Source organism: Protaetiibacter mangrovi (assembly GCF_024752305.1).
Classification (GTDB): domain Bacteria; phylum Actinomycetota; class Actinomycetes; order Actinomycetales; family Microbacteriaceae; genus Homoserinibacter; species Homoserinibacter mangrovi.
Map to the genome: position 1 here is coordinate 113,035 of NZ_JANTHX010000004.1, position 111,651 is coordinate 224,685.

Annotated in this window: 113 protein-coding genes and 3 tRNA genes (2 of these 116 cut by a window edge); 77 read left to right on the forward strand and 39 right to left on the reverse strand. The window is 71.8% G+C overall.

Annotation, left to right across the window (positions count from 1 at the left end):
• The 3 genes from ypfJ to NUH29_RS02705 form a co-directional block, all read left to right on the forward strand.
• Positions 1 to 152, forward strand: the 3' end of a protein-coding gene (gene ypfJ, locus NUH29_RS02695; protein WP_258797392.1) for a KPN_02809 family neutral zinc metallopeptidase. Its footprint begins 709 nt before the window's first position; the window shows 152 of its 861 coding nt (coding positions 710–861); the start codon falls outside the window, past its left edge; the stop codon is at positions 150 to 152.
• 142 nt (positions 153 to 294) lie between these two features.
• Positions 295 to 2,406 carry an acyl-CoA dehydrogenase family protein gene (locus tag NUH29_RS02700; protein WP_258797393.1) on the forward strand — a complete coding sequence of 704 codons (2,112 nt, stop codon included), beginning with the start codon at positions 295 to 297 and terminating at the stop codon, positions 2,404 to 2,406.
• Positions 2,407 to 2,445: 39 nt separating this feature from the next.
• A complete protein-coding gene (locus NUH29_RS02705) occupies positions 2,446 to 5,037 on the forward strand; it encodes a helix-turn-helix domain-containing protein (protein WP_258797394.1) in 2,592 nt (863 codons plus the stop codon).
• Between the two features lie 3 nt (positions 5,038 to 5,040).
• Here the strand turns inward: NUH29_RS02705 and NUH29_RS02710 are convergent, their stop codons facing one another.
• The 4 genes from NUH29_RS02710 to NUH29_RS02725 form a co-directional block, all read right to left on the reverse strand.
• A complete protein-coding gene (locus NUH29_RS02710; RefSeq protein ID WP_258797395.1) occupies positions 5,041 to 5,706 on the reverse strand; it encodes a hypothetical protein in 666 nt (221 codons plus the stop codon).
• Between the two features lies 1 nt (position 5,707).
• Complete coding sequence (locus tag NUH29_RS02715) at positions 5,708 to 6,187, reverse strand: hypothetical protein (RefSeq protein WP_258797396.1); 480 nt, start codon at positions 6,185 to 6,187, stop codon at positions 5,708 to 5,710.
• Positions 6,184 to 6,657, reverse strand: coding sequence for a hypothetical protein (locus tag NUH29_RS02720; RefSeq protein WP_258797397.1), 474 nt, complete (start codon positions 6,655 to 6,657; stop codon positions 6,184 to 6,186). The genes NUH29_RS02715 and NUH29_RS02720 overlap by 4 nt, the downstream gene beginning before the upstream one ends.
• Before the next feature lie 76 nt (positions 6,658 to 6,733).
• Positions 6,734 to 7,285, reverse strand: coding sequence for a hypothetical protein (locus NUH29_RS02725; protein WP_258797398.1), 552 nt, complete (start codon positions 7,283 to 7,285; stop codon positions 6,734 to 6,736).
• A 142-nt stretch (positions 7,286 to 7,427) separates the two neighbouring features.
• Between NUH29_RS02725 and NUH29_RS02730 the strand changes: the two genes are divergently transcribed.
• Complete coding sequence (locus tag NUH29_RS02730; RefSeq protein WP_258797399.1) at positions 7,428 to 8,369, forward strand: intradiol ring-cleavage dioxygenase; 942 nt, start codon at positions 7,428 to 7,430, stop codon at positions 8,367 to 8,369.
• A 3-nt stretch (positions 8,370 to 8,372) separates the two neighbouring features.
• On the opposite strand, the gene NUH29_RS02735 is transcribed toward NUH29_RS02730, so the two are convergent.
• From NUH29_RS02735 to NUH29_RS02755, 5 genes are all read right to left on the reverse strand, one after another.
• Positions 8,373 to 8,891, reverse strand: coding sequence for a hypothetical protein (locus tag NUH29_RS02735; RefSeq protein ID WP_258797400.1), 519 nt, complete (start codon positions 8,889 to 8,891; stop codon positions 8,373 to 8,375).
• A 53-nt stretch (positions 8,892 to 8,944) separates the two neighbouring features.
• Positions 8,945 to 10,468 (reverse strand): SulP family inorganic anion transporter, encoded by a 1,524-nt coding sequence (locus NUH29_RS02740; RefSeq protein ID WP_258797401.1) that lies wholly within the window; start codon positions 10,466 to 10,468, stop codon positions 8,945 to 8,947.
• A gap of 41 nt (positions 10,469 to 10,509) precedes the next feature.
• Positions 10,510 to 10,585 (reverse strand) — tRNA-Phe (locus NUH29_RS02745).
• Positions 10,586 to 10,643: 58 nt separating this feature from the next.
• Positions 10,644 to 10,717 (reverse strand) — tRNA-Asp (locus NUH29_RS02750).
• Positions 10,718 to 10,752: 35 nt separating this feature from the next.
• Positions 10,753 to 10,828 (reverse strand) — tRNA-Glu (locus NUH29_RS02755).
• A gap of 309 nt (positions 10,829 to 11,137) precedes the next feature.
• Between NUH29_RS02755 and NUH29_RS02760 the strand changes: the two genes are divergently transcribed.
• Positions 11,138 to 12,367 carry a M23 family metallopeptidase gene (locus NUH29_RS02760; RefSeq protein WP_258797402.1) on the forward strand — a complete coding sequence of 410 codons (1,230 nt, stop codon included), beginning with the start codon at positions 11,138 to 11,140 and terminating at the stop codon, positions 12,365 to 12,367.
• Positions 12,360 to 13,661 (forward strand): C40 family peptidase, encoded by a 1,302-nt coding sequence (locus tag NUH29_RS02765; RefSeq protein ID WP_258797404.1) that lies wholly within the window; start codon positions 12,360 to 12,362, stop codon positions 13,659 to 13,661. Before NUH29_RS02760 ends, NUH29_RS02765 begins: the two co-directional genes overlap by 8 nt.
• Before the next feature lie 82 nt (positions 13,662 to 13,743).
• Here the strand turns inward: NUH29_RS02765 and ppa are convergent, their stop codons facing one another.
• A complete protein-coding gene (ppa, locus tag NUH29_RS02770; protein WP_258797405.1) occupies positions 13,744 to 14,232 on the reverse strand; it encodes an inorganic diphosphatase in 489 nt (162 codons plus the stop codon).
• A 46-nt stretch (positions 14,233 to 14,278) separates the two neighbouring features.
• Here ppa and tilS point away from each other — a divergent pair, with 46 nt between their 5' ends.
• The 16 genes from tilS (at position 14,279) to NUH29_RS02850 (ending at position 30,886) form a co-directional block, all read left to right on the forward strand.
• Complete coding sequence (gene tilS / locus NUH29_RS02775) at positions 14,279 to 15,367, forward strand: tRNA lysidine(34) synthetase TilS (protein ID WP_258797406.1); 1,089 nt, start codon at positions 14,279 to 14,281, stop codon at positions 15,365 to 15,367.
• A 9-nt stretch (positions 15,368 to 15,376) separates the two neighbouring features.
• A complete protein-coding gene (hpt, locus tag NUH29_RS02780; RefSeq protein ID WP_258797407.1) occupies positions 15,377 to 15,928 on the forward strand; it encodes a hypoxanthine phosphoribosyltransferase in 552 nt (183 codons plus the stop codon).
• Between the two features lie 98 nt (positions 15,929 to 16,026).
• On the forward strand, positions 16,027 to 18,045 hold the full coding sequence (gene ftsH / locus NUH29_RS02785; RefSeq protein WP_258797408.1) for an ATP-dependent zinc metalloprotease FtsH: 2,019 nt from the start codon (positions 16,027 to 16,029) through the stop codon (positions 18,043 to 18,045).
• A gap of 7 nt (positions 18,046 to 18,052) precedes the next feature.
• On the forward strand, positions 18,053 to 18,640 hold the full coding sequence (folE, locus tag NUH29_RS02790; RefSeq protein ID WP_258797410.1) for a GTP cyclohydrolase I FolE: 588 nt from the start codon (positions 18,053 to 18,055) through the stop codon (positions 18,638 to 18,640).
• On the forward strand, positions 18,637 to 19,434 hold the full coding sequence (gene folP / locus NUH29_RS02795) for a dihydropteroate synthase (protein WP_258797411.1): 798 nt from the start codon (positions 18,637 to 18,639) through the stop codon (positions 19,432 to 19,434). The genes folE and folP overlap by 4 nt, the downstream gene beginning before the upstream one ends.
• Positions 19,421 to 19,789 carry a dihydroneopterin aldolase gene (gene folB, locus NUH29_RS02800; protein WP_258797413.1) on the forward strand — a complete coding sequence of 123 codons (369 nt, stop codon included), beginning with the start codon at positions 19,421 to 19,423 and terminating at the stop codon, positions 19,787 to 19,789. The genes folP and folB overlap by 14 nt, the downstream gene beginning before the upstream one ends.
• Complete coding sequence (gene folK / locus NUH29_RS02805; RefSeq protein WP_258797415.1) at positions 19,786 to 20,274, forward strand: 2-amino-4-hydroxy-6-hydroxymethyldihydropteridine diphosphokinase; 489 nt, start codon at positions 19,786 to 19,788, stop codon at positions 20,272 to 20,274. Before folB ends, folK begins: the two co-directional genes overlap by 4 nt.
• A complete protein-coding gene (locus tag NUH29_RS02810; protein ID WP_258797416.1) occupies positions 20,271 to 20,738 on the forward strand; it encodes a DUF3180 family protein in 468 nt (155 codons plus the stop codon). The genes folK and NUH29_RS02810 overlap by 4 nt, the downstream gene beginning before the upstream one ends.
• A 241-nt stretch (positions 20,739 to 20,979) precedes the next feature.
• Positions 20,980 to 22,278 carry an ABC transporter substrate-binding protein gene (locus tag NUH29_RS02815; RefSeq protein WP_258797417.1) on the forward strand — a complete coding sequence of 433 codons (1,299 nt, stop codon included), beginning with the start codon at positions 20,980 to 20,982 and terminating at the stop codon, positions 22,276 to 22,278.
• 167 nt (positions 22,279 to 22,445) lie between these two features.
• Positions 22,446 to 23,315 (forward strand): carbohydrate ABC transporter permease, encoded by an 870-nt coding sequence (locus NUH29_RS02820; protein WP_258797418.1) that lies wholly within the window; start codon positions 22,446 to 22,448, stop codon positions 23,313 to 23,315.
• Positions 23,305 to 24,114 (forward strand): carbohydrate ABC transporter permease, encoded by an 810-nt coding sequence (locus NUH29_RS02825; RefSeq protein ID WP_258797419.1) that lies wholly within the window; start codon positions 23,305 to 23,307, stop codon positions 24,112 to 24,114. The genes NUH29_RS02820 and NUH29_RS02825 overlap by 11 nt, the downstream gene beginning before the upstream one ends.
• Positions 24,111 to 27,122 (forward strand): beta-galactosidase, LacZ type, encoded by a 3,012-nt coding sequence (lacZ, locus tag NUH29_RS02830; protein ID WP_258797420.1) that lies wholly within the window; start codon positions 24,111 to 24,113, stop codon positions 27,120 to 27,122. The genes NUH29_RS02825 and lacZ overlap by 4 nt, the downstream gene beginning before the upstream one ends.
• Before the next feature lie 22 nt (positions 27,123 to 27,144).
• Entirely contained in the window at positions 27,145 to 28,137 is a 993-nt protein-coding gene (locus NUH29_RS02835; RefSeq protein ID WP_258797421.1) for a LacI family DNA-binding transcriptional regulator, read from the forward strand.
• Between the two features lie 27 nt (positions 28,138 to 28,164).
• Positions 28,165 to 28,674 (forward strand): PH domain-containing protein, encoded by a 510-nt coding sequence (locus tag NUH29_RS02840; RefSeq protein WP_258797422.1) that lies wholly within the window; start codon positions 28,165 to 28,167, stop codon positions 28,672 to 28,674.
• Positions 28,671 to 30,212 (forward strand): PH domain-containing protein, encoded by a 1,542-nt coding sequence (locus tag NUH29_RS02845; protein WP_258797423.1) that lies wholly within the window; start codon positions 28,671 to 28,673, stop codon positions 30,210 to 30,212. Before NUH29_RS02840 ends, NUH29_RS02845 begins: the two co-directional genes overlap by 4 nt.
• Positions 30,209 to 30,886 (forward strand): DUF2520 domain-containing protein, encoded by a 678-nt coding sequence (locus NUH29_RS02850; protein WP_258797424.1) that lies wholly within the window; start codon positions 30,209 to 30,211, stop codon positions 30,884 to 30,886. Before NUH29_RS02845 ends, NUH29_RS02850 begins: the two co-directional genes overlap by 4 nt.
• Before the next feature lie 51 nt (positions 30,887 to 30,937).
• On the opposite strand, the gene NUH29_RS02855 is transcribed toward NUH29_RS02850, so the two are convergent.
• Positions 30,938 to 31,618: a hypothetical protein gene (locus tag NUH29_RS02855; protein ID WP_258797426.1), complete on the reverse strand. Its 681-nt coding sequence runs from the start codon at positions 31,616 to 31,618 to the stop codon at positions 30,938 to 30,940.
• A 129-nt stretch (positions 31,619 to 31,747) separates the two neighbouring features.
• Between NUH29_RS02855 and panC the strand changes: the two genes are divergently transcribed.
• The 7 genes from panC (at position 31,748) to NUH29_RS02890 (ending at position 37,465) form a co-directional block, all read left to right on the forward strand.
• Positions 31,748 to 32,587, forward strand: coding sequence for a pantoate--beta-alanine ligase (panC, locus tag NUH29_RS02860; protein WP_258797428.1), 840 nt, complete (start codon positions 31,748 to 31,750; stop codon positions 32,585 to 32,587).
• 6 nt (positions 32,588 to 32,593) lie between these two features.
• On the forward strand, positions 32,594 to 34,096 hold the full coding sequence (gene lysS / locus NUH29_RS02865) for a lysine--tRNA ligase (protein WP_258797429.1): 1,503 nt from the start codon (positions 32,594 to 32,596) through the stop codon (positions 34,094 to 34,096).
• Positions 34,097 to 34,238: 142 nt separating this feature from the next.
• Complete coding sequence (locus NUH29_RS02870) at positions 34,239 to 35,249, forward strand: methionine ABC transporter ATP-binding protein (protein WP_258797430.1); 1,011 nt, start codon at positions 34,239 to 34,241, stop codon at positions 35,247 to 35,249.
• On the forward strand, positions 35,246 to 35,980 hold the full coding sequence (locus tag NUH29_RS02875) for a methionine ABC transporter permease (RefSeq protein ID WP_258797431.1): 735 nt from the start codon (positions 35,246 to 35,248) through the stop codon (positions 35,978 to 35,980). The genes NUH29_RS02870 and NUH29_RS02875 overlap by 4 nt, the downstream gene beginning before the upstream one ends.
• Positions 35,981 to 36,024: 44 nt before the next feature.
• Positions 36,025 to 36,945 (forward strand): MetQ/NlpA family ABC transporter substrate-binding protein, encoded by a 921-nt coding sequence (locus NUH29_RS02880; protein WP_258797433.1) that lies wholly within the window; start codon positions 36,025 to 36,027, stop codon positions 36,943 to 36,945.
• Between the two features lie 57 nt (positions 36,946 to 37,002).
• Positions 37,003 to 37,137, forward strand: coding sequence for a hypothetical protein (locus NUH29_RS02885; RefSeq protein ID WP_258797434.1), 135 nt, complete (start codon positions 37,003 to 37,005; stop codon positions 37,135 to 37,137).
• 115 nt (positions 37,138 to 37,252) lie between these two features.
• Complete coding sequence (locus NUH29_RS02890) at positions 37,253 to 37,465, forward strand: hypothetical protein (protein ID WP_258797435.1); 213 nt, start codon at positions 37,253 to 37,255, stop codon at positions 37,463 to 37,465.
• 250 nt (positions 37,466 to 37,715) lie between these two features.
• Here NUH29_RS02890 and NUH29_RS02895 read toward each other — a convergent pair whose 3' ends face one another.
• A complete protein-coding gene (locus NUH29_RS02895) occupies positions 37,716 to 38,696 on the reverse strand; it encodes a pirin family protein (protein WP_258797436.1) in 981 nt (326 codons plus the stop codon).
• 148 nt (positions 38,697 to 38,844) lie between these two features.
• Between NUH29_RS02895 and NUH29_RS02900 the strand changes: the two genes are divergently transcribed.
• Positions 38,845 to 39,897, forward strand: coding sequence for a hypothetical protein (locus tag NUH29_RS02900; RefSeq protein WP_258797437.1), 1,053 nt, complete (start codon positions 38,845 to 38,847; stop codon positions 39,895 to 39,897).
• A gap of 54 nt (positions 39,898 to 39,951) precedes the next feature.
• Here the strand turns inward: NUH29_RS02900 and NUH29_RS02905 are convergent, their stop codons facing one another.
• The 3 genes from NUH29_RS02905 to NUH29_RS02915 are packed head-to-tail and all read right to left on the reverse strand — an operon-like array spanning position 39,952 to position 40,795.
• A complete protein-coding gene (locus NUH29_RS02905; protein WP_258797438.1) occupies positions 39,952 to 40,188 on the reverse strand; it encodes a helix-turn-helix domain-containing protein in 237 nt (78 codons plus the stop codon).
• On the reverse strand, positions 40,188 to 40,529 hold the full coding sequence (locus NUH29_RS02910; RefSeq protein ID WP_258797440.1) for a hypothetical protein: 342 nt from the start codon (positions 40,527 to 40,529) through the stop codon (positions 40,188 to 40,190). Before NUH29_RS02910 ends, NUH29_RS02905 begins: the two co-directional genes overlap by 1 nt.
• Complete coding sequence (locus NUH29_RS02915) at positions 40,493 to 40,795, reverse strand: hypothetical protein (RefSeq protein ID WP_258797441.1); 303 nt, start codon at positions 40,793 to 40,795, stop codon at positions 40,493 to 40,495. Before NUH29_RS02915 ends, NUH29_RS02910 begins: the two co-directional genes overlap by 37 nt.
• Positions 40,796 to 41,037: 242 nt before the next feature.
• Between NUH29_RS02915 and NUH29_RS02920 the strand changes: the two genes are divergently transcribed.
• From NUH29_RS02920 to NUH29_RS02930, 3 genes are all read left to right on the forward strand, one after another.
• Positions 41,038 to 43,554 (forward strand): ATP-dependent Clp protease ATP-binding subunit, encoded by a 2,517-nt coding sequence (locus tag NUH29_RS02920; protein WP_258797443.1) that lies wholly within the window; start codon positions 41,038 to 41,040, stop codon positions 43,552 to 43,554.
• A gap of 107 nt (positions 43,555 to 43,661) precedes the next feature.
• A complete protein-coding gene (locus NUH29_RS02925) occupies positions 43,662 to 45,383 on the forward strand; it encodes an aminotransferase class V-fold PLP-dependent enzyme (RefSeq protein ID WP_258797445.1) in 1,722 nt (573 codons plus the stop codon).
• 4 nt (positions 45,384 to 45,387) lie between these two features.
• Positions 45,388 to 45,894: an amino-acid N-acetyltransferase gene (locus NUH29_RS02930; protein ID WP_258797446.1), complete on the forward strand. Its 507-nt coding sequence runs from the start codon at positions 45,388 to 45,390 to the stop codon at positions 45,892 to 45,894.
• A gap of 83 nt (positions 45,895 to 45,977) precedes the next feature.
• Here the strand turns inward: NUH29_RS02930 and NUH29_RS02935 are convergent, their stop codons facing one another.
• On the reverse strand, positions 45,978 to 46,358 hold the full coding sequence (locus tag NUH29_RS02935) for a hypothetical protein (protein WP_258797449.1): 381 nt from the start codon (positions 46,356 to 46,358) through the stop codon (positions 45,978 to 45,980).
• Between the two features lie 122 nt (positions 46,359 to 46,480).
• On the opposite strand from NUH29_RS02935, the gene NUH29_RS02940 reads away from it, so the two are divergent.
• Positions 46,481 to 47,089: a hypothetical protein gene (locus NUH29_RS02940; RefSeq protein ID WP_258797450.1), complete on the forward strand. Its 609-nt coding sequence runs from the start codon at positions 46,481 to 46,483 to the stop codon at positions 47,087 to 47,089.
• A gap of 55 nt (positions 47,090 to 47,144) precedes the next feature.
• Positions 47,145 to 48,950, forward strand: a complete 1,806-nt coding sequence (locus tag NUH29_RS02945; RefSeq protein ID WP_258797451.1) for an outer membrane protein assembly factor BamB family protein — start codon at positions 47,145 to 47,147, stop codon at positions 48,948 to 48,950.
• 1,805 nt (positions 48,951 to 50,755) lie between these two features.
• Here NUH29_RS02945 and NUH29_RS02950 read toward each other — a convergent pair.
• On the reverse strand, positions 50,756 to 51,763 hold the full coding sequence (locus tag NUH29_RS02950; RefSeq protein ID WP_258797452.1) for a LacI family DNA-binding transcriptional regulator: 1,008 nt from the start codon (positions 51,761 to 51,763) through the stop codon (positions 50,756 to 50,758).
• Positions 51,764 to 51,862: 99 nt separating this feature from the next.
• Between NUH29_RS02950 and NUH29_RS02955 the strand changes: the two genes are divergently transcribed.
• From NUH29_RS02955 to NUH29_RS02985, 7 genes are all read left to right on the forward strand, one after another.
• On the forward strand, positions 51,863 to 53,215 hold the full coding sequence (locus NUH29_RS02955; RefSeq protein ID WP_258797453.1) for an ABC transporter substrate-binding protein: 1,353 nt from the start codon (positions 51,863 to 51,865) through the stop codon (positions 53,213 to 53,215).
• A gap of 43 nt (positions 53,216 to 53,258) precedes the next feature.
• Positions 53,259 to 54,173: a carbohydrate ABC transporter permease gene (locus NUH29_RS02960; RefSeq protein ID WP_258797454.1), complete on the forward strand. Its 915-nt coding sequence runs from the start codon at positions 53,259 to 53,261 to the stop codon at positions 54,171 to 54,173.
• Positions 54,174 to 54,175: 2 nt separating this feature from the next.
• Positions 54,176 to 55,045: a carbohydrate ABC transporter permease gene (locus NUH29_RS02965; protein ID WP_258797455.1), complete on the forward strand. Its 870-nt coding sequence runs from the start codon at positions 54,176 to 54,178 to the stop codon at positions 55,043 to 55,045.
• Positions 55,046 to 55,063: 18 nt separating this feature from the next.
• Complete coding sequence (locus tag NUH29_RS02970; RefSeq protein ID WP_258797456.1) at positions 55,064 to 57,028, forward strand: glycoside hydrolase family 2 protein; 1,965 nt, start codon at positions 55,064 to 55,066, stop codon at positions 57,026 to 57,028.
• Positions 57,029 to 57,119: 91 nt separating this feature from the next.
• A complete protein-coding gene (locus NUH29_RS02975) occupies positions 57,120 to 57,692 on the forward strand; it encodes a winged helix-turn-helix domain-containing protein (protein ID WP_258797457.1) in 573 nt (190 codons plus the stop codon).
• Positions 57,692 to 58,225 (forward strand): SRPBCC family protein, encoded by a 534-nt coding sequence (locus NUH29_RS02980; RefSeq protein WP_258797458.1) that lies wholly within the window; start codon positions 57,692 to 57,694, stop codon positions 58,223 to 58,225. Before NUH29_RS02975 ends, NUH29_RS02980 begins: the two co-directional genes overlap by 1 nt.
• On the forward strand, positions 58,222 to 58,845 hold the full coding sequence (locus NUH29_RS02985) for an MBL fold metallo-hydrolase (RefSeq protein ID WP_258797459.1): 624 nt from the start codon (positions 58,222 to 58,224) through the stop codon (positions 58,843 to 58,845). Before NUH29_RS02980 ends, NUH29_RS02985 begins: the two co-directional genes overlap by 4 nt.
• A gap of 9 nt (positions 58,846 to 58,854) precedes the next feature.
• Here the strand turns inward: NUH29_RS02985 and radA are convergent, their stop codons facing one another.
• A complete protein-coding gene (gene radA, locus NUH29_RS02990; protein WP_258797460.1) occupies positions 58,855 to 60,207 on the reverse strand; it encodes a DNA repair protein RadA in 1,353 nt (450 codons plus the stop codon).
• Positions 60,208 to 60,243: 36 nt separating this feature from the next.
• A complete protein-coding gene (locus NUH29_RS02995) occupies positions 60,244 to 60,588 on the reverse strand; it encodes a hypothetical protein (protein WP_258797885.1) in 345 nt (114 codons plus the stop codon).
• A gap of 213 nt (positions 60,589 to 60,801) precedes the next feature.
• On the opposite strand from NUH29_RS02995, the gene NUH29_RS03000 reads away from it, so the two are divergent.
• The 4 genes from NUH29_RS03000 to NUH29_RS03015 are packed head-to-tail and all read left to right on the forward strand — an operon-like array spanning position 60,802 to position 65,741.
• Positions 60,802 to 62,028, forward strand: a complete 1,227-nt coding sequence (locus tag NUH29_RS03000; RefSeq protein WP_258797464.1) for an efflux RND transporter periplasmic adaptor subunit — start codon at positions 60,802 to 60,804, stop codon at positions 62,026 to 62,028.
• Positions 62,025 to 62,732, forward strand: coding sequence for an ABC transporter ATP-binding protein (locus NUH29_RS03005; protein ID WP_258797465.1), 708 nt, complete (start codon positions 62,025 to 62,027; stop codon positions 62,730 to 62,732). Before NUH29_RS03000 ends, NUH29_RS03005 begins: the two co-directional genes overlap by 4 nt.
• A complete protein-coding gene (locus NUH29_RS03010) occupies positions 62,729 to 63,961 on the forward strand; it encodes an ABC transporter permease (RefSeq protein WP_258797466.1) in 1,233 nt (410 codons plus the stop codon). Before NUH29_RS03005 ends, NUH29_RS03010 begins: the two co-directional genes overlap by 4 nt.
• Positions 63,962 to 63,968: 7 nt before the next feature.
• On the forward strand, positions 63,969 to 65,741 hold the full coding sequence (locus NUH29_RS03015; RefSeq protein WP_258797468.1) for a permuted SH3 domain-containing protein: 1,773 nt from the start codon (positions 63,969 to 63,971) through the stop codon (positions 65,739 to 65,741).
• A gap of 18 nt (positions 65,742 to 65,759) precedes the next feature.
• Here the strand turns inward: NUH29_RS03015 and NUH29_RS03020 are convergent, their stop codons facing one another.
• Positions 65,760 to 66,482: a hypothetical protein gene (locus NUH29_RS03020; RefSeq protein WP_258797469.1), complete on the reverse strand. Its 723-nt coding sequence runs from the start codon at positions 66,480 to 66,482 to the stop codon at positions 65,760 to 65,762.
• A gap of 81 nt (positions 66,483 to 66,563) precedes the next feature.
• Here NUH29_RS03020 and NUH29_RS03025 point away from each other — a divergent pair, with 81 nt between their 5' ends.
• Positions 66,564 to 66,857 (forward strand): DUF4287 domain-containing protein, encoded by a 294-nt coding sequence (locus NUH29_RS03025; protein WP_258797471.1) that lies wholly within the window; start codon positions 66,564 to 66,566, stop codon positions 66,855 to 66,857.
• 6 nt (positions 66,858 to 66,863) lie between these two features.
• Here NUH29_RS03025 and rlmC read toward each other — a convergent pair whose 3' ends face one another.
• Both rlmC and NUH29_RS03035 read right to left on the reverse strand, forming a co-directional pair.
• Complete coding sequence (gene rlmC / locus NUH29_RS03030) at positions 66,864 to 67,985, reverse strand: 23S rRNA (uracil(747)-C(5))-methyltransferase RlmC (RefSeq protein WP_258797875.1); 1,122 nt, start codon at positions 67,983 to 67,985, stop codon at positions 66,864 to 66,866.
• 167 nt (positions 67,986 to 68,152) lie between these two features.
• Entirely contained in the window at positions 68,153 to 70,561 is a 2,409-nt protein-coding gene (locus NUH29_RS03035) for an MMPL family transporter (RefSeq protein ID WP_258797472.1), read from the reverse strand.
• A 61-nt stretch (positions 70,562 to 70,622) separates the two neighbouring features.
• Between NUH29_RS03035 and NUH29_RS03040 the strand changes: the two genes are divergently transcribed.
• Entirely contained in the window at positions 70,623 to 71,195 is a 573-nt protein-coding gene (locus tag NUH29_RS03040) for a TetR/AcrR family transcriptional regulator (protein WP_258797474.1), read from the forward strand.
• On the opposite strand, the gene NUH29_RS03045 is transcribed toward NUH29_RS03040, so the two are convergent.
• Entirely contained in the window at positions 71,192 to 71,587 is a 396-nt protein-coding gene (locus NUH29_RS03045) for a winged helix-turn-helix transcriptional regulator (RefSeq protein WP_308445740.1), read from the reverse strand. The two genes, NUH29_RS03040 and NUH29_RS03045, sit on opposite strands and share 4 nt — an antisense overlap.
• Before the next feature lie 109 nt (positions 71,588 to 71,696).
• Here NUH29_RS03045 and NUH29_RS03050 point away from each other — a divergent pair, with 109 nt between their 5' ends.
• Together NUH29_RS03050 and NUH29_RS03055 are read left to right on the forward strand one after the other, a co-directional pair.
• The gene (locus tag NUH29_RS03050) at positions 71,697 to 72,059 is read left to right on the forward strand and encodes a DoxX family protein (RefSeq protein WP_258797475.1); all 363 of its coding nucleotides are present in this window, start codon (positions 71,697 to 71,699) and stop codon (positions 72,057 to 72,059) included.
• Between the two features lie 11 nt (positions 72,060 to 72,070).
• Positions 72,071 to 72,979: a cytochrome b/b6 domain-containing protein gene (locus NUH29_RS03055; RefSeq protein WP_258797476.1), complete on the forward strand. Its 909-nt coding sequence runs from the start codon at positions 72,071 to 72,073 to the stop codon at positions 72,977 to 72,979.
• Positions 72,980 to 72,985: 6 nt separating this feature from the next.
• Here NUH29_RS03055 and NUH29_RS03060 read toward each other — a convergent pair whose 3' ends face one another.
• Complete coding sequence (locus NUH29_RS03060) at positions 72,986 to 73,414, reverse strand: EVE domain-containing protein (protein WP_258797477.1); 429 nt, start codon at positions 73,412 to 73,414, stop codon at positions 72,986 to 72,988.
• Positions 73,415 to 73,460: 46 nt separating this feature from the next.
• On the opposite strand from NUH29_RS03060, the gene NUH29_RS03065 reads away from it, so the two are divergent.
• Positions 73,461 to 73,811 (forward strand): DUF2200 domain-containing protein, encoded by a 351-nt coding sequence (locus NUH29_RS03065; RefSeq protein ID WP_258797877.1) that lies wholly within the window; start codon positions 73,461 to 73,463, stop codon positions 73,809 to 73,811.
• A 51-nt stretch (positions 73,812 to 73,862) separates the two neighbouring features.
• On the opposite strand, the gene NUH29_RS03070 is transcribed toward NUH29_RS03065, so the two are convergent.
• Positions 73,863 to 76,688 (reverse strand): pectate lyase-like domain-containing protein, encoded by a 2,826-nt coding sequence (locus NUH29_RS03070; RefSeq protein ID WP_258797478.1) that lies wholly within the window; start codon positions 76,686 to 76,688, stop codon positions 73,863 to 73,865.
• Positions 76,689 to 76,866: 178 nt separating this feature from the next.
• On the opposite strand from NUH29_RS03070, the gene NUH29_RS03075 reads away from it, so the two are divergent.
• A complete protein-coding gene (locus tag NUH29_RS03075; RefSeq protein WP_258797479.1) occupies positions 76,867 to 77,631 on the forward strand; it encodes an enoyl-CoA hydratase/isomerase family protein in 765 nt (254 codons plus the stop codon).
• Between the two features lie 9 nt (positions 77,632 to 77,640).
• Here the strand turns inward: NUH29_RS03075 and NUH29_RS03080 are convergent, their stop codons facing one another.
• The gene (locus tag NUH29_RS03080; protein ID WP_258797480.1) at positions 77,641 to 78,450 is read right to left on the reverse strand and encodes a DeoR/GlpR family DNA-binding transcription regulator; all 810 of its coding nucleotides are present in this window, start codon (positions 78,448 to 78,450) and stop codon (positions 77,641 to 77,643) included.
• A gap of 85 nt (positions 78,451 to 78,535) precedes the next feature.
• On the opposite strand from NUH29_RS03080, the gene melA reads away from it, so the two are divergent.
• Positions 78,536 to 79,855: an alpha-galactosidase gene (melA, locus tag NUH29_RS03085; RefSeq protein ID WP_258797482.1), complete on the forward strand. Its 1,320-nt coding sequence runs from the start codon at positions 78,536 to 78,538 to the stop codon at positions 79,853 to 79,855.
• Positions 79,852 to 80,703 (forward strand): class II fructose-bisphosphate aldolase, encoded by an 852-nt coding sequence (locus NUH29_RS03090; protein WP_258797483.1) that lies wholly within the window; start codon positions 79,852 to 79,854, stop codon positions 80,701 to 80,703. The genes melA and NUH29_RS03090 overlap by 4 nt, the downstream gene beginning before the upstream one ends.
• A gap of 201 nt (positions 80,704 to 80,904) precedes the next feature.
• Here the strand turns inward: NUH29_RS03090 and NUH29_RS03095 are convergent, their stop codons facing one another.
• Entirely contained in the window at positions 80,905 to 81,963 is a 1,059-nt protein-coding gene (locus NUH29_RS03095; protein WP_258797485.1) for an amidohydrolase family protein, read from the reverse strand.
• A gap of 130 nt (positions 81,964 to 82,093) precedes the next feature.
• Between NUH29_RS03095 and NUH29_RS03100 the strand changes: the two genes are divergently transcribed.
• The 7 genes from NUH29_RS03100 (at position 82,094) to NUH29_RS03130 (ending at position 89,787) form a co-directional block, all read left to right on the forward strand.
• A complete protein-coding gene (locus tag NUH29_RS03100; RefSeq protein ID WP_258797486.1) occupies positions 82,094 to 83,413 on the forward strand; it encodes an ABC transporter substrate-binding protein in 1,320 nt (439 codons plus the stop codon).
• Between the two features lie 63 nt (positions 83,414 to 83,476).
• Complete coding sequence (locus NUH29_RS03105; protein ID WP_258797488.1) at positions 83,477 to 84,358, forward strand: SIS domain-containing protein; 882 nt, start codon at positions 83,477 to 83,479, stop codon at positions 84,356 to 84,358.
• A gap of 25 nt (positions 84,359 to 84,383) precedes the next feature.
• Positions 84,384 to 85,346, forward strand: coding sequence for a carbohydrate ABC transporter permease (locus tag NUH29_RS03110; protein WP_258797490.1), 963 nt, complete (start codon positions 84,384 to 84,386; stop codon positions 85,344 to 85,346).
• Positions 85,346 to 86,215: a carbohydrate ABC transporter permease gene (locus NUH29_RS03115; protein WP_258797491.1), complete on the forward strand. Its 870-nt coding sequence runs from the start codon at positions 85,346 to 85,348 to the stop codon at positions 86,213 to 86,215. The genes NUH29_RS03110 and NUH29_RS03115 overlap by 1 nt, the downstream gene beginning before the upstream one ends.
• Positions 86,212 to 87,138, forward strand: a complete 927-nt coding sequence (locus NUH29_RS03120) for a carbohydrate kinase family protein (RefSeq protein ID WP_258797492.1) — start codon at positions 86,212 to 86,214, stop codon at positions 87,136 to 87,138. Before NUH29_RS03115 ends, NUH29_RS03120 begins: the two co-directional genes overlap by 4 nt.
• The gene (locus NUH29_RS03125) at positions 87,135 to 88,058 is read left to right on the forward strand and encodes a 1-phosphofructokinase family hexose kinase (RefSeq protein ID WP_258797493.1); all 924 of its coding nucleotides are present in this window, start codon (positions 87,135 to 87,137) and stop codon (positions 88,056 to 88,058) included. The genes NUH29_RS03120 and NUH29_RS03125 overlap by 4 nt, the downstream gene beginning before the upstream one ends.
• Entirely contained in the window at positions 88,051 to 89,787 is a 1,737-nt protein-coding gene (locus tag NUH29_RS03130) for a hypothetical protein (protein WP_258797495.1), read from the forward strand. The genes NUH29_RS03125 and NUH29_RS03130 overlap by 8 nt, the downstream gene beginning before the upstream one ends.
• 1 nt (position 89,788) lies before the next feature.
• Here the strand turns inward: NUH29_RS03130 and NUH29_RS03135 are convergent, their stop codons facing one another.
• Positions 89,789 to 90,994 carry an ROK family protein gene (locus NUH29_RS03135; protein WP_258797497.1) on the reverse strand — a complete coding sequence of 402 codons (1,206 nt, stop codon included), beginning with the start codon at positions 90,992 to 90,994 and terminating at the stop codon, positions 89,789 to 89,791.
• A 158-nt stretch (positions 90,995 to 91,152) separates the two neighbouring features.
• Between NUH29_RS03135 and NUH29_RS03140 the strand changes: the two genes are divergently transcribed.
• The 6 genes from NUH29_RS03140 (at position 91,153) to NUH29_RS03165 (ending at position 96,905) form a co-directional block, all read left to right on the forward strand.
• Complete coding sequence (locus tag NUH29_RS03140) at positions 91,153 to 92,082, forward strand: carbohydrate ABC transporter permease (protein WP_258797498.1); 930 nt, start codon at positions 91,153 to 91,155, stop codon at positions 92,080 to 92,082.
• A gap of 10 nt (positions 92,083 to 92,092) precedes the next feature.
• Positions 92,093 to 93,043 (forward strand): carbohydrate ABC transporter permease, encoded by a 951-nt coding sequence (locus NUH29_RS03145; RefSeq protein WP_258797499.1) that lies wholly within the window; start codon positions 92,093 to 92,095, stop codon positions 93,041 to 93,043.
• A 49-nt stretch (positions 93,044 to 93,092) separates the two neighbouring features.
• Positions 93,093 to 94,442: an ABC transporter substrate-binding protein gene (locus tag NUH29_RS03150; protein WP_258797500.1), complete on the forward strand. Its 1,350-nt coding sequence runs from the start codon at positions 93,093 to 93,095 to the stop codon at positions 94,440 to 94,442.
• A gap of 13 nt (positions 94,443 to 94,455) precedes the next feature.
• Positions 94,456 to 95,976, forward strand: a complete 1,521-nt coding sequence (locus tag NUH29_RS03155; protein ID WP_258797501.1) for a glycoside hydrolase family 36 protein — start codon at positions 94,456 to 94,458, stop codon at positions 95,974 to 95,976.
• 138 nt (positions 95,977 to 96,114) lie between these two features.
• Positions 96,115 to 96,594: an SRPBCC domain-containing protein gene (locus tag NUH29_RS03160; protein ID WP_258797502.1), complete on the forward strand. Its 480-nt coding sequence runs from the start codon at positions 96,115 to 96,117 to the stop codon at positions 96,592 to 96,594.
• Entirely contained in the window at positions 96,591 to 96,905 is a 315-nt protein-coding gene (locus tag NUH29_RS03165; protein ID WP_258797503.1) for an ArsR/SmtB family transcription factor, read from the forward strand. Before NUH29_RS03160 ends, NUH29_RS03165 begins: the two co-directional genes overlap by 4 nt.
• A gap of 9 nt (positions 96,906 to 96,914) precedes the next feature.
• On the opposite strand, the gene NUH29_RS03170 is transcribed toward NUH29_RS03165, so the two are convergent.
• The 4 genes from NUH29_RS03170 to NUH29_RS03185 all read right to left on the reverse strand — a co-directional run bounded on the left by NUH29_RS03170 (position 96,915) and on the right by NUH29_RS03185 (position 99,485).
• The gene (locus tag NUH29_RS03170; RefSeq protein WP_258797504.1) at positions 96,915 to 97,274 is read right to left on the reverse strand and encodes a hypothetical protein; all 360 of its coding nucleotides are present in this window, start codon (positions 97,272 to 97,274) and stop codon (positions 96,915 to 96,917) included.
• Positions 97,275 to 97,304: 30 nt separating this feature from the next.
• Entirely contained in the window at positions 97,305 to 97,499 is a 195-nt protein-coding gene (locus NUH29_RS03175; RefSeq protein ID WP_258797505.1) for a hypothetical protein, read from the reverse strand.
• Positions 97,500 to 97,632: 133 nt separating this feature from the next.
• Positions 97,633 to 98,790: a sensor histidine kinase gene (locus NUH29_RS03180; RefSeq protein WP_258797506.1), complete on the reverse strand. Its 1,158-nt coding sequence runs from the start codon at positions 98,788 to 98,790 to the stop codon at positions 97,633 to 97,635.
• Complete coding sequence (locus NUH29_RS03185) at positions 98,784 to 99,485, reverse strand: response regulator transcription factor (protein ID WP_308445741.1); 702 nt, start codon at positions 99,483 to 99,485, stop codon at positions 98,784 to 98,786. Before NUH29_RS03185 ends, NUH29_RS03180 begins: the two co-directional genes overlap by 7 nt.
• A gap of 167 nt (positions 99,486 to 99,652) precedes the next feature.
• Here NUH29_RS03185 and NUH29_RS03190 point away from each other — a divergent pair, with 167 nt between their 5' ends.
• A complete protein-coding gene (locus NUH29_RS03190) occupies positions 99,653 to 100,105 on the forward strand; it encodes a DM13 domain-containing protein (RefSeq protein WP_258797507.1) in 453 nt (150 codons plus the stop codon).
• Positions 100,102 to 100,605, forward strand: a complete 504-nt coding sequence (locus NUH29_RS03195) for a DoxX family membrane protein (protein ID WP_258797508.1) — start codon at positions 100,102 to 100,104, stop codon at positions 100,603 to 100,605. Before NUH29_RS03190 ends, NUH29_RS03195 begins: the two co-directional genes overlap by 4 nt.
• 72 nt (positions 100,606 to 100,677) lie before the next feature.
• Here the strand turns inward: NUH29_RS03195 and NUH29_RS03200 are convergent, their stop codons facing one another.
• A complete protein-coding gene (locus tag NUH29_RS03200; protein WP_258797509.1) occupies positions 100,678 to 101,610 on the reverse strand; it encodes an aldo/keto reductase in 933 nt (310 codons plus the stop codon).
• Between the two features lie 83 nt (positions 101,611 to 101,693).
• On the opposite strand from NUH29_RS03200, the gene NUH29_RS03205 reads away from it, so the two are divergent.
• On the forward strand, positions 101,694 to 102,287 hold the full coding sequence (locus NUH29_RS03205; protein ID WP_258797510.1) for a TetR/AcrR family transcriptional regulator: 594 nt from the start codon (positions 101,694 to 101,696) through the stop codon (positions 102,285 to 102,287).
• An 85-nt stretch (positions 102,288 to 102,372) separates the two neighbouring features.
• On the opposite strand, the gene NUH29_RS03210 is transcribed toward NUH29_RS03205, so the two are convergent.
• The 3 genes from NUH29_RS03210 to NUH29_RS03220 form a co-directional block, all read right to left on the reverse strand.
• Positions 102,373 to 102,648 (reverse strand): hypothetical protein, encoded by a 276-nt coding sequence (locus tag NUH29_RS03210; protein ID WP_258797511.1) that lies wholly within the window; start codon positions 102,646 to 102,648, stop codon positions 102,373 to 102,375.
• Positions 102,649 to 102,714: 66 nt separating this feature from the next.
• Positions 102,715 to 103,626, reverse strand: coding sequence for a cation diffusion facilitator family transporter (locus NUH29_RS03215; protein WP_258797512.1), 912 nt, complete (start codon positions 103,624 to 103,626; stop codon positions 102,715 to 102,717).
• A gap of 25 nt (positions 103,627 to 103,651) precedes the next feature.
• Entirely contained in the window at positions 103,652 to 104,434 is a 783-nt protein-coding gene (locus tag NUH29_RS03220) for a helix-turn-helix transcriptional regulator (RefSeq protein WP_258797514.1), read from the reverse strand.
• A 49-nt stretch (positions 104,435 to 104,483) separates the two neighbouring features.
• On the opposite strand from NUH29_RS03220, the gene NUH29_RS03225 reads away from it, so the two are divergent.
• Entirely contained in the window at positions 104,484 to 104,927 is a 444-nt protein-coding gene (locus tag NUH29_RS03225) for a DUF2000 family protein (RefSeq protein WP_258797515.1), read from the forward strand.
• 99 nt (positions 104,928 to 105,026) lie between these two features.
• Positions 105,027 to 105,233, forward strand: a complete 207-nt coding sequence (locus NUH29_RS03230; protein WP_258797516.1) for a hypothetical protein — start codon at positions 105,027 to 105,029, stop codon at positions 105,231 to 105,233.
• Positions 105,234 to 105,236: 3 nt separating this feature from the next.
• On the opposite strand, the gene NUH29_RS03235 is transcribed toward NUH29_RS03230, so the two are convergent.
• A complete protein-coding gene (locus tag NUH29_RS03235) occupies positions 105,237 to 105,899 on the reverse strand; it encodes an MIP/aquaporin family protein (RefSeq protein WP_258797518.1) in 663 nt (220 codons plus the stop codon).
• Positions 105,899 to 106,249, reverse strand: coding sequence for an ArsR/SmtB family transcription factor (locus NUH29_RS03240; protein WP_258797519.1), 351 nt, complete (start codon positions 106,247 to 106,249; stop codon positions 105,899 to 105,901). Before NUH29_RS03240 ends, NUH29_RS03235 begins: the two co-directional genes overlap by 1 nt.
• 73 nt (positions 106,250 to 106,322) lie before the next feature.
• On the opposite strand from NUH29_RS03240, the gene NUH29_RS03245 reads away from it, so the two are divergent.
• From NUH29_RS03245 to NUH29_RS03265, 5 genes are all read left to right on the forward strand, one after another.
• Complete coding sequence (locus NUH29_RS03245; RefSeq protein WP_258797520.1) at positions 106,323 to 106,736, forward strand: arsenate reductase ArsC; 414 nt, start codon at positions 106,323 to 106,325, stop codon at positions 106,734 to 106,736.
• Positions 106,733 to 108,067, forward strand: coding sequence for an NAD(P)-binding domain-containing protein (locus NUH29_RS03250; protein WP_258797521.1), 1,335 nt, complete (start codon positions 106,733 to 106,735; stop codon positions 108,065 to 108,067). The genes NUH29_RS03245 and NUH29_RS03250 overlap by 4 nt, the downstream gene beginning before the upstream one ends.
• Positions 108,064 to 108,555: a GNAT family N-acetyltransferase gene (locus NUH29_RS03255; protein WP_258797523.1), complete on the forward strand. Its 492-nt coding sequence runs from the start codon at positions 108,064 to 108,066 to the stop codon at positions 108,553 to 108,555. The genes NUH29_RS03250 and NUH29_RS03255 overlap by 4 nt, the downstream gene beginning before the upstream one ends.
• 40 nt (positions 108,556 to 108,595) lie before the next feature.
• On the forward strand, positions 108,596 to 109,936 hold the full coding sequence (locus NUH29_RS03260; RefSeq protein WP_258797524.1) for a D-alanyl-D-alanine carboxypeptidase family protein: 1,341 nt from the start codon (positions 108,596 to 108,598) through the stop codon (positions 109,934 to 109,936).
• 89 nt (positions 109,937 to 110,025) lie between these two features.
• Positions 110,026 to 111,189 carry a sensor histidine kinase gene (locus NUH29_RS03265; protein ID WP_258797526.1) on the forward strand — a complete coding sequence of 388 codons (1,164 nt, stop codon included), beginning with the start codon at positions 110,026 to 110,028 and terminating at the stop codon, positions 111,187 to 111,189.
• A gap of 1 nt (position 111,190) precedes the next feature.
• On the opposite strand, the gene NUH29_RS03270 is transcribed toward NUH29_RS03265, so the two are convergent.
• Positions 111,191 to 111,651, reverse strand: the 3' portion of a protein-coding gene (locus NUH29_RS03270; protein ID WP_258797528.1) for a YbhB/YbcL family Raf kinase inhibitor-like protein. The gene runs 109 nt beyond the window's last position; the window shows 461 of its 570 coding nt (coding positions 110–570); its start codon lies beyond the right edge, outside the window — the gene reads right to left on this strand; it ends in the stop codon at positions 111,191 to 111,193.

Here is a 111,651-nt window from a genome sequence, read left to right on the forward strand (position 1 = left end):
ACGACCGCATCCAGGAGCAGACCCAGGGGCAGGTCACCCCCGAGACCTGGACCCACGGCTCGAGCGAGCAGCGTCAGCGCTGGTTCCAGATCGGCCGCGCGGGCGGTCCGCAGGCCTGCGACACCTTCTCGGTGTCGGGTTCCGCCCTCTAGAAGCGGATGCGATTGGTCGGTTCCCACAACCGACCCCGGCGACGGATGCGCCGGATTCGTGCCCCCCGAACGACCCGATCGACACCCGTGTGATGCGGATCTACCGTGAGGTCATCCCCTTCTCCCCCTCTTGGAGGACGCCATGACGCGCACCGAAGCCGGCCCGGAAGTCCACGAGACGCAGAGCCACGAGACCGATCTGCCCGACGACGTGAGCACCCCGCGCGACGCGGCCACCGCATCCGCAGCTCTGCAGGTCGACGTCGCCTGGCTCGGCGAGCACCTGCTGGGCCGTTGGGCCGAGGACCGCAAGGTGTCGCGGGCCCTCGTCTCCCGTCCCGAGTTCTGGTTCCAGGGCGACCTGTCGCTCGCCGAGCACCGCGAGCGCGTGCTCGGCCAGCTGCACACCCTCGTCTCCGAGGACGCCGTGCACCGCGCGTTCCCGACGCGTTTCGGCGGCCGTGACGACCACGGCGGCAACATCGCCGCCTTCGAGGAGCTCGTGCTCGCCGACCCCTCGCTGCAGATCAAGTCGGGCGTGCAGTGGGGGCTGTTCGCGGCCGCGATCCTGCACCTCGGCACCGAGTCGCACCACGAGCGTTTCCTGCCCGGCGCGATGAGCCTCGAGATCCCGGGTGCGTTCGCGATGACCGAGACCGGGCACGGCTCGGATGTCGCCTCGGTCGGCACCACCGCCACCTTCGACGAGCAGGCGGACGAGTGGGTCATCCACACCCCGTTCCGCGCCGCCTGGAAGGACTATCTCGGCAACGCTGCCCTGCACGGGCGCGCGGCGGTCGTGTTCGCGCAGCTCATCACGAAGGGCGTGAACTACGGCGTGCACGCCTTCTACGTGCCGATCCGCGACGCGGCGGGCGAGTTCCTGCCGGGCGTCGGCGGCGAGGACGACGGACTCAAGGGCGGTCTCAACGGCATCGACAACGGCCGCCTGCACTTCGACCAGGTGCGGGTTCCGCGGGTCAACCTGCTGAACCGCTACGGCGACGTCGACGAGGCGGGCGACTACAGCTCGCCCATCTCGAGCCCCGGCCGCCGCTTCTTCACGATGCTCGGCACCCTGGTGCAGGGGCGCGTGTCGCTCGACGGGGCGGCGACGATCGCCTCCAAGCTCGCGCTGCACATCGCGATCACCTACGGCACCCAGCGTCGCCAGTTCACCGGGGGCACGAGCGACGAGGAGGTGCTGCTCGACTACCAGCGCCACCAGCGCCGCCTGTTGCCGCGCCTCGCCCAGACCTACGCGATGTCGTTCGCACACGAGGAGTTCCTCGACATCTTCGACCGCGTGTTCTCGGGGCTGGAGGACACCCCCTCCACCCGCGAGGACCTCGAGACGATCGCCGCGGCCCTGAAGCCCCTGTCGACGTGGGGAGCGCTCGACATCCTGCAGGAGGCGCGGGAGGCGTGCGGCGGGTCCGGCTTCCTCGCGGTCAACCGGCTCACGCAGCTGCGCGCCGACCTCGACATCTACGCGACCTTCGAGGGCGACAACAACGTGCTGCTGCAGCTCGTCGCGAAGCGCCTGCTCACCGACTACGCGCGCAAGTTCAAGGGCGCGGATGCCGGGGCCATGGCCCAGTACGTCGCCGGCCAGGTGGGCGACGCCGCCGTCAACCGCACGGGGCTCCGCCGTCTCGGCCAGTCGATCGCCGACTTCGGCTCGACGGCGCGCTCCGTCGGCTTCGTGCGCGACGAGGACTCGCAGCGCCAGCTGCTGACGGACCGGGTTCACACGGCGGTCGCCGAGCTCGCCGCGAAGCTGCGTCCCGCATCCAAGCTGTCGCCCGTCGACGCGGCGGCGCTCTTCAACCGCCACCAGAACGACCTGATCCTCGCGGCCCGCGCGCACGGCGAGCTGCTGCAGTGGGAGGCGTTCACGCGGGCGCTCGCCAAGGTGCCGGAGGGCGACACCAAGCAGGTTCTCACCTGGCTGCGCGACCTGTTCGGGCTCGGCCTCATCGAGAAGGACGCGGCCTGGTACCTCGTGCACGGCCGCCTCTCGGCCCAGCGCGCCGCCGCGATCACCGCGTACATCGACGACCGCCTGCTGCCGCGCATCCGCGAGCACGCGCTCGACCTGGTGGGTGCGTTCGGGCTCACGCCGGAGCTCGTGCGGGCGCCGATCGCGTCGGGTGCCGAGCAGGAGCGCCAGGACGAGGCGCGCGCCTACTACGCCGCGCTCCGCGCGTCCGGCGAGGCGCCCGTCGACGAGAAGAGCCTGCGCACGCGCTGATCCCCCACCCGCGCGCCGTGCTATACACGGGGGACCACCATGGGATCCCGAACAGCGCAGCGCGACTGGCCGCTGCTGAGCCGCGCCCGCGAGCGCGACGAGCTCGCCGCCGCCGTCGATCGGGCCCCGGTCCGGGCGCGGATCGTCACGGGTGCGCCGGGCGTCGGCAAGACGGTGCTCGCCGGCGCAGCGGCGGCGCGCACGGGACGCGACGTCGTCCGCGTGATCGCACAGCCCGAGCTGGCGGCCATCCCGCTCGCCGCGTTCGCGCCCGCGCTCGCCCAGCTGGGGGTGTCGCACGACCCGGCGCGTGCGGTGCCCGAGCTGCTCGCGCGCGTGGGCCGGAACGCCGGGCGCCACCTGATGCTCGTCGACGACGCTCCCTGGCTCGACGAGGTGTCGGCGGCCGCGGTGCATCAGCTGGTCCGCGGTTTCGGCGTGCCCGCGATCGTCACGGCCCGCCTCGGGGAGCCGCTGCCCGCCCCGCTCGCCCGGCTCGTCGACGACGGGGTCGCCGAGGTGCGACTGCTCGGCGGGCTCGGCGAGGACGAGGTGGCGAGGGTGCTCGAGGAGCGCTTCGGCGTGCCCGTCCGTCACGAGCATGTGGCGCGCCTCGCGGCGCGGACCGACGGGAACCCGCTCTTCCTCCGGATGCTGGTCGAGGCGGCTGTCCGTCGCGGCGACGTGGAGGTCCAGGCGGGGCTCGTCGAGATCGCCGACGGCGGCACACCGGCCGGCCTGCTCGACACCATCGCCGCCCGCATCGACGGGCTGGACGCCGCCCAACGCCGGCAGCTGCACCTCATCGCGCTCACCCAGCCGGCCGAGCGCGACCTCGTCGACCGGGACGACCGCGACGCTCGGGTCACCGAGCGGTTGATCGCCGGCGGTGCCGTCGTCGAGGAGGACACCACCGGACGCCTGCGGATCGCCCATCCCCTCATCGGCGAGGCGCTCGCCGATGACGCCGACCGGGCCGACGTGGCGATCGAGGCCGCGACTCGGCTGCGGGAGCACGGACGCCCGCACGAGCGGTTCGCCGCGACGCTGCTCGAGCTCCGGGCCGGGGCCGAGCCCCCGCCCTCCGATGTCGTGTGGGCGGCGGGGTACGCGTACGGCATCGGCGACCTCGGTACGGCCATCGCGCTCGCGGCGGAGGCGCTGGGTCGTGGCGACGCGCTGGACCCCGCCGACCGCTTCGCCGCGGCTCTGACATCGGCATCCGCGCGATCCGTGCGCGGCGAACTCGACGCGGCGGAGGCGGACTTCGCGGTCGCCGCCGCCCAGGCGCGGACGGTGGGCGAACGCGCTGCGCTCGCCGCCCGGCACGGCGAGCACCTGGCGTATCGACGCTTCGACGTCGCGGCGGCGATCGCGCAGGCGGAGGCCGTGCAGCGGCGCGCCTCGGGTGACGGCGCGGCGGGGCTCGACGCCGATCTGCGGCTCTGGCGGGCGATCCTCGGGCAGGTGCACGAGACGACCGCCGGTCCCGCCGATGCCGAACTGCCGCCGGAGGTCGCGGTGCGCGGTGCGATGGCCGCGATCATGACCGAGTCGATGGGCGGTCGCGCGGATGCCGCCCACGAGGCCGCGGCGGCGCTCACGCGGGTGCAGGAGCGGATGGGCGTGCTCGACCCGGCGGCGGCGGCGATGCTCGGCTTCAACGAGTACATCCATCTGCTCTCGCTCGGCGAGCACGAGCGCGCCCTCGAGTACGCCGAAGCCCGACGACCCGACGCCGGGGACGGCGTGGGGCTGTGGACCTGTGTGGTGGCGGAGCACCTCAACTACAACGGCCGACTCGACGAGGCGCTGCGGGCCACGGCGCTCGCGGTCGATCAGTGCCGCTGGCGCGACGGCATGGGCGTGCTCGCGCTCACCCTCGCGCTGCAGGCCGACACCCTGGCCAAGGCGGGCGACGTCGCGGGAGCGCGCGGCATCCTCGACTCCCTGGAGCCCGCCCAGCGCAGCGAACCGAAGGCGGTCATGATGATCGCCGAGTGCGAGGCGTGGCTCGCGCACGCCGACGGCGACGACGCCCGGGCCGCCGCCATCGTGGAGAGTGCCGCCGAGGCCGCGGCAGGGGTCGGGTACCTGCTGGTGGCCGCGATCTCGCTGGGGGTCTGCATCCGGCTCGGACGGGTCGAGCGCGCCGCCGCGATGCTCGACGACATCTGCGCCCGCGTGCCCGCCGAATTCGGCCTGTACACGGCGCTTCGGGATGTGGCGGTCGCCCTGCGCGATCGCCAGCCCGCCCACATCGCACCGGCGGCGATCCGGCTCGGCCGGGCGGGCATGGCGCCCACCGCGCTGGACGCGATCTCGCTCGCCCTCCGGATGCGTCCCGGAGCCGAGGCGCGCCATCGACTGGAGACCGCGGCGGTGACGCTGTCGATCGGCGTCGACGCCCCGCTCATCCAGCGCCGGGAGGCGCCGCTGTTGAGCGCGCGCCAACTCGAGATGGCCCTCGCGGCGGCCGGTCGGGAGCGCAGCAGGGAGATCGCGGAACGGCTCGGGGTGTCGGTGCGCACGGTCGACAACCTGCTGCAGACCGTGTACCGCAAGCTGGGCGTCTCGTCGCGCGACGAACTGCGCTCGGCTCTCGTCGAGGCGGGCCTCCTGGCGGACTGACGCTCAGCCCCGCCGGGTGAAGTCCACGGTCGCCGTGGTGCCCTCGGCCGAGACCGTGTTGCGCATGAGGTCGCCCACGCAGCGCACCTGCACCTCGCCTGCCCACGGGTCCGCCGTCATCTCGTCCGGATCCAGGTGCTGGCTTCCGCCGCCGGCACTGATGGTCACCGTCGACGCCCAGCCCGAGTCGTCGACGGTGGTGAGGGTGTACGTGCCGTCCGTCAGCCCGTCGCCACCCGACCACCGACCGGTCTCGGCACCGTCGTGGGTGATGACGAGCGTGTACGGCTGTCCGTCCGAGGTGCCGACGACGGTGTACACGACCCGGTCGGCGGTCATGAGGTAGTCGCCGCCCGCGTTCCAGTCCAGGGTCTGCGTGCCCTCGACGGTCACCGTCGCATCCGGGAAGCCGTCGGCCACGAGCGCGGCGAGGGCCTGGCTCCACGAGGCGTTGTCGAGCTGCCACCTTCCCATCGGGCAGGCGGCGTCGGCGGCGTTCTGGTCGGTGGACGCGTCGCCCGCGGCATCCGGGTCGTCTGCGGCCGCCGGCGTGCCGGATGCGGAGGCGCCCCCTCCGGCGCCGCCCGCGAACCAGAACTGCTCGCACGAGGTCAGCGCCAGCAGGGTAGCCGCGGCCACGGCGACGGTGGTGACGAGGCGCGGGCGCACGCTAGATCCGCTCCAGGTTGTAGCTGAGCTGGGGCTCGTCGGTGTCGGCCTTCGTGAGCACGACGTTCGCGCGGATCGTCGGGCCCTCCGTGAACCAGGTCTCGCCGGTGCCGCCGGGGTGCTCGGTGTACTGGGTCTGCACGTAGCCGAGGCTGAGCAGCTCGTCGACGAGCGCCTCTGCGGCACCGGCGTCGCGCAGACCGAACTGCAGCTGCACGCCCAGGTCGTACGGCGCCGCCCAGAGGTAGTCGCCTTCCGGCATCGGCAGGTCGGCGGGCGCCCAGTCGGGCACCTGGCTCGCATCGACAGGGGTGAACGGTCCCCCCGCGGCAGGCTCACCCTGTGCCGGCTCCCCTGCCGCCGGGGCTTCGTCGACCGTGGTGGTGTCGTCGACGATCGGCTCCGCGGGTGCGGATGCCGCGCATCCCGTGAGCGCGAGGCCCGCGGCGAGAACGGTGGCCGCCAGCGTGCGGCGGCTCATCGAGCGGCCACCGCGTAGAACATGCCCGCACCGGACTCTCCGGAGCCCCACAGTCCGGTCACGACCCACTGGTCGCTCTGATATGTGAACTGGCAGGCGTCGGCGGTCTGCGTCAACGCGAGCTGCTCGAAACCGTTGGCGTCGAGATAGGCCAGGATCTCCTCGGCCGACCCCGCGGAGACGCCGTCGTAGCTCAGGCTCCACTGGCCCTCGGCGGTGACCGTGCTCAGCAGGGTGCCGTCGGGGAGCGGGAGCTCGCCCGGGAAGTCCGCGGGGAGTTCCGTCGATCCCCCGACCTGCACGGCGCCGTCGTCGGTCTCGATCGTGAAGCCGCCGTCGCCGTCGGTGTCGATCTGGGTGCCGGTACCGGATTCGATGAGCTGCTCGATCGGGTTCGCGCAGCCGGTGAGGGCCAGGGCGAGGGGGAGCAGGAGCGTCGCCGCGAGGGCGCCGCGCGTGGTGGTGCGCATGGATTCTCCAGGGGTGGACGGGTGTGTCCGGCCAGTATCGGCGCAGGAGTCGACGGCCGCCCTGAGTAGGGATTGCTCAGGCGTCAGGGCGCTCGTCCGCGAGCGCCGCCAGGTCGTCGAGCAGATCGGCGAGCGCGATCCGCCTGGCGCTGCCGGTGACGGTACGCGGATGCCGGCGCTGCGGCACCTCGGCCGCCGCCGCCGCGATGTCGTCGAGCGCGTCGAGGCGCGCCTGCTCGACGAGCGCCACCACGGCATCCGGATCCTGCGCCAGCGCACGGAGCCGCTCGGCGAGGGCGTGCTGCACCTTCCGCCGCCGCTTGAGCTTGGGCACGTCGCGGTTCATGTAGTCCGCGGCGGTCACCGCGCGCAGGTTGCGCCCCTTCGCGTAGTCGATCTCGCGGGTGAGTCGGGCGGCATGCGCGTCGCTCTCGACGGCGAGCATCTCCAGCTCGCCCCGGACCGCATCCGCGTACCAGTCGGCGTCGTACGCCGCCCCGTCGCGCAGGGTGCGCATGATCACCACGTTCTTGACGCTCTGCCGCACCCCGGCGCGCGCGACGAGCAGCGCGTCGTCGACGAGCTCGGTGAAGCGCGGGCGCCAGGGGCGGCGGATGCGGATGGCCACCGGGGAACGGTAGCGCGCCCGCCCGGGGATCCGCCCGGCGAGGGCGGGACTACCTCGCGTACAGCGGATACCGAGGTCCGACCGAGACGGAGTCCAGGCCGTCTCCCCAGGCTGGGCGTCGACCACCGAGGGGAGACGCACCATGAGACACCATCCGGAACCGGAAGCGACACCCGACGGCCCGGCCTACCAGGGTCGCCTGCTCGATCGGGTCGACGAGCCCGTCGTCGATCAGGGCGCCCCGTTCGACGTGCGCACCCTGATCACCCGGCGCGGGATGCTGGCCGTGCTCGGGATCGGGGTGGGTGCGGCGGCGCTCGCCGCGTGCACACCGGAGGGCGCGAGCACGGCCACCACGGGTTCCGCCTCGACGAGCGACGGCGAGATCCCGGAGGAGACCGCAGGGCCGTACCCGGGCGACGGGTCGAACGGGCCCGACGTGCTCGAGGAGTCGGGGATCGTGCGCAGCGACATCCGCTCGAGCATCGACGGCGGGGCGACCGCGGTGGGCGTGCCCCTCGTGTTCACGCTCGCGCTCGCCGACATGCTGAACGACGATGCGCCGTTCGAGGGTCTCGCGGTGTACGTGTGGCACTGCGACGCCCAGGGCGGCTACTCGATGTACTCCGAGGGACTCGAGGACGAGACGTACCTGCGCGGGGTGCAGGTGACGGGCGCCGACGGCACGGTCACGTTCACCTCGATCTACCCGGGGTGCTACACGGGTCGCTGGCCGCACATCCACTTCGAGGTGTACCCCGACACCTCGTCGATCGCGGATTCCAGCACGGCGATCGCGACCTCGCAACTCGCCTTCCCGCAGGACGCGTGCGAGCTCGTCTACGCCGACGACCGCTACAGCGGGTCGGCGCAGAATCTCGCCGGGGTCTCGCTCGCGACCGACAACGTGTTCGGCGACGACGGCGGGGCGCTGCAGCTGGCGACGCTCACGGGCGACCCGGCGGCCGGGTACACCGCGACGCTTCCCGTGCGCATCGACACCTCGACGGCGGCAGGCGCAGGGATGATGTCGGGTGGCGGCGGGATGCCGGGCGGCGGCCCGAGCGGGCAGCCGCCGCGGTGATCCTCAGTCGGCGTAGTCGCTGAGCTCCTCGCGGAGGGCCTGAAGCGCCTTCGAGCGCGCAACCCCCTTAGCCGGTTTCGTGCGTCCGAGACCGGGGACGGCCGCCGTGGTGGCCGTGATCTCGTCGAGCGCCTGGATCCGCGCCTCGTCGATGAGCGTCGCGATCGTCTCGTCGTCGGTGGAGAGCCGCCGCAGCTCCTCGGCGAGGTCGGTCAGCACCCGAGCGCGCTTCTTGAGTCGCCGGGTGTCGGCCGCGCGGTAGTCGTCGGCGCTGAGCGCGTGCCCGTGCCGGCGCCCCGCCTTCGCCCGGATGCGCAGCACACGCGCCGCGTTCGCATCCGCCTCCACCGCGAGCACCTCGAACTCGCGGCGCACGGCGGCCATGTACCAGTCGTGGTCGAAGTCGGCGGCGTCGCGGAGCGCCCGCACGAGCATGAGGTTCTTCGCCGCCTGGCGCGCTGCCGCGACCGAGACGAGGGTCGCGTCGGCGACCATCTCGGAACGGCGCGGGTGTCGGGGCATCGGCCTCACGCTAGTCGTCGCCGGGGCGGGCGACGAGAGGCGATGGTCCCGCGTCAGTGCCCGGCGCCGAGCTCGCCCGAGAGTCGCCCGTGGAAGGCGACCGTGGCGTCGTTCATGCCCTCGAAGACCACGCGCGATCCGTGGTGCTCGTACTTGGTCACGATCGCGTCGAGCGCGGCGACGGTCGAGGCGTCCCACACGTGCGAGCGCGACATGTCGATGATCACCCGCTCGGGGTCGTCGGCGTAGGCGAACTGGGTGGTGAGGTCGTTGCTCGAGGCGAAGAACAGCTCGCCGTCGACCTCGTAGCGCGCCGTCGGCACCTGCTCGTCGGCGGCGACGGTGCGCGTGACGGTGACGAAGTGCGCCACCCGGCGCGCGAAGAGCACCATCGCCACGAGCACCCCCGCGACGACCCCGATCGCGAGGTTGTGGGTGAGCACGACGATGACGACGGTGGCGACCATCACGAGCGTCTCGCTCTTCGGCATCCGCCGCAGGGTCGAGAGGCGGATGCTGTGCCAGTCGAACGTCGCGACCGACACCATGATCATCACGGCGACCAGCGCCGCCATCGGGATCACGGCCACCAGATCGCCGAGCAGGAGCACGAGCACGAGCAGGAACGCGCCGGCGAGGAAGGTGGAGATGCGGGTGCGGGCGCCCGACGCCTTCACGTTGATCATCGTCTGGCCGATCATCGCGCATCCGCCCATGCCGCCGAACAGCCCGGAGAGCACGTTCGAGACCCCCTGCGCCCAGGACTCGCGCGTCTTGCGGGAGTGGGTGTCGGTGATGTCGTCGACGAGCTTCGCGGTCATGAGCGACTCGAGCAGGCCGACGAGCGCCATCGCGAGCGAGAAGGGGGCAATGATGGCGAAGGTCTCCCCGGTGAGCGGCACGTCGGGGATGAACAGGCTCGGCAGGCTGCGCGGCAGCTCGCCCTGGTCGCCGACCGTCGGCACCTGGATCGCGAACACCAGCACGGCGGCGGTGACGAGCACGATCGACACGAGCGGGGCGGGGATCGCCCTCGTGATCCGGGGCATCACGATCATGATGACGAGACCGGCGGCGACCAGCGGATAGACGAGCCACGGCACGTCGATCAGCTGCGGCAGCTGCGCCGCGAAGATGAGGATCGCGAGCGCGTTCACGAACCCGACCATCACGCTGCGCGGGATGAAGCGCATGAGCTTCGCGACGCCGAGCGCCGCGAGCACCACCTGGAAGATCCCGGCCAGGATGACCGTCGCGATGAAGTAGTCCATGCCGTAGTCGCGGGCGACGGGAGCGATGACGAGCGCGACGGCACCGGTGGCGGCCGTGATCATGGCGGGGCGCCCGCCGAGGATCGCGATCGAGATCGCCATGACGAACGACGAGAACAGCCCGACCCGCGGATCCACGCCGGCGATGATCGAGAACGAGATCGCCTCCGGGATGAGCGCGAGCGCCACGACCAGCCCCGCGAGCACCTCGCGCAGCAGCAGGCGGGGCGAGCGCAGCGCGTCGAGCACGGAGGGGCGGGCGCGGTAGCGCGCGCGGTCGTCGGCGGGCATGCGGACGCTGGTCATCGAGACTCCCGTCGTCGGGTGGCGGCGAGCCGGGGTGAAAGTGGTGGCTCCGACGGGCGTCGATCCCGTGACCTCACGATTTTCAGTCGTGCGCTCTACCAACTGAGCTACAGAGCCTCAACGGCGAACCGCTGATTGTGCGAGAGCCTCCCCTTTCGGAAAGGCTCTCGACCAGCGACCCTGACGGGACTTGAACCCGCGACCTCCGCCGTGACAGGGCGGCACGCTAACCAACTGCGCTACAGGGCCTTGCTTGTGAAGTTATGTGGTGCTGCTCGATCGGATGGTGACCCCAACGGGATTCGAACCCGTGCTGCCGCCGTGAAAGGGCGGTGTCCTAGGCCACTAAACGATGGGGCCATGTCGGCGAACCGCATAGCAACCGAGGGTCAAGCATACGTGCCGTTCGGCGTTAACGCGAATCGGCCCCGACGCCCGCGCGACACTCCGTGAGAGTACGCACTTCTGCGTGCTCTCGCGGCTGAAGGTACGCGGATGTGCGTACTTTCGCGGACACGGGCGCGGCCTCCCGGCGAACTTCAACTGATGGTTGAGGCTTGACGCGCCGCGATGCGATCCTGGTCTGGAGTGCGTCGTGTTGTTAGTGTGATTGATGTTGTTCATGTGACATAAGACCATCCGAGGGGTCGTCACAGGGGACGGGGAGAGATGCAGCACCGCCGGGGGACCACCGAACTGCGCGCCGGATCGAGCGTGACCGCGCTCGTCGCGGGAGCGGCATCCGTGCTGCTCGCGATCACGCTGGGCGTGCAGCCGGCCGTCGCGGCCGTCGCCACCGACTTCCCGAGCTGGGCCGATGTGCAGGCCGCCAAGCGAGACGAGGCATCCGCGAAGGCGCAGCTGAACGCGCTCAACGCGAGCATCCAGGCGGCGCAGGCCGAGGTGGACCGCACGCAGGCCGAGGCTCAGAAGCGCGGCACCGAGTACGCCGAGGCCGAGCAGGCCTACGACGAGCAGTCGATCGTCACCCAGAACGTGAAGGCGCAGGCGGACACCGCCCAGGCCGAAGCCGACAAGGCCCGCCTCGAGTCGACGCAGCTGATCGCGAACCTCGCCAAGCAGGGTGCCGGGCGCGACGCGACCGTCGGACTGCTCGGCGACACGGGCGGAGCCGACGGCTACCTCTACCGCATCGGAGCCATGCAGAAGGTCTCCGAGCGCAGCGACGCCGTGTACGAGAAGGCCGTGCAGCTGCAGAAGACCGCGAAGTCGCTCGCCGACCAGGAGCAGATCGAGGAGCAGAAGCTCGCCGAGCTGAAGGCCGATGCGGAAGCCAAGTTCCAGATCGCCCAGGCGGCCGCGATCGACGCGCAGACCAAGTACGACGCCCTGCAGGAGGCGAAGGCGAAGGCCGAGGCGCTCGTCGCCTTCCTCACCCACCAGCGCGAGGTCACCGAGGCCGACTACCAGGAGGGCCTCAAGGCCAAGTGGGGTTCGGGCGCCGCGGGCGAGGTGAGCGCGAGCGGATGGGCGCGCCCCGCCGCCGGCTACATCTCCTCCAACTTCGGCATGCGCATCAACCCCGTCTCGGGCGTGCGCCAGCTGCACACCGGCGTCGACCTCGCCGGACCCGGATGCGGCATCCCGATCTACGCGGCCCACGCCGGCACCGTCGTCTACGCGGGCTGGTACGGCAGCTGGGGCAACTACATCCGCATCGCGAACGGCGACGGCACGAGCACGGCCTACGCGCACATCCAGCCCGGCGGCATCGGGGTGAGCATCGGGCAGGAGGTCGGCCCCGGCCAGATGATCGCGAAGGTCGGCACCACCGGCCAGTCCACCGGATGCCACCTGCACTTCATCGTGCGGGTCAACGGCGAGACCCTCGTCGACCCCGTGCCGTTCATGCGCAACCAGGGGATCACCCTTGGCTGACCAGCCGGAGCGGTCGGGCGGATCCGCCTTCCGTCGGCCGGCCGGCCAGGCGGCGACCGCCGCGGTGTCGATCGCGGCCGCGTTCGCGCTGACCGCCACCGGCGGCATCCCGGCCGCCGCGGCGCCGCGCGTGGACTACCCGAGCTGGGCCGAGGTTCAGGCGGCGAAGCAGAACGAGGCCGCGAAGAAGGCCGAGATCACGAAGCTCCAGACGCTCGTCGCCGAGCTGCAGAAGCAGGCCGACGCGCTCGAGAAGGTCGCGATGCAGAAGGCCGAGGACGCGCTGCTCGCCCAGAACCAGCTGCAGGCGGCCGAGGCCACCACGACCCGCCTCTCCGACCAGCTCGCCGACGCGAAGAAGCGCGCCGACGCATCCGCGAAGCTCGCCGCGAGCCTCGTCGCGCGCCTCGCCCGCACCGGCAACGGCGACCCGACGAGCGCCCTCGCGTTCTCGTCGGCGGCGGATGCCGACAAGCTGCTCTCGCGCCTCGGCACCATGTCGAAGCTGAGCGAGTCGTCGGCAGCCCTCGTCGAGCAGGCCGTGTTCGACCAGAAGACGGTCGCCTCGCTGAGCGACCAGGCGCAGGTGGCCGAGACCGAGCGCCGCACCCGCGCCGCCGCCGCGGCCGAGGCCCAGACGGCAGCCGAGCAGGCGGCGGCCGACGTCGAGGCGCAGGTGACGGCGCAGCGCGCCAACCAGACGGTGCTCTACGCGCAGCTCGCGAGCCTCAAGGGCACGACCGCCGAGCTCGAGCAGTCGTACGCGGAGGGCGTCGCCGCGCAGGCGGCCGCCGACGCGGCCGCGGCCCAGGCGGCCGCGGATGCCGCCGCCGCGGCGGGCGGCGGATCCTCGGGTGGCTCCTCCGGCGGCTCGAGCGGCGGGTCGGCCCCGACCCCGGTCTCCTCCGCGGTCGACGGCGCGATCGCCTACGCGAAGGCGCAGCTCGGCGAGCGATACGTGCTCGGCGGCATGGGCCCCGACGTGTGGGACTGCTCGGGCCTCACGAAGGCGTCCTACGCGTCCGTCGGCGTCTACATCGGCACCCACAGCTCGACCGACCAGTACAACTACATGGCGGCGCAGGGGCGCCTCGTGCCCTACAGCCAGGCGCAGGCGGGCGATCTGATCTTCTACTCGGACGGCGGATCGGCATCCGTCGCCCGCAAGTACCACGTCGCCATCTACCTCGGCGGCGGCATGATGATCGAGGCCCCGAACCCGAGCGCGCCGGTGCGCATCGTCGCGGTGCGCAGCTCGGACCGCGTGCCGTACGTCGGCCGCCCGACGGGCTGACGCCTACCCCGCCACGGGTCGGGCGACGCTGGTCTCGAGACGCGTCCGCTGCGCGGGCGCTCCTCGACCACCTCGAGTGCTGCTAGTGCGAGGGCACGTAGGCGGCGACGCCCGCCTCGACGATCGCCTCCGCCTCCGCGGCGTCGCCCCAGCCCTCGGTCTTGACCCACTTGCCGGGCTCGAGGTCCTTGTAGTGCTCGAAGAAGTGCTCGATCTCCTTGCGGGTGTACTCCGGGATGTCGTCGACGTCCTGGATGTGCGCCCAGCGCGGGTCCTTCGCGGGCACCGCGATGACCTTGGCGTCGGAGCCGCCGTCGTCGGTCATCTTGAACACGCCGACGGGGCGGACCTTCACGCCGACGCCGGGGAACAGCGGGTACTCGAGCAGCACGAGCACGTCGACCGGGTCGCCGTCGAGGCCGAGGGTGTTCTCGATGTAGCCGTAGTCGGTGGGGTAGACGAAGCCCGTGAAGAGCACGCGGTCGAGGAAGACCCGACCGGTCTCGTGGTCGACCTCGTACTTGTTGCGGCTCCCCTTGGGGATCTCGATGACGGCGGCGTAGTCGGCCATGGATGTCTCCTGGTGTCGTGTGGTGCGGCGCCCATAACGTTAGTCGATGGCTGCCGACCGACCTCGCCCCCGCCTGACCCCCGCCCGGGCCGACATCCGCCGCGCGGTGCGCGACGCGCTCGCCGACCTCGCCCCCGACATCCGTGTCGAAAATGCAGGAGATTCTGCGGAGGATGCCGCGAACTCCGGGGCGGTCGAGGCGACCCGTGCAGAATCTCCTGCATTTCTGGACCGACCGCTGGTGCTCGTCGCGCTGTCGGGCGGCGCGGACTCGCTCGCGCTCGCCGCGGCGACCGCGTTCGAGGCGCCGCGGGCCGGCATCCGGGCGGGTGCGGTGGTCGTCGACCACGGCCTGCAGCCCGGATCGGATGCGGTGGCCATCCGGGCGGCGGAGCAGGCGCGCGAGCTGGGGCTGGAGCCGGTGGTCGCGGTGACCGTCGAGGTGGACGGCCCGGGCGGACCGGAGGCGGCGGCCCGCGATGCGCGGTACGCGGCGCTCGCCGAGGTGGCGCGCGAGAACGACGCGGCGGCCGTACTGCTCGCCCACACCCTCGACGACCAGGCCGAGACGGTGCTGCTGGGCCTCGCCCGCGGCAGCGGCACGGCGAGCCTGCAGGGTATGGACGCGGTGTCGGGGATCCTGCGGCGGCCGCTGCTCGGGATCCGTCGGGAGACGACGCGGCGGGCCTGCCTCGACGAGGGGCTCGAACCCTGGGACGACCCGCACAACGCCGACCCCGCGTACGCCCGGGTGCGGGTGCGCGAGCGGGTGCTGCCGGTGCTCGAGGCGGAGCTCGGACCCGGCGTCGCCGAGGCGCTCGCGCGCACGGCGGAGCTCGTGCGCGAGGACGCGGAAGCCTTCCAGCGGCAGATCGACGAGCTCATCGAGGACATCTGCGAGCCGGCGGAGGCGGGGATCGCCGTGTCGGCGACCGCGCTCGCGGCGAACCCGACGGCGCTGCGCAACCGCGTCATCCGCTTCGTGGTGCTCGCCGAGTTCGGGGTCTCGCTCACCCGGGCGCACACCCTCGAGGTCGCGAGGCTCGTCACCGACTGGCACGGGCAGGGGTCGATCGACCTGCCCGGCCTGACCGCACGCCGCGAGGGCCGCCTCATCGTCTTCACGGCGTCATAGGCTGGGCGCATGGAGCCGGCCGACATCCAGGGTGACCTGTCCGAGGTGCTGCTCAGCGAGGCCGAGATCCATGCCCGGATCGCCGAGCTGTGCCGCGAGATCGAGCGCGACTACGAGGGCCGCGACCTGCTGCTCGTCGGCGTGCTGCGCGGGGCCGTCATGGTGATGGCCGACGTCTCGCGCGAGCTGCGCCGACACATCGAGATGGACTGGATGGCGGTGAGCTCCTACGGGGCCGGCACCCAGTCGTCGGGCGTCGTGCGCATCCTGAAGGACCTCGACTCGGATCTCACCGGGCGCGACGTGCTGATCATCGAGGACATCATCGACTCGGGTCTGACCCTGTCGTGGCTGCGCGAGAACCTCTCGAGCCGCGGTGCGGCCACGGTGGAGATCTGCGCGCTGCTGCGCAAGCCGGCGGCGGCCAAGGTCGAGGTCGACGTGCGCTACGTGGGCTTCGACATCCCGAACGACTTCGTCGTGGGCTACGGGCTCGACTACGCCGAGAAGTACCGCAACCTCCGCGCGGTGGGCGTGCTCGCCCCGCACGTGTACAGCTGACTCAGCCTCGGGCGAACACGCAGGAAGGGCCGAGCGGACGGGCGGTACCCTGAGGGTCACGTCTCAGAGGAAGGACGTGGGCTGACGCCCGCTCTCACATGGACTTCAAGCGCATCTTCCGCGGCCCGCTGATCTACATCATCCTGGGTGTGGTCATCCTGATCGTCGGGTTCAACCTGATCACGGCGGCGGCCGGCTTCAAGCAGGTCACCACCCAGCAGGGGCTCGAGCTGCTCGGCGGGTCGACCGTCGAGTCGGTCAAGATCGTCGACGGCGAGCAGCGCGTCGACCTCACGCTCTCGAAGGCGTACTCGAGCGACGACGCCGACTACGGCACGCAGGTGCAGTTCTACTACGTGCAGCCGCGCGGCGACGAGGTGATCCAGGCGATCACCGACTCGAAGGCGAAGTTCGACGACGAGGTGCCCCAGACCAACTGGTTCACGAGCCTGCTCGGCATCCTGATCCCCTTCCTCCTCATCGGCGTGATCTTCTGGTTCCTGTTCAGCTCGATGCAGGGCGGTGGCAACCGCGTCATGCAGTTCGGCAAGTCGCGGGCCAAGCTCGTGTCGAAGGAGAGCCCGAAGGTCACCTTCTCGGATGTCGCGGGCGCCGACGAGGCGGTCGAGGAGCTGCAGGAGATCAAGGACTTCCTCAAGGACCCGGCCAAGTTCCAGGCGGTCGGGGCCCGCATCCCGAAGGGCGTGCTGCTGTACGGCCCTCCCGGCACCGGCAAGACCCTGCTCGCCCGCGCGGTCGCGGGTGAGGCGGGCGTGCCCTTCTACTCGATCTCCGGATCGGACTTCGTCGAGATGTTCGTGGGCGTCGGCGCGAGCCGTGTGCGCGACCTGTTCGAGCAGGCGAAGCAGAACGCGCCGGCGATCATCTTCGTCGACGAGATCGACGCCGTCGGCCGGCACCGCGGAGCCGGGCTCGGCGGCGGCCACGACGAGCGCGAGCAGACGCTCAACCAGCTGCTGGTGGAGATGGACGGCTTCGACCCGAAGACCAACGTCATCCTGATCGCCGCCACCAACCGACCCGACATCCTCGACCCGGCGCTGCTGCGCCCGGGCCGCTTCGACCGTCAGGTGGGCGTCGACGCGCCCGACCTCGAGGGCCGCAAGAAGATCCTCTCGGTGCACGCCAAGGGCAAGCCGATGTCGAAGAACGTCGACCTCGAGGTGCTCGCGCGCAAGACGCCCGGCTTCACGGGTGCCGACCTCGCCAACGTGCTCAACGAGGCCGCCCTGCTGACCGCGCGCAGCAACGCGCAGCTCATCGACAACCGCGCCCTCGACGAGGCCGTCGACCGGGTCATGGCCGGTCCGCAGCGCCGCACCCGCGTGATGAAGGACAAGGAGAAGCTCATCACGGCCTACCACGAGGGCGGTCACGCGCTCGCGGCGGCGGCGATGAACCACACCGACCCCGTCACGAAGGTCACCATCCTGCCGCGCGGCCGCGCCCTCGGCTACACGATGGTGCTGCCGCTGGAGGACAAGTACTCGGTCACCCGCAACGAGCTGCTCGACCAGCTCACCTACGCGATGGGCGGACGCGTCGCGGAGGAGATCGTGTTCCACGACCCGACCACCGGTGCGTCGAACGACATCGAGAAGGCGACCGCGACCGCGCGCAAGATGGTCACCGAGTACGGCATGAGCGCCACGATCGGCGCCGTGAAGCTCGGGCAGTCGCAGGGCGAGGTGTTCCTCGGACGCGACATGGGTCACCAGCGCGACTACTCCGAGGAGATCGCCGAGAAGGTCGACGTCGAGGTGCGCGCGCTCATCGAGCAGGCGCACGACGAGGCCTATCGGGTGCTCTCGGACAACCGCGACATCCTCGACGCGCTCGCCCGCGAGCTCATCGAGAAGGAGACCCTCGACCACAACCAGCTCGCCGAGATCTTCGCCGACGTGCGCAAGCTCCCGGAGCGCCCGCAGTGGCTCTCGAGCGAGCACCGTCCCATCAGCGACCTGCCCCCGATCCAGATCGCCGCGTCGGCGCCCGTCGACCCGGGCGCGGTCGACGCCGGGGTCGACTCGGAGCCCACGGCGAAGCCCAAGCGCACCCCGCGCCCGCGGCAGACGCCCGGCATCGCCCCGGCGTAGGAGCACCGTGCCCATCGACTCGGAGCGCATCGAGGCGGCCGTCGTCGAACTGCTGCGCGCCATCGGCGAGGATCCGGATCGCCCGGGCCTCGTCCAGACGCCCCAGCGGATCGCGGCGTCGTACGCCGAGCTGTTCGCGGGTCTCGACGAGGATCCGCTCGAGCACCTCGCCGAGGCGTCGGAGTTCGCCGACGAGGAGGCCGCCGGCGAGCTCGTGCTCGTGCGCGACGTCGCGTTCCGGTCGACGTGCGAGCACCACCTGCTGCCGTTCACGGGCGTCGCGCATCTCGCGTACGCGCCCGCCGACCGCATCGTGGGCCTCGGCAAGCTCGCCCGCGTGGTCGAGACGCTGAGCTCTCGCCCCCAGCTGCAGGAGCGGCTGGGCGAGCAGATCGCCGACGCCCTCGATCAGGGCCTCGCGCCCCGGGGGGTGCTCGTCGTGCTCGACGCCCGGCACGGATGCGTGACCGCGCGCGGAACCCGGCAGGCCGACTCGACGACCGTGACCGTCGCGAGCCGGGGCACCTTGGCGGGGCCCGCGGCCCAGGCGGGGGTGCTCGCGCTCGTGGGCACCGCATCCGCGGAGGCGCCGTGACCGCGATCCTCGGCGTACTCAACGTCACCCCGGATTCGTTCAGCGACGGCGGCCGGTGGGAGAGGCTCGACGACGCCGTGTCGCACGCCGCGCGGATGCGCGCGGCCGGTGCCGACTGGATCGACGTGGGCGGGGAGTCGACCCGCCCCGGTTCGGTCGCGGTCGACCCCGCCGAGGAGCAGGGTCGCGTGCTGCCGGTGATCCGCGCCCTCGTCGAGGCCGGCATCCCGGTGTCGGTCGACACCCGCAACGCCGACACCGCGCGCGCCGCCGTCGAGGCCGGGGCCACCATGATCAACGACGTCTCGGGTGCGCTCTACGACCCGCACATGGCGGTCGTCGCGGCCGAGACGGGGGTGCGCTTCGTGGTCATGCACTGGCGCGGCGGCGTCGACGTGGCGCCCGAGTACATCGACGTCGTCTCGGAGGTGCGCGCCGAGCTCAAGGCCCGCATCGCGGAGCTCGTGGTGATCGGCGTGCGGCCCGAGCAGCTCATCGTCGACCCGGGGCTCGGCTTCGCGAAGACCGCCGAGCACAACTGGGAGCTGCTGCGCCATCTCGACGAGCTGACCCCGCTCGCCCCCGTGCTCATCGGCGCCTCGCGCAAGCGCTTCCTCGGGCGGCTGCTGCCCGACAACGCGCCGCTCGGCAAGCGCGACGCCCCGACCGCGACGATCAGCGCGCTCGCGGCCGCCGCGGGCGTGTGGGGTGTGCGGGTGCACGACGTCGCGGCGACCAGACTGGCACTGGATGTCGAGGAGCACTGGCGAGGAGGTGGCGGTGACCGCGCGTGACGAGATCGTGCTGACGGGGCTGCGGGCGATGGGGTACCACGGTGTGCTGCCCCACGAGCGCGCCGAGGGCCAGCTGTTCCTGGTCGACGTGGTGCTGCATCTCGACCTCTCGCCCGCCGCGGCGGGCGACGACCTGGGCGCGACCGTGCATTACGGCGAGCTCGCGAACCGCATCGTGAAGGCCGTCGAATCCGATCCCGTCGACCTCATCGAGACGGTCGCCGAGCGCGTCGCGGCCCTCGTGCTCGGCCACCCGCCCGTCGAATCGGTGGAGGTCACCGTGCACAAGCCGAACGCGCCCATCGAGGTGCCGTTCGCGGATGTCGCGGTCACCGTGCGGCGGTCGCGCGGATGACGGCCGGCACCCCCGCGGTCGTCGCGTTCGGGGCGAACCTCGGCGACCGCGCCGCGACGATCCAGGCTGCGGCGGACGACCTCGCCGCGACCGAGGGCGTCGAGCTCGTCACGCTGTCGCCCGTGATCGAGACCCCCGCGGTGCGCCCCTACGGGGTCGACCGCGACGCGCCCGCGTACCTGAACACCGTCGCCCTGATCCGCACCGAGCTCGATCCCGGCGCCCTGCACGCGGTGCTGCGTCGGATCGAGGACGACCACGGGCGCACCCGCACCGAGCGGTGGGGGGATCGCACCCTCGACCTCGACCTGATCGCCTTCGGCGAGCTCGAGCAGGACGATCCCGAGCTCACCTTGCCGCACCCGCGTGCGCACGAGCGCGACTTCGTGCTGCGCCCCTGGCTCGCCGCCGACCCGCACGCGGAGCTCCCCGGGCACGGCCGGGTCGACGCGCTGCTCGCCGCGCTGACCGGGGGTGCGTCGTGACGCGCACCTCGGGATCGCTGCTGGCCGTGCTGGCCGTGATCGGCGCGGTCGGGGGCTTCCTGGTGCAGCTCGCGCTCGGGGCTCTCGGGTTCCAGAAGCTGCTGCCCGCCTTCACGCTCGCGATCACGCTCGTGCTCATCGCGATCATCGTGGTGGCGCTCGCGGTGCCGATCCGTCGGGCGACGCGCGGCAAGGTGCGCCGTCGGGTCGACCCGTTCTACGCGACCCGGGTCGTGCTGCTCGCGAAGGCCTCCTCGGCGGCGGGTGCCCTGCTCACCGGCGCCGCGGCCGGCCTGCTCGTCGAGCTGCTGGTGCGGCCGGTGAGCGCGGTGGAGTCGGTGTGGCGCATGGTCGCCATGCTGGTGGCGTCGGTGCTCGTGCTGGTGGCCGGTCTCGTCGCCGAGGGGCTGTGCACGGTGCCGCCCGACGACGATGACGACCCGTCGCGGGGCGCCCCCGCCTGATCGGCGACACCACGGCCTGACCAGGCATTTCGTCTCGACCGTTGCAGATGGTGACGTTCACATGTTAACGTCACCATCGCAACACATCCCCGAGGGGCTGCTCAAGGACGAGCACACAGCGAGGACGCAGCGCAGCGTCCCGAGGCACTCCTCACCCACACGCCGGCGCGCGGCATCCAGACCCGCAGCCGGCAGAGCGCCGCCCTCCCCGGCGGACGAGGAACCAAGGAAGGATCCTGCTGTGAAGCGAACCACGAAGATCGCCACCGTCGTCGCGATGACGCTGCCGGTCGCCCTCATCCTGAGCGGATGCAGTGGCGGCGACGGCGGAAGCGGCGGAGGCAGCGGCGACGACAACACCCTCACCGTCTGGGCCTGGGACCCGAACTTCAACATCTACGCGATGCAGGAGGCCGAGAAGATCTACCAGCAGGACCACCCGGACTTCACGCTCGACATCGTCGAGACCCCCTGGGACGACCTGCAGACCAAGCTCACCACGCTCGCGCAGTCGCAGGAGTACGGCGAGCTGCCCGACATCTTCCTCGTGCAGAACAACGCGTTCCAGAAGAACGTCATCAACTACCCGGATCTGTTCAGCGAGGCGACCGACGCGGCCGACTTCTCGCAGTTCCCGCAGGCGGTCACCGACTACTCGACGGTCGACGCGGTCAACTACGGCGTGCCGTTCGACTCGGGCACCGCGATCGGCGCCTACCGCACCGACGTGCTCGCCGAGGCCGGCTACACGGTCGACGACTTCACCGACATCACGTGGAGCGACTTCCAGACCAAGGCGGAGGACGTGCTCGCGAAGACCGGCAAGCCGCTGCTCTCGGGCCAGGCCGGGTCGTCCGACACGATCATGATGATGCTGCAGTCGGCGGGCGCGAGCCTCTTCGACGCGGACGGCAACCCGACCATCTCGGACAACCCCGCCCTCGAGAAGTCGATCGAGACGTACATCGACCTCGTGAAGTCCGGTGTGTTCACCGAGGTCAACTCGTGGGACGAGTACATCGGCACCTTCGTGAACGGCGCGGTCGCCGGCACCATCAACGGCGTCTGGATCTCCGGTTCGCTGCAGACCGCGACCGACCAGTCCGGCGAGTGGGCGGTCACGAACCTCCCGAAGCTCGACGGGGTGTCGGGTGCGACCAACTACTCGGCCAACGGCGGCTCCTCGTGGGCGATCAGCTCGAACGCCAACGTCGACCTCGCGAGCGACTTCCTGAAGTCGACCTTCGCCGGCTCGACCGCGCTGTACGACACGATCCTGCCGAAGGCCGGTGCGGTCGCCAACTGGATCCCCGCCGGTGACAGCGACGTCTACGCGCAGCCCGTCGACTTCTTCGGCGGTCAGCCGATCTACGCCGACGTCGTGACGTTCGGCGCCTCGGTGCCGAGCAACAACACGGGCGTCTACTACTACGAGGCGCGCGACGCGGTGAGCGCCGCGATCACGAAGATCATGGGCGGCGCCGACATGGCATCCGCTCTCGACGAGGCGCAGTCCACCGTCGAGTTCGCGATGGGCTGAGGCCCCCCGCGGGTGGGCGGGGCGACCTCCCCGCCCACCCGCACCATGCCCTGCCCGAGACGACACACCCAGACGATGAGGACCGAGGTGCGACTGTGAGTGCATTGACCGCGACGCGCGGGAGGACGGCGACACCGCCGGTACCGCGCGATCCGAGGCGGGGGCGCATGGACCGCCGCCGCAACCTGACCGGCTGGGCGTTCCTGCTGCCCGCCTCGCTGCTCATCGTGCTGATCAGCTTCGTGCCGATGATCCAGGCGCTGCTGCTGTCGCTGCAGACCGGACGCGGCACCCGGCTCAACTGGGCCGACCCGCTCTGGTACAACTACACGCGCCTGCTCGGCGACGAGATCTTCAAGCAGACGCTGTTCAACACCTTCGTCTACCTGATCATCCAGGTGCCGATCATGCTGACGCTGGCGCTGATCCTGGCGAACCTGCTGAACAACCCCCGGCTGCGCTGGCGGGCCTTCTGGCGCACGGCGATCTTCCTGCCCTGCGCCGTGTCGCTCGTGGCCTACTCGCTCGTCTTCCGCACGATGTTCGCCACCGACGGCTTCGTGAACGACTTCCTCGGCATGTTCGGCGTCGCGCCGGTCAACTGGCTCGGCGAGCCCGACACCGCCCGCGCGGTGCTCATCATCGGGCTGCTCTGGCGCTGGACCGGCTTCAACATGATCTTCTTCCTCGCCGGGCTCCAGAACATCGACCGCTCGACCATCGAGGCGGCCCGGATGGATGGCGCCAACGCCTTCCAGGTCTTCTGGCGGGTGACGGTTCCGCAGCTGCGGCCCATCATCCTGCTCACCGCGATCATGTCGACCAACGGCACCCTGCAGCTCTTCGACGAGTCGTGGGCGCTCACCCGCGGCGGCCCCGCCTACGCGTCGATGTCGATGTCGCACTACCTCTACGAGGTCTCCTTCCAGCGGAACCCCAACTTCGGATACGGCGCGGCGCTCTCGTACGTGATCCTGATCCTCGTCGCGGTGCTCGCGTTCATCCAGCTCAGGATCGGTGACAAGCGTGATCAATAAGCTGCGCGGGGTCCCCGCCTACCTCTTCCTCGGGATCTGGACGCTGTTCTCCCTGTTCCCGCTGTACTTCATGGCCGTCTCGGCCACCAACACCAGCCAGGACGTGCTCGCCTCGCGGCTGCTCCCGGGCGGCGAGCTGTTCGCGAACATCGCCAAGCTGCTCGACGCGCAGAACGTCGGCGCGGCGATGACCAGCTCGTTCCTGATCGCCGCGGGAACCACGGTGCTCGCGCTGATCATCTGCTCGATCGCGGGCTACGGCTTCGAGGTCTACCACTCCAAGGGCAAGGACGTGCTCATGGGCGTGCTGCTGCTCGCGATGATGATCCCGTTCGCGGCGACGATGATCCCGCTGTTCCAGGTGTTCGCGAAGCTCGGCCTCGTCAACTCGCTGTTCGCGGTGATCGTGCCGGCCATCTCGACGCCGCTGCTCATCCTGCTGTTCCGGCAGTCGTCGCGGGCGTTCCCGACCGAGATCCTCGAGGCCGCCCGGGTGGACGGCCTGAGCGAGTTCTCGATCTACGCCCGCATCTACGTGCCCACGATGCGGGCGACGTTCGCCGCGGCGGGCGTCATCACCTTCATGACCGCCTGGAACAACTACCTGTGGCCGCGCGTCATCCTGATCAAGAACGAGGTGCAGACCATGCCGATGCTCATCGTCAACCTGAGCGCGGGCTACGTGACCGACTACGGCGTGCTCATGCTCGCCGTGCTGCTGGCGTCGCTGCCGACCGTGGTCGTGTTCCTGCTGCTGCAGCGCCAGTTCGCCGAAGGCATCACGGGAGCCATCAAGTGACGTTCGACCTCACCCGTCTCGCCGACCCGCGGGTCGTCTCCGAGAACCGCCTGCCCGCCCACTCCGACCACCGCTGGTTCCGCGACCGGGCGGAGGCGGATGCCGGACGCAGCGGCTACGAGCAGCTGCTGAGCGGCACCTGGCGGTTCCACTACGCACCGAGCCCCGCCGACACGGTCGACGGCTTCGAGGCGCCGGGCTTCGACGCCTCGGGGTGGGCCGAGATCCCGGTGCCCGCGCACATCCAGCTGCAGGGCTACGACCGGCCGCAGTACGTGAACGTGCAGTACCCCTGGGACGGGCACGAGCAGGTCGAGCCGGGCCAGGTCCCCACCCTGTTCAACCCGGTCGCCTCCTATCTGCGCCCGTTCGAGCTGGAGCGTCCGCTCGAGCCCGGCGAACGGGTCTCGGTCGTGTTCGAGGGCGCCGAGAGCGCGATCGCGCTGTGGTGCAACGGGCGCTACATCGGCTACGCCACCGACAGCTTCACGCCGAGCGAGTTCGACCTGACCGATGCGCTCGTGCCGGGAGAGAACCGGCTGGCCGCGCAGGTGTTCAAGTGGTCGAGCGGGTCGTGGCTCGAAGACCAGGACATGTACCGCTTCTCGGGCCTGTTCCGCGACGTCGTGCTGCGGCGGCGCCCGGCCGCGCACGCCGAGGATCTGCGGGTCTCGGTCGGACTGTCCGACGATCTGGCGACCGCCGAGGTGCGCCTCGCGGTGGGCGTCGAGGGCGAGGCGACCGTCACCGCCCGGCTCACGGGGGTCGGGGAGCTGACGGCTGCGGCCGACGGCGTGCTCGTCGTGCGGGTGGACGCCCCGCGGCTGTGGAGCCCCGAGTCGCCGGAGCTCTACGAGCTCGTGGTCGAGGTGCGGGATGCCGCCGGCGTGCTCACCGAGGTGATCCCGCAGACGGTCGGCATCCGCCGCTTCGCGATCGAGGACGGCCTGCTGCGGCTCAACGGGCGCCGCGTGGTCTTCCACGGGGTGAACCGCCACGAGTTCGGTCTCGACGGGCGTGTGATCACGCGCGCGCAGACCGAGGCCGACCTGCAGGCGCTCAAGCGGATCAACGTGAACGCGATCCGCACGAGCCACTACCCCAACAACTCGTTCTTCTACGAGCTGGCCGACCGCTACGGCTTCCTCGTGATCGACGAGATGAACCTGGAGACCCACGGCATGTGGGACCGGCTGCGCTACCTGGGCGTCGGCGTCGAGGAGGCCTTCCCCGGCGACCGGCCGGAGTGGCAGCCGGCGCTGCTCGACCGGGCGGCGAGCCTGCTCGAGCGCGACAAGAACCACCCGAGCGTCGTGATGTGGTCGTGCGGGAACGAGTCGTTCGGCGGCAGCGGCATCCGGGAGGTCGCGGACTGGTTCCGGGCGCACGACAATCGCCCGGTGCACTACGAGGGCGTCGACTGGGATCCGCGCCACCCCGACACCACCGACGTGCTGAGCCGCATGTACACGCCGGCGCGTGCGATCGCGCCGTACCTCGCCGAGAACCCGGGCAAGCCCTTCATCCTGTGCGAGTACGCCCACGCGATGGGCAACTCCTTCGGCGGGGTCGACGAGTACCTGGCGCTCGCCTACACCGAACCGCGCTTCCAGGGCGGGTTCATCTGGGACTTCGCCGACCAGGCGATCGCGCTGACCGACCGCTACGGCCGCGACTACTTCGGGTACGGCGGCGACACCGGCGACGCCCCCAACGACGGCGACTTCTGCGGCAACGGCATCTTCTTCGCCGACCACACGCCGACCCCGAAGGCGCAGGAGGCCGCCGCGCTGTACCGGTGGCTGCTCGCGGAGGTCGACCGCGACTCGTTCACCGTGACGAGCCGCCTGCTCTCGACGCGGTCCTCCGCCTACGAGTGCCGGGTGACCCTCGCCCGCGAGGGCGAGGTGCTCGCGCAGGCGGTCGTCGACACGGATGTCGCCCCGGGCGGCTCGGCGAGCTATCCGCTGCCGTTCGCCGTCCCGGGCGAACCGGGCGAGTACGTCGTGCTGGTCTCGTTCCGGCTGCGCGAGGCGAACGCCTGGGCGGATGCCGGATTCGAGGTCGCCTGGGGGCAGGGCGTCTTCGGCGCCTGGACCCCCACCGCGCAGCTCGGCGCCGCGCCCCCACGGGTCGTGCACGGCATCCACAACACGGGTGTGCACGGCGCGAACTTCCACGTGCTGTTCTCGCGGCTGCACGGCGGACTCGTCTCGTACCGCTACGGCGACACGGCGGATGGCGGGCGCGAGCTGCTCGGCGGCATCGTGCGCCCCAACTTCTGGCACGCGCCGACCGCGAACGAGCGCGGCTGGGGCGGTCCGGCCGAGGACGGCGCCTGGCTGCTCGCCGGCCGCTATCTGCGTACGCTGCCCGACGCGCGCGACCCGGAGGTCACGGTCGATCGCGACGGCGGCGTCACGGCGGTCTACCGCTACGCCCTCCCCGTGCACCCGTCGACGGTGTGCGAGCTCGCCTACCGGGTCGAGCCCTCGGGGCGGGTCGAGGTGACGCAGACGATGGAGCTCGTCGAGGGGCTGCCGGCGTTGCCCGAGTTCGGCGCGCTGCTCACCACGAGCACGCCGCTCGAGAACTGGCGCTGGTACGGCGACGGGCCCGAGGAGTGCTACGTCGACCGACGCAGCGGCGCCCGCCTCGACGTGCACGAGACACCGGTCGCGACCGCGCTGACCCCCTACCTGCGGCCGCAGGAGGCGGGCAGCCGCACGGGCGTGCGCTGGGCCGAGGTGACCGACGACCGCGGGGCCGGCATCCGCGTGGATGCCGAGAGCGGCATGGAGTTCTCGGCCCTGCCGTGGACGCCCGACGAGATCGAGGCCGCGTCGCACCCGAACGAGCTGCCCCCGATCCACCGCACGGTGCTGCGTCCCGCGCTCATGCGCCGGGGTGTGGGCGGCGACGACTCCTGGGGTGCGCGTACACTTCCCCCATATCGGCTGCCCGCTTCGGGCACGCTCCGCTTCCGATTCGGATTCACGGGGGTCTGAGATGGAGACGCGGCGTCCTTCCATGCGGGACGTCGCCCAGGTGTCCGGGCTCTCGCTGCAGACCGTGTCGCGCGTCGCGAACGGCGAGCCGAACGTCAACGAGGCGACCCGGGATCGCGTGCTCTCCGTCATGCGCGAGCTCGGCTACCGGCCGAACCTCGCGGCGCGCGCCATGCGGCGCGGGTCGTACAAGACGATCGGCATCGTGTACCAGGGACTGCATGCGGTCGGAACCCGGCGCACGGTGGAGGCCGTCTCGGAGTACGCCGCGTTGAACGGCTACGCGACGACGCTCATGCCGATCGCCGCCGCGACGGGACTGGCCACGAGTGGGGCGTTCACGCGCCTCGAGGAGATGGCCGTCGACGTGATCGTCTCGATCCTCACCTCCCAGCTCGAGTTCGACACCCCGATGCAGATCCCGCCGGGCATGCACGCGATCCTCATCGGCCCGCAGTCGAACCCCGAGGTCTCGGCGATGGACTCGGATCAGATCGGCGGAACCGAGGCGGCGGTGCGCCACCTGCTCGGCACGGGCCACCGCGAGATCCAGCACATCACCGGAGCGGCGGGCTCGTTCTTCGCCGCCCGACGCGAGGAGACCTGGGCCCGCATGATGCGCGAGGCCGGGCGCCCGGTGCCGGAGCCGCTGCGCGGCGACTGGAGCGCCCACTCCGGGTACCTCGCCGTGCGGCGGATGCTCGACACGACCCCGCGGGAGGAGCTGCCGACCGCGATCTTCTCCGCGAACGACCAGATGGCGCTCGGCGCCTACCGCGCCCTCGGCGAGGCGGGACTGCGCATCCCGCACGACATCTCGATCGTGGGCTTCGACGACATCGAGGAGGCGGTCGACTTCAGCCCGCCGCTCACCACGATCGCACAGGACTGGGATCTGCTCGGTCGCGAGGTGCTGCGGGTCGCGAGCGAGTCGCTCGCCGGAGCGCCCCCGCAGGCCGTGCTGCTGCCCACCCGGCTCGTCGAGCGCGACTCCGTCGGCCCGCCCCGCCCCTGACGCACCCCACCCGGTAGCGTGAACTCCGTGACCGAGCACCAGCACGTCGCGCCCTCCCGTCTCCAGCCGGTCGACGGCGAGTGGCGTCGCGTCTCGCCGAAGTACATCGTGGTCGACCTGGTCGGCAACCTCTTCTCGGGGCTGTTCACGACCGCCGTCGCGACGCTCCCGGCCTGGCTGCTCGGCTGGGGCGTCTGGTGGTGGCTGCTGCCGGCGGTCGTCGCGGTCGTCTCGATCGTGCTCATCGCCCTGACCCCGCGCCGCGTGCGCTCGATCGGCTACCTGCTGCGCGACGACGACCTGCTGTTCCGCCGCGGCATCATGTTCCAGCGCTTCGTCGCCGTCCCCTTCGGGCGCATGCAGCTCGTCGACATCACCCGCGGCCCGCTCGCCCGCTCGCTCGGTCTCGCCGAGCTCAAGCTCGTGACCGCCGCCGCCGCGACGGGCGTCGTGATCCCGGGTCTGCCGCTCGCCGATGCGGAGGAGCTGCGCGACCACCTCGTCGCCCTGGCCGAGACGCGTCGGGCGGGCCTGTGACCGAGCTCGCGGACGGGCGCTGGCACCGGCTGCATCCGGCGACGCCGCTGCTGAAGGGCGGCATCGCGCTCCTCGCGATCCTCGGCATCATCGTGTCGAACCTGCGCGAGCGCCTCATCGAGTGGATCTTCCCCGCCGTCGACTGCCCGCCGGGCGTCTGCGACGAGGACCCGTTCACGCTGATCCTCGACCGCTACCTGCTGCCGACGCTGCTCGGCATCCTGGTGCTGCTCGTCGTGATCCTCGGCCTGTTCTGGATGTCGTGGCGCATGCACACCTTCCGGGTCACCGAGGAGATCGTCGAGGTGCGCGCCGGCGTGCTCTTCCGCAGCCACCGCAGGTCGCGCCTCGACCGGGTGCAGGGCATCAACGTCTCGCGTCCCCTGTTCGCCCGGCTGTTCGGCGCCGCGCGCCTCGAGATCAGCGCCGCCGGTTCCGACGCGAACGTGCAGCTCGCCTACCTCTCGAGCGCCAACGCCGACGGGCTGCGGGCCGAGATCCTGCGCCGGGCCTCCGGCATCCGCGCCCGGGAGGCGGCGCAGTCCGGGGAGGGGGTGATCGCCTCGGTCGCGCCCGACGCGCGCGCCAACCTCGCCGACGTCGCCCGGCAGCGCATCGCCGAGTTCTCGGCACCCGAGCTGGACCCCGCGCTCGCGCCTCCCCAGTCGGTCGTCACGATGCACGCCGGCCGGCTCGTCGGCTCGACGCTGCTGAGCGTCGGGATGCTGTGGTTCCTCGTCGCCATCGCGGGCGTCGCGGTCGCGATGGCGCTCACCGGGGCCGGCGTCTTCCTGTTCCTCGGCCTCATCCCGATGATCTTCGGTCTCGGCTCGTTCCTCGTGAACCGGATCGTCAAGTCGCTGCGCTTCTCGATCGCCGCCACCGCCGACGGGGTGCGGGTCGGCTACGGCCTGCTGTCCACCAGCAACGAGACGATCCCGCCGGGCCGCATCCACGCGGTCGAGATCACCCAGGAGCTGCTGTGGCGGCCCTTCGACTGGTGGACCGTGCGGGTGAACCTGGCCTCCCACTCGACCGCGAAGGGGGCGGCGGGGCAGCGGAACACGACGATCCTGCCCGTCGGATCGCGCGAGGAGGTGCTGCGGGTGCTCGAGCTCGTGCTGCCCGGTCTCGTCACCGACGAGACCCGGCTGCTCATCGAGGGGGGCCTCGCCCCCGCGCGCATCGACGACGGCTTCACCACCTCGCCGCGACGGGGCGCCGTGCTGCGCTGGTTCTCGTGGCGGCGCAACGGGTTCCTGCTGCATCCGGATGCCGTGGTGCTGCGCCGCGGCGCGGTCTGGCGCTCGCTCACGGTCGTGCCGACCGCGCGCACGCAGAGCGTGGCCGCGCACCAGGGGCCGCTCGAGCGGATGCTTCGGCTGGCGCAGGTGCGGCTGCACACGGTGACGGGCCCGGTGACCGCGCGCATCGGCGCACTCGACGTGGCGGATGCCTCGACCCTGTTCCGGGAGGCCGCCGCCGCGGGCGTCACCGCCATCCGCGCCGACCGCAGCCACCGCTGGGGGTCGTCGTGAGCGGGCGCGACGGCCGCCTCGGCGTCGGCGTGATCGGCGGGGGGCACGTCGGTCCCGTGCTGGGCGCTGCGCTCGGGGGTGCGGGCCACGCGGTGATCGGGGTCGCCACCGTCTCGGAGGAGGGGCGCGAGCGGGTGGACGCCCTGCTGCCGGGGGTTCCCGTTCTCACGGTGCCCGAGCTCGTCGAGCGCAGCGAGCTCGTGCTCATCGCGGTGCCCGACGCCGAGCTGCCCGAGCTCGTGGCGGGGCTCGCCGCCGTCGGCGCCTGGCAGCCGGGGCAGCTGGTCGTGCACACGGCGCCGGGGTTCGGCACCGCGGTGCTCCAGCCCGCGTTCGCGGCGGGCGCCATCCCGCTCGCCATCCACCCGGCGATGGCGTTCACCGGCACGAGCATCGACCTCGCGCGCCTGCACGAGACCTGGTGCGCCGTGACGGCGCCCGGGCCGGTGCTGCCCATCGCCCAGGCGCTCGTCGTGGAGCTCGGCGCCGAGCCGGTCGTGGTCGCGGAGGGCGACCGTGCGCGCTACGGGGAGGTCGTCACGGCCGCGCGCGCCTTCGCGACGGACGCAGTGGCGGGTTTCGTGGGCGCGCTGCGCGAGGCGGGCGTCGACGCGCCGACGCGCGTGCTCGGCCCCCTCCTCCGCTCCGCCGTCGAGGACGCCCTGCGGGCGTGAGGTGATCGAGGAGCGCCCGCGCAGCGGACGCGTCTCGAGATCTCCGGGCTGTCAGTCGCCGCGGACTACCGGATTCGTCTCGATGACCGAGAGCAGTCGCTCGTTCTGCACGAACAGGCGCGCTGCATCCGGTCCGACCGCGTGGCACACGCTGCGCATGTCGCGTCGCGCGCGACGAAGATCGAACTGATGGAGAGGCTCGAGGTGCGCCACGCGATTACGTAGCTGATGGGCGGTCGTCACCCGTCCGACCAAGCTCTCCGGATCCCACGCTCCGACCCAGGCTGGAAAGGCATCGGCGAGTGCCACTGCCCAGAGCTTCTGCTTCGACTTGTTCGATCTCGACGGAAGCAGATATCTCCAGAACCCGAGAGGGAGCTGCGCAAGCACATCGTCGTGACTCATCGCTCGACCCTTCTCCACCGCGATGCGCCTGGCGCGGCTCCTCGCCTTGTCGAGCTCGGGTCCATAGAGAGAGCGCTGAAGGTACTCATGCGGATTGAGCAGCCAACGGGGATCGTCGTTCATCCGAGCGCTCCAGACACGCAATTCCCGGTCGAGAGCATTTCGAAGGACCAGTTCGAAGATATGGATGGCTTCCATCGCGGCGCCTGCAGCTCGGACATTCCAGGTGAAGAGGGCATGCGCGAGCGCAGGATCGCCGTCGACTTCGGCAAGCAGCCGATCGAGGCGGCTGGCTCCGATCAAGCGGAAAGTCACCTGCTCAGCCATCACACGAGGTAGACTAGGGCGCAGAAACACCGGACGTCTGACGGATCGGTGCTTATTCATAAGGGGCCCGGCTCACGCCGAGGCCCCTTATTCTTTGCCCCCGCCTGAGTGCGGATAGCCTTGACGCTTGTGAGTGCGCCCGAGGTCGTGACCGAGATCGGCGAGCTCCGTGCTCGCCTGGCGGGCAGGCAGGTGGCGCTCGTGCCCACGATGGGCGCGCTCCACGCCGGACATCTCGCCCTCGTCGAGCGTGCCGTGGAGCTGGCCGACGTCGTCGTCGTGTCGATCTTCGTGAACCCGCTGCAGTTCGGGCCCGCCGAGGACCTCGAGCGCTACCCGCGCGACCTCGAGGGCGACCTCGCGGCGCTCGCGGACCGGGGGGTCGCCTACGTGTTCGCGCCGCCGGCATCCGAGATGTACCCGGACGGCACCCCGCAGATCACCGTGCGCGGCGGTGCCGTGGGGGAGCTCTTCGAGGGGCGGTCGCGCCCCGGGCACTTCGACGGGATGCTGACGGTCGTCGCGAAGCTGCTCGGCATCGTGCGCCCCGCGTTCGCGCTGTTCGGGCAGAAGGACGCCCAGCAGCTGTGGCTCGTGCAGCGCATGGTGCGCGACCTCGACATCCCGACCCGCATCGAGCCGGTCGAGACGGTGCGCGAGGACGACGGCCTTGCCCTCTCGAGCCGCAACCGCTACCTCTCGCCCGAGGAGCGGAAGGCCGCCCCCGTGCTGCATCGCGCGCTCGAGGCCGCCGCATCCGCCGGCGACCGCGGCATCGACGCCGTCATCGCGGCCGCCCAGTCGGTGCTCATGGGGGAGGAGCTCGTGAGCGTCGACTACCTTAAGGTGGTCGACCCGCGCACCTTCCGGCCCGTGTCCGACGACTACCGCGGTCCCGCGCGCGTGCTCATCGCCGCGCAGGTCGGGCCCGCCCGCCTCATCGACAACGACGACCTCTACCTGAACTGAGCCCCCGTGACCGAGCCCACCGAGAACACCGCAGAGCTGACCGGCGAGGAGATCGCCGAGCAGAAGGCCGTGCGTCTCGCCAAGCGCGAGCGGCTGCTCGCCGAGGGCGGCGACGCCTACCCGGTGCGGCTGCCCATCACGGCGACCATCCCCGAGCTGCGGGCGCGGTACGGCGAGCTCGAGCCGGACGCCGCCACCGGCGTCGAGGTCGGCGTCGCGGGCCGCGTCGTGCACCTGCGCAACACCGGCAAGCTGTGCTTCGCCGCACTGCAGTCGGGCGACGGATCCCGCATCCAGGCCATGGTCTCGCTCGCCGAGGTGGGCGAGGAGTCGCTGCAGCGCTGGAAGGAGCTCGTCGACCTCGGCGACCACGTCTTCGTGCGCGGCGAGGTGATCTCCTCGCGCCGGGGCGAGCTCAGCATCCTGGCCGCCGAGTGGCGCATCGCCTCGAAGGCGATCCTGCCGCTGCCGAACCTGCACTCCGAGCTCTCGGAGGAGACCCGGGTGCGGCAGCGCTACCTCGACCTGATCGTGCGCGAGCAGGCGCGTGCCACCGTCGTCGCGCGCGCCAAGGCCGTCGCCTCGCTGCGGGCCACCTTCGCCTCCCACGAGTTCCTCGAGGTCGAGACGCCGATGCTGCAGACGATGCACGGCGGCGCCGCGGCCCGCCCGTTCGTCACGCACTCGAACGCCTTCGACACCGAGCTGTTCCTGCGCATCGCGCCCGAGCTGTTCCTCAAGCGCGCCGCGGTCGGCGGCATCGACCGGGTGTTCGAGATCAACCGCAACTTCCGCAACGAGGGCGCCGACTCCACCCACAGCCCCGAGTTCGCGATGCTCGAGGCGTACCAGGCGTACGGCGACTACAACACCATCGCCGACCTGACGCAGGAGCTCATCCAGAACGCCGCGGCCGCCGTCTCCGGATCGCACGTGGTCACCTGGGCCGACGGCACCGAGTTCGATCTCGGCGGCGACTGGGCGCGCATCTCGATGTACGACTCGCTCTCGGAGGCCGCGGGCGTCGCCGTGACCCCCGAGACGCCGCTCGCGGAGCTCGCCGCGCTCGCGGAGCGCGAGGGCGTCGAGGTGAAGCTGCCCACGCACGGCAAGTACGTCGAGGAGCTCTGGGAGCACTTCGTGAAGGGCGGACTCGAGCGCCCCACGTTCGTCATGGACTTCCCCGTCGACACCTCCCCGCTCGTGCGCGACCACCCCGACAAGCCGGGCGTCGTCGAGAAGTGGGACCTCTACGTGCGCGGCTTCGAGCTCGCCACCGGCTACTCGGAGCTCGTCGACCCCGTCATCCAGCGCGAGCGCTTCGTGGAGCAGGCGAAGCTCGCCGACCGCGGAGACGACGAGGCGATGCGCCTCGACGAGGAGTTCCTGCGCGCGATGGAGCACGGCATGCCGCCGATGGGCGGGATGGGCATGGGCATCGACCGGCTGCTGATGGCGATCACCGGCCTCGGCATCCGCGAGACGATCCTGTTCCCCCTGGTGAAGTAGACCGCCGGCGTCAAGCATCCGTGACGCCGCGCGTCGCCGCGTGACGCCCGGGAGGTCGTCGGGCGTCACCTGACGTCACCTCCCTTCACCCGGGGTCACAGGAGTGGAGACCGGGTCGACGGCGTCCCTAGGGTCGGGCGTCATGATCCAGCTCGACCAGCTCACCAAGGTCTACGGCCACGGCGCCGGCGCCACCACGGTGCTCGACCACCTCGACTTCGAGATCGCCGCCGGCGAGATCTTCGCCGTCGTCGGCCCGTCCGGCGCCGGCAAGTCGACGCTCGCCCAGACGGTGTCGCTGCTCGAGAGGCCCACCTCGGGTCGGGTCGTCGTCAACGGGGCGGACCTCACGGCGCTCGGCGAGCGCGAGCTGCGTGCGGCGCGCCGCCGGATCGGCACCATCTTCCAGTCGGACGGACTGTTCTCGCGGCGCACGGCCGCCCAGAACGTCGCGCTGCCCCTCGAGTTCCTCGGGGTGACCCCGGGCGAGCGGCGGACGCGGGTGGCCGAGCTGCTCGAACGGGTGGGGCTCTCGGCGAAGGCGGGGCACTACCCGCACCAGCTCTCCGGAGGACAGCGGCAGCGGGTCGGCATCGCCCGAGCCCTCGCCCTGCGCCCGAGCGTGCTGCTGGCCGACGAGGCCACCTCCGGACTCGATCCGGCGTCGACCGCGTCGATCGTGGGGCTGCTGAAGGAGCTGCGCGACGAGCTGGGGCTCTCGATCCTGTTCATCACCCACGAGATGGACACCGTCGTGCAGCTCGCCGACGCCGTCGCCCGCCTCGATCACGGACGGATCGCCGAGTCGGGTCGGCTGCTCGACCTGCTGCGCGACCCCGCCTCGGTGCTCGGCACCCTGCTGCGCCCGCCGCAGCCGGGGGTGCCCGCGGCTCCCGGCGAGCTGGCGATCGACGTGAGCTACACGGGCGAGGTGGCGGGCGACTGGCTGGCGCGCGTCTCCCGTGCCGTCGGCGCCGACCTGCACGTGCTCGGCGCGCGCATCGAGCAGGTGCACGGCGAGACCGTCGGCACCGCGCGCCTCGCGGCACCCGCCGAGCTGCGCGGGCGCCTGCTGCCGCTGCTCGCGGCCGCGGGGCTCAGCGCGCATCCCGTCGGATCGGATGCGGCGCCCGCGCTGGAGGTGGTGGCGTGAGCGCCGCGGTCGGCGCGCTCCCCGCGCAGAACGTGCCGCTGCCGGAGATCCCGGCCCTCGTCGTCCCGGCCCTCGGCGAGACGCTGCTGATGGTCGGCATCACCATGGCGATCGTCGTGCTCGTCGGCGTGCCGCTCGGGGCGCTCGTCTTCAACCTGGCGCCCGGCGGGCTGTTCCCCCACCGGGTCGCGCACACGGCGCTCAGCTGGGTGATCTCGATCGGGCGGTCGCTGCCGTTCCTCATCCTGATGGCGGCGATCATCCCCTTCACGCGTCTCATCACCGGCACCAACATCGGCATCCCCGCCGCGGTGGTGCCGATGTCGATCGCGGGCATCGCATTCTTCACCCGCATCGTCGAGAACTCGCTGCGCTCGGTGCCGGGGGACCGTGCCCGGGTGGCGATCGCCTCCGGGGCCTCGCCCGTGCAGGTGATCCGCAGCGCCCAGCTCGCCGAGGCGGTGCCGTCGATCGTCGGCGGACTCACCATCAACACCATCGCCATGATCGAGTACTCCGCCATCGCGGGAACGATCGGCGCCGGCGGCATCGGCTACGTGGCCGTCACCTACGGCTACCAGCGCTTCGACCACGCCGTCATGCTCACGACGATCGTGATCCTCGTCGCGACCGTCGCCCTCGTGCAGCTCACGGGCGACCGGCTCGTGCGGCGCCTCACCCCGTCCGCCCGCGATCGACGTGCCGCCGCACGCGGGCCCGTCTCCGCCTGACCTTCCCCCTCCCCTCCCTCCCATCACCGAAACGAGGTACCGCCATGTCCGCATCCGTCACCGAGACCGTCCCCCCGACGACCGACGACGACCTGGGATTCACCGTCCGCCGCCGCCGCAGGTGGCCGTGGGTCGTCGCCGCCGTCGTGCTGGTCGCCGGGATCGCCGCCGCCCTGATCCTGCCGCGGCTCATCGGCACCACCTCGCCCAACCTCACGGCGGGAGCGACGCTCACGGTCGTCACCGCCGAGGGCAACGCCGCCGAGCAGGCGCTCGTGCAGTTCGTCGCCGACGAGGTCGCCCCGAGGTACGGCATCACGGTGCAGTTCACGGGCCTCTCCGACTCGACCACGCTCAACCGGGCGGTGAGCGAGGGCGAGGTCGCCGGAACCGTCTACCAGCACAAGCTCTGGCTCTCGCAGGTGCTCGCGGCGAACCCCGACTTCCGCGAGCAGGCGGCCACCCCCGTCTTCCGCTGGGGATTCGGGCTGTGGAGCGCGAAGTACAGCTCGGTCGACGAGATCCCCGACGGCGCGAACATCTCGCTCTACTCCGATCCCGCGAACGAGGCGCAGGGGCTGTGGGTGCTCGAGCGCGCCGGGCTCATCACCCTGGATCCCGCCGTCGACAAGTGGACGGCGACCCAGGACGACATCGTCGAGAACCCGAAGCACCTCACCTTCACCCTGCTGGACTTCGCGGCGCAGTCGCGTTCGCTCCCGGACCTCGACGCGGCGGTCGGCTACACCGAGTACTACCTGGCGGCCGACATCCCGATCCAGCAGCAGATCTTCGCCCCGCCCGCCCCCGACGAGTTCGCCGGGCAGCTCACGATCGGGTCGGACTACGCGGACGCGCCGAACATCGTCGCGCTCGTGAAGGCGTTCCAGGACCCGGCCGTGCAGGAGTTCCTCGCCACCGATCCGCGCGTGAAGGGGATCCTGCTGCCGCTCGACGCGGAGTAGCGCGCCGCACGGCGACACCCCGTCCGGCTCCCAGCCGGGCGGGGTAGTCTGCCGGGCATGCCCGACCGTCTTCCCGGTGACCCGCCGCCCAAGATCACGACGAACCGGATCATCATCTGGATCGTCGTCGCCGGTGTCGGGCTCTGGCTCATCGGCACGGGCATCGCGGGCATCATCGCGAAGGCCGGGTGATGGACCGTCGCACCTCGCGGCTCGTGATGTACGGCGGCCTCGTGCTGATCGTCGCGATCGTCGTGCTGGTCGTCGCGTTCAGCCCGCGCTGAGCGCGGCGTCGTAGGATTCCGGCATGCCCACCGACTTCTGGGGAAACGCGATCTTCTCCGTGGTCCCCACGATCGCGCTGGGGCTCGTGTTCTGGTTCGTGATGCGCTCGATCATCCGCGCCGACCGCACCGAGCGCGCGGAGTACGCCCGCATGGAGGCCGAGGAGCGCACCCGCCGCGCGGCCGCCCGCGCCGTGCCGACCTCCGCCGAGCCCGAGGTCGACTCCGCCCGCTGAGCCGAGCTGCGGTGGTCGTCCCAAATCAAGGACTCGAGCAACCCGAATCAAGGAGTTGCTGCTCGGAAACGGCCCCGCCTGCCCCGCCCGCAACATCCGTCACACCGGGTCCTTGATTTGGGTTGCTCGACTCCTTGATTCGGGAGGCGAGCGCTCGCAGGTGCGCGGTGCCGTCCGGCCGCATCGGCGGGGGTCGGGTCTCGGCTCGCCCCGGACCCGGACCCGGACCCGGACCCGGACCCGGATGCGGTCAGCCGCGGTCGCGCGGACGCAGCCGCACGTTCGGCAGTTCGGGCGCGGGGAGCGGAGCGCCATCGTAGCCGTCGACGTGGCCGAAGCGGCCCGCGCGGTCGGCATCCGCGATCACCTCGCCCTGCCACTCCTCGCGGAAGGCCACGATCTCGTCGTGGCTGCGTCCGACGAAGTTCCACCACATGACGATCGGCTCCTCGAGCGGGGCGCCCCCGATCAGCAGCACGCGCAGCGGCCCCGTCGGCGCCTCGATGCGCAGGGCATCGGATCCGGCCGGCACGACGCCCAGGTGGTGCGCCGGCACCTCCGCCCCCTGCAGCCGCGCCGGCTCGTGGTCGACGACGAGCCCGTACTCGAAGCCGGGGTCGGCGGGCAGCTCGACGGATGCGCCCGCGGGCAGCGTCAGCTCCGCGGCGACGAGCGGCGTGTACGCGGTGACCGGCGACGTCACGCCGAGCCACGACCCGACGAACACCCGCAGCGTCGCCTCGCCGACGTGCGCGACATCCGCCACGTGATGCTCGAAGAACGGGGCGACGCCTCGGTGCGCATCCGGCAGGGCGGTCCACAGCTGCACGCCGTGCAGGGTCGCGGCGGCCGTCGTCGACACCTCGGAGTGCTGGATGCCGCTGCCCGCGGTCATGAGGTTCACGGCGCCCGGGTCGATGAGCTGGTGCGCGCCCGTCGAGTCGCGGTGCTCGATCTGCCCCTCGTACAGCCAGCTCACCGTCTGCAGCCCAGTGTGCGGATGCGGCGGCGTGTCCATCGTGCCCGCGCGCGGGGCGGGGGTCGGCCCGTAGGAGTCGACGAAGCACCAGGCGCCGATGAGCGAACGCGTGCGCTGCGGCAGCGTGCGGCGCACCATGAGCGCCCGCGGGCCGCCGAGCGGCACCTCGCGTGGGGCCATCACCTCGACACCGCCCGCATCCGGATCCGCGACGCACACGAGCTCCTGCGGGTCGCGTTCGAGGTTGCTCATGGCCAGACCCTACGCTCCAGCCCCCGAGTGGTCGTATTTCGGGCTCAAAACGGGAGCTTTGAGCCCGAAATACGACTACTCGGCGGGTGGGGAGGCGGCCCAGTTGTGGGGGTCGAGGGGGCGCGGGAGGGTTCCTAGGCTGGCGGGCATGTCGAGGTCGCGTCGCGTCGCCGCCGTCGCGCTCGTCGCGACGGTCGCCGTCGGGCTCACCGGCTGCTCGTTCCTGGGCGACATCGTCGACGGGCAGCGGATCACGACCGAGCGTCTCGGCGTCGCCGACGCCCTGCGGGTGCTCGTCGGGCAGCTCGAGCAGCTCGAGCAGGTGGAGTCGGCGAGCTACTCCTTCGACGCCGCCGACGTGTCCACCACCCCGGGCGTCGAGGTCGAGCTCGCGACCCTCGACGGCGACGACTGGCGCGAGGTCGCGGACACGATCGAGCAGGCGGCCTCCGCGGATGCGCTCGCCGACTATCCGGTCGCCGTCGACCTCAGCGCCGGCGCGGTCTCAGGATGGTTCGACACGCAGTACGGAGCCGACTGGATCGGCGAGGACGTGCTCGCGACCGCTCGACGCATGGGGGAGCTGTTCCCGGATGCGCGCGTCGGGCTGTCGGGGGCGGCCGAGTCCGCCGCGTTCGTCTCGGTCGGGGTGCCGGGGTCGGCGGAGGAGCTGCTCGACCGGGTCGCGGGCGACGCGGCGGTACGCGACGTGATCGCTGCACTCGATCCGTCCCACATCGCCCTGACGCTCGGAGCGCCCGGCCTCGAGCTCTCCGGCGCGGCCGTCGCCACCGAAGCGGCCGACTGGGCGCGGCAGGTCCTGTCCGTGCCCCTGCCCCGCTCCGGGGGTGAGCTCTCCTCCGGCTGGGTGCAGGTCACGGCGAGCGGTCCGCCGGGCGACACGTGGCTCGGTGTCGAGCTCGTCGGCGACTCGGCCCTCGGCGAGGGGGCGGCCTGGGATGCGCTCCTCGACCTGCTCGAGACGCCGGTGCCGCAGGTCAACGGTCCCGACGGGTGCGTGCCGCTGCAGGTGATGTACGCGTGGCCGGGCGTGCAGGGCAACTTCCCCTCGTTCACGAACGGCTGCTTCGGGCTGGAGATCATCTCCACCGACCCGGACCGCCCGTCGCTCGTCGCGCTTCGGGAGGCTCTCGCCGCATCCGGCCTCGATCTCGAGGCGCTCGGCTTCACCCTCGGCTGAGCGCCAGCGGTCGTATTTCGGGTCTAAAACCTGGGCTATGAGCCCGAAAAAAGACTACTCGCGGGGGAGCTGGGTGAGCAGCTCACCCGGCTGGCAGTCGAGCGCGTCGCAGATCGCGGTGAGGGTCGAGAAGCGGATGGCGCGCGCCCGGTCGTTCTTGAGCACCGACAGGTTCACGAGGCTCACCCCGACCAGTTCGGAGAGCCGGGTGAGCGTCATCCCGCGCTCCTCGAGCAGCTCGTCGAGCCGGCAGTGGATACGGCTCTCGTCGTCGGTCTCGGCGGGCGCCATCAGACGAGCCCCTCGGCGTCGCGCTGCAGGCGCTCGCCGACGACGAAGACGGTGGTGATGAGCGCCACGGCGAACGCGGCGAGGATGAACGGGAACGGCTGGATCGCCATGACGACGTTGTCGAAGGTGCCATCGGAGATCTGGGCGAACGCGGCGTTGGCGCCCATGTTGCCGAAGAACGGCACGACGGCGAATCCGACGAGCCCGACGATGCCCGCCGTGCCGACGAGGCGCGAGTTGCCGGGACCGAACACCCGGCCGGCGAAGACCGAGCGAGCGAGGTACGCGAGGCAGGTGACGACCGTCACGACGGTGAGCACGAGCGCCACCTGCTGCAGCACGAGTGCGATGACCGCCGCGGGGGCAGCCCCGAGACGGTGAGCACGGCCTGGTCGAGCCCGACGGTGACCGGCGCGCCTCCGGGGCCGATGGGTGCGTCGGCCGGTGTGCCGCCGAACTCGGCGAGCACGGGCACGTCGCGGTTCACCACGACCTCGATCACCCGCAGCGTCGCGGCGACGGTGGTCCAGATCGCGATGCCGATTCCCGCGACCACGAAGATCCAGATCCCGACCCGGTCGGAGCGGCTGGGGGTGTAGGGCTGCATGGCGACCTCCTTACTTATCGAATATCGTTAATATAACGACTATCGATAAGGCCTGCAAGTCTCGGGGAGCTGAGGCGTCGGTTTGCGTCGCGTGAGGGCGGGCGCGAGCGACACAAAGTGACGCCTCAGGGATGGAGGTGCAGCGGATGCGCCCAGGGCGAACAGGGGCATCCCGGGGAGGGGCCGCTCGTTACCCTCGATGTATCGCCGCAGCACCCGCGCGTGCGGCGAGAGGAGCTGACATGTTCGAGCGCTTTACCGACCGAGCCCGCCGCGTGGTCGTCCTCGCCCAGGAAGAGGCGAAGATGCTCAACCACAACTACATCGGCACCGAGCACATCCTGCTCGGCCTCATCCACGAGGGTGAGGGCGTCGCCGCGAAGGCGCTCGAGTCGCTCGGCATCTCGCTCGACGCGGTGCGCGAGCAGGTGCAGGACATCATCGGCCAGGGTCAGCAGCAGCCGACCGGCCACATCCCGTTCACCCCGCGTGCCAAGAAGGTGCTCGAGCTGAGCCTGCGCGAGGCGCTGCAGCTCGGCCACAGCTACATCGGCACCGAGCACATCCTGCTCGGCCTCATCCGCGAGGGCGAGGGTGTCGCCGCCCAGGTGCTCGTGAAGCTGGGTGCCGACCTGAACCGCGTGCGCCAGCAGGTCATCCAGCTGCTGAGCGGCTACCAGGGCAAGGAGCAGGTCGCCGTCGGCGGCAACGAGCAGGTCGCCAACGACAAGGGCAGCCAGATCCTCGACCAGTTCGGTCGCAACCTCACCCAGGCCGCCCGCGAGGGCAAGCTCGACCCGGTGATCGGGCGCGAGAAGGAGATGGAGCGGGTCATGCAGATCCTCTCCCGCCGCTCCAAGAACAACCCCGTGCTGATCGGCGAGCCCGGCGTCGGCAAGACCGCCGTCGTCGAGGGTCTCGCCCAGGCGATCGTGCGGGGCGACGTGCCCGAGACGCTGCGCGACAAGCAGCTCTACACGCTCGACCTCGGCAGCCTGATCGCCGGATCCCGCTACCGCGGCGACTTCGAGGAGCGCCTCAAGAAGGTCACCAAGGAGATCCGCACCCGCGGCGACATCATCACCTTCATCGACGAGATCCACACGCTCGTCGGCGCGGGTGCCGCCGAGGGCGCGATCGACGCGGCCAACATCCTGAAGCCGCTGCTCGCCCGCGGCGAGCTGCAGACCATCGGCGCCACGACGCTCGACGAGTACCGCAAGCACTTCGAGAAGGACGCCGCGCTCGAGCGCCGCTTCCAGCCGGTGCAGGTGGCCGAGCCGTCGCTGCCCATGACGATCAACATCCTGAAGGGCCTGCGCGACAAGTACGAGGCGTTCCACAAGGTGTCGATCACGGACGGCGCGATCGTCGCCGCCGCGAACCTCGCCGACCGCTACGTGCAGGACCGCTTCCTGCCCGACAAGGCGATCGACCTGATCGACGAGGCCGGGGCTCGCCTGCGACTGAGCATCCTGTCGGCCCCGCCGGAGCTGCGCGAGTTCGACGAGAAGATCGCCGCCGTGCGCGCCGAGAAGGAGGGCGCGATCGAGGACCAGGACTTCGAGCTCGCCGCCACCAAGCGCGACGAGGAGAAGAAGCTGCTCGGCGAGCGCCTGCGCCGGGAGAAGCAGTGGCGCTCGGGCGACGTGGCCGCATCCGGCACCGTCGACGAGGGCGTCATCGCGGAGGTGCTCGCGAACGCGACCGGCATCCCGGTGTTCAAGCTGACCGAGGAGGAGTCGGCTCGGCTCATCTTCATGGAGCAGGCGCTGCACCAGCGGGTCATCGGTCAGGAGGAGGCCATCTCGGTGCTCGCCAAGACCATCCGCCGCACGCGCGCCGGCCTCAAGGACCCGAAGCGCCCCTCGGGCTCGTTCATCTTCGCCGGCCCCACGGGCGTCGGGAAGACCGAGCTCGCCAAGGCGCTCGCGGAGTTCCTGTTCGACGACGAGGACGCCCTGATCTCGCTCGACATGTCGGAGTACGGCGAGAAGCACACCGTCTCGCGGCTGTTCGGCGCCCCTCCCGGCTTCGTCGGCTTCGAGGAGGGCGGCCAGCTCACCGAGAAGGTGCGCCGCAAGCCGTTCAGCGTCGTGCTCTTCGACGAGATCGAGAAGGCGCACCCCGACATCTTCAACTCGCTGCTGCAGATCCTCGAGGAGGGTCGTCTGACGGACGGTCAGGGTCGCGTCGTCGACTTCAAGAACACCGTCATCATCATGACGACCAACCTCGGCACGAAGGACATCACGGGCGGCCCCGTCGGCTTCACGCTCGAGGGCAACACCGAGAACTCCTACCGTGCGATGCGCGCGAAGGTCGTCGAGGAGCTGAAGAAGCACTTCAAGCCGGAGTTCCTGAACCGCGTCGACGAGACGATCGTGTTCCCGCAGCTCTCGCAGGAGGAGCTGCGTCAGATCGTCGACCTGTTCATCAAGCGCCTCTCGGAGCGTCTGCTCGACCGCGACATGACGATCGAGATCACGGATGCCGCGAAGACCCGCCTGATCGAGCTCGGCTGGGAGCCGACCCTCGGCGCCCGCCCGCTCCGCCGCGCGGTGCAGCACGAGATCGAGGACAAGCTCTCGGAGGAGATCCTCCACGGGCGCCTCGAGGCCGGCGACCACGTGCACGTCGACCTGGTCGACGGCGAGTTCGTGTTCACCACGGGCCGCCAGCCGGGCCGCGAGCTGCCCGCCGGCGTGGGCGCCGCATCCGGGGCGCTCGACGCCGACGGAGACCCGATCACCGCGTAGGCGCGGGCGCAGTCGCAGACAGGCGGCGGGGGCGGTTGCTCCCGCCGCCTGTGCGTCATGCCGCCCGGGCGTGCGACTGCTCCCGCCGCCGCGTGTAGCGTGTCGGCATGCAGCCCGCCGAGCTCCCGCCGCGGGACCCCGGGCTGCCCGACCCGCCGATCCTGGCGCGCATCCGCGAGAGCGTGATCGGCGACGATCAGCTCATGCACGGTCCCTTCGGACCGCGTCGCGTCACCTACGCCGACTACACCGCGAGCGGGCGCAGCCTCGGGTTCCTCGAGGACTTCATGCGCTCCGAGGTGATGCCGCGCTACGCCAACACCCACACCGAGGCGAGCGGCACCGGCCTGCAGACCACGCGACTGCGCGAGGACGCGCGCGCCACCATCCACGCCGCCGTGAACGGCGACGACGACACGGTCGTGGTGTTCGCGGGCAGCGGCGCGACGGGCGCGATCGACAAGCTCATCGGGATCCTCGGCATCCGCATCCCGGCCGACCTCGACGCACGGTACGGGATGCGGCAGCAGGTGCCCGCCGAGGAACGGCCGGTGGTGTTCGTCGGCCCGTTCGAGCACCACAGCAACGAGCTGCCGTGGCGGGAGTCGATCGCGGAGGTCGTGACGATCCACGAGGACGCCGACGGGCACATCGACCTCGCCCACCTCGAGGCCGAGCTCGTGCGCGTCGCCGGGCGGCCGCTCGTGATCGGCGCGTTCAGCGCCGCGAGCAACGTGACCGGCATCCTCACCGAGACCCACGCGGTCACCCGGCTGCTGCACGCCCACGGCGCGCTCGCGTTCTGGGACTTCGCCGCGGCGGGACCGTACGTCGACATCGAGATGAACCCCCGCGACGGCGACCCCGCGGCCCGCAAGGACGCGATCTTCCTCTCCCCGCACAAGTTCATCGGCGGGCCGGGCACCCCCGGCGTGCTCGTCGTCAGCAGGCGCCTGCTCACCAACAGCGTGCCCGCCGTGGTCGGCGGGGGCACCGTCATGTACGTCAACCCCGAGGAGCACCGGTACATCGCGGATGCCGCCCACCGCGAGGAGGCGGGAACTCCGGCGATCCTCGAGTCGATCCGCGCGGGGCTCGTGTTCGCGCTGAAGCACGAGGTGGGCGTCGACGTCATCACCGCGTACGAGCGCGACTTCCTGCGGCGCGCGATCGCCGTCTGGAACGCGCACCCGGCGATCGAGGTGCTCGGCAACCCCGACGCCGACCGGCTGTCGATCGTGTCGTTCGTGGTGCGGCGCCCGGGTGGGCGCTACCTGCACCACAACGCCGTCGTCGCGATCCTCAACGACCTGTTCGGCATCCAGAGCCGCGGCGGATGCTCGTGCGCGGGCCCCTACGGGCATCGGCTGCTCGGGATCGACCTCGAGCGCTCGCACGCCTTCGAGCGCGAGATCGCCGGCGGATGCGAGGGCATCAAGCCGGGCTGGGTGCGGATCAACTTCACCTACTTCCTGTCGGAGGAGGTGTTCCGCTACCTGGTCGAGGCGATCGCGCTCGTCGCCGAGCAGGGGCACCGGCTGCTGCCGCTGTACCGTTTCGATCCGCTGACGGGTCTCTGGCGGCACCGCGACGGCCCCGTCGAGCCGCCCCTGCGGTTCGCGCAGCTGCACTACGACCGCGACGGGGTGCTGCGCCATCCGCACCACGACGACCGCGCCCCCGTCGAGGTGCTCGCCGAGCATCTGGCCGAGGCGCGCGAGCTGCTCGCCTCGCTGCCCGAGCCGGGCGACAACGTGCGCATCGACGAGCTCGGCGACGACTTCGAGCAGCTGCGGTGGTTCGACCTCCCCCACGCCTCGCTAGGGTGAACCGGTGACCAGCACGTTCCGGGTGCGCCGCGCGCGCACCGCCGATGTCCGCGGGATGCTCCAGCTCATCGAACCGTACGTGGAGCGACGCATCCTGCTCGGCAAGGAGCGGGTCACCCTGTTCGAGGACATCCAGGAGTTCCGGGTCGCGGAGACCGCCGACGGGGAGCTCATCGGCTGCGGGGCGCTGCACGTGATCTGGGAGGATCTCGGCGAGATCCGCACGATCGCGGTCGCCGACGCGTGGTTGCGGCACGGCGTGGGGCACGCGATCCTCGAGCAGCTCGAGCAGGACGCGGCGGAGCTCGGCCTCAGCCGGCTGTTCTGCCTCACCTTCGAGACGGCGTTCTTCGGCGAGCACGGTTTCGCGCCGATCGGCGAGCGCGTCGTCGACCCGGACGTGTACGCCGAGCTGGTGCGCTCGCCCGACGACGGCGTGGCCGAGTTCCTCGACCTGGCGCGCGTCAAGCAGAACACCCTCGGCAACACCCGGATGCTGAAGCAGCTGTGACGCGGGGTGCGACCGTGTGCACCCGGTCGCACCCCGCGTGATCCCCGCACCCGGTCGTCATCCGGGTGCGGGGCATGCGGTGGTCAGGAGCTCGTGTCGGAGCCCGAGTCGTCGCCCTGCTGCGGCATGTCGCCGCCGGGGCCGCCCTGGCCGTCGCCCGGGAACTGGCCGTCGCGGTCGCCGGGGAACTGTCCGTCACCCGGGAACTGGCCGTTTCCGAACTGCGGACGCTGCGCATCGGCGATCGCCCATCCGCTCACGCCGCCGACGCCGAGTCCGACGACGAGGGCGATGATCGCGGTGAGGGCGAGGGTCAGGGTCTTCCACCGGCGCGCGGGCGCGGCGGGGGTCTCGTCGGGGGCGGGGGTCTCGTCGGCCGCGGCGGCGTCGACGGATGCGGGCGCCGTGTCGGCGGGGGCCAGCTCGTCGGCGGGAGCCTCGGCGGCGGTCGGGGTGTCGGTCATGGGGTCGAGGATCGCTCGGCGGCATGGGTGGATTCACGGCGCACCCTAAGAATCAGCCGAGAGTCGACGCCATGCCGCGCACGCAGCCGCGTTCCCGACGCGACCGGGCCTACCCTGGCCGCATGTCGACGCAGCAACCCGGGCGACTGCCGGCGTCGGTCTACCGGCGCAGGCGCATCGTCGTGGGCCTGGCCGTGCTCGCGGTCATCGTGGTGATCGTGCTGCTCTTCATCCCCCGCGGGGGCTCGGGCGACGACGGGAAGGTCGGCGCGGGCGACTCGCAGAGCCCGGCGCCCACCGACACCGAGACGACGTCGGCCGACGGCAGCGCGCCGTGCGATCCGGCCGTCATCACGCTGACCGCCGTCACCGACAAGACCAGCTACGCCGCCGGCGAGACGCCCATGATCTCGATGACGATCGTCAACTCCGGGGCGAGCGCCTGCACCTTCGACGTCGGCACCGATGCGCAGCTGTACGAGATCGTGAGCGGCTCCGATCCGATCTGGAACTCGCGCGACTGCCAGAGCGACCCGCAGCCCCTCGCGCAGGTGCTCGAGCCGGGTGTGGAGTTGTCGACGACCCCGTTCGCCTGGGACCGCACCCGCTCGTCGGCGGACACCTGCGACAGCGACCGGTCGGAGGTGACCGCGGGCGGCGCCACCTATCGCCTGTCGGTCTCGCTCGGCGAGGCGGCGTCCGAATCGGACACCCCCTTCCTCCTGAACTGACCCCGCCGTTCCGAGGGGGTGCGGTGCGGTAGCGTCGTGCCAGCCCTGGAACGCGATGTCCGACACCACCACCGTCGCCGCGGAGCCGAGCGAGCAGCCCGCGGCCGCGCGACCCCGCTCGCCGATCCACCGCGCCCTCGTCTGGGCGGCCGTGATCGGGGTGGTCGCCGCGGGGTCGCTGGCGCTCGCGGCATCCGACCTGGACCCGACGCCGGAGCGCGGCGGCGCGGCGGCGCGGTACGTGCCCGGCGACGGCACCGCGTCCCTCGTCACCGCCGCCGACGGCACGCGTGCCGTGCACGAGAACGCCCGTGGCACCGGGCCCGGCATGCTGCTCGAGCTGCCCGGCGCCGCATCCGCCCACTTCTTCGGCGACTACTCCGACGAGGCGCTGCGCACCGCCCAGCTGTGGCGAGAGACCGTGACGCCGCTCGACACGGACGACCCGCAGACCTCGACGGTCTACCTGCTCGACGACGCGGGCGTCTCGGTGCTGACGGCGACGGGCGGCGCGCTGGGCTTCAGCTACAGCCCCGCCCTGGTGCTGCTGCCCGCGGATGCCGCCCCCGGCGTCACCTGGACGGGCGAGGGCGACGCTCTCCCGCAGGGCTTCATGCGTTACACGATCTCGGGCAGCGTCGCCGCGGCCGAGGGCGGCTGTCTCGCCGCGACGAGCGAGACCCGCTACCAGGATCCCGACACGGGCGACGAGCTGCTCGCCATCGCCGAGGTCGCCACCTGGTGCCCCGGCGCGGGCGTCGTCGACGACACCGGGACGGTGAACGGCGACGCCGTGAGCTTCCGCAGCAGCCCGCTGGCCGCGACCGGCGGACCGGTGGGCGCACCGTCGGTCGTCTCGCCGGCGACGCGCGATCTCACGGGGGCGGGCGCCTGGTCGAGCCGCCCGCTGACCCTCCAGCTCGACGACGCGGTCTACGGCGTCTCGCCGGTCACGACGCCCTTCGACGGCCTCGCGGCCGCGCGGGCCGACGGCGGGTTCATCGCCGCGGTCGGCAGCAGGGTCGTGGGGTTCTCGGTCGCGGGCGACGTCGCGACCCGGCGGTGGGCGGCGTCGCCCGGCGGCGACCTGCTGCAGCTGAGCACCGCGGGCGACGTCTCGCTGGCGTCGACCTCGCAGCGGCGGCTGGTCGCCTACGACGCGCGCGGCGCGCGGATGTGGGCGGTCTCGTTCCCCGACGTCGTGCTCGCCGCGCCGACGGTCGTCGACGGCGATCTCCTGGTGGCGAGCCTCGACGGGACCCTGCGACGCATCCGCATCGACACCGGCGAGACGGTGTGGTCGGTGGCGCTGCGCACCGATGTCGCCTCGGCCCCCGCGGTGGTGGACGACGCGGTGGTGGTCGTCGACCGCGGCGGGAACGTCATCGCGCGCGAGCTGGAGACGGGGGCCGCCCGGTGGTCGACCGAGCTGGTGTCGGGGGAGCGGGTCGCCGCGGTGGGCGGGGTGCTGGCGGTGCAGGGCACGAACTCGGACGTGTGGGTGCTCGATCCGGCCGACGGCTCCCCGCGGTGGACGGACCATCACCCGGGCATCGCGCGCGCCCTGGCGGTGCGCGACGGGGTCGTGGTGTCGCTCGGGAGCGAGGGCGCGGTCGCCTGGGACGCCCGCACGGGCGAGCGGCTCTGGGATGATCCGGCCACCGAGTCGCTGGCGGCCGGGCGCGGCGGCTTCGTGCTGATCGGCACGAGCACCTTCGCGGTGCGCGACGCCGACGGAGGCGAGGTCGTGAGGGTGCCGATCGACCCGGCGCCGATCGGCACCACCCGCATGTACCTCGACGCGCCGGACGACGTCCGCGTGCTGCAGAGCGACTCGACCGGGTTCGAGGTGAGCGGATGAGCGGGGTCGCCCCGGCGCGCACGCGTCGGCGGGCGCGCGACGTCGCGCGGCGGACGGTGGTCGAGTTCGTGGGCGAGGTGTTCGTGCGTCCCGTGCGCGAGGGGCGCATCCGGGACGTCGCGTGGCCCCTGGGCCTGCGACCGATCGTGCTGGTGTCGATCGTGGCCTACGTGACCGCGGGGGCGCTCGTGGTGTTCTCGGGGCCGCTGCGGGAGTGGATCCCGCTCGGCGCGCAGTCCGGCACCGTGCTGATGACGCTGCCGCGCGCGATCGTCTGGATCGTGCTGGCCCTCACCGCCCTCTCGACGAGCCTCGCCGCATCCGGGGCGCTGCACACCCGGCCGTGGTTCCGCTGGCTCACCACGTTCTTCGTGATCCTCGTGATCATGTTCGTGTCGGTGCCCGATCAGGGCGATGTGCCGCTCGGCCGGGTGGCGAGCGTGATCGGCGCAGTCGGCCTCATCGTCTTCGTCGCCGTGCGGGGCGATCGCGCGTTCCGCTGGTGGGAGTTCGTGGCGATCACCGCCCTCATCTGGGGTCCGCTCGCCGTCACGGCGGCGGTGCTCACCGCCGTCGCGCGCCCCCTCGGCTTCGACTTCATGCCGCTGCTGCTGAGCCTCATGCTGTCGACGCTCGGCCAGCTCGCCGTGCCCGCGGCGCTCGCGGCCGGCGCCGCGGTGGCGAGCTTCACCGTCTCGTCGGCGCTGTGGGCCGCGAAGATCGCCCGCACCGTGATCGGCTCGGGCGCGGTCCTCGTGCTGCTCGTGCTCGTGGCGCTCTGGCGCACCGTCGACGTCGTGCTCGCGGTCCCCGGACTGCTCGAGGATCCGCGGGAGCTGCGCATCCTGGCCGGTTCGCTGCTGCTGCTCGCCCTCATCGCGGGATCGTGGGCGGTGCTCGCGCGCATCCGTCCGGGCCGCGGGGAGCCCTCGGCTCAGGGCATGGCCGACCGCATCGACGGCCTGGCCCTGCTGGTGGCGGCTTTCACGACGACGAGCCTGCCGGCGACGCCCCTCATCGCCCTCGCGCAGGTCACGCTCGGCTACGGCTCGCCCCCGGAGGTGACGACCGCGCTGCTCGCCGCCGCGGATGCGCTCACGAGCACGACGGTGCTGTTCGCCGTGCGCGGGGCCGGAGCGATCGTGCTGCTCGCGCTCGCGGTCGTGCAGGCGCGACGCGGCCGGCGCACGCTGCCGGAGCTCATGGCGGCGGTCGGCGTCGCCGGGGTGCTGCTCGCGACGACGGGGCTCGTGGGCTTCCCCCTGCTGTGGAGCGCCGACGGGCTCGCGATCGTCGGGGCGGTGCTCGCGCTCGGCGTGCTCGTCGTGGCGCTGGTGCGCCGCCGGCTGGACGCCGCCCGGGCGACCTCGGTTCTCGTGGCGCTGCTCATGTCGGCGCTGTTCGCGTATCGCGACTTCATCGCCGACCCGATCGCGTTCGTGCTCGGATTCGCGGGGGGTGCGATCGTGCTGTTCGGCTTCGTCTGGTCGTTCCTCACCGAGAGCGGGGTCGCCAACGAGGACTCCCGCGGGTACCCGCGCCCCGCACGGGTGCAGTTGATCCTGGCGAACGCCGTGTTCGGCATCACGGTGCTCGCCTTCCTCGCGCTCGCCCGCGATCCGGATGTGGCGGTGTCGCTCGGCGATCTGGCGACGTTCGGCGCGCAGGCGTTCGGCGACCCCCTCGTCGCGTCCGGGCTGCTGCTCGCGCTGTGGGCCGCCGTGCGCGGACGCGAGGTCGACGCCCATCCCGAGGACGACGAGGAGTGGATCGGCACCGAGCTCGCCGAGGCGGAGGTTCCGCGCTCAGCGCCCGACGGTGCTCTCGCGGGCGATGAGCGCGTGCGGGGCGACGAGCTCGACCGCATCGGTGTCGGGGTCCTCGATCCGCGCGACGACGCGGGCGACCGCGTTGCGGGCGATGAAGGGGGTGTCGAGCGACACCGTGCTGAGTGAGGGGCGCGAGTAGCGACCCTCCTCGATGTCGTCGACGCCGATGATCGCCACGTCCTCCGGCACGCGCAGGCCGGCGTCGAAGACGGCGCGCAGCGCGCCCATGGCGAGCAGGTCCGAGTAGCAGAAGATCGCGTCCGGGCGGGGGTCCCGCTCGAGCAGCGAGCGCGCGGCCTGGTATCCGTCGGCGCGACGGTAGTGGGCGGCCGCCTCGATCCGCAGGGGGGTCAGGCCGGCATCCGCGAGGGCTCCCTCGAATCCGGCGGTGCGCTGCTGCGGGGTCGAGTACTGCTCGTCGGGTTGGGCGCCGATGGCCGCGATCCGCGTGCGGCCGAGCCGGATCAGGTGGGTCGTGGCGTCGTGCGCGGCCTGCACGTTGTCGATCGCGACGTGGTCGAAGCGGCCGTCGAATTCGTGCTCGCCCAGCAGCACGAGCGGCATCGAGGTGCGGGCGTTCATCTCGAGCAGCTCCGTGCGGGTCACCAGGGGGGAGAACAGGATGCCGTCGAACAGCATCGTGCGGTCGCCTCCGGTCAGCAGCTCCCGCTCGCGATCGTGGTCGTGACCGGTCTGGTCGATCATCACCCGGTAGCCGACCTCGGCTGCGGCGTTGATGACGTCGCGGGCGAGTTCGCTGAAGTAGGGCACGTCGATCTCGGGCACGACGAGGGCGAGCATCCCCGTGCGGCCCGTGCGGAGCGTGCGCGCCACCGGGTTCGGGCGGTAGTCGAGTTCGTCGATGGCGTCGAGCACGCGCCGCCGCATGCGCTCGCTGACGTGCGCGTATCCGCTCACGACGTTGGAGACGGTGCGCATGGAGACCTGCGCGCGCTCCGCGACGTCTCGCAGGGTAGCGGCCATGGCACCTCCTCGTTTCGACGATCGTAGCGTTTGCAACGTGTGCAAACATCCTGTAGCGTTTTGCACACGTTGGCAAACGTCCGCACAAAGGAGTGTCCCATGCACCAGCGCACCACCCGAGTCCTCGCGCTCGGCGGGCTCGCCGCGCTCACCCTGAGCCTGACCGCCTGCGGCCCGGCGATCGGCGACGGCGGAGAGGCCGCCGACTCGTCGAAACTGCAGGCCCCCACCGAGGCCTCGCCGTCCGGTGAGATCACCATCTGGGATCGCGAAGGCGACCTGTTCTCGGTGTTCGACGAGGCGATCGCCGCGTTCAACGAGAAGTACCCCGACATCGTCGTGCACCACGAGGCGGTCGACATCGCGGCCAAGCTCCAGAACACGCTCATCACGGGGAGCGACGTCCCGGACGGCGTCTTCCTCGACGACCAGCTCGTCGCCGGCTACGCCGACCACCTGTGGGACCTGAGCGACGTGCTGGCCCCCTACGCCGACGACATCGCCCAGCAGAAGCTCGACGTGAACTCCCAGGGCGCCGGGATCTACGGCGTCCCGTTCGACCTCGACCCCGGGCTGCTGTTCTACAACGCGACGGCGCTCGAGGCGGCCGGAGTCGACGCCTCCTCGATCGAGACCTACGACGACCTGCTCGACGCGGCGCGCGCCTACAAGGCGGCGGTGCCCGACTCCGGTCCGATCCACCTCGAGCAGAGCCCCTTCCTCGGTCAGCTCCAGCTGGAGATGTACGCGAGTCAGCTCGGCACCGCGATGACCGACGCCGACGGACAGCTCCGACTCGACTCGCCCGAGTACGAGCAGATCCTGACCTTCCTCGACACCGTCAGCTCGGAGGGTCTCGGCACCCGCGCCGAGTACCTCTCGCCGACCGACGTCGAGACGCTCGACTCGGGCAAGCAGGTCTTCGTGCCCTGGGCGATCTGGTTCGACTTCGCGCCGCAGCAGCTGCTCGAGAACACCGCGGGCGACTGGCGTGCGATGCCGCTGCCCGCCTGGACCGACGGCGGCGCCCGGTCGGGCGCGATGGGCGGCTCGTCGTTCATCCTGCCGAAGGACGGCGAGAACTCCCAGCTCGCGTGGCTGTTCTACGAGTTCCTGATGTTCGACGAGGCCGGCTACTCGACGGTGTGGGGCGCCAACTCGGTCTACCCCGAGGGTCTCAACACGTCCATCCCGAGCTACCTGCCCGCAGCCGACCCCGCGAAGCCGCTGTTCCAGCCGGTCGACGCGTTCGGCGGTCAGGACCTGTGGGCCGTGGCGACCGAGGCGGGTGCCGAGATCCCGGGTGGCGTGCCGACGCCGAGCTGGTGGGGGGGCGCCGTCGACTACCTGGGCAACAACATCCAGCTGATGCTCGACGGCTCGCTCACCCCGCAGGAGGTCATCGACGACTCGACGGCCGACATCCAGGCGAACCTGATCGACCGGCAGTAGCCGGCGACGTCATCCGCTGAGAATCATCGAGATCGGGAGTCCCGTGACCACGACATCGCTTCCCCGCGCGACGCACCCGCGTCGTCGCGGCGCGGGGCTCCCGATCACCCGGCGGCTCGCACCCTACGTCTTCGTCGCCCCCTTCGTCGTCCTCTTCCTCGCCTTCGGCATCTACCCGATGCTGTTCACGCTGCGGCTGAGCTTCACGAACTGGCACGGGGCGGGGTCGGCGCGGTGGGTCGGCTGGGACAACTACACCTACCTGCTCACGAACCCCGCGTTCTGGAACTCGCTCGCCAACTCCGCCGTGCTCTGGCTGCTCATCATCCCCGTGCAGCTCGTCATCGCCCTGGCGGCGGCGATCCTGCTCGACAACGCCAAGCTGCGGATGCGGGGCTTCTACCGCACCGCGTTCATCGTCCCGTTCGTCACCCCGCTCGTCGCGGTCGCCCAGATCTGGGTGGTGCTGTTCGACCAGAACTACGGCGCGGTCAACGCGGTGCTCGGAGCGCTCGGGCTGCCCGACATCGCCTGGCTCACCTCGAGCGCCTGGGCGAAGCCGACCCTCGCGCTGCTGTTCATCTGGAAGACGACGGGCTTCATCATCGTGATCCTGCTCTCCGGTCTGCAGGCGATCGACTCGAGCGTCTACGAGGCCGCCGCCCTCGACGGTGCCGGCCGGATGCGCAAGGTGTGGAGCATCACCGTCCCGCTCATCCGCCGCACCCTGATGTTCGCGGTCGTGCTGCAGACGCTCGCCGTGTTCCAGATGTTCGCGGAGCCCTTCGTCGTGACGCAGGGCGGCCCCTACTCGTCGACCACGACCGCGGGCCTGTACCTCTACAACCACATCACGCGCGGTGATCTCGGCACCGGTGCCGCGAACTCGTTCCTGCTCGTGATCCTCGTGATGGCCCTGTCGCTCGGCATGGTGCGGCTGCTGCGGGCGAAGGACTGATCATGACCCTCTCCACCCAGGCCGGTGAGCGCCGGCGCCGGCACCTCGGTTCGCACGCCTTCCTCGTCGTGCTCGCCGTCGCCTTCCTCGCGCCGGTCGTCTGGGCCGTGCTCTCGGCCTTCAAGCCCGCGAACGACATCATCCGCCACCCGCTCGAGTTCGACCCGAGCACCTTCGGCCTGCAGAACTTCGTCGGCATGTTCCAGGACGTGCCGATCGCGCACGGGTTCCTCAACACGGCCATCGTGCTGCTCGTGAAGGGGTCCATCACCCTGTTCTGCGCGCCGCTGGCGGCCTACGCGTTCGCGAAGTACGACTTCCGCGGGAAGAGCCTGCTGTTCGGCACGGTGCTGATCACGCTCATGCTGCCGACGATCGTGCTCATCATCCCGCTGCTCCTGGAGATGAAGGAGCTCGGCTGGGTGAACACCTATCAGGCGCTCATCCTCCCCGGGGCCGTCGACGCCTTCGCGATCTTCTGGATGCGGCAGGTGATCGCCGCGGTGCCGGACGAGCTGCTCGACGCGGCCCGCGTCGACGGCTGCGGCGAGTTCGGTCTCTACTGGCGCATCGTCGTGCCGATCATCCGCCCCGGACTCGCCGGCCTCGCGGTGCTGACCGTCATGAACATCTACAACGACTTCGTGTGGCCGGTCGTGGTCGCGAGCTCGGAGCGGATGGCCACGCTGCAGGTCGTGCTGTCGACCCTCGCGTCCACGATCTCGGGCAACAAGATCGGCGCCGACTACGCGACCGTCACCGGCGAGCTGCTCGCCGCGAGCACCGTGGCGCTCGTGCCGCTGCTCGTCATCTTCTTCCTCCTTCAGAAGCACTTCATCAACGGCATCCTCGCCGGAAGCGTGAAGGGCTGAGCAATGGAAAGGCCACGCATGACCGTCCCCAAGTCCGAGTACCCGCGCCCCGACCGCGATCGTTCCGATCGGTGGCTCAGCCTCAACGGCGAGTGGGACTTCGAGACGGATGACGGGGCGACCCGCATCACCGTGCCGTTCGCCTGGGAGACGCCCGCGTCGGGCGTGCAGCGCACCTGGCTGGAGCGCGGCGTCTACCGGCGGGAGATCCCGGCGACCGACTGGCCGCGCACCTACCTGTGCTTCGGCGGCGTGCACCATCGCGCGCGCGTGAGCATCGACGGGGAGCCCGTCGGCGAGCACGTGGGCGGCAGCGTGCCGTTCGAGTTCGAGATCACGGGACGTTCCGGCGAGCTCGTCGTCGAGGTCGAGGCGCCCGCCGACAAGCGCGAGATCGTGCACGGCAAGCAGCGCTCGATCCCGCGGGACGACTACGACGGCGTCTCGTTCACGCCCACCTCGGGCATCTGGCAGTCGGTGTGGCTCGAGGGGCGCGGACGGGAGGAGATCCGCTCCGTCGTCGTGCGCGGCGACTCGCTCACCGGCTTCGACGTCACCGGCACCGCGGATGCCGGGGAGATCCGCATCGACGGCGTGCCGTTCGAGGTGGTCGAGGGCGCCTTCGCCGCCCGGATCGACGTCGTCGAGCCCCGGCTCTGGTCGCCCTCCGACCCGCATCTCTACGAGCTCGAGGTGGCGACGGCCGACGACCGCGTGGTCGTCACCGCGGGTCTGCGCCGCATCGAGGCGCGAGGGGAGCGCCTGTACCTCAACGGCGAACGGCTCTATCTGCGCGGAGTGCTCGATCAGGGGTACTGGCCCGAGAGCGGCCTGACCGCCCCGAGCGAGGAGGCGCTCGTGCGCGACCTCGAGCTGGCGCGGGAGCTCGGCTTCACGATGGTCCGCAAGCACATCAAGCTCGAGGAGCCCCGCTGGCTGCACCACGCCGACCGGATGGGGATGCTCGTGTGGGCGGAGCCGCCGGCACCGAGTCGCTGGACCCCGGCGTCCGCCGAGGCGTTCCTCGCCCAGCTCCCCGCGATGGTGGAGCGCGACGGCAACCATCCCTCGATCGTCATCTGGGGTCTCTACAACGAGGAGTGGGGGCTCGACTGGGACATCACGGGGAGCCCCGAGCGTGCGGCGGCGGCCGTCGACGCCTACGAGGCGATGCGCGCCCTCGACGACACCCGCCCGATCGTGGAGAACTCGGGCTGGAACCACGTGCGCAGCGATCTCGTCGACTGGCACTACTACGACGAGGATCCGGCGTCGTGGGCGCGCAACCTCGCCGAGCTCGCCGCCGGTCGACGGGACGACTGGCCCGTGAAGCTCGGTCCCGACTTCGTGGTCGACAAGAGCCTGTACGGCTCGCCCGAGTTCCCCCGCGCCGGCGTGCCGATCGTCAACAGCGAGTACGGGGCGGGGTTCACGAGCCTCGAGCGCGCCTGGCACTCGCGCTGGCAGACCCAGGAGCTGCGACGGCACGACCGCTTCGCCGGATACGTGTACACCGAGCTGACCGACGTCGAGCACGAGATGGCCGGCGTGGTCGACGTCGACCGTCGGGCGAAGGACGCCGGAGGGCTGGACTACGCGCGGATGCACGCGGAGACGGTGCTCGTGGTCGACCTGGTGCCCGCGCACGCCGGAGCCGACATCCCCGTGCCCGACGGCCCCGTCGAGCTCGGCCTGCACGTCTCCCACCACGGCCGCGAGCCGCTGCACGGGGTCGTGCACGCCGCCTGGGGTCTCGCCGGTTCGACATCCGTCGGGAGCGGGAGCCCCGCGGCGAGCGCACAGCTCGACCCCGTGACGCCCTTCGAGTTGAGCGCGGCGGTGACGCTCCGCGTGCCGCCGCCGCCGGCTGCCGCCCGCCTGCATCTCTGGGTCGTCGACGCAGGGGGCGCCACGTGCGCATCCACCTTCGTCGACGCCGCCCCCGTCGAGACCCCGAACCGCCGGGGGGCTCGCTCGGCCTGAGCCGTGGCGCGCGCCGGTCCCGCCAACGTCCGGTGCGCGCCACTCCCCATCCTCTTGACAGTTTTATTTGTCAAGTCGTACGGTGGGCGACATGGACGACGTTCAGGTGCTGACCGACCGGGCCGCGGTCGAGTCGGCCCTCGATCCGATCCGTGCGGCGATCCTCGACGCCCTCGACGAACCGGCGTCGGCGTCCGCCGTCGCGAGCGCGGTCGGACTCACGCGCCAGAAGGCCAACTACCACCTGCGGGCACTCGAGGCCCACGGTCTGGTCGAGGAGGCCGAGACCCGGAGCTGGGGCGGCATCGTCGAACGCCTCATGCGCCGCACCGCCCGACGCCTCGTGGTGGCCCCCGAGCTGCTGCAGGGCGAGGTCGCCGACCCGGAGCAGATCGCCGATCGTCTCTCGATCGCCTATCTCATCGCCCTGGGCGCGCGGACCGTCTCGGAGGGCGGGGTCGTCGCGCGCGCCGCGGCCGACGGCGCCCGCGTGCCCACCTTGGCACTCGACGCGGTGATCGGGTTCGCCTCCGCCGAGGACCGGGCGGCGTTCTCCGCCGAACTGCAGTCCGCGATCGCCGCGTTGGTCGCCCGCTACCACCACGACGACGGCCGGCCGCATCGGCTGGCCGTCTCGTCCTATCCGCGGCCCCGGGAGGTCTGATGGAGCACGACGACGGAACCGCCGAGGCCGAGTACCGCAGCGAACGCAGCTATCGCGTGCCGGCCACGCCGGAGCAGGTGTGGGAGGCCATCGCCACCGCGCACGGCGTCTCCTCGTGGATGGTGCCGACCCGTCTCGACCCCCGGGTGGGCGGCGAGGTCTCGTTCGACCTCGGCGGGTTCACGAGCACCGGCGTCGTCACCCACTGCACGCCGCCCACGCGATTCGCCTACCGGGAGCCCTGGCCGCTCGGGGATCGCGTCGAGGACATCCCGCCGGGGATGCTCGCGTGGCTCGCGAGCATCGGCGTCCCCCTCGACCGGGTCGCCGAGACCCTGCCCCGCGTCGGACCGGTCGCGACCGAGTTCCTCGTCGAGGCCGCATCCGGGGGGAGCTGCGTCATCCGGATCGTCACGAGCTCCTACGGCACCGGCGCGGACTGGGAGCGCGAGTTCTTCGACGAGATGGTCGGCAGCACCGTGCCGATCTGGGACCGGCTCGCCGCCCACCTCTCCGCGGAGACGGCGCGATGAACCGCCGGATCACGGTGACCCCGATCCGGGTCGCCGAGCTCCTCGGCGTGGACGACGGCATGCCGGTCTACGTGCACCTGATCGAGCATCCGGATGCGCGGGTGCTGGTCGACACCGGGCTCACCCGCCTGCACCCCGCCCTGGCCGACCTCGACCCGCGGATCCTGCCGCGCGACCCGCGGATGACCGAGCGCATCGACCTCGTCGTCAACACGCACCTGCACGCCGACCACTGCGGCGGCAACCACCTCTTCGACGGCGTGCCGATCCATGTGCAGCGCCGCGAGCTCGACGACGCGCGGACGCGCTCCGAGTACACGATCCCCGAGTGGGTGGATCCGCCCGGCGCGCCGGTGCGGTACGTGCCGGTGGACGGCGAGCGCGAGCTGCTGCCCGGCGTCCGGCTGCTGCCCGCTCCCGGCCACACGGCGGGGTCGCAGATCGTCGTCATCGAGAACGGCGCGCATCCGGAGCTGATCGTCGGCGACACCGCGGTCTGGTCCGGAGAGCTCGACGAGCCGACCACGGAGGGGCAGCGCCTCGTGCGCTCGCTCGACCCCGCGCGCGTCTGGATGTCGCACGCCCACGAGGCGTGGCGCCCGTCGGCGCCCCGCGACTGACGCGCCGGCTCAGAACGCGGGCGCCTCGACCCGCTCGAGCCCGGGAGCGGAGAACGCGAGCGACTCGGCCGTCTGCAGCGAGCCCACCTCGGCGTCGATGATGGTGCGGTAGCCGAGGCGTGCGCCCTCGGCCGAGCGCTGGCGGCCGCCGGCGACCGGGCGCACCTCGCCCGCGAGGCTGATCTCGCCGATCGCGGCGAGGGTGCGGGGCAGCGGGGTGTCCTTCACGGCGGACGCGATGGCCAGGGCGATCGCGAGGTCGGCGGCCGGTTCGGCGAGGCGGATGCCGCCCACGGTCGACACGTAGACGTCGGACTGGGCGAGCTGGGTGAGACGGCAGCGCTTCTCGAGCACGGCGAGCAGCATCGCGACCCGGGCGCCGTCGACTCCGCTGACCACGCGCCGCGGGTTGGGTGCGCTCGTGCCGACGACGAGCGCCTGCACCTCGACGGGCAGTGCGCGGCGCCCCTCGAGCGCCACGGTGACGCAGGTGCCGGCGACCGGGGTCGCGGAGCGCGAGAGGAAGAGACCCGAGGGATCGGGCACCTCGGCGATGCCGTCGCCCGTCATCTCGAAGCAGCCCGCCTCGTCGGTGGGGCCGAAGCGGTTCTTGAGCGCCCGCACGAAGCGCAGCGCCGTCTGGCGGTCGCCGTCGAAGCTCAGCACGACGTCGACCAGGTGCTCGAGCACCCGCGGACCGGCGATCGAGCCGTCTTTCGTGACGTGGCCGACGAGCAGCAGCGGGATGCCGCGCTCCTTGGCCACCCGGATGAGCGTGCCCGCGACCTCGCGCACCTGCGCCGGCTGGCCGGGCGCGCCATCCGACTGGGCGGACGCGATCGTCTGCACCGAGTCGATGACGAGCAGGCCCGGACGGACCGCGTCGACGTGGCCGAGCACCGTGGCGAGGTCGGTCTCGGAGGCGAGGTACAGCTCGTCGTCGAGCGCGCCCGTGCGCTCGGCGCGCAGGCGCACCTGACCGGCCGACTCCTCACCCGACACGTACAGCACGCGCGCGCCGCGGCGGGCGACCCGCGCGGCGACCTCGAGCAGCAGCGTCGACTTGCCGACGCCCGGTTCGCCCGACACGAGCACCGCGGCCCCGGGCACGAGGCCGCCGCCGAGCACGCGGTCGAACTCGCCGATGCCCGTGGGGCGGTGGGTGGCGTCGTCGACGACGTGCGCCGTGATGGGCTTCGCGGCCCGTGCGGCCGGCACGGATGCCGGAGCGACGGACGTGGTCGGGGCGCCGCGCTCGACGATCGACCCCCACGCCTGGCACTCGGGGCATCGGCCGAACCACTTGGCACCCGTCCACCCGCACTCCGCGCAGGAGAAGCCGGGAGCTGCGGGACGGGCCATGCCGTCAGCCTAGGCGCGACCGGTGACGGTGGCCCGTCAGACGTAGAGGTTCCAGGCGAGGCCGACCGCCGTCACGGCGAGGGCCGCGAAGCCGAGCCAGCCGGCGGCGAGCACGGGGCGCTCGTCGCGCCAGCCGAGCACCGACTCCTCGTCGGGGGCGGGCGACTCGACGAGACGCTGGGCGGCGACGAGCGAGTGGGAGCGACCGATGCGGGTGCCCCGCTCGTCGGCGGTCTCGAAGCCACCGTCGACGAACTCGACGGTGCCGAGGAACTCCCCGTCGCGTGTGCCGGCCCAGAGGCCTTCGGCGACGGAGGCCCAGCGGATGCCGGATGCGACGGGAGCGGGGGCGGGGGTCGCGGGGGTGAGCGTGGTGGTCATGGTGCCGGTCCTCTCGTGGTGAACGGGCTGTGCTCCCCATCCTGCTCGCCGCCGCCGACGCGACCAAAGAACGCCGGGGGGCTTGCGGGTGAACGCGCGGGGTGCTATCCGTTCCCAGCCTCCCCATAGCAAGCGATAGCGAACCGTCCATCCGGCCTCCCTACCGTCGGCCCTGCGACCCGGCGCGCCCGCGGGGGTCAGAGAGGCAGAGCGTTGGCATCGTTCCCGACGCGCGTTCGGACGCGCACCTGGATCATCATCGGCGCGGCGACCGCGCTCGTCCTGGGCGGCGGCGCCGTCTACGTCTTCGGCTTCGCCATCCCCGGCGCGCAGCAGAGCTCGGCCGAGGCCCAGTCCTTCGACATGACGTCGCAGGCGAGCCTGCAGACGCTCGAGCAGTCGGTCACGACGAGCGGAACCCTGACGCCCCTCGTGAACGAGGACGTCAGCTGGGAGGGCTCGGGCACCGTGCTCTCGGTCGACGTCGCAGAGGGCCAGGTCGTCGCCGTGGGCGACGCGCTCGGCACCATCGACACCCTGCAGCTGAACGCGGACCTGCTCGAGGCCGAGTCGACCCTCGCCTCCGCCCAGGCCAAGTACGCGGACGCGAAGTCGTCGTCGAGCGGGTCGACGGCCGATCTCGCCGAGATCGCGGCGGCCGCCGCATCCGTCTCGGTCGCGGAGGCCGACGTCGCCTCGGCGCAGGAGGCGCTCGACGGAGCCACCCTCCTCGCCCCGGTCGCCGGCACGGTCACCGCGGTGAACGTGGCGGTGGGCGACGCCGTCGGCTCGTCCGGATCGAGCGGCATGGGCGGCTCGAGCTCCGCGTCGACGAGCACGGCCGCCTTCACGATCGTCGGCACCGACGCATGGGAGATCACCGCGACGGTCGGCGAATCGGACGTCGCACTGATCTCCGCGGGCGACGCGGTGCACCTCACCACCGACGACGGCGCCACCCTCGAGGGCAGCGTCACCACGGTCGGGCTGTTGCCCTCGACGACCTCCGGTGCGGCCGCCTACCCGGTGACGATCACGGTGGACGGCACGGCCGACGGCCTCTTCGACGGCGTCTCCGTGGATCTCGAGATCGTCTACGAGAGCCGCGAGAACGTGCTCGCCGTGCCGAGCGCCGCCGTGACGACCGCCGACGACGGCACGAGCACCGTCACCCTCGTGGCATCCGACGGGACCAAGACCACGACGACCGTCGAGGTCGGCGAGACCGTCGGCAACCTGACCGAGATCACCTCGGGCCTCAGCGAGGGCGACGAGGTGCTCGTGAGCTCCTTCACCCCCGGCGAGGGCAACCAGGGGCAGACCGGGCAGTTCCCCGGCGGCGGCGACGGCCAGTTCCCGGGCGGCGGCGACTTCAGCCCGCCGGACGGCGCCACCTTCCCCGGAGGCGGTCAGGGCGGCCCGCAGGGGACGAACGGATGAGCGCCGAGCAGAGCGCCCCGCCCGTCATCGAGCTGAGCGGCGTGCGCAAGACCTACCGCTCCGGCGCGATCGAGTTCGAAGCCCTGCGCGGCATCGACCTCGAGATCCGCGGCGGCGAGTACGTGGCCATCATGGGGCCGTCGGGCTCGGGCAAGTCGACGCTCATGAACGTGCTCGGCTGCCTCGACGTCGTCACCGCGGGAAGCTACCGGCTCGCCGGCGAGGACGTCGAGGAGCTCGACGAGGCCGAGCTCGCCCGCATCCGCAACCGGGAGATCGGGTTCGTGTTCCAGGGCTTCAACCTGCTGCCCTCGCTGTCCGCCTGGCGCAACGTCGAGCTGCCGCTCGTCTACGCCGGCGTCGGCAAGGAGGAGCGGCGCGAGCGCGCCGCACTCGCGCTCGAGAGGGTGGGCCTCGGCGACAAGCTCGACAACCGCCCCGGCGAGCTCTCGGGCGGCCAGCAGCAGCGCGTCGCGGTCGCCCGCGCCCTCGTGGGCGAGCCGACGATGATCCTGGCCGACGAGCCCACCGGCAACCTCGACTCCGTGTCGACGGCCGACGTGCTGGGGCTGTTCCAGGAGCTCAACGACGCCGGCCGCACGATCGTGCTCATCACGCACGAGCTGGAGGTCGCCCAGCACGCCTCGCGCCTCGTACGGGTCAAGGACGGCCTCATCGTCGAGCCCTCGGCGGTGGCGGCGTGAACTGGACCGAGACCCTGCACACGGCGTGGTCGGCGGTGCGCTCGCACGCGATGCGCTCCCTGCTGACCGTGCTCGGCATCCTGATCGGCATCGCCGCCGTCATCCTGACCGTGGGCCTCGGCCTCGGCACCCAGAAGGACGTCTCGGCGCAGATCGACTCGCTCGGCAGCAACCTGCTGATCGTGTCGCCCGGAAGCACGACGGACTCCTCGGGGATGCGCGGCGGCTTCGGCACCGCCACCACGCTCACCCAGGCGGATGCGGCGGCGCTCACCTCCGACGTGAACGCTCCCGACATCGCCGGGGTGGCGCCCGAGAAGACCACCTCGCTCGCGCTCGAGGCGAACGACACCAACTGGACCACCTCGGTCACCGGCACGACCGTGTCGTGGCTCGACGTGCGCGCCCGCACCCTCGAGTACGGGTCGTTCTTCACCCAGGACGACGTCGACGAGGCGGCGAAGGTCGTCGTGCTCGGCTCCGAGACCGCGACCGAGCTCTTCGGCCGCACGAACGTCGTCGGGCAGAGCGTCGAGATCGACGGGACGAGCTTCCAGATCGTGGGCGTGCTCGACTCGGCCGGATCCGACAGCTCGTCGAATCTCGACGACGTCGCGGTCGCGCCGATGTCGACGGTCGCCAACGTGCTCGTCGGCGGAACCTCCGCGGCGAGCGTGTCGACGATCTACATCCAGGCGGCATCCGCCGAGCAGCTCTCGGCCGCGTATCAGGAGGCCCAGACGATCCTGCTGAACCGGCACGGCATCACCTCGAGCGACGAGGCCGACTTCTCGATCTCGAGCCAGGAGGCGCTCGTCGAGACGGCCACCTCGATCTACCAGACCCTGACGATCCTGCTCACCGGCATCGCGGCGCTCTCGCTGCTCGTCGGCGGCATCGGCGTGATGAACATCATGCTGGTCTCGGTCACGGAGCGCACCCGCGAGATCGGCCTGCGCAAGGCGCTCGGCGCCCCGCCGTGGGCGATCCGGCGGCAGTTCCTGACCGAGGCGGCGATCCTCGGGCTCGGCGGCGGCGTGCTCGGCGCCCTGCTCGGTGCGCTCGGAACGCTCGTGCTGCCCGCCATCATCGGCAGCTCGGTGGTGCTCTCGCCGGCGGCCGTCGGCGGCGCCCTCGCGGTGTCGATCGCGATCGGCATCGTGTTCGGGGTCTACCCCGCGACGCGCGCCGCGCGCCTCGCGCCGATCGACGCCCTGCGGACGGAATGACGGAGACATGGTGAAGAAGACGAAGAAGACCGCCGGATCTCGCGGCTGGCGCGGCTGGTTCACGAGGGGCCGTGTCATCGGCGCGGGCGTGGTGACCGGTGCGCTCGTGCTCGCCGGCGGCGGGATCGCCTGGGCGAACGCCGCGGGAACCGCATCCGGGTACCGCACCGCGACCGCCGAGTCGGGCTCGGTCGACGAGACCCTGTCGCTCAGCGGATCGCTCGCCTCGGCGACCCGCCGCGATCGCGCCTTCGGCGCGTCCGGCACCGTCGACTCGGTGAACGTGAGGGTCGGCGACACCGTCGAGGCGGGGGCGGTGCTCGCGACGATCGACGACGCGGACCTCCAGGACGCCGTCGACTCGGCCGAGTCCCGGCTCGCGGATGCCGAGCAGGCCCTGGCCGACGACCTCGCCTCGCAGACCTCGACGAGCTCGAACTCGAGCTCGTCCGCGTCGTCGTCGGGGGGAGGCTCCTCGACGCCCGCAGGCGGCGGCTCGGACGGCTCCGACACGGCCGCCCTGTCGGCCGCGGTCGACAAGGTGGTGGCCGCGCAGCAGAGTCTGCTGACGCTCGCGCAGACGGCCGCCGACGCCCTCGCCGACGCGCAGGACTCGCAGACCTCGGCCGCGACCCTCTGCCAGCCCTTCCTCGACGCGACCCTCGCGGATCCGGGCGACACCGGTGACACGGAGGCCGCGGAGGGCGCCGAGGCCGCGGACGACGAGGAGGACACCGCGACGCCACTCACCCTCGACGCGGTGAAGCAGCTGCTCGCCGACTGCCAGGCGGCGATCGCCGGGGTCGGCGACGCGCAGACCGTCGTGGCGTCCGCTCAGGCGGCGGTGCAGGCGGGGATGACGGACCTCGACGACGCGATCGGCGAGCTCCGCGCGGCGATCGCCGCATCCTCGACCTCCGGCGGGTCGGCGGGCGGCTCGTCCGCGGGGTCGGCGACGTCGGCGGGGTCGGGATCCGCATCCGGGAGCAGCTCCTCCGCGGGCGGGTCGGGCGCGACGGCCTCGGCGGCCGACATCGTGGCCGACCGCGCGGCGATCGACCTCGCGCAGGCGGATCTCGACGTCGCCCGCCACGACCTCACCGCGGCGAGCCTCACCACGCCGATCGCGGGCACGGTCGCGTACGTCGGGTTCGCCGTCGGCGACGACGTCTCGGCGGGGTCGACCACGCAGGTGGCCACCATCATCGGCGACGACGGGTACACCGTGACCTCGACGGTCACCCTCGCGCAGATCTCGAAGGTGCGGGCCGGCCAGACCGGCACCGCGGTGATCACCTCGAGCGGTGCGAGCTACGCCGCGACCGTCTCGTCGGTGGGGCTCGTCAACGTCTCGGAGACCTCGACCCCGGCCTACGAGGTCGAGGTGGCGATCGACCCCGACGGCGACACGCTCCTCAACGGCGCGGCGGTGGAGGTGAGCGTCGACATCGCGGCGGCGAGCGACGTGCTGACCGTCCCGCTGTCGGCCCTCCACGTCGACGGCACCACCTACACGGTGCAGCGGCTCGTCGACGGGCAGCTCACGAGCGTGCCCGTCGAGGTGGGGGCGATCGGCTCCGAGAGCGTCGAGATCACCTCCGGTCTCAGCGCGGGCGACGAGGTCGTCATCGCGGATCTCGGGGCCGACATCACGAGCGACGACGCGACCACGACCTCCGGTCTCGGCGGCCAGGGCCGGTTCGGTTCCGGGGGCACCTTCACGAGCGGCGGGACGGGCAGCTTCCCCGGCGGCGCGGGCGGGCCGCCCTCCGTCGGGTGAGGGGCCGGCGGGCGGCGCTCACGACCCGAAGTTGCGGCGCGGCGCGCTGATCTCGTCGACGACCGCCGCCCCGCCTTCGAGGTCGAGCGCCGCCACGTAGAGGAAGAGCTCGTCGTCGTCGGGTCCGGCGCCCGCGCCCACGAGGGAGGGGTCGACGGGGGTCGGGTCGAGCTCCGCCTCGATCGCCATGCCCCAGTCCATGGTCGCGACGGCGTGCGCGCGGGCGTCGTCCATCGCGCTGCCCACCCGGATGCCGTCCGCGGTCTCCACGGTCACGCCGTGGATGCTCGGGCTGCTCGCCCGCACGAAGAGCAGGTCGTAGAGCCCGCGCTCGCCGGTGATCTGCGGAACGCCGAGCACGAACCCTCCCCAGTCGTAGAGCTCGGCCGGGTTCGATTCGAGGCTGCCCGGTTCGGTCGACAGGCTCGGCGCGGCACCGAACACCGTCGTGAGCATCGCGACCACCTGCGTCGGGTCGTCGGTGTACCGGAAGCCGTCGAGAGCCCACCCGGCGGTGTCGCCGAAGTACAGGATGTCGCTGCGCACCATGATCCGGGTCACGGTCGTGAGCGGGTCGACGGCGGGCTCGGGCGCGTCCGCCTCGTCGTCGACGGGGGCCGCGGACGGCTCCGCGCTCGCGGGAGGGCTCGTCGGCGATCCGGACGGAGCGGCGGGGCCGCATCCGACGAGCGCCAGCGCGAGCACGACGAGAAGCGGAACGGATGCGGTGGTGGTGCGCATGGTGCCCTCCCGGGGTCGGTCGTAGTGACGACGTGCGCGGGCGTCCCGCCGGTTGACGGCGGCGGGTGGCAGACTCGGCGCATGTCGTTCCAGGCGTATCTCGACAACATCGAGGACAAGACCGGGCTCACGCCGCGGCGCTTCGTCGAACTCGCCGCGGAGCGCGGCCTCGATCAGCCCGGCGTCAAGGCCGGCGCGATCGTGGAGTGGCTCGCGGCCGACTACGGGCTCGGGCGCGGCCACGCGATGGCGCTCGTGCACGTCATCCAGAAGGGGCCGCAGATCTCCGAGAAGCACGTCGGCAGCGGCACCGCCCACAGCGACCCCTCGAACACCCTCTGGCTCGACGGCAAGGCCACCAACCCGAACCGCTGAGGCGGATTATCGCGGCGCCCGACGGCACAGCACCATGACCTCGTAGTGGTCGGTCTGCGGGAACATGTCGAACACCCGGATGCGATGCGGCTGCAGTGACGGCATCTCGGCGAGGTCGCGGGCGAGCGTCTCGGCGTTGCAGCTCGAGTAGACGACCGTGTCGACGGTCGAGTTCTCGAGCGTGGCGCACAGTTCGGCGCCGAGGCCGCGGCGCGGGGGGTTCACGATGACGGCATCCGGTGCATCCGCCCCCGTGACGGCGGTGGCGTCGCCGACCGCGAAGTCGGCGTCGAGGCCCGCCTCGGCGGCCGAGTGCCGGGCGCTCTCGACCGCGGCGGCACTGGTCTCGATGCCGAGCACACGGCGACCGGGTGCCGCGACGGCGAGCGCGAAGCCTCCGACGCCGCAGTAGAGGTCCCAGACGGTGGCGGGGGCGAGTTCGTCGATCCAGGCCCGCGCCTGTCGGTAGAGGCCGGCGGCGATCTCGGTGTTGGTCTGGAAGAAGCCGCCCGGCCGCAGGTGCAGCACGATGTCGTCGAGTCGCATCGCGAGGGTCTCGTCGGCGGTGAGCGGCACCTCGACGTCGCCTTCGAGCACGGCCTTGTGCTCGGGCAGCAGGTTCGCCGACACGACGGCCAACTGCGGCAGCGCGCTGAGCAGCTCGGGCAGATGCTTGCGGATGCGGCCGAGCGACTCGGTCGAGCGCAGCACGAGGCGCAGCATGAGGCGCCCGTCGGGCGATTCGGTCAGCAGCACGTTCTTCAGCTCGCCGCGACGCGCCGGGATGTCGTACGGCACGAGCCGGGCGCGCGTGATGAACGTCGTGATCGCGGGGAACGCGGCACGCAGTCCCTCGGCCAGCACCCCGCATCCGGTGAGGTCGACGCCGTGCCGTTCGGCGTCGAGGATGCCGAGGCTGGGCGCGTCGACGGTGCCGCCGACGACCATCTTCGCCTTGTTGCGGAACGCCTCCGGGCGCGAGGCGACCGGCGGCAGCCACTCGGCATCCGCCCACGGTGCCAGCAGCGACTCGGCGTGCGCCACCTTGCCCGCGAGCTGCGCGTCGTATCCGACGCCCATGAGCGTGCACGAGCGGCACACCCCCGCGTCGAAGTAGTCGCACTGCACCCTCGTCACGTTACGCGGGTCGGCGGATGGCATCCGTCACCCCAGAAATGCAGGAGTTTTCCGACGGCTGCCGCCGGCGGGCCGGTGCTGCCGCCCCCGGGCGCGGATTCCTCCTGCATTTCTGAGGGGAGGGAGAGGGGAAGGAGAAGGAGGGAGGGGGCCGACGCTCAGACGTGGTGCCGGCGCTCCAGCGCCGCCCCCTCGACGTCGACGTTCGGCAGCACCCGGTCGAGCCAGCGCGGGATCCACCAGGCGGCGCGTCCCAGCAGGTGCATGAGCGCCGGCATGAGCAGCAGCCGCACGACGAACGCGTCGAGCAGCACGCCCGCGGCCAGTCCGAAGCCCAGCTGGCGGATGATGACGGACTCCGAGAAGACGAAGCCGCCGAACACCGCCACCATGATGAGGCCCGCCGCGACGACGACGGAGCGTCCGGCGCGGAATCCCTGCGCCACGGCGAGCCGCGCGACCGACCCGTGCACGTACGCCTCGCGCATCCCGGATGCCAGGAACAGCTGGTAGTCCATCGCGAGCCCGAACAGGATGCCGACGAGGATCACGGGCAGGAAGCTCAGGATGGGCATGGTCACCGTGATGCCGAACACCCCCGCGAACCAGCCCCACTGGAACACCGCGACGAGCCCGCCGAAGGTGGCGAGCAGCGACAGGATGAAGCCGCCCGTCGCGATGATCGGCACGAGCAGCGAGCGGAACACGACGATCATGATCACGAGCGAGAGTCCGACGACGACGAGCAGGTAGAGCGGCAGCACGTCGGCCAGGTTCTCGGAGATGTCGATGTTGATGGCGGCCTGGCCGGCGACGCCGAGCGCGATGTCTCCGTCGACGGGCGGCAGCTGCCGGAGCTCGCGCACCACCTGGGCGGTCGACTCGCTGTTCGGGCCGTCGCTCGGCAGCACCTGGAAGGCGGCGAGCCGGTCGTCGTCGGACACCGCGATCGGCGCGACGGCCTCGACGTGGTCGACGTCGGCGATCGCCTGTGCGACGTCGAGCTGGATGCCGAGCACCTGGTCGTCGGTTGTGCCCGCGGGCAGTTCGGCGGTCACGAGGAGGGGGCTGTTGGCGCCCGGCCCGAACTGCTCGTCGATCACCTGGTAGGCGCGGAAGGTGGTGGAGTCCTCCGGTTCGGCACCGCCGTCGGGCAGCCCGAGGCGCATCGAGGCGGCCGGGATCGCGATCGTGAGCAGCGCCGCCACGGCGAGGAGGATGGTGACGACGGCGCGCGCCCAGCCCATCGGCTTCGCGCTGTCGGCGGGGTGGGGCACCGTCCCCGTCGCGAGCTGGCGGCGGCCGCGGCGGCCCAGCATCCGGGTGCCGGCGAGGCCGAGCATGGCGGGCGTCAGGGTGATCGCGATGAGCACGGCGATCGCGACGCAGAACGCGCCGACCGCACCCATGAGGCCGAGGAACGGGATGCCGGTCACGTAGAGGGCGAGCAGTGCCACGACGACCGTCGAACCCGCGAAGACCACCGCGGTGCCCGCGGTGCCGTTGGCGAGCCCGATCGACTCGTGCACCTCGGCGCCCGCGAGCAGCTGCCGGCGGTGCCGGTTGACGATGAACAGCGCGTAGTCGATGCCGACGGCGAGCCCCAGCATGACGCCGAGCACCGGGGTGACGGATGCCATGGTCACCGCGCCCGACAGCGACAGCGATGCGAGCACCCCCACCGCGACGCCGGTGAGCGCGGTCACGATCGGGAACGCCGCCGCGAGCAGCGAGCCGAGCATGACGAGCAGCACGATCGCGGCGATCGCGACGCCGACCGCCTCGCCGACGCCGACGATCTGCGGCACGCCCTGGGCGATCTCGGTCGAGAAGTCGACGGAGACGCCGGGGATCTCGTCCGCGGTGAAGTGGTCGACCACGCTGCGCTTGGCCTCGTCCGAGAGCTCGAGTCGCGGCTCGGTGAAGGCGACGTTGACGATCGCGGCGCTGCCGTCGTCCGACACCACGCCGATCCCGTCGGAGAGCGCGGCGAGCCGGGCGCCCGCCTCGAGGGTCTCGCTCTGCGCCTCGAGCGCCGCGCGGCTCGTGTCGAGCTCCTGCTGCTGGGCGTCGAGCTGGGCGATCAGCTGCTCCGGGGCGCCCGCGGCCTCGGCCTGCTGTCGCGCCGCGTCGAGCTGCTGCTGACCGGCGTCGAGCTGGGCGCGGCCCGCCTCGAGCTGCGCCCGACCGTCGTCGAGCTGGGCGAGCCGGTCGGCGCGCTGCTGTTCGGCGTCGAAGGGGTCGACGACGTCGGCCACGTCGACGAGGCCGGTCGTGTCGGCGACGAGCGCGGCGATCGCCGACTTCTGGTCGTCGGTGAACGCGGAGCCGTCGTCGGTGTGGAACACGACCATGCCGGCGGCGCCGCTGTAGTCGGGCAGCTTCTGCTGCAGTTCGTCGATGACCTCGCTCGAGGCGGTGCCGGGGATGTCGAAGCTGTTGCTCAGCCCGCCGAAGAAGGCGGCGAACCCGCCGGCGGCGAGGGCCAGCACGAGCGCCCAGACCCCGAGCACCCACCCGGCTCGGCGGGCGGCGAAGCGGCCCAGTCGGTACAGCAGTTCGGCCACGGGGTCCCCATCCTCGAGACGAATAGACGAGACGGTGCGTCTCGTGATTACGCTACCCGATATGACACCCGAGCACCGCCAGGGTCCCGCGCGCAGCGAAGCCGCCCGGATGGCCATCCTCGAGGCCACCGCCCGCCTCTTCGCGGAGCGCGGCTTCGACGGGCTGACCATGGAGGGCGTGGCAGCCGAGGCGGGTGTCGGCAAGCAGACGATCTACCGCTGGTGGTCGTCGCGCAGCGCGCTCGTGGCCGAGGGTCTCGCCGAGGGCCTCATCATGCCCGAGTGGTTCGTGCCCGCCGACTCCGGCGACCTGCGGGCCGACCTCACCCTCTGGCTGCAGAACGTGGTCGACTTCATCGGCCGCCCCGGCAACGACGCGCTGCTGCGCTCGCTCGTCGCCGCATCCGCGCAGGACGCCTCGGTGGCCGTCGGCTTCAGCGAGCGTCTCGGCGTGCTGCAGCTGCTCGGCGACCGGATGCAGCGCGCGGTCGACACGGGCGACATCGACGAGCTGCCGGTGGAGGAGCTCGTCGAGGCGATGCTCGGTGCGGTCGTCGTGCGGGCACTCCGTCGTGGCCCGGTCGACGACGACTTCGCCGCCCGCCTGGTGGCGATGCTGCTGCGCGCGCCCTAGCGGGCGTCGTAGGCGGCGCGCGCCCGCTCGATGCCGGGCTGGTTCTCGAGGGCCCAGGTGAGCAGCGCGATCGAGGCGTCGACGAGGCTCGCCCCCATGGTGGTGAGCTCGTACTCCACGCGCGGCGGCACCTCGGGGTGCACCGTGCGCACGAGCAGCCCGTCGCGCTCGAGCTGGCGCAGGGTGAGGGTGAGCATGCGCTGCGAGACGCCGGGGATGTGACGCTGCAGCTCGCCGAACCGCAGCCGACCGCTCCGCAGGGTCGCGATGACGAGCAGCGACCACTTGTCGCCGACTCGCGTGAGCACGTCGCGGATGGCGCGCTCGTCGGCGTTCTTGTCGAGGCAGGCGCCCTCGTACTCGGTGAGGGCGACGGGGGCGGATGCGCTCACGGTTCCTCCGGTGTGTCTCGGGCACAGGGGTGTGCCTTTTGCACACGTCTCAATGATCACTCATCATGGGGTTACGCACAAGAAGTAACCGACCACACGAGAGGGAACCATGATCATCGCCTACTGGATCGTCGCCGGGCTGACCGCGCTCGCCTTCCTGGCCGCCGGCGGGCTGAAGCTCGCCCGATCCACAGAGCAGCTGGCCGCATCCGGCCTGGCCTGGACGGAGGACTTCCCCGCCTGGGCCGTGAAGCTCATCGGCGCCGCCGAGGTGCTCGGGGCCGTCGGCCTCGTGCTGCCCATGGCGACCGGCGTCGCGCCGATCCTCGGCCCCGTCGCGGCGATCGCCCTGGCCGTGCTCATGCTCGGCGCCGCGATCGTGCACCTGCGCCGCCACGAACCGCCGATCCCGTTCGCGCTCGTCGCCCTCGCGACCGCGAGCGCGGTGCTGGGATTCCTCGCGATCGGATAGTCTCCGAGTCTGTGACCACCGAGCCCGCCCCGACCCCGCGGCGGCGGCTCCTCCGGTGGGTTCTCGCCGGCGTCGCCCTCGTGCTGCTCGCCCTCGCGGCCGTGCTCGTCGCGCGATGGCTCCGCGGCCTCGGCCCGGTCGAGGACTTCCTCGCGACCTTCCCCGGCAGCTATCCGCTCCCGGAATCCGCGCCCGTCGGCTTCCCGGCCTGGCTCGGCTGGCAGCACTTCTTCAACGTGTTCCTGCTCGTGCTCGTGGTGCGCACCGGCCTGCAGTCGCGCGCCGAGAAGCGCCCGACTGCGCTCTGGACCTCGGCCCGCAACCGCCGGCGTCGCATGAGCATGACGGTCTGGACGCACCTGTCGCTCGACCTGCTGTGGATAGTGAACGGCGTCGTGTACGTGGTGCTGCTGTTCGCAACGGGGCAGTGGATGCGGATCGTGCCGACGAGCTGGGCGGTGTTCCCCAACGCGGTGTCGGCCACCCTGCAGTACGTGTCGCTCGACTGGCCGACCGAGAACGGCTGGGTGAACTACAACAGCCTGCAGCAGCTCGCCTACTTCGCGACGGTGTTCGTGGCGGCGCCGCTCGCGATCGCGACGGGGTACCGGATGTCGGCCCTCTGGCCCCGCGATGCGACGCGGCTGAGCCGCGCCTACCCGTTCGCGGTCGCGAAGGCCGTGCACCTGCCGGTGATGGTCTACTTCGTCCTGTTCACGATCGCGCACGTGACGCTCGTGCTCGCGACCGGGGCCCTGCGCAACCTCAACCACATGTACGCCCAGAGCGACGAGATCAACTGGGTGGGCTTCGCGATCTTCGCCGCGTCGCTGCTCGTCATCGCCGCGGGATGGGCGCTCGTGCGTCCCGCGATCGTCGACCGGGTGGCGGGCGCCTTCGGCGAGGTCGCGCGTCGCTGACGCCGCTCAGGCCGGTGCGGTCATCGCGTCCCGGATCACCTCGAGGTCGGCGAGCGAGAGCGGCACGAGCCCGCGACGCAGCTGGTAGCCCCAGTTCGGAGTCGAGGTGAGTTCGAGCCGGTCCGCGAGCTCCGCGATCGGCACCGGGTGCACCTCGTCGAGGTAGTCGACCGCGCGCCGGAAGGGGCGGAAGTCGCCGTCGCCCTCCTGGTAGATCAGGTCGTCGCGCATCCGTCCGATCGCGGTGAACTGCTTGAGCGGCTCGCCGTCGGGGTAGTCGGTGCGCGGCGAGTAGTACACGAACCAGTCGCCCGCCTTCATGCGCACGAGCCCGGCGCGCTTGCCGTGCATGACCTGGGCGATGCCGAGGTCGACGCCGATCTCGACGTGGGCGCGCGACACGACGCCGAGCCAGGCGCGGGCGGAGTCCTCCATGGGATCAGCATGCGCCCGCACGAGCGCCGCCGTCTACGCTGACGGCATGCACCGGATCTTCGACATGAGCGTCGCCCGGGTCTACCCGCTGTACCTCGCGAAGCTCGAACGCAAGGGGCGCACCCGGGCCGAGCTCGACGAGGTGATCGAGTGGCTCACCGGCTTCGACGAGGCCGAGCTGCAGCACCACCTCGCCGAGGAGACCACGTTCCAGGACTTCTTCGCGGCCGCGCATCTCAATCCGAACGCCTCGCTCATCACCGGGGTCATCTGCGGGGTGCGCGTCGAGGAGATCGACGACCCGCTCATGCAGCGCATCCGCTACCTCGACAAGCTCGTCGACGAGGTCGCCCGCGGCAAGGCGATGGAGAAGGTGCTCCGCGCGCCGGTCGGATAGACGCCGACGGGGCCCCACCCGTGCGGATGGGGCCCCGTGCGACGTTCCGGCTCAGACGGTCGCGACCGCGCGTCGCCGGCCGAACAGCAGGCCGAGGCCGCCGAGCGCCAGCAGCAGCAGCGCGAACACGGCGGCGCCCGTCGCCGACGAGCCCGTCGCCGCGAGGCTCGGGTCGGCGAGCACCGTCACGTCGGCCGCCGCGAGCACGGCGCCCCCGGATGCGGTCAGCTGCAGCGAGTGCGCCCCCGCCGGCACGGAGCTCGGCACCGTGACGCTCGTCGCGATGCTGCCGCTCGTGCCGACCGTCACGGTCGCGAGCGTCACCGGATCCGAGTGCAGCACGAGCGTGTACGTGCCTGCCGGCACGTTCTGCCCGGTGATGGTGAGGGTGCCACCGGCCGTGACCGTCGCGGGGCTGAGCGTGAGGCTCGGCGCGTCGGTGGCGGGCACCGAGGCGCTCGCGATCCCCGACACGTTGCCCGCGGCATCCGTCGCCCGGAAGCGCACGACGCGTGCGCCCGGGGTCACCTCGACCGGACCGCTGTAGGCGCTCCAGGTGCCCACGACGGAGTCGCTGCCGAGCGCGAACTCGAGCGAGGCGACGCCGGAGCCGGCGTCGTCCGCCGTGGCCGACACCTCGTCGCCCGACACCGACGGGGTCACGCTCGGGGCGGTCCGGTCGATGCGACCCGACCAGCTGACGACGTCCGACACGTTGTCGCTGTCGTCGACCGTGCGCGTGTCGACGGCGTGGTCGCCGTCGGCGCTCACCGTGAAGCCTCCCTCGGCGCTGGCCCAGCCGGCTCCGTCGACGTCGGCCTCGGGCCGCGGGCCCGGGGTGTAGTCGTCGGTGCCGGTGATGGTGAACGCCACGGGCGAGACGTACCAGCCGTTCGCGCCGTCGGGAGACGCCGGCGAGGCGGTGAACCCGACCGTCGGCGCGGTCGTGTCGGCCGGCGGGTAGAAGACCAGCTGCTGGGTCTCCTCGCCCGCGACCACCGAGGCCGCGTCTCCCGCGTCGTTGACGACGTGGCGGATGCCGCCGGAGCCCGTCAGGAACCGGCTCGTGATCGAGGTGAAGGTGACGTTCTTCGAGCGCGGCGCCTGCACGCCGCTCTCGGCCCACACCTCGGCGCCCTGGTTGAAGAACGAGTAGACCCCGAGCCCGGTCGCCGTGTGGCTCGTGACGCCGTCGGCGACGCGGTAGCTCGCGAAGCCGTCACGCGATCCGTCCATCCAGGCGGCCTGGCCGGGGACCTCGTATGGGATCTCGCTCTGGTAGAAGACCGTCGTCCCGCCCTGCCCGTTCCACACCACCTGGTTCTGCTGGTAGTGCTCGACGAACAGGCCGGTGGCGGTCACCGAGTCGCCGTTCACGACGAGTCCGTGGGCACCGAGGCTGCCCGTCCAGGTGCCGCTGCCGTCCAGGCCGTGGTCGCCGCGCCACGCCCAGATGTGGTCGAGCAGCACGTGGTCGCTGTTGACCTCGATGCTGGTCGTCGCGTTGCCGGCCCACGGACCGCCGACGCGGATGAACACGTCCGAGAGGGTGGTCGGGTCGGCGGCGTCGGATGCGGTGGCGCCCGTCGGCCCCACCTTCACGAGCACCGCCGAGTTCGTGACGCCCGCGTCGACCGTGATGCCCGCGATCTTGACGCCGGTGACGTCCGCGACCTCGAGGGCGGCGGTGCCGTCGTCGGGCGTGAGCGAGGCCATGCCGATGCCGAGCACCACGGTGTCGGCGTGCGTCACCTGCAGGGCCGACTCGAGGTGGTAGACGCCGGGGGTGAGCAGCAGGTTCTTGCCGGCGGCGAGCTGCGCGTTGATGGTGGCGGCCGTGTCGCCGACGTGGGCGATGTAGAAGTCGTCGATGCCGATCGAGGTGCCGTGGGCGGCATCCGTCGACCAGTCCACACCGCTCGAGTCGGTCGTCGCGTTCGGCACGAAGACGGCGTACTCGTCGTCCTCCGTGACGTACAGGAACGGAGCCGGGCGGCTCACCGGGGTGGTGGCGAGGCTCGTGATGACGCCGCCGGCGGTGCCGAAGTCCGTCGCCGGCGCGCCCTCGACGCCCGAGAACACCATGTTCCAGACGCCGCCGTCCCAGCTGCCGAGCTCGCTGTCGCGCGTGTACCACTGCTGCTGCGAGCCCGACACGACCGTGCCGTCGACCACCGAGTCGGCGAGGTAGCCGCCGCTCGAGTAGCCGCCGAAGCGCGGCATGAGCGTGAGGTTCCCCTGCACGTGCACGCGGCGCAGCGGCGCCGCCTGCGACACCGCCCAGCGCAGCTGGTGCGGGTCGGCCACCCCCTCGGGCAGCATGATGCCGTCGGGGTTCTCCTCGCTCGGGTAGCAGACGCCCGGGACGCCGGTGTCGCCGGCGACGGGCTGCTGGATGGGGTTGATCGCGAGGTTCGACAGGGAGCGCCAGAAGTTGGTGAGGGCGGTGTCGTGCTCGCCGCCGTCCCACGGGCAGGTGTCGGTCGGCGGGCGGCCCTCGGCGTGCAGGGCGCCGTTGATGACGACGTCGTCGGGTGAGGCGCCGAGTCCGGCGACCGTCTGGTAGTAGCCGATCTGGCCGTTGACGACACCCGTGGCGGTCGCGGGGTCGTCCTCGCCCGCGGCGCTGCCGTAGGTGCCGGGCAGGAAGAAGTAGGCGTGCCGGTTCTGGCTGAACTCGCTCTCGTGCGAGCCGGCGGCGAGGGCGGCGTTGATGTCGTCGACCGACCAGGTGGAGTCGAAGATCGTGACGTTGGGACCGAAGTCGGGAGCCGAGGGATCGGCTGCCGACGGGGCGGCGGCGACGAGGCCGGCGGCCACCACGGCGGTGGTCGCGGCGGCCGCGCCGAGCGCGCGCATGCGCGGGCGGGTAGGCACTGCGGGTTCTCCTTTGAACTCGGATGTGGTGTGCGGGATTTACTTACTGGCGTGTAAGTCAGTGGTTCCAAACCCCGATCATGGCGCAACCGGGAGCGCTCCCGCTAGTGCCGATTTCGGCGCCCGTCCGTGGTCGCGCTCCCATCCCCGCCCGCGCGGCGGATGGTACCGTCGCGCCATGACCGAGCCGATCCTGTTCAGCGTCGACGGGGGCCTCGCCCGCATCACCCTCAACCGCCCGGAACGGCTCAACGCCTTCGACGAGACGCTCGCCCACGCGTGGGCCGAGGTCACCGCCGAGGCGGTCTCACGCGACGACGTCGGAGCGGTGCTGCTGTCCGGCGCGGGTCCCGCGTTCTGCGCCGGCGGCGACGTGCGGGCCATGGTCGAGATGGGGTCGGGCGAGGCGCTGACCGAGCTCGCCGGGGTGATCAACCGCGGCATCCTCTCGCTCGTCCAATCGCGGGTGCCGGTCGCGGTGGCGGCGCACGGCACGACCGTCGGGGGCGGCCTCGGCATCCTGCTCGCGGGCGACTACGCGGTGGTCGGCGAGGGCTCCCGCGTCGGCAGCCTCTACGCGAACATGGGCCTCACCCCCGACCTCTCCGTGTCGGCGCAGCTCGCCCGCGCGGTCGGCGAGCGGCGGGCGTTGCAACTCGTGCTCACCCCGCGGCTGCTCTCCGGTGCCGAGGCCGTGGAGTGGGGCCTCGCCGCCGAGGTGGTTCCGGATGCCGAGGTCGCCGCCCGCGCGGAGGCGGTCGCCCGCTCGTGGCTCGACGGCGCCGCATCCGCCTACGGTCGGGCCAAGCGGCTCGTGCGCGACGCCGCCCACCGCGGCATGGCCGAGCAGCTCGACGAGGAGGCCCGCGCGATCGGCGCGGCCTACGCCACCCCCGAGGCCCAGCGGCTCACCACGGCCTTCGCGGCGCGTGCGAAGGACTAGGTCGGACCCTCAGGCCAGCACCACCTCGACGCCCGCCTCGCGCAGGCGCTGCAGCTCGGTCGGGTCGGCGGAGTCGTCGGTGATGAGCGTCGTGACCTCCGCGATCTCGGCCATCTGCGCGAGCGCCGTTCGACCGATCTTCGACCCGTCGGCCACCACGATCGTGCGCTGCGCCTTGGCGACCATGGCGTGGTTGGTGCGCGCCTCCGTCTCGTCGTGTGTCGTGATGCCCGCATCCGCCGAGACGCCGTCGGCGCCGAGGATCGCGATGCCGACGTTGATGGCGCTGAAGGTGCCCTCGGCGAGCACCCCGACGAGCTCGAGCGACTGGGCGCGCAGGATGCCGCCCGTCATGACCACCTTGAGGCGCGGGTAGGAGGCCACGAGCGAGGCGATCGAGAGCGAGTTGGTGACGATCGTGAGGTCGGCGTGGTTCACGAGTTCGCGGGCGACGCCCGCCGTCGTGGTTCCGCCCGAGAGCGCGACGGCCTGGCGCTCGCGCGGGATGCGGATGGCGGCGGCCCGCGCGATGCGCCGCTTCGCGTCCTGGAAGCGGGTGTCGCGCAGGGCGACCGGCAGCTCGGCGAGCGAGCCGGCGGCCTTCGCCCCGCCGTGCGTGCGCACGATGAGCCCCTGGTCGGCGAGCACCGTGAGGTCGCGGCGCATGGTGGCGGCGGAGCTCTGGAACTGCTCGGTCAGTTCGGCGAGCGAGATCTCTCCGCGTTCGGCGATCGCGTCGAGGATGTCGGCCATCCGGCGCGAGCGCTTGGGGGAGCCGCCGAGTTCGGCGACGGTACTGGTGCTGTAGGCGGTGGCCACGGCAAGCGAGCATGCCAGATGAGCGATTGCGCGTCAATTCGATCATTTCCTTGCGCGTAATGTGCATCATTCCCAGAATCGAGGCATGCCGACGATCGTCTTCCTCGGGGCGGGGAGCGTCGTGTTCACACGACAGCTGCTCACCGACCTGCTCCGCTTCCCCGACCTGCCGGTGCTCGACATCGCGCTCCACGACATCGACGCCGATCGTCTCGAAGTCGCCCGGCTGACCGCGCACAACGTCGCCCGGCAGCTCGGCCGCGATGTGCGGGTCACCGCATCCGCCGACCGTCGCGCGGCGCTCGCCGGCGCCGACGTGGTGGTCAACATGATCCAGGTCGGCGGGATCGCGGCCACCCGCGTCGACCTCGAGCTGCCGGCCCGCCGCGGGCTGCTGCAGACGATCGGCGACACGACCGGAGTCGGCGGGGTGTTCCGCGCCCTGCGCACCTTCCCCGTGCTCACCGGCACCGCACGCGACATGCGCGAGCTCTGCCCCGACGCGTGGTTCCTCAACTACACGAACCCGATGGCCATGAACATCTGGTGGCTCTCGCACGTCGCCCCCGAGCTGAAGGCGGTGGGCCTCTGCCACAGCGTGTACTGGACGGTGCACGACCTGTGCGAGCTGATCGGGGTGCCGCTCGAGGGAACGCACTACCGCGCCGCCGGGGTCAACCACCAGGCCTGGCTCACCGAGTGGAGCCGCGACGGCTCCGACCTCTACCCGCTGCTGCGCGCGAAGATCGCCGCCGACCCCGAGCTCGGGCGGCGCGTGCGCGTCGAGATGTTCCGGCGCATCGGCTACTACCCCACCGAGACGAGCGAGCACTCCGCGGAGTACCTCGACTGGTTCCTGCGCGACCCCGCGCAGGTCGAGCGGTTCCGCCTCGAGCCGCTGCAGTACATCGGCATCTCCGAGGACAACGTGCACGAGTTCGAGGAGGCGCGCGAGCTGCTCGACGCCGGGCGCGACGTGCCGTTGCACGAGGAGGGGGATGCGGCGGAGTACGCCCCGCAGATCATCCACTCGCTGCTCACCGGCACCCCGCGCGAGATCCACGTCAACGTGCCCAACCGCGGCCTCATCGACAACCTGCCCGAGGGCGCGGTGGTCGAGGTGCCCGCCGCAGTCGACGCCGACGGGGTGCGTCCGATCGCGTGGGGCTCGGTGCCCGCGGCCGGCGCCGCCCTCAACCGCGCCTACCTCTCGGTGGCCGATCTCACCATCCGCGCGGCCTCCGAGGGCGACCCGGAGCTGGTGCGGCGGGCCGTGCTGGTCGACCCCAACGCGAGCTCGAGCCTGACGCCCGCCGAGATCTGGGAGCTGTGCGACGAGCTCACCGCCGCGCACGCGCCGCTGCTGCCGGTCGCGCTCGGCGGCACCCTCGAGGGCTCCGGATGACGCTGGTCGCGACGGCGTCGCTCGTCGCGGACGCGGTGGCAGCCTCTCGGGCGGTGGCCGCGTTCAACGTCATCACCCTCGAGCACGCCGAGGCGATCGCGGCCGGGGCGTCGCGCGCGGGGGTGGGCGCCATCCTGCAGCTCAGCGAGAACGCCGTGCGCTTCCACGGCGGCGACCCGCGCCCGATCCTCTCGGCCTGCCGGGCCGTCGCCGAGGGCGCCGACGTGCCGCTCGCGCTGCACCTCGACCATGTCGAGGACCCGGCGCTCGTCGACCTCGCGATCGCGCACGCGTCGGCGTGGGGTCTCGGCTCGCTCATGGTCGACGCCTCGCGGCTGGCCTACGCCGACAACGTCGCGGCCACCGCCGACGCCGCGCGCCGCGCGCACGACGCGGGGCTCTGGGTCGAGGCGGAGCTCGGCGAGATCGGCGGGAAGGACGGCGCCCACGCACCCGGCGTGCGCACCGACCCCGAGGAGGCCGCCGCATTCGTCGCCGCGACGGGTGTCGACGCGCTGGCCGTCGCCGTCGGCAGCTCGCACGCCATGCGCGAGCGCACCGCCGGGGTCGACGCCGAGCTCGTCGCGCGGATCGCCGCGCGGGTCCCCGTGCCGCTCGTGCTGCACGGCTCCTCGGGTGTCGACGACGCGGGCATCCGCGCGGCCGTGGCCGCCGGCATCCGCAAGGTCAACGTGGGTACGGCGCTGAACCTCGCCGGGACGGCCGGCCTGCGCGCGGCGCTCGCCGAGCATCCGGATGCCGTCGACCCCCGCCCGTACACCCGCGCCGCGCGCGAGGCGATGGCCGGCGTCGTCGAGCACTTCTGCCGCGTCGTCGCGGCCCCCTGACCCCCTCCCGCACTCCACGTCCAAAATGCAGGAGCCGCCTCCCGTGCTCAGGTCGAAAATGCAGGAGTCGTCGCGGTCGACCCCCGGAATCTCGGGGGTTGACGACCCAGCAGGGGCCAAATCTCCTGCATTTTCCACCTAGGTCGCAGGCGGTGAGGCGGGCGACTCCTGCATTTTCGACACGCCGGGACGGATGCGCGGCTACCGGTCGGCGCCGAGCAGGCGGCGGGCGTTGTCGCGGTAGAGGGCGGGCAAGAGCGCGGGGTCGAGGGCGGCCGCGGAGACGGCCCAGCGGCCCTGGGGTGGGATCGCCTCGCCCGGGGCGTACTCGAAACCCTCGTCGGCGGTTTCGAGGAAGCGGTAGTGCAGCCGGTACTGCTCGTCGCTCGCCGGGTAGATGTCGGTGCCGAACAGGATGCGGTCCGGGTGCTCCGCGACGAGACGCGCGAACCGCCGCGGCTGGCGGCCGAGCTCGGCCATCCGTCCCGCGATGTCGGCGTGGTAGCGGGGCGCGGCGTCCATGAGGTCCGAGACGCGGTCGAGGTCCTCGGCGGCGCAGCCGAGGTGCGCGCCGATGATGTCGGTGCCCGGGCAGGCGAGCACGAGCCGCGCGTGCGCCGCGAGCAGGGTGTCGAAGTCGGGGTGGCGGTCGCGGTCGCCGAACCACCAGTCGCGCGCGCCGCGCAGCTCGTCGAGCCGTTCGTTCGCGGCGTCGAGGGGCTCGAAGAACGCGATCGGGTCGGCGGTGTGGATGAGCACGGGGATGCCGAGCTCGCCGGCGTGCGCCACGAGGGCGATGACGCGGGGGTCGTCGGGGGCGACGACGGCGCCGTCCGCATCCCGCACCTCGAGGCCGAGGTTCTTCCAGATCTTCACACCGCGCGCGCCGCGGCGGGCGCTGTCGTCGAGTTGCGCGAGCAGCCGCTCGCCGCCGCCCGGCTCGCCGAGCAGCGACCAGTCGAGTTGGCAGAAGGTCGCGAACCGCCCCGGATGCGCGCGGTCGTAGCGGTCGAGGTTCGCCTCGAGCTCGTCGCCCCACATGCCGTCGAGGTTGACGATCGTCTCGACGTGGCGCGCGTCCATGACGGCGAGCAGCGCGGGGACGTCGTCGATCATCCAGTCGCCGTCGTCGGTGAGCCAGCGGCCCAGGTGGTTGTGCACGTCGATGCACGGGGTGTGCGGCACGTCGACGGCCGTCGCCCGTGCGCGCATCATGCTGCGCGGCGTCCAGTCGCGCAGGGGCAGGTCATCGATGTCCACGGCTCCACCTTCGCGGCGCCGCGCATCCGTGGCAATGATCCGATCAGCCATTGTGATCGTTTCGCGCACTTTGCTTTACAAACGCTCATTCGGCGGCAGGATGGGCGAAACCCCACACCGAGAGGACGCCATGAGACACCGCACCAGCAGCACCGTCCGCGTCGTCGCCGCGCTCACCGCGGCGGGAACCGCCCTCGCCCTCGCCGGATGCTCCGGCGACTCGAAGGCCACCGAGCTCGACCCGGACGCCGACGTCACCATCACCTGGTGGACCGGTCAGGCCGACGAGGCCGAGAGCCTTCTCGAAGACCTGGCCGCTGAGTTCGAGAAGGACCACCCGAACGTCACGATCGACATCTCGCCCGGCGCCTCCTCGACCGAGGAGCTGCTGCAGAAGCTCTCCGCCGGTTTCGCGAGCGACACCTACCCGAGCATCTCCTACTCCTTCGGCTCCTGGGCGAGCGAGCTCGAGTCGTCGGGACGCACCCAGGACATCAGCGACAAGATCACCGACCCCGACCTCGGCTGGGACGAGTTCTCGGAGGCGGCGCGCGCGACCGTGCAGCCCACGGGCGACAAGGTCATCGGCTTCCCGGCGCTCGTCGACAACATCTCGCTCATCTACAACAAGACCGTCTTCGACGCCGCCGGCGTCGACTACCCGACCGACGACTGGAGCTGGGACGACTTCCGGAAGGCGGCGAAGGAGCTCACCGACCCGGCCACCGAGACCTACGGCTACGAGTACTCGGTGTCGGGCTCCGAGGAGACCACGTGGCAGTTCTGGCCGCACCTCTGGCAGAACGGCGGCGAGATCCTCTCCGACGACCAGAAGACCTCCGCCTTCGCGAGCGAGGCCGGCGTCGACGCGCTCGAGTTCCTGCGCGGCATGGCGGTCGACGACAAGAGCGTCTACATCGACCAGACCGACACCAAGTTCGCGCAGCTGTTCGCGGCCGACCGCATCGGCATGATGACCTCCGGGCCGTGGCAGCTCTACGACCTCAACACGGCGGGCACCGACTACGGGGTCACCGTGCTGCCGGGCACCCACGGCGACCACCAGACGGTGTCCGGGCCCGACATCTGGGCGCTGTTCGACACCGGCGACGTCAACGAGAACTACTGGTCGTACGAACTGCTCGCCTGGCTCACCGCCCCCGAGCAGGATGTGCGCTGGAACGTCGCCTTCGGCAACCTGCCGCTGCGCGCGAGCGAGATCGACAGCCCCGAGTTCCAGGCGCAGGTCGAGGCCTTCCCCGGCCTCGACATCATGGCCGCGAACAACGTGAACGCCGTCAAGTCGCGACCCACCGTGGCCGGCTACGTCGGTCTGTCGGAGGCCATCGGCTCGGCCATCTCGCGGGTGCTCCAGGGGGAGGGAACCCCGAAGGACGCCCTCGAGGAGGCGGCCCAGAAGGCCGACCAGGCGCTCGCCGACAACAACTGATCACCCGGCGGGGCGGCTCGTCCGGGCCGCCCCGCCCCACCCTCCGCAGGAGCGCACCACCCCATGAACATCACCTCCGCCGAGATCCTCAGCCAGCCCGAGGTCTGGCGCCGGTCCCTCGACCTCCGCGACGACGCGATCCGGATGCTCACCCGCCCGGGCGAGCGCGTGCTCGTGATCGGCTGCGGCACATCCGCCTTCGTCGCCGAGTCGTTCGCGCTGCTGCGCGAACAGGCGGGCTTCGGCGAGACGGATGCGGCGTACGCCTCCGAGCCGCGCCCGTGGCGCGACTACGACGCGGTCATCGGCATCACCCGCTCGGGCACGACGACCGAGGTCGTCCAGGCGCTCCGCACCCTGCCCGCCGGGGTGCGCCGCATCGTCGTGACGGGCGTCGCCGACTCCCCCTGCGCCGAACTCGCCGACGAGGTGCTGCTGCTCGACTTCGCCGACGAGCGCTCGGTCGTGCAGACCCGCTTCCCGACGACATTCCTCTTCCTCGCCCGCGCCGCGTTCGGCGAAGACGTCTCGGCCCTGCCCGGGCTCGCGGAGGCGGCGCTCGCGGAGGGGGCCCCGGAGCCGCCCGCCGGCTTCGACCACGTGGTGTACCTCGGACGCGGCTGGACCTACGGCCTCGCCCAGGAGGCGGCGCTCAAGATCCGCGAGGCGGCGCAGGCCTGGGCCGAGTCGTATCCGCTGCTCGACTACCGGCACGGCCCGCTCGCGGTGGCGCACCCCGGTTCGCTCGTCTGGTTCCTCGGAGCCGTGGACGACGGGCTCGCCCGCGACATCGAGGCGACCGGTGCGACGGTGGTGCAGCGCGCGGCGACCGACCCGCTCGTCGAGCTCGCGCTCGCGCAGCAGCTCGCGGTGCGCACCGCCGGGTCGCGCGGGCTGGACCCCGACACCCCCCGGCACCTGACGCGCTCCATCGTGCTGTCCTGAGTCCAGAAGAATGGAGGCGCCGAGGATGACGACACTGACCGAGACCCCCGCCCCCTCCCGCGCGGACGACCGCGCGCGCGGCACCGCGCCCGGCGGCGCACCGGCACCGCGCCGGCGGCGCCTGCTCGACCAGCTCACCGGGTGGGCGTTCGTCGCACCGGCGATGGTCATCATCCTGGGTCTGTCGCTCTTCCCGGCCGTGTGGGCGTTCGTGCTCTCGCTGCAGAAGTGGAACGGGTTCTCGCCGCCGAAGTTCGTCGGCCTCGACAACTACTCGCGCCTCATGACCGACGACGAGTTCTGGGCGGCGGTCACCCACACGGGGCTGTACGTGCTGCTCTTCGTGCCGGCCTCCGTGCTGCTCGGGCTCTTCCTGGCCGTCGCGCTCAACCGCGACATCGCGCTCATCGGGCTCTACCGCACGGCGATCTTCGTGCCGTTCGTGGCCTCCGCGGCGGCGACCGGCATCCTGGCCACCTACCTGTTCAGCCCGCAGTACGGTCTCGCCAACAACGTGCTGCGCTCGTTCGGGCTGCCCGCGCAGGGCTGGCTCGAGGATCAGGGCCAGGCGATGCTCGTGATCGCGATCATGTCGCTGTGGGGGCAGGCGGCGTTCACGACCGTCATCTACCTGGCGGCGCTGCAGGACATCCCGGGCGACCTGCTCGAGGCCGCCCGGATCGACGGAGCGAACCGCTGGCAGACCTTCTGGCGCATCGTGTGGCCCGAGCTCGGGCCCGTGACGGTGTTCGTGACGATCTGGCAGACGATCGGCGCCCTGCAGCTGTTCGACCTCGTCTACACGACGACCCGTGGCGGTCCTCTCGACGCGACCAAGACGATCGTCTACTACCTGTGGGAGAAGGCCTTCAAGGCCCTCGACTTCGGCAGCGGGTCGGCGGCCGCGTACGTGCTGTTCGCCGCGACCCTGCTCATCACGATCGGCATGGTGGTCTACTCCCGCCGCCGCAACCTGGAGGCGTTCTGATGGCGCTCACCTCCCTCACCCGCCCGCCGCGGATGGAGGCGCCGCGGCGCCGCACGAAGCGTCGCTTCAGCCTGTGGCATCTCGTGCTCGCGCCCATCGCGCTGCTGTTCTTCATCCCGTTCGCGCAGATGCTGCTCGCCTCGCTCTCGCCCGCCGAGGAGCTCGTCAAGTTCCCGCCGCCGTTCTTCCCCTCGCGGCTCACCCTCGACGGCTTCGTCGCCCTGTTCACGACGACCGACATCGTGCGGTGGCTGGCCAACTCGACGATCGTCGCGGCGATCTCGATCGCCTCGCACGTCGTGCTGTGCTCGCTCGCCGGCTACGGGTTCGCGCGGCTGCGGTTCCGGGGGCGCAACGTCGGCTTCTTCATGATCGTCGCGACGATCATGATCCCGACCCAGCTGCTCATGATCCCGACCTACATCCTGTTCTCGAAGATCGGGCTGGTGAACACGCTCGCCGCCGCGTTCGTGCCGTGGCTGGCGTCGGCGTTCGGCATCTTCCTCATGCGGCAGTTCTTCCTGTCGATCCCGGCCGAGATCGAGGAGGCCGCCGCGCTCGACGGCGCCAACAAGCTGCAGACCTTCCTGCGGGTGGTGCTGCCGCTCGCGCGTCCCGCCATGGCGACGCTCGCCATCTTCACCCTGCTGAGCTCGTGGAACGACCTGATCTGGCCGCTCATCGCGATCAACGACCAGAACTGGTTCACGGTGCAGCTCGGCATCGCGAACTTCCAGAACACGCGCCGCACCCATTGGGAGCTGCTCATGGCGGGCAACGTGATCGCGACCGCCCCGCTCGTGCTGTTCTTCCTGTTCGCGCAGAAGCAGTTCGTGCAGACCATGACGATGACGGGCCTCAAGGGATGACGCCGCGCGTGCTGGTCGCGGGCGACGCGAATCTCGACCTCGTGCTGCGCGGCGACGTGGTGCCGCGCTTCGGTCAGGCCGAGCAGCTACTCGACGCGGCGGAGCTCGTGCTCGGGTCGAGCGCGGGCATCTGCGCCGCGGGCCTCGCGCGGCTCGGCGTCGAGACGGCTCTCGTCGCACGGGTGGGCGCGGATGCCTTCGGCGACCGCACCCGCGAGCTGCTCGCCGAGGCCGGCGTCGACACGGATGCCGTGCGCGTCACCGCGGAGCCGACCGGGGTGTCGGTGATCCTGTCCGCGCCGGGGGACCGCGCCATCCTGACGCTCACCGGTGCGCTCGCCGGGCTCACGGGGGCCGAGGTGCTCGCGGCCGCGGAGGGCGCGGATCACGTGCACGTCGCCTCGTTCTTCCTGGTGCCGCAGCTCGCGCGCGAGCTGCCGGCGGTGCTCGAGACGCTGCGCTCGCGCGGCGTCACGACGAGCCTCGACACCAACTGGGATCCGGCCGACCGCTGGCTGGGCGTGGCGGAGTGCCTGCCGCACGTCGACGTGCTGCTGCCGAACGCGGCGGAGGCCGTGGCGCTCGCCCGCACGCTCGGCGGCGACCCCGCCGACGCCGTCGAGGCCGCCGAACTGCTCGCCGCGCACGGGCCGCTCGTGGTCGTGAAGGACGGGGCGGACGGCGGCTTCGCGGTCTCGCCCGAGGGCGTCGTGCGCGCACCGGGGCTGCGCGTCGACGTCGTCGACACGACGGGCGCGGGCGACAGCTTCGACGCCGGCTTCCTCGCCGCCTGGCTCGGGGGGATGCCGGTCGCCGAGGCCGTGCGCCGCGCCGCGATCGCGGGCTCGCTCTCGACCCGCGGCGCCGGGGGCACCGGCGGCCAGGCCACGCGCGCGGAGGTCGAGGCGGAGCTGGGCGCGTGATCACGTGCCTCGGGCTCTCGCCCGCGCTCGACGTGACCTACGGGGTCGGGGCACTGGTGGTCGGCGGCATCCACCGGCCGCAGTGGACGCTCGCGCTGCCGGGGGGCAAGTCGCTGAACGTCGCCCGCGCGGTACGCGCCCTGGGCGGCGAGGCCCGCGCGATCGCACCGCTCGGGGGGCGGCGGGGCGCGGGGATCGCCGACGCGCTCGCGGCGGACGGCGTCGAGCTCGTCGTGGTGCCGACCCGGGAGGAGACCCGGATGTGCGTGAGCGTCGTCGACGCCGCCACCGGCGAGATCACCGAGATCTACGAGCACCCGCGGGAGCTGCCCGACGCGAGCTGGCACGGGGTCGCCGATGCCGTCGAGGGGGTCGGCTCCGGTTGGCTCGCGGTCTCCGGGTCGGTACCCGCCGCACGGGCCGCGGCGCTCGGCGAGCTGCTCGCGGACGCGGAGGCGCGCGGGGTGCGGCTCGCCCTCGATCTGCGCGGGGAGGCGCTCGCCGAGACGCTCGCCCGGACCCGCCCCGCACTCGTCAAGATCAACCGGGCCGAAGCCGAGGAGACGGTGGGGCCCGGCCCGTTGGCGTCGCTCGCCGCGGGTCTGCGTGCGCGCGGCGCGGCGGTCGCCGTGGTGACGGACGGCGCATCCGGATCCCTCGGGGCAGACGCGTCCGGCGCCTGGCGGGTCACCTCGCCGCCCGCCGGCTCGTACACCGTCGGCGCGGGCGACTCCTTCCTGGCGGGGCTCCTGCTGGCCATCGACTCCGGGCGTCCGCTGCCCGAGGCCCTCCGCGCGGCCGCCGCGGTCGCCGCCGCCAACACGCTCCGGCCCGGGGCGGCCGTGTGGGATGCCGGCCAGCTCCCGCGGCTCGCCGACGGCCTCCGGGTCGAGCCCGCACCGGGGGCCTCCCGTGCCTGATCGACGCCGGGGTCGCGCCGCCGCGCGCGCGGCGGGCGCCGTCGCGCTCCTCGCGGCGCTCACGGGCTGCACGATCGCCCCGCCCGAGCCGCTCCCCACCGCGGGTGGCGACGGCGTCGTGCCCGACGTGGGGCCCCGGCATCCCTTCGTCGACGCCGGGCCCGCCGGGGTCACGGTGGTCGACGGCGACGACTGGTCGCTACCCGACCGGGTGCGCCCCGCGCGGAACTCCGGCTACTTCTCCGAGGATGCCGACGCATCCGAGCTGGTCGCCGTGCGCTCCGTCGACCTCAGCTGGCGCCAGCTGCGTCCGACGTCGGCGCGGGAGCTCGACCGCACCTCCTCCGGCTCCGCACAGGGGATGAGCTTCGCGGGCCTCGAGGCCCAGCTCGCGCAACCCGGCGACTTCTGGATGCGCATCTTCGCGAGCGGCGAGGACTGGGCGCCCGAGTGGGTCGCCGACGAGTGCGGCGTCGCCAGCTACGGGCCCGACTACGACGGCGAGCGGCACCTGCCGATCTGGGACGAGTGCGTGTGGGGCCACCTGATGGACACCTACCGCCTGCTGTTCGTCGACCTCGGCCTCGCCTCCGATCCGCGCCTCAGGTTCGTCTACGTGCCGGGCGCCTTCACCTGGGCCGAGTACGACTACGAGATGGTCCAGGCGGCCGCGGATGCGGGCGATCTCGACGAGCAGAGCTACCTCGCCTGGTACGGCCACGCCTGGGACGACCTCGTGACCCTGTTCGGCGACCACGCCGACAAGCTGGTGTTCACCGGCGAGGACTACCCGTGGGGGCCGTTCGGTGCCGCCGACGACCTGCTCGCGAAGCAGGCGGTCGACGCCGGAATGGGCATCCGCACCGGCATCACCGAGCTCGCGAACTTCCACCTGAGCGAAGCGCCCGCGTACGGATCGCACGTCGAGCCGAACGGTCACCTGACGGTCGACGAGTCGCTGCCGATCCACTCGGGGCGCTACGTGGTGGCGACCGAGAACGAGTGCTTCACGGACTGCGGCTACGACACCGACGATCCGTACTACGCGGTGCGGCAGGCGAACCTCAAGGCGCTGCAGCTGCGGGTGAACTGGATGTACGTGGTGCCGGGGCCGTCCTACCTGGCCGAGTACCCCGAGCTGTGGGACTGGCTGCGACTCTCGCTCGGGCAGACGGCGGACACCTCGGCGGACGCCTGGGCCGCGCTGCGCGACGCCGAGGACACGTTCTGGTCCGACCCCGAGTCGGGACCCTTCGACGACCCCGCCTCGTGGCCGACGCGTCCCTGGGTGCGCAACCTCGAGCGCTGGCTCGTGCAGGTCGACGAGCCCGGATCGGTGGCGCATCGCACCGACGTCGACGTGCACTCCGGGGTGCTCGAGGCCGACGACGGGGAGGCGCACGAGGGGCTGTCGACGGATGTCGCGGGCGGCGACACGGGATTCGTGTTCGAGGTGGATCCGCGGTTCGCCGCCGCCGCATCCGGCCGGGCCGTGCTGAAGGTGACGTTCCTCGACACCGGCTCGGGCGCGTTCGCGATCGACACCCCTGCGGGCGCGTCGGCGCCGGTCGTGCGCCAGGGGACCGGGGCGTGGCGTACCGCGACCATCGCGCTGCCGGACGGCGCCCTCTCGTCGGCCGACGGTGCCGCGCGCCTGCGCCTCTCGCTCGGGGAGGGTTCCGACGATCTGGTCGCGCGGTTCGTGCGCCTCGTTCGGGTCGAGGGCTGAGTCAGCCGGCGGCGCGGAGCAGGGTGCGCGCGGCGGCGGGATCGGGGAACGACGCCAGATCGCGCACCGCGTCTTCGAGCACCGCGTCGAGGTGCTGCGCGGCGAGGCTGATGCCGCCCATGGCGACCGCTTCGGAGCCGAGCGTGGATGCCGTCACCCGCGGCGGGAGGGGGCAGATCTTCGCGAGCGTCTGCTCGAAGCGCGGGAGGAAGACGTCGGCGCTCGGCGAGCTGCCGCCGCCGATCACGAGGAGCTGGGGGTCGATCGCCAGCACCATGGCTGCTGCACCCTGGGCGAGATCGTCGGCGAATTCGTCGACGGCCGCGCGCGCCGCCGGATCGCCGGCGCGCGCGAGGGCGAAGATCTGCTCGCGCGTCGGCCGAGGCTGCGCGAGCACGTCCTGACCGTAGAGCTCGTTGAGCTCGGCCCACTTGAGCTCGGGCATCTCGCCCACGATGCCGGCCGCGCCGTTGACCCCCCGGTGCACCCGACCGCCGACGATGGTCGCGCCGCTGGTGCGGCGACCGCACAGCACGTAGACGACGTCGTCGAAGCCGTGGGCGGTGCCGTAGGCGAGCTCGGCCTGGGCGCCGAGCGGCACGTCGCCCTCGACGAGGACGGCGCCGTCGAACTCGGTGGCGAACCGCGCACGCAGGTCGAGGCCGACCCATCCGGGCATGCCGGTACCGCCGAAGAACAGCACCCGTCCGTCGGCGCTGATGGCACCGGGGGAGCCGATCGACACGATCCAGGGTGACCCGCGATCGAGCCCCACCTGCGCGAGCAGCCGGTCGCAGACCTGGAGGGTCGCGGAGACCCGCGCCTCCGCATCGTCTTCCTCGGCGAGGGATCCGGAGAGCTGTCCGAGCACGTCGCCGGTCAGGTCGGTCACCACGGCGAAGACGTGGTTGGCGCCGATGTCGACCGAGAGCAGGCAGCCCACCTCGCGCGGCATGCGGTAGGTGGTCGCCGGTCGCCCGACCCCGCGTGCTGCGGCGGATTCGGCGGCGGTGAGCCAGCCCATGCCGGCGAGGTCGCTGACGACGGCGTCGATGGCGGTGCGGGAGAGGCCGGATGCGGTCGTGAGCCCGCGCAGCGTCTGGGGTTGCGACATGAGCGCGCGCAGTACTCCGAGCGAGTTCATCCGGCGCAGCAGCGAGCGGCTGCCCATCGACGAGGCGGTGTCGACCATCGCTTCTCGCACCATCCGGATCCCCTCTTGCGTTTTATATCGCCATGTTGGATTATTAACCCGTTCCACCCACTCTAGCGGTTCGCAGCCGCGTCGCGACAGGCGGCACGGCGAGATCCCGACCGACCTTGCGCCAACGACGGCATGCACGCTGCAGGCGCTGAGAGGCCCCGATGACACAGCTCGGACTGCAGCGAACGCCCGCGCGCCGCATCCAAGTGCCGCGCCCCACGCGGCCCCGAGGCGACGGGCGGGTTGCGCTCTTCTTCATCGCGCCCGTGCTGCTCGGGTTCGCGATCTTCTACCTCTACCCGACCATCCGCGGGTTCTGGTGGTCGTTCACCGACTACAGCCTGCTCGCCGACCCGGAGTTCGTCGGCATCGACAACTACGTCGCGGTGCTCGGCGACAGCGAGTTCTGGAACTCCATGTGGGTGACGCTCTGCTACGTCGTGCTCAACGTCGGCTCCCAGACGCTCATCGCCCTGCTGCTCGCCGCCCTCATGCACCGGCTGACCCGTTCGGTCGTCCTCCGCACCACGCTGCTGCTTCCCTGGCTCGTGCCCAACGTCACCGTCGGACTCGTCTGGCTGTGGCTGCTCGACACCAACCTCGGCTTCGTGAACCGCACGCTCGACACCATGGGCCTCGACAAGATCGGCTTCTTCACCAACCCGATGCTCGCCATCCCGACGATCTCGTTCATCAACACCTGGGCGTTCGTCGGCTACACCGCGCTGCTGTTCTACGCGGGCATGCTGCAGATCCCGCAGGACACCTACGAGGCGGCCGCGATCGACGGGGCAGGCGAGCTGCGCACCTTCTTCAGGATCACCCTGCCGCTGCTGAAGCCGATCCTCGCCCTCGTGCTCGTCGTCTCGCTCATCGGGTCGTTCCAGATCTTCGACACGGTCGCCGTGACCACCAAGGGCGGCCCCGTCAACGCCTCCCGGGTCATCTACTACTACATCTACCAACAGGCATTCACCTACTTCCACATGGGCTACGCCGCCACGATGGCCATACTGCTCGTCCTGATCCTGGGCGTGCTCACCTTCATCCAGCTCCGCCTCCTGCGGGCGTCCGAGTCGCAGCTCGCCTAGGGGAACCCACATGACCACAACAGCCCTGCCCCCCGTCGCCGTCGAGCAGCCGCCCGCGCCTCGCGTGCGCCGCCGCCGCGCCGGCACCCGCGTGTCGCTCGGCCGCATCCTCGGATGGACCGTGCTCGTGATCGCGCTCGTCGGCACCCTCTTCCCCTTCTACTGGATGGTGAAGTCGGCGCTCACGCCGGCCGCCGACATCGTGAGCGATGCCGGCAACCTCTGGCCGACCAACCCGACGGCCGTCAACTTCGCGCGGGTGCTCGGCCTGCTCTCCCCGGAGGAGACCCGTGCCGCCGGCGGCAGCGGGGCGTCGATCAACTTCGCGCTCTACATCTGGAACTCGGTCGTCTACTGCGCGCTCATCGGCTTCTTCCAGACGCTGTTCTGCGCCATGGGCGGCTACGCCTTCGCGCGGCTGCGCTTCTGGGGGCGCAACGGGCTGTTCGGCATCCTGATCGCCGCCCTCATGGTGCCCGGCATCTTCACCCTGTTGCCGAACTTCGTGCTCGTGCGCGACCTCGGCCTGCTCAACACCGTCTGGGGCATGGTCGCGCCGAGCCTGCTGATGACCCCCTTCGCGCTCTTCTTCCTCCGGCAGTTCTTCCTCAACATCCCGCGCGATGTCGAGGAGGCGGCGATGCTCGACGGCGCCGGCAAGATCCGCATCTTCTGGCGGGTGGTGCTGCCGATGGCGCAGGGCCCGCTCATCACCATCGCGCTCATCACCGTCGTGTGGGCGTGGAAGGACTACCTGTGGCCGCTCCTCATCGGCCGCGACGAGTCGGTGCGCACCGTGACGGTCGCGCTCGGCGTCTACCTGCAGCAGTCGCCCAACACCCAGCCCGACTGGACCGGCCTGATGGCCGCCTCGACCCTCTCGGTCGTGCCGGTGGCGCTGCTGCTCATCTTCCTCGGCCGACGCATCGTCGAGTCGCTCAACTTCACGGGCATCAAGTGAAGGCACCACAACCCATCACCGACACCACGACAAAGGAGTGCGTGCACACATGAGAAGGAACACAGCTCTGCGGATCGCGGGAATCGCGACCGCGGGCATCGTCCTCGCGGCGACCGCCGGATGCTCGACCCAAGGAGGAGACGGCGGCGCCGTCACGCTGGACTATTGGCTCTGGGATGACGCCCAGCTGCCGGCGTACCAGCAGTGCGCCGACGACTTCACGAAGGCGAACCCCGACATCACGATCAAGATCAGCCAGTACGGCTGGGGCGAGTACTGGACGAACCTGGCCACCCAGATCGCGGCGGGCAGTGCGCCCGACGTGTGGGTCGACCAGCCGTCCTACTACCCGCAGTTCGTCGCCGACAAGCAGATCGAGGACCTGCAGCCCTACATCGACGAGGACCCGAGCGCCGTCGACTTCGACGCGTACGTGCCCGGCATCGCCGACGTCTACAAGATCGACGACGCCCGCTACGGCCTGCCGAAGGACTGGGACACCATCGGTCTCGTCATCAACAAGCAGGACGCCGCCGACGCGGGCATCGACGACGCGACCCTGCAGGACCTCACCTGGAACCCGGATGACGGGGGCACCTTCGAGCAGGTCATCGCGAAGCTGACGGTCGACAAGTCCGGCAAGCACGGCGACGAGGCCGGCTTCGACAAGAACGACGTCGCGGTCTACGGGTTCCTGCCGGAGTGGGCCGACGGCTCGCAGGGGCAGAACCTGTGGGGCAACCTCGCCTACTCGAACGGCTTCACCTACTCGGATGTGAACCCCTTCGGCACCTCGTTCCACTACGACTCGCCGAAGCTCGCCGAGACCATCGACTGGATCGCTTCGCTCGCCGACAAGGGCTATGCGCCCTCGTTCGACACGCAGTCGACCCTGTCGCGGCTCGAGGTGCTGCAGAGCGGCACCGGCGCGATGACGAGCATGGGGTCGTTCAATCAGCTGATGTTCAAGGACACGGCGAGCGACTACGTGTTCGCGCCGCTGCCGACCGGGCCGGAGGGCCGCAAGTCGGCGATCAACGGCCTGAGCGACGCCATGTACGCGGGCGGCAAGCACAAGGATCACGCCTGGGAGTGGATCAAGTACCTCGCGTCGTCCGACTGCCAGTCGGTCGTGGGCGCCACGGGCGTGATCTTCCCGGCGAACGCCGACGCCTCGCAGGCCTCGGTCGACGCGCGCGCGAAGCTGGGCCTCGACGCATCCGTCTTCCTCAGCTACGCGCAGGAGCCCGACGGCACGTTCCTCATCCCGATCACCTACCACGGTGCCGAGATGTCGCAGATCGTGCAGGACGCGATCCAGAGCGTGGCGCTCGGCACGAGCGACAGCCAGTCGGCCCTGAGCGACGCCAACGCCAAGGTCAACGCCCTCTTCGAGTAGTCGGAAAGCACGAATGCACACGGATCTCTCCACCTTCTCCGGCGTCGTCCAGCTGGGAGACGTCACCCTGCCCGTCATCGCCGGCGGCACGCCGCAGGCGATCGGCGAGCGCGAGTTCCTGATCCCGACGGGCGCGGTCACCGTGCTGCACCCGTACGCGGACGGCGAGTTCTTCCGTCACGGATGGAACTCGTGGAGCCCGTCGGGGTGGCGACGGTTCGCGGATGCGCCCCTGCGCGTCTACGACAGCCCGCAGCGGCTGCTGACCGCCGACGACGCGAAGAACGACACCCCGCACGCCCACTCGGGGGCGGCGGTCGGCGCCATCATGGTGCCCGGTGGCGAGATCATCCTCCTCGGGGCGCTCGGTCTGGGCGCCCCGAGGGTGGGTGCGACGGCGTCGACCCTCTGGGGCACTCTCGAGGAGACGGGCGCAGACTGGTTCCTCGCCCGCGGGCCCGAGGTCGAGGTGTTCGCACGTTACGCGCAGCTCCTGTCCGAGCGGCTGGGCTCGCGGTCGCTGCGTGCCGGGCGCGTCTGGTCGAGCTGGTACTCGTTCTACGAGGAGCTCGACGAGGGTCTCGTGCGGAACACGGTCGACGGCCTGAACGGGATGCCGTTCGACGTCGTGCAGCTCGACGACGGATGGGAACCGTCGGTCGGCGACTGGGAGGCGAACGACCGCTTCCCCTCGGGCATGGCGGCGACGGCGCGCACGATCACGGATGCCGGCTTCCGCGCCGGGCTGTGGCTCGCTCCGTTCATCGCCCTGCCGCACTCGGTCTTCGCCCGGGACCGGCCGGAGTTATTGATCCAGGGTGAGGACGGCGCCCCCCTGGTCGCGGGCTACAACTGGGGCGGGCCGTACTACGGCCTCGACACCACCCATCCCGAGGTCGTCGCCCACCTGCGTGAGCTCTTCACGCGGGTGGTGGGCTGGGGGTTCAGCTATCTCAAGCTCGACTTCATGTACGCGGGGGCGCTCGCCGGTGGTCGCAGCTCCGAGGTGCACCGGGAGCGCGCGTACCGCGACGCGATCGCCCTCATCCGCGAGACTGTCGGCGACGACGTCTACCTGCTGGGGTGCGGCGTGCCGATCATCCCCTCGATCGGCGTGTTCGACGGTGTGCGCGTCGGCCCGGATGTGGCGGCGTTCTGGGACAACGCGGAGCGGCCCGGCGACCCGACGGGTGTCGGGGCGCGCAACGCCTTCCTCGCGTCGATCCACCGGGCCTGGCTGCGCCCCGCCATCGACACCGACCCGGATGTCGTCTACTTCCGGCGTCGCCGCAGCCTGCTCGACGAGCCGCAGCGGCAGTTGCTGGAGGATGTCGCGACGGTGTTGGGGTTCAAGTCGACCTCCGATCCCGCGGCGTGGCTGCTGCCGCACGAGCTCGAGGACCTGCGTGCCTGGCTCGGTCGCGCCGAGCAGGTCGTGCAGGAGGGGCGCTATCGGTTCCGTGTCGACGGCCGACTCGTCGACTTCGCGCCGTTCATCGACTACACCGCTCCGGTCAGCACCGTGGCCGGCTGAGACGGGGTGCGGGGCGTGATGCCCGCCCCGCACCCTTCATGCAACCGGAGGGTTGCTTCTTCTGCCCGGATGTGCAACTCTAAGGTTGCATTAAGCGCAACCAACGGGTTGCACACATCCGGCTGAAGGAGCAAGATCATGAGCATGACCGCCAACCCGCCCGCCGTCGCGGACGAGTCCACGTTCAGCGTGCGGCGCACCATCCGCATCGCCGCCCCGATCGAGAAGGTGTGGCACGCCGTCACCGAGCCCGAGCACATCTCGCGCTGGTTCGGCATCACCGTGCTCGACGGAGCCGGGGTCGGGGCGAGCGGCACGATGACGTTCGAGGGCTACGGCGCGGTGCCCATCCGCGTCGAGGCGATCGACGAGCCGCACTCGGTGAGCTACCGCTGGGGCAACGACGACGCGGCGGGTTCGCTGCCCGAGCGGGTCGTCGACGACACCTCGACCGTCTTCACCTTCACGCTCGCGGAGGTCGACGACGGCACCGAGCTGACCGTCGTCGAGACCGGGTTCGAGAACACCAGCGACCCGCTCTCCAACGTGCGCGACCACCGCACCGGCTGGACCGACGAGCTCGACAAGCTCGTCGCCCTGCTCGAGGGCGGCGCGTGACCGAGACCCTGGTTCCCGTGTTCGCCGCACTCGGCGACGAGACGCGGTGGAGCATCCTGTCCGCGCTCGGCGAGGGCGACGCCTCGGCGTCCGCCCTCGCCGGCCGGCTGCCGGTGACGCGCCAGGCGATCGCCAAGCACCTCGGCGTGCTGCAGGAGGTGGGGCTCGTCGAACCGGTGCGGGTCGGACGCGAGGTGCGCTACCGCGTCGTGGGGTCGGAGCTCGCCGCGACCGCGCGCCGCCTCGACGCCGTCGGCGCGCTGTGGGACCGCCGCCTCGCCGCGATCAAGGAGATCGCCGAGGGGCTCTGACCTCCGGTCTCAGCTGCGATCGGCCTTCGCGTCGATCTGCTCGAGCAGCTCCCGCAGCGCCTTCTCGATCTCATCGTGGTCGTACTGGCCGGCCCGGCTCTCCGCCGAGATCACGGCGCAGCGGTGCAGCTTGCGGAAATCGCCGAAGGGGAACGAGTAGCGCCCCTTCGTGCCCTCCGTCGCACCCGTGTCCTCGCCGAGGAACCAGCGCGAGTACTCGGCCATGCCGTGTTCGTCGATGAAGTCGTTGCCGTCGTCGGCCGACGGCGCGTGCTCGCTCCAGTCGTCGCGCTCGTCGAACTCCACGTCGCCGCCGCGCAGCAGGCCGCGTGCGTGCGACAGGGCCTCATCGTTCAGCCGGATCGTCATCCGTGTTCTCCTTTCCGAGATCTGCGGTCGTCAGCCGACGCCCGGCGGCATCTTGGCGACGCCGTGGCGCGCGGGCTTCTCGGGCTCGGCCGCCGTCTCGGGGCCGACGGCCGAGCCCCCTTCGGCTGCGTCCTGCGGGTGATCCGCTGGCGGGGTCACGGCGGATGCGTCGTCACCCGGGGGGAGATGGTCGGTGGGCTGCTTCACGTCGTCTCGATCGCTCATCCCTCGAGCCTGCGCCGCCCCGCCGCATCCGGTCAGGGGGTTGCGCATCCCCGGCTCGCGTGATCCACCCGACCCCGTTTCCCGAGTAGTCGTATTTCGGGCCCAAAACCGAGGGTTTGGGCCCGAAATACGACTACTCGCGGGTGGGGGTGGGGGTGGGGATGGTGAGCGGGAGCACGACGTTCAGCCGGAAGCCCTCGGGCACGTGCTCGGCGTGCACGTCGCCGCCGTGCGCACGGGCGATGCCGCGCACGATCGCCAGCCCGAGGCCGGCCCCGGCGGCGCCGCTCGCCGCATCGGTGGTGCGCGCGGCATCCGCCCGCCAGCCGATCTCGAACATGCGGCCCAGGTCTTCGGATGCGACGCCGCTGCCGTGGTCGAGCACGCTCAGCACGAGCCGCTCGTCGTCGCCGCGCGACGCCGAGATGAGGATCTCCGACCCCTCCGGGGCGTGCCGGATGGCGTTGCCGAGCAGGTTGGTGACCACGCGGCTCAGCTCGTGGGCATCCGCCCACAGCACGTGCCCCTCGACGCCCGCGTGCGTGATCCGCACCCCGCGCTCGGCGGCGAGCTGCTGCACGTCGGATGCGGCATCCGACACGATGTCGAGCAGCACCACCGACTCGCGGTGCAGCCGGAGCATGCCGCTGTCGATCTTCGACAGCTCGAACAGGTCGTCGACCAGCCGGTTCATCGACTCCACCTGAGCCCGGATGCGGCGCAGGTAGTCCTCCGGATCGTCGACGACCCCGGCCTCGAGCGCCTCGGCGAGCGCCCGCATGCCCGAGAGGGGGGTGCGCAGGTCGTGCGAGATCCACACGAAGAACTGCCGGCGCGACGCGTCGAGCCGCTCGATCTCGGCGCGCGCCGCCGCGAGGCGCTCCGACGCGTCGGCGAGCTGCGTCGACACCTCGGCGAACTCGCGCCAGGCGACCGGCGCCGCGTCGACCACGTCGCCTTCGCCGAGGCGCCGGGCCGAGTCGCTCAGCGCGCGGGCCGCCCGGCGCGCGGTGCGCGCCAGCAGCCAGGCCGCGCCGAGGCTCATCACGGCCGCGATGCCGACGATCCACAGCAGCAGCTGGAAGTCGTGCTCCGAGAAGTACATCTCGGCCGCGATCGCGGCCGTCGACAGCGTGATCGAGGCGGCGACCGCCGCCACGACGATGCGGATCTGCACGCCGATCGTGCCGCGACGGTTGAGCCGCAGGGCGACGAACGCGAGCAGGGTCACCCCCGCCGTGCATCCCGCGGCGGTCAGGATCACGAGCAGCAGATCGCCCGGGCTCAGCACGTCGACTCCGCGGCGGGGGTGAAGCGGTATCCGGCGCCCCACTCGGTGAGCAGGAACTGCGGCAGCCCCGGGTCGCACTCGATCTTCTCGCGCAGCCGCCGCACGTGCACGGTGACCGTCGCCGGGTCGCCGAAGCTCCAGCCCCACACCTCGCGCAGGATCTCGTCGCGCGAGACCACGCGATCCGGATGCTGCGTCAGATAGAACAGCAGCTCGTACTCGCGGGCGGTGAGCGCGATCTCGCGCTCGCCGAGCCACACACGGCGCCGCCCGGGTTCGACCCGGAACCGGCCGACCGTGTACGGCGCGGCCTCGGCGGCGCGGGTGCGGCGCAGGGTGGCGCTGATGCGCAGCTGCAGCTCGCGCAGCGCGAACGGCTTCGTCACGTAGTCGTCGGCGCCGTGCTCGAGACCGTCGATGCGGTCCTCGACGGCGTCGAGCGCGGTGAGCATGATGATCGGCAGCTGGTCGGATGCCGCGCGCGCCTGCCGGCACAGCTCGTCGCCGCTGACGCCCGGCAGCATCCGGTCGAGCACGAGCACGTCGGGCAGCTCGCCGCGCAGCGCGTCGCGGGCGCTCAGCCCGTCCGGGAACTGCGCCACCCGGAACCCGCCGGCGCGCAGGAAGTCCCCCACGACGGTGCGCAGGGTGTGATCGTCCTCGACGATCATCACGCGGGGGCCGGGTGCGTCCACGCTCCGACGATAGGCGCCTTCGCACCGCCGTGGTCGGCCGAGATCCTTACGGTCCTGAAATGCGCCCTTACGGCTGCGTCAGGTCCGGATTCCGCGCCGCCGCGCGGGGTTACGTTCCTGCGGTCGGCGGGGAGCGCCCGTCGACGTCCAGACAGAAGGAGCACCCCATGCGCACCATCCCCCGCACCGCGATCGCCCTCTCGGCGCTCGCCCTCGCGTTCAGCCTCTCCGCCTGCAGCACCACCGGATCCGACAGCTCGTCGTCCGGCTCCGACTCGGGGTCGTCGTCCTCGAGCGACTCGGGCTCGTCGTCGACCGCGTCGCGCAGCGGCGACTTCGCGGGCCTCAACGACCAGATGGTGGCGGGCACCGTCGAGGTGAGCGACACCGAGATCACCCTCTCCGGCTTCTCGTCGAGCGAGGGCCCCGACCTGCACATCTACCTGACGAACGGCGACGACGAGGCGGCCGTCGAGGCCGGCATGGAGATCTCGACCGTCTCGTTCAGCGAGGCCTCGCAGACCTTCTCGCTCAGCGGAGTCGACGTGTCGGGCTACGACACGGTCGTCATCCACTGCGACAAGGCCAAGGCCGTGTTCGGGGCGGCGTCGCTGTCGTGAACACCACCCGCGGGTCCCTCGTCGCGTCGATCCTGCTCGGCGCGACGAGGGTCGCCCTCGGCGCCTTCTGGCTGAACGAGGGCCTCTTCAAGTACCAGGCCGGGTTCGCCGGCGACGACATCCGGCTCGTGGTCGACGGCGCCACCCGCAACAGCAGGGTGCCGGAGTACTTCCAGGCGTTCGCCGACGGCCCCATGCGGGCCGCCTCCGAGCTGCTCGGGTTCGTGATCCCGCTGCTCGAGACCGGTCTCGGGGTGGTGCTCGTGCTCGGGCTGCTGACCTTCCCGGCGGCGCTCGGCTCGGTGCTCACGCTCATGCTCTACTGGTCGGCCGACCAGCTGATCGCCCAGTACCCGGTGATGGTGGTGCTGTCGCTGCCGATCGTCGCCTGGCCGCTGCTCGCGTCGCGCTTCGGGCTCACGAGCCTGCTCGAGCGGATGCGGTTGCGCCGCCACCCGGACGCGCGGCCGCTCGCCCCCGCGGTGCGCCGCTGGCTCTGAGGCCCCGGGGGCTGCATCACGGTGACGCGGAGCGAGGGTCGCGCCGCACGGGTGCGACCCTCGCCGGCGGCGTCAAGGGCCGGTGATGCCGCCGGTCGGCGCGATCTCGGCGATGCGTGCGAGGTCGGCCGGGGTGAGCTCGAGCTCGGCGGCCGCGATGTTCTGGGCGGCGCGCTGCGGGTTGCGGGATCCCGGGATCGGCACGATGTAGTGCTTCTGGGCGAGCAGCCACGCGATCGAGAGCTGGGCCAGCGTTACGCCCTTGGATTCGGCGAACTCGGTGAGCCGGCCGACGATGGCGACGTTCTCGTCGTAGACGCCCGGCGCCCACCACGGGATGTGCTGCCGGAAGTCGTTCGCGTCGTAGCCGGAGCGGGGCTGCACGGCGCCGCCGAGGAATCCGCGGGCGAGCGGCGAGTAGGCGACCAAGCCGATGCCGAGCTCCTCGAGTACCGGGAAGAACGCCTCGGCGCTGCGCTCGAAGACCGAGTACTCGGTCTGCAGCACCGTGATGGGGTGCACGGCATGCGCGCGGCGCACGTTGTCGGGGGTCGTGTTGGACAGCCCGAGGTACTTCACCTTGCCGGCCTGAACGTACTCCTGCATGACGCCGACGACGTCTTCGACCGGCACGGCCGGGTCGTCGACGTGCTGGTAGAGGACATCGATGTAGTCGACGCCGAGGTTCTTGAGGCTGTTGTCGATGACCTCGCGGACGTGGTCGAGCTGTGAGTTCGGGGTGAAGCTCGGCGTGAATCCGAACTTCGTGGCGATCGTCACCCCGTCCCGGATGGGCGCGAGAGCTCGGCCGAGAAGCTGCTCGCCGGCACCCCATCCGTACATCTCGGCGGTGTCGAAGTGGGTGACGCCCAGTTCGTTCGCCGTGCGGATCGCGGCGATGGATTCGGTGTCGTCGCGGGGGCCGTAGCCGACGGCGGTGCCCATCGAGCCGTAGCCGATGGCGGACGTGCTCAACCCCTGCCGACCGAGGGTGCGCTGTTCCATGATGGTTCCCTTCTCATGTGAATGATGTCACTATACGCCAATAGTGTCAGAGACTGACAGAATTGGCGCTGTATGATCGCTGTGTGAGCGAGCCCACGAAGTCCGGGACGCGCGAGATCGCGCGCGATGCCGTGCGCGCCCGCATCTCGGAGGTGGCGGTCGACCTCTTCGACGAGCACGGCTTCGCCAACGTGACCGTCGAGCAGATCGCGACCGAAGTCGGGATCTCCGCGCGTAGCTTCCACCGGTACTTCGCGGTGAAGGAAGACGCGGTGATCGCCGAACCGATGGGCTGGGGGGTATTCGTCCGGGATCGGTTCGCAGAACGACCGGCTGACGAACCGGTGTGGGAGGGTCTGCTCGCCGCCTACGAGGCACTCCTCGCGCAGCCGGACCGCGACGACGTGCGAGGCAAGCGCGCCATGAGGGTGCTGGGCAGCACGCCGAGCCTGCGCGCCCGCAATCTCGAAAAGCACCTGCTCTGGGCGCAGCTCCTCACCCCGCTCGTCGCCGAGCGTCTACGCGGACCCCAGCGACTCCTGCGCGCCGAGGCGCTCGTGCACTCATCCCTCGCGTGCTTCGACATCGCACTGGGGAACTGGGCGCAGTCGGAGGCCGCTGCAGACCCTGCAGCTTTGCTCCGCACCGCATTCGCCGAAATCGCGGCGGTCTCGTAGCCCACTGCCGCCGACGAGCGAACCGTTGCGTGCGGGTTCGGCACAGGAAGCGCTCCGGGCCGAGCAAGCCCTCAGGCAACAGGCCCTAGGCGGGGCGCGTGGTCGCGCCCTGTGCGGCGGGGTGCCGCTCGGAGAGCATCTCGAAGTAGGTGCACGGGTTCGAGTGCACGGCCGCCGAGGCCTCGCCCCCGAGCAGGGCGTCGCCGAGGATGATCGCGCTGCAGTCCCAGACGGTGTGCGAGGTGCGCTTGTCGTAGGCGAATCCGGCGCCGCACGCGCAGCGGCTCTTCGCCGAGTAGACGAGGCGCCGGCGCAGGGACTCCTGACGGCGGCGACGCCACCATTCCTTCAGGCTCGACACGGGTAGGAAGTGTACGACGGTTCCCCCGCGGATTCCGAATCGGCCTCGGCGGGGCGCCGGGTGGGGTCAGTCGTGCTCGAGCGAGGGCTCGTCGGGCAGGGCGAGCGTGAGTGCGGCGATCGCGATGCGGCCGTCGCGTTCGAGTTCGCGACTCAGCTGACGAAGCCGCACGGCGACGATCGACTCGGCGTCGTCGTCGACCAGGTCGACCGCGGCGATCAGCAGCAGCTGCCCCGGGCCCACGAACTCGAGGTGCAGGAACGTCAGGCGCGAGATCGCCGGATGCAGCAGCAGGCGCCGCGCGACCTCCCGGCGGACGGCATCCGGCGGCGCCTCGCCCACCAGGAAGCGCCGGTTGCGCTGGATCAGCACCACCGCCACCACCGCGAGCAGCACGCCGATCAGGATCGAGCCGATGCCGTCGAACAGCGCGAGCCCGGTGATCTCGTGCAGGGCGAGGGCGCTCGCGGCGATCGCGAGGCCGATGAGCGCCGCCACGTCTTCGAACACCACGGCCCGCAGCGTCGCGTTCGAGCCGTTCAGCACGTAGTCGACCGGGTCGCGGTCGAGTTCGGCGGTCTCGCGTCGCACCTGGCGCAGCGACTGGGCGAGCGAGACGCCTTCGAGCACCGCCGCCACCGCCAGCACGATGTAGGCGACGAGGTAGTCGGTCGCGCGCTCCGGCGCGACGAGCTCGCGGATGCCGGTGGCGATCGAGAGCACGGCGCCGATCGTGAACAGCCCGAAGGCGGCGAACAGCGACCAGAAGTACACGTCGCGGCCGTAGCCGAGCGGATGCGCGCGGTCGCGCCGCCGGCGCCCCGAGCGCTCCGCGAGCAGCAGGAACACCTCGTTGCCGGCGTCGGCCCAGCTGTGCAGCGCCTCGGCCACGAGCGACGCCGAGCCGGTGAGCACGGCCGCGACGGTCTTCGCGATCGCGACGGCGATGTTCGCGAGGAATGCGATCACGACGGCCATGCGCCCCATCCTGCCGGTCTGCGCACTAGGCCGCGAAGGTGCCGGGCGCCGCGCCGAGCACCCGGCGGAAGTGACGGCTCATGTGCGCCTGGTCGTGGAAACCCGCCCGCGCAGCCACCTCGGCGGCGGGGAGGCCCGCCCGGAGCAGCTGGCGCGCGCGATCCACCCGCAGGGCGGTCAGGTAGCGATGCGGGGGTATCCCGTAGCTGCGGGAGAAGACCCGCACCAGGTGGCTCGGGTGGGTGCCGAGCAGGCGCGCCGCCTCCGCGATGGTGAAGGACTCGTCGACACGGTCGTCGAGCATCTGCCGCAGCCGCCGGGCGAGCGGGGCGTCGGATGCGGTGCGGAGGAGGCGGGACCCATCCGCGGACGCACGCGCGAGGTCCGCGAGCGCCAGCACGCCGCACTCCGCGGCGAGCGCATCGCCCGGCGCCCGGAGTGCCTCGTGGATTCCCGCCACGATGCCGATGGCTCGCGGATCCCGCAGCGCCGGTTCACGGGCGGCGGCCACTTCTGACGTCGGCGGCAGCCACTCGCGGTCGAGGTACAGCACGCGCTTGCGGAACGGCCTGCCGGCGACTGCCGTGCGCCCGTCGTGGGGGATCTGCGGTGGAAGCAGCGTGACCGTTCCGGGAACGGCGTGGTGCCCCGCGCGGTCGAGGGCGTACGCGACGGCGCCGTCGTCGATGAGCAGCACCGTCCAGTCGTCGTGCACGTGGGCGGGGTAGGCATGCTGGGAGAACGTGGCGTGCAGCACCTCCCGGATGCCGGGCACCTCCGGGTGCCAGGCGCGCACGCTGTCGGCCATGCAAGGAACGTACAAGACGGCGGTGGATCCCGCGGGGGATGCTGCCGTCATGGACGAGAGCGACGACCGCGAGCCCGACCGCACCCGCTTCGACACGAAGGCCGTGGTGGTGGTGCGCGACGACCTCGCGCCCTGGCAGGAGCTCAACGTGACCGCGTTCCTGATGAGCGGCATCGCCACGAGCGAGCCTGGACTGGTCGGAGAGGCGTACCGGGACGCGGACGGCAACGACTACCTGCCGATGCTGCGGCAGCCCGTGCTCGTGATGACCGCATCCGGGGAGGTGCTCGCCTCGGCGCGCGAGAAGGCGATCGTGCGGTCGATCCCGGTCGCCCTCTACACGCGCGAGCTGTTCTCCACCGGCCACGACACCGCGAACCGTGCCGCGGTCGCGGCCGTGCCTGCCGCAGCGCTGGACCTCGTCGGCATCGGCATCCTAGGTCCGCGCAACGTCGTCGACCGCATTCTGAAGGGCGCGCGGATGCACCCCTGAGGTGCGCCGTCCCGGGAGCCTCATCGCTCGCGCTGTCAAGCCCGTCGCCGGGCGGGATGCCGCGACCTACCGTGGCGGCATCGAGAGAAGGAGATCATCATGACGAGCAACTACGCGGCCCCCGTGCCCCTCGACCCCGACGACGAAAACATCGACTCGGGCGACGCGGTCGAGGAGGGCACCATCGAGCGCGACGGCGAGGTGCAGCTCGATCCCGACGTCGACGAGGATCGCGTCGACAGCGCCGAGGCCGATCGGCTGGCATCCGGCGCCGACACCGACGACCCGGGGGTGCTCGGGCTCTGAGGTCTAGCGGCGCTCGGGCGCGAGCAGCAGCACGAGCCCGAGCCCGACTCCGCCGCCGACGAGCTGCGCTGCCGCGAACCCGAGTGCGGACGCCGGATCGATGCCCGCGAAGGTGTCGCTGAAGACGCGCCCGAGGGTGACCGCCGGGTTCGCGAACGAGGTGGAGCTCGTGAAGAAGTAGGCGGCGCCGATGTAGGCGCCGACGGCGGGCGCCGCCCAGGCGCCGCGACCGGTGCGGGCGAGCACGAAGATCACGAGCACGAGTCCTGCGGTCGCGACGACCTCGGCGAGCGCGTGCTGCCACGACAACCGGTGGGTGGTGCTGATGGTGGTCGGCGCCCCGAACATCGCGTTCGCGAGCACGGCGCCCGCGACACCGCCCGCGAGCTGTGCGGGCAGGTAGCCGAGCGCATCCGCCCAGGGCCGGCGGCCGACGGCGAGGTCGACGAGCGAGACGACGGGGTTGAGGTGGGCGCCGCTGATCGGCTGGAGCACCGCGATGAGCACGGCGAGCCCCATCGCGGTCGCCAGCGCGTTCTCGAGCAGCTGCAGACCGGCGTCCGCGGGGGAGAGTCGCGAGGCGGCGACCCCCGAACCGATGACGACGGCGACGAGCAGCGCGGTGCCGAGGAACTCGGCGAGCAGCCGCCGGGGCAGGGAGGTCATCAGACGGTCGTCAGCAGCGACGCGACCGCGTCGAGCGAGCCCGGCACCAGACGGTAGTAGGCCCAGGTGCCCCGCTTGGACCGCGTGAGGAAGCCGGATTCAACGAGCACCTTGAGGTGGTGCGAGACGGTGGGCTGCGACAGCCCGAGCGGCTCCTGCAGGTCGCACACGCAGGCCTCCTGGTCGTCGTGCGCCGCCACGATCGACACGATCCGCAGCCGCGCCGGGTCGGCGAGCGCCTTGAGCGAGCGGGCGACGGCGTCGGCATCCTCCACCGAGATCGCCTCGCGGGTGAGCGGCGCGCAGCAGGCGGTCACGTCGCGGATCGGGAGCAGTTCGGTGACCGGCATGGGCATCAGCATCCCATATAGATCGATCCATGTCGATATTGACGGCGATCGATGTTTGGGTCAGACTCGGCGCATGACCACACCCACCGTGCTCTTCGTGTGCGTGCACAACGCCGGCCGCTCGCAGATGGCCGCCGGCTACCTGCAGGCCCTCGCGGGCGACCGCGTGCAGGTGCTCTCCGCCGGCAGCGAGCCCGCCGACCGCATCAACCAGGTCGCCGTCGCGGCGATGGCCGAGGAGGGCATCGACATCACGGGCAACACCCCCAAGATCCTCACCACCGACGCCGTGCGCGAATCGGATGTCGTGATCACCATGGGCTGCGGCGACACCTGCCCGATCTTCCCCGGCAAGCGCTACGAGGACTGGGAGCTCGACGACCCGGCCGGCCAGGACCTCGAGCACGTGCGCCCGATCCGCGACGACATCCGCGCCCGCATCGAGGCGCTCATCGCCGAGATCGCGCCCCTCGGGGAGTCGGCGTGATCCTCGCGGCCGCCGCCCCCGAGATCGCCGGGACGGCGCGCACCGCGCTGCCCGTCGTCGTGATCGGCGCGGGACCGGTCGGTCTCGCGGCCGCGGCGCAGCTGCTCGAGCGCGGCATCGAACCGCTCGTGCTGGAGCGCGGCGACGGGCCGGGGGCCGCCATCCGCGAGTGGGGGCACATCCGCCTGTTCTCGCCGTGGCGCGAGGTGCTCGACGCCGCCGCGGTGCGGCTGCTCGAGGGCACCGGATGGCCCGCCCCCGAGCTCGAGCGCGCGCCGACGGGGCTCGAACTCGTCGAGCGGTACCTCGAACCGCTCGCCCGCACCGACGCCCTCGCGGCGCGCGTGCGCTACGGCGTCGAGGTCGACGGGGTGTCGCGGGTCGGCATGGACCGCACCCGCAGCGCCGGCCGCGCCGAGACCCCCTTCCTGCTGCGGCTCGCAGACGGCGAGGAGCTGCGCGCCCGCGCCGTGATCGACGCCTCGGGCACCTTCGCGCAGCCGAACGGGGTGATCGCCTCCGGCCTGCGCCCGCGTGACGCAGCTGCCGTGGCCGATCAGCTGACCCACGGGCTCCCCGACGTGCTCGGCCGCGACCGGGAGCGCTTCGCCGGGCGACACACGGTCGTCGTGGGCGCCGGGCATTCGGCCGCGAACACCCTGATCGCGCTCGCGCAGCTCGCCGACGAGGTGCCCGGCACGACGGTCGCCTGGCTCATCCGCTCGGCCTCCCCCGTGCGCGTCTACGGCTCGGACGGCGACCAGCTCGGCGGCCGCCGCTCGCTCGGCGAGGCCACCCACGAGCTCGTGCGCACGGGGCGCGTCGCGCTGCTGGACGAGTTCCTGGTCGCGGACGCCGCGCCCGTCGAGGGCGGCCGCGTCGCCCTGCGCGGCACGCGGGCCGAGGCACCCGCCGAGACGGTGGCCGACACGGTCGTCGTCGCGACGGGGTTCCGCCCCGACCTCGACATGCTGCGCGAGGTGCGCCTCCGGCTCGACGAGGTGGTGGAGGCGCCGGCGAGGCTCGCGCCGCTCATCGACCCCAACGTCCACTCCTGCGGCACCGTGCCGCCGCACGGTGTCGACGAGCTGGCGCATCCGGAGCCCGACTTCTGGCTCGCCGGCATGAAGAGCTACGGTCGCGCGCCGACCTTCCTGCTGATGACCGGCTACGAGCAGGTGCGTTCGATCGCCGACGAGCTCGCGGGCGCGCACGAGGCCGCGCGCCGCATCGAGCTGACCCTGCCCGAGACGGGGGTGTGCTCGACGAGCAATGCCCCGTCCCTGCTCGGCCGCGAGCTGCTCGCCTCCGACGGATCCTGCTGCGGATGACCGGGCTGCGCCCGATGCGCGAGGGCGACTGGGGCGCCGTGCAGGAGATCTACCGGCAGGGCATCGAGGCCGGCAACGCGACCTTCGAGACCGAGCCCCCGAGCTGGGAGCACTTCGACGCCGGCAAGCGCGCCGATCTGCGCCTCGTCGCGGTGCAGGGGGACGAGGTGGTCGGCTGGGCGGCGGCGTCGCCCGTGTCGTCGCGCGAGGTCTACCGGGGCGTCGTCGAGCACTCCGTGTACGTCGAGGAGGGCCACCAGGGGCAGGGCATCGGCCGCCTGCTGCTCGACGGGTTCCTCGACCTCGCGGCGCGCCAGGGCGTGTGGACGGTGCAGTCGAGCATCTTCCCCGAGAACGTCGCGAGCCTGCGGCTGCACGAGGCCTGCGGCTTCCGCACGGTCGGCCGTCGCGAGCGCATCGCCCTCATGCAGACCGGCCCGTGGGCGGGGCGCTGGCGCGACACGATCCTCATCGAGCGGCGCGCGTAGCTGACAGGATGAGAGCCTCGCTCACGATCGGGGGATCCGGATGGCCTATCGCGACGAACCCTCCGACGGGGTGGGTCAGCTCACCGCGCTGATGCGCGGCGCGGAGGCGACGGAGGGCGAGCCCGTCGATCCGGTCGAGCGTCGTCGCCGTCGTCGTCGCCGGCTGATTGCGACAGGTGTCGTCGTCGCCGTGGTGCTCGGTCTCCTCGGCGGGTACGCGGGCTACACGCTCAGCGCGCCGCTTCCCGCGGCGACCGGCGAGATCGAGCTCCCCGCGTCGCAGTCGGGGCCGGTCGTGGTCGTCGCGACGCCGCCCGACGGCGCATCGGCGATCAGCATCACCGGCGGCGACGACTATCTCGGCCCCGAGCTCGGCGGCATCCCCACCTCGAACGGCGGCGACGACCCGCGCCCGATGGCGAGCATCACGAAACTCGTCACGGCCCTCGTGATCCTCGACGCGCATCCGCTCGCCGGGCCCGACGACCCCGGCCCCACGATCACCTTCGACAAGGCCGACCACGACCTCTACGACGCCTACTACGTGCGTGGCGCGACGATCGCCGCGATGCCCACCGGCAGCTCCATGTCGCTGCACGACGCGCTCGAGATGATGCTCGTGGTCTCCGCCACCAACTACGCGGATGCGGTGGCGACCTGGGCGTTCGGGTCGCGCGCCGCATACCTCCGGGCCACGAAGGACTGGCTCGCCGCCAACGGTTTCAGCCGCACCACCGTCGTCGAGCCCACCGGGCTCGACCCGGGGAGCACCAGCACGCCGAGCGAACTGCTCGCGCTCGGTCGGCTCGCGATGGCGAACGCGTCGATCGCGTCGATCGTGGGCCTGCCCGCGCTCGACGTGCCGGGGTTGGCGGGGCAGGGCAACACCAACTCGCTGCTCGGCGTCCAGGGGATCCGCGGCATCAAGACGGGCACGCTCGACACCTCCAACCTGCTGTTCTCGTCGCAGCTCGACGTGGGTATCGGCGAGCCGCTCGACGTGACCGGGGTCGTGCTCGGCGGCTTCTCGCACGACACCGTCAGCCGCGACGTGCGGGCCTGGCTCGAGAGCATCCGGTCGGGCTTCCACGAGGTGACGGCCGCCGAGCAGGGGCAGCTGCTGGGTGTCTACACGACGCCGTGGGGCGAGAGCGCCCGCGTGGTCGTCGGTGAGACCGCCACGCTGCTCACCTGGTCGGACACACCGATCGTGCCGACGATGAGCAGTCTGCAGCTCACCTCGGGTGCCGACGGCGAGCAGCTCGGCGAACTGACCTGGACGGCGGGCAGCCGTGCAGTGACGGTTCCGGTGCTGCTCGACGGCGCCATCTCACCCCCCGACCAGTGGTGGCGCCTGACGCATCCGTTCGAACTCGGCTGAACCCTCCGAAGGCCAGGCCGACGTCGCCATCACCCCGGGCCACGTCGAGCACGCTTCCCGTCGTTAGAGTCGATGTCCGGAGGGGACGGATGACCACGCTGCAGGACGAGGCGCGCCGGAGCGCGATCGCGGAGTACGAGGTGCTCGACGCGCCGGCCGCCGACCTCGAGGGGCTGGTGTGGCTCGCGGCGACGCTCTGCGAGGTGCCGAAGGCGGTCATCAACATCATCGACGACCGCCTGCAGCACCAGGTCGCGGCGTTCGGCTTCGCGGCGGATGTGTGCAGCCGCGAGGACTCGATGTGCGCGGCCGTGTTCGAGCGCGCCGAGCAGGTCGTGGTGGCGGATTCCCGTGAGGATGCGCGCTTCGCCCACAACCCCTTCGTCGCCGGCGAGATCGCGCACGTGCGCTTCTACGCCTCCAGCCCCCTCGTCACCCCCGACGGGATCCCGATCGGCACGCTGTGCGTCTTCGACGACGAGGTGGGGGAGCTGACGCCGGACCGTCGGCAGGGGCTCGCGCTGCTCGCCGAGCAGGTGGTCGAGGCGCTCGAGCTGCGCCGGGTGGCGCGGGAGCTGCGCCACTCGAACCAGCAGCTGGAGTCGTTCGCGGGCCAGATCGGCCACGACCTGCGCAACCCGCTCACGGCGGTCGCCGGGTTCATCGAGCTCGCGGCGACGAGCCCCGAGCTCGACGACGCGCCCGACGCGAAGCAGTCGCTCGCCCGCGCGGATGCCGCCGCCGCGCGGATGCACGCGATGATCTCCGATCTGCTCGACTACGCCCGCTTCGGTGGCGCGAAGCCGCGTCGGGAGCCGCTCGACCTGCCCGGCCTGGTCGCCGCGGTGCTCGACGACCTCGGCCCCGCCGTCGCCGAGAGCGGCGCCCGGGTGTCGAGCGAGGTGCGGGTCGATGCGGTGGGCGACCCCACCCTCGTGCGCGCCCTGCTGCAGAACCTGGTGGCGAACGCGATCAAGTTCACCGCGGCATCCGGTGCCGCACCGCGGATCGACATCCGGGCGTCGGAGATCGACGGCGGCTGCCTGCTGACCGTCGACGACGACGGGCCCGGCGTGCCCGTGGACCAGCGCGAGCGCGTGTTCGAGCTCATGGAGCGCGGCCGTGCGGGCGTCCCGGGGCTCGGTATCGGACTGGCCACCTGCCGCCGCATCGTCGAGGCGCACGGCGGACGCATCGGCATCGACGACTCGCCCCTCGGCGGCGCCCGGGTCTGGGCGACCCTGCCGCGGTAGCTCAGGCCTCGCGTACGCCCGTCAGCGTGCCCGCGGCGAGCACGTGGCCGGCGACCGCCGCCGGGACGGCGGCGACCTCCGCGAGCTGCTCGAGCGGCGCCGGCGCGTCGAGGGCGTAGACGTGGATGCGGTAGCGGTGGGGTCCGTGGCCCGGGATCGGCCGGGGACCGCGGTAGGACGACGGTCCGCGCCGTCCCCGCAGGAACCGCGCACCGGGGGCGCCCGCGCCGAGACCCCCTTCGGGGATGCCCTCGGCCGCCGGGGTGACGGCCGCGACCGCGTGGATGCGTGGATTCGGCGCCGGGCTGCCGACGTCCTCCATGATCACGAGCACGTCGACGGTTTCGGCGGGGAGCGCGTCCCAGCGCAGCGCGGGCGACACATGCTGCCCGATCAGCCATCCGCAGCTGCGGTCGGGGATCTGCTCGCCCTCCGCGAAGCTCGGCGAGGTCACGACGATGC

Bases quoted from the DNA above. Each gene is read 5' to 3' on its own strand.
- NUH29_RS02700 (WP_258797393.1), top strand. From the start codon at position 295: ATGACGCGCACCGAAGCCGGCCCGGAAGTCCACGAGACGCAGAGCCAC.
- NUH29_RS02705 (WP_258797394.1), top strand. From the start codon at position 2,446: ATGGGATCCCGAACAGCGCAGCGCGACTGGCCGCTGCTGAGCCGCGCC.
- NUH29_RS02715 (WP_258797396.1), bottom strand. From the start codon at position 6,187: ATGAGCCGCCGCACGCTGGCGGCCACCGTTCTCGCCGCGGGCCTCGCG.
- NUH29_RS02720 (WP_258797397.1), bottom strand. From the start codon at position 6,657: ATGCGCACCACCACGCGCGGCGCCCTCGCGGCGACGCTCCTGCTCCCC.
- NUH29_RS02730 (WP_258797399.1), top strand. From the start codon at position 7,428: ATGAGACACCATCCGGAACCGGAAGCGACACCCGACGGCCCGGCCTAC.
- NUH29_RS02735 (WP_258797400.1), bottom strand. From the start codon at position 8,891: ATGCCCCGACACCCGCGCCGTTCCGAGATGGTCGCCGACGCGACCCTC.
- NUH29_RS02740 (WP_258797401.1), bottom strand. From the start codon at position 10,468: ATGACCAGCGTCCGCATGCCCGCCGACGACCGCGCGCGCTACCGCGCC.
- NUH29_RS02760 (WP_258797402.1), top strand. From the start codon at position 11,138: ATGCAGCACCGCCGGGGGACCACCGAACTGCGCGCCGGATCGAGCGTG.
- ppa (WP_258797405.1), bottom strand. From the start codon at position 14,232: ATGGCCGACTACGCCGCCGTCATCGAGATCCCCAAGGGGAGCCGCAAC.
- tilS (WP_258797406.1), top strand. From the start codon at position 14,279: ATGGCTGCCGACCGACCTCGCCCCCGCCTGACCCCCGCCCGGGCCGAC.
- hpt (WP_258797407.1), top strand. From the start codon at position 15,377: ATGGAGCCGGCCGACATCCAGGGTGACCTGTCCGAGGTGCTGCTCAGC.
- ftsH (WP_258797408.1), top strand. From the start codon at position 16,027: ATGGACTTCAAGCGCATCTTCCGCGGCCCGCTGATCTACATCATCCTG.
- folK (WP_258797415.1), top strand. From the start codon at position 19,786: ATGACGGCCGGCACCCCCGCGGTCGTCGCGTTCGGGGCGAACCTCGGC.
- NUH29_RS02820 (WP_258797418.1), top strand. From the start codon at position 22,446: ATGGACCGCCGCCGCAACCTGACCGGCTGGGCGTTCCTGCTGCCCGCC.
- NUH29_RS02835 (WP_258797421.1), top strand. From the start codon at position 27,145: ATGCGGGACGTCGCCCAGGTGTCCGGGCTCTCGCTGCAGACCGTGTCG.
- NUH29_RS02855 (WP_258797426.1), bottom strand. From the start codon at position 31,618: ATGGCTGAGCAGGTGACTTTCCGCTTGATCGGAGCCAGCCGCCTCGAT.
- NUH29_RS02870 (WP_258797430.1), top strand. From the start codon at position 34,239: ATGATCCAGCTCGACCAGCTCACCAAGGTCTACGGCCACGGCGCCGGC.
- NUH29_RS02880 (WP_258797433.1), top strand. From the start codon at position 36,025: ATGTCCGCATCCGTCACCGAGACCGTCCCCCCGACGACCGACGACGAC.
- NUH29_RS02885 (WP_258797434.1), top strand. From the start codon at position 37,003: ATGCCCGACCGTCTTCCCGGTGACCCGCCGCCCAAGATCACGACGAAC.
- NUH29_RS02890 (WP_258797435.1), top strand. From the start codon at position 37,253: ATGCCCACCGACTTCTGGGGAAACGCGATCTTCTCCGTGGTCCCCACG.
- NUH29_RS02895 (WP_258797436.1), bottom strand. From the start codon at position 38,696: ATGAGCAACCTCGAACGCGACCCGCAGGAGCTCGTGTGCGTCGCGGAT.
- NUH29_RS02900 (WP_258797437.1), top strand. From the start codon at position 38,845: ATGTCGAGGTCGCGTCGCGTCGCCGCCGTCGCGCTCGTCGCGACGGTC.
- NUH29_RS02905 (WP_258797438.1), bottom strand. From the start codon at position 40,188: ATGGCGCCCGCCGAGACCGACGACGAGAGCCGTATCCACTGCCGGCTC.
- NUH29_RS02915 (WP_258797441.1), bottom strand. From the start codon at position 40,795: ATGCAGCCCTACACCCCCAGCCGCTCCGACCGGGTCGGGATCTGGATC.
- NUH29_RS02920 (WP_258797443.1), top strand. From the start codon at position 41,038: ATGTTCGAGCGCTTTACCGACCGAGCCCGCCGCGTGGTCGTCCTCGCC.
- NUH29_RS02925 (WP_258797445.1), top strand. From the start codon at position 43,662: ATGCAGCCCGCCGAGCTCCCGCCGCGGGACCCCGGGCTGCCCGACCCG.
- NUH29_RS02935 (WP_258797449.1), bottom strand. From the start codon at position 46,358: ATGACCGACACCCCGACCGCCGCCGAGGCTCCCGCCGACGAGCTGGCC.
- NUH29_RS02940 (WP_258797450.1), top strand. From the start codon at position 46,481: ATGTCGACGCAGCAACCCGGGCGACTGCCGGCGTCGGTCTACCGGCGC.
- NUH29_RS02945 (WP_258797451.1), top strand. From the start codon at position 47,145: ATGTCCGACACCACCACCGTCGCCGCGGAGCCGAGCGAGCAGCCCGCG.
- NUH29_RS02950 (WP_258797452.1), bottom strand. From the start codon at position 51,763: ATGGCCGCTACCCTGCGAGACGTCGCGGAGCGCGCGCAGGTCTCCATG.
- NUH29_RS02955 (WP_258797453.1), top strand. From the start codon at position 51,863: ATGCACCAGCGCACCACCCGAGTCCTCGCGCTCGGCGGGCTCGCCGCG.
- NUH29_RS02965 (WP_258797455.1), top strand. From the start codon at position 54,176: ATGACCCTCTCCACCCAGGCCGGTGAGCGCCGGCGCCGGCACCTCGGT.
- NUH29_RS02970 (WP_258797456.1), top strand. From the start codon at position 55,064: ATGACCGTCCCCAAGTCCGAGTACCCGCGCCCCGACCGCGATCGTTCC.
- NUH29_RS02975 (WP_258797457.1), top strand. From the start codon at position 57,120: ATGGACGACGTTCAGGTGCTGACCGACCGGGCCGCGGTCGAGTCGGCC.
- NUH29_RS02980 (WP_258797458.1), top strand. From the start codon at position 57,692: ATGGAGCACGACGACGGAACCGCCGAGGCCGAGTACCGCAGCGAACGC.
- NUH29_RS02985 (WP_258797459.1), top strand. From the start codon at position 58,222: ATGAACCGCCGGATCACGGTGACCCCGATCCGGGTCGCCGAGCTCCTC.
- radA (WP_258797460.1), bottom strand. From the start codon at position 60,207: ATGGCCCGTCCCGCAGCTCCCGGCTTCTCCTGCGCGGAGTGCGGGTGG.
- NUH29_RS02995 (WP_258797885.1), bottom strand. From the start codon at position 60,588: ATGACCACCACGCTCACCCCCGCGACCCCCGCCCCCGCTCCCGTCGCA.
- NUH29_RS03005 (WP_258797465.1), top strand. From the start codon at position 62,025: ATGAGCGCCGAGCAGAGCGCCCCGCCCGTCATCGAGCTGAGCGGCGTG.
- NUH29_RS03015 (WP_258797468.1), top strand. From the start codon at position 63,969: ATGGTGAAGAAGACGAAGAAGACCGCCGGATCTCGCGGCTGGCGCGGC.
- NUH29_RS03020 (WP_258797469.1), bottom strand. From the start codon at position 66,482: ATGCGCACCACCACCGCATCCGTTCCGCTTCTCGTCGTGCTCGCGCTG.
- NUH29_RS03025 (WP_258797471.1), top strand. From the start codon at position 66,564: ATGTCGTTCCAGGCGTATCTCGACAACATCGAGGACAAGACCGGGCTC.
- NUH29_RS03040 (WP_258797474.1), top strand. From the start codon at position 70,623: ATGACACCCGAGCACCGCCAGGGTCCCGCGCGCAGCGAAGCCGCCCGG.
- NUH29_RS03050 (WP_258797475.1), top strand. From the start codon at position 71,697: ATGATCATCGCCTACTGGATCGTCGCCGGGCTGACCGCGCTCGCCTTC.
- NUH29_RS03060 (WP_258797477.1), bottom strand. From the start codon at position 73,414: ATGGAGGACTCCGCCCGCGCCTGGCTCGGCGTCGTGTCGCGCGCCCAC.
- NUH29_RS03065 (WP_258797877.1), top strand. From the start codon at position 73,461: ATGCACCGGATCTTCGACATGAGCGTCGCCCGGGTCTACCCGCTGTAC.
- NUH29_RS03075 (WP_258797479.1), top strand. From the start codon at position 76,867: ATGACCGAGCCGATCCTGTTCAGCGTCGACGGGGGCCTCGCCCGCATC.
- melA (WP_258797482.1), top strand. From the start codon at position 78,536: ATGCCGACGATCGTCTTCCTCGGGGCGGGGAGCGTCGTGTTCACACGA.
- NUH29_RS03090 (WP_258797483.1), top strand. From the start codon at position 79,852: ATGACGCTGGTCGCGACGGCGTCGCTCGTCGCGGACGCGGTGGCAGCC.
- NUH29_RS03100 (WP_258797486.1), top strand. From the start codon at position 82,094: ATGAGACACCGCACCAGCAGCACCGTCCGCGTCGTCGCCGCGCTCACC.
- NUH29_RS03105 (WP_258797488.1), top strand. From the start codon at position 83,477: ATGAACATCACCTCCGCCGAGATCCTCAGCCAGCCCGAGGTCTGGCGC.
- NUH29_RS03110 (WP_258797490.1), top strand. From the start codon at position 84,384: ATGACGACACTGACCGAGACCCCCGCCCCCTCCCGCGCGGACGACCGC.
- NUH29_RS03115 (WP_258797491.1), top strand. From the start codon at position 85,346: ATGGCGCTCACCTCCCTCACCCGCCCGCCGCGGATGGAGGCGCCGCGG.
- NUH29_RS03120 (WP_258797492.1), top strand. From the start codon at position 86,212: ATGACGCCGCGCGTGCTGGTCGCGGGCGACGCGAATCTCGACCTCGTG.
- NUH29_RS03135 (WP_258797497.1), bottom strand. From the start codon at position 90,994: ATGGTGCGAGAAGCGATGGTCGACACCGCCTCGTCGATGGGCAGCCGC.
- NUH29_RS03140 (WP_258797498.1), top strand. From the start codon at position 91,153: ATGACACAGCTCGGACTGCAGCGAACGCCCGCGCGCCGCATCCAAGTG.
- NUH29_RS03145 (WP_258797499.1), top strand. From the start codon at position 92,093: ATGACCACAACAGCCCTGCCCCCCGTCGCCGTCGAGCAGCCGCCCGCG.
- NUH29_RS03150 (WP_258797500.1), top strand. From the start codon at position 93,093: ATGAGAAGGAACACAGCTCTGCGGATCGCGGGAATCGCGACCGCGGGC.
- NUH29_RS03155 (WP_258797501.1), top strand. From the start codon at position 94,456: ATGCACACGGATCTCTCCACCTTCTCCGGCGTCGTCCAGCTGGGAGAC.
- NUH29_RS03160 (WP_258797502.1), top strand. From the start codon at position 96,115: ATGAGCATGACCGCCAACCCGCCCGCCGTCGCGGACGAGTCCACGTTC.
- NUH29_RS03170 (WP_258797504.1), bottom strand. From the start codon at position 97,274: ATGACGATCCGGCTGAACGATGAGGCCCTGTCGCACGCACGCGGCCTG.
- NUH29_RS03175 (WP_258797505.1), bottom strand. From the start codon at position 97,499: ATGAGCGATCGAGACGACGTGAAGCAGCCCACCGACCATCTCCCCCCG.
- NUH29_RS03190 (WP_258797507.1), top strand. From the start codon at position 99,653: ATGCGCACCATCCCCCGCACCGCGATCGCCCTCTCGGCGCTCGCCCTC.
- NUH29_RS03200 (WP_258797509.1), bottom strand. From the start codon at position 101,610: ATGGAACAGCGCACCCTCGGTCGGCAGGGGTTGAGCACGTCCGCCATC.
- NUH29_RS03215 (WP_258797512.1), bottom strand. From the start codon at position 103,626: ATGGCCGTCGTGATCGCATTCCTCGCGAACATCGCCGTCGCGATCGCG.
- NUH29_RS03220 (WP_258797514.1), bottom strand. From the start codon at position 104,434: ATGGCCGACAGCGTGCGCGCCTGGCACCCGGAGGTGCCCGGCATCCGG.
- NUH29_RS03225 (WP_258797515.1), top strand. From the start codon at position 104,484: ATGGACGAGAGCGACGACCGCGAGCCCGACCGCACCCGCTTCGACACG.
- NUH29_RS03230 (WP_258797516.1), top strand. From the start codon at position 105,027: ATGACGAGCAACTACGCGGCCCCCGTGCCCCTCGACCCCGACGACGAA.
- NUH29_RS03235 (WP_258797518.1), bottom strand. From the start codon at position 105,899: ATGACCTCCCTGCCCCGGCGGCTGCTCGCCGAGTTCCTCGGCACCGCG.
- NUH29_RS03240 (WP_258797519.1), bottom strand. From the start codon at position 106,249: ATGCCGGTCACCGAACTGCTCCCGATCCGCGACGTGACCGCCTGCTGC.
- NUH29_RS03245 (WP_258797520.1), top strand. From the start codon at position 106,323: ATGACCACACCCACCGTGCTCTTCGTGTGCGTGCACAACGCCGGCCGC.
- NUH29_RS03255 (WP_258797523.1), top strand. From the start codon at position 108,064: ATGACCGGGCTGCGCCCGATGCGCGAGGGCGACTGGGGCGCCGTGCAG.
- NUH29_RS03260 (WP_258797524.1), top strand. From the start codon at position 108,596: ATGGCCTATCGCGACGAACCCTCCGACGGGGTGGGTCAGCTCACCGCG.
- NUH29_RS03265 (WP_258797526.1), top strand. From the start codon at position 110,026: ATGACCACGCTGCAGGACGAGGCGCGCCGGAGCGCGATCGCGGAGTAC.